Source organism: Streptomyces monticola (assembly GCF_042665355.1).
In the GTDB taxonomy this organism is placed as follows: domain Bacteria; phylum Actinomycetota; class Actinomycetes; order Streptomycetales; family Streptomycetaceae; genus Streptomyces; species Streptomyces monticola.
The window spans coordinates 1-115,343 of sequence record NZ_JBHTCF010000009.1; the positions used below are offsets into that span (position 1 = coordinate 1).

Annotated in this window: 101 protein-coding genes, 1 tRNA gene and 1 pseudogene (1 of these 103 running past the window's edge); 45 read left to right on the forward strand and 58 right to left on the reverse strand. The window is 68.0% G+C overall.

Annotated elements, in window-relative coordinates; translation table 11 throughout:
- A partial coding sequence (locus ACFQVC_RS21275) for a homocysteine S-methyltransferase family protein (RefSeq protein ID WP_381832413.1) occupies positions 1-976 on the reverse strand: 976 nt, incomplete at its 3' end.
- 353 nt (positions 977-1,329) lie between these two features.
- On the opposite strand from ACFQVC_RS21275, the gene ACFQVC_RS21280 reads away from it, so the two are divergent.
- From ACFQVC_RS21280 to ACFQVC_RS21295, 4 genes are all read left to right on the forward strand, one after another.
- Positions 1,330-2,094, forward strand: coding sequence for an IclR family transcriptional regulator (locus ACFQVC_RS21280; protein ID WP_381832416.1), 765 nt, complete (start codon positions 1,330-1,332; stop codon positions 2,092-2,094).
- Positions 2,095-2,431: 337 nt separating this feature from the next.
- Positions 2,432-3,196: an MIP/aquaporin family protein gene (locus tag ACFQVC_RS21285; protein ID WP_381832419.1), complete on the forward strand. Its 765-nt coding sequence runs from the start codon at positions 2,432-2,434 to the stop codon at positions 3,194-3,196.
- A gap of 61 nt (positions 3,197-3,257) precedes the next feature.
- Positions 3,258-4,787, forward strand: coding sequence for a glycerol kinase GlpK (gene glpK, locus ACFQVC_RS21290; protein WP_381833125.1), 1,530 nt, complete (start codon positions 3,258-3,260; stop codon positions 4,785-4,787).
- Between the two features lie 44 nt (positions 4,788-4,831).
- A complete protein-coding gene (locus ACFQVC_RS21295; protein ID WP_381832422.1) occupies positions 4,832-6,451 on the forward strand; it encodes a glycerol-3-phosphate dehydrogenase/oxidase in 1,620 nt (539 codons plus the stop codon).
- Between the two features lie 104 nt (positions 6,452-6,555).
- Here ACFQVC_RS21295 and ACFQVC_RS21300 read toward each other — a convergent pair whose 3' ends face one another.
- Positions 6,556-7,362, reverse strand: coding sequence for a maleylpyruvate isomerase family mycothiol-dependent enzyme (locus ACFQVC_RS21300; RefSeq protein ID WP_381832425.1), 807 nt, complete (start codon positions 7,360-7,362; stop codon positions 6,556-6,558).
- A gap of 75 nt (positions 7,363-7,437) precedes the next feature.
- On the opposite strand from ACFQVC_RS21300, the gene ACFQVC_RS21305 reads away from it, so the two are divergent.
- Together ACFQVC_RS21305 and ACFQVC_RS21310 are read left to right on the forward strand one after the other, a co-directional pair.
- Positions 7,438-8,109, forward strand: coding sequence for a FadR/GntR family transcriptional regulator (locus ACFQVC_RS21305; protein ID WP_381832428.1), 672 nt, complete (start codon positions 7,438-7,440; stop codon positions 8,107-8,109).
- A 304-nt stretch (positions 8,110-8,413) separates the two neighbouring features.
- Complete coding sequence (locus ACFQVC_RS21310) at positions 8,414-9,709, forward strand: PAC2 family protein (protein ID WP_381832431.1); 1,296 nt, start codon at positions 8,414-8,416, stop codon at positions 9,707-9,709.
- Positions 9,710-9,781: 72 nt separating this feature from the next.
- On the opposite strand, the gene ACFQVC_RS21315 is transcribed toward ACFQVC_RS21310, so the two are convergent.
- A complete protein-coding gene (locus tag ACFQVC_RS21315; protein WP_381833128.1) occupies positions 9,782-10,753 on the reverse strand; it encodes an SMP-30/gluconolactonase/LRE family protein in 972 nt (323 codons plus the stop codon).
- 358 nt (positions 10,754-11,111) lie between these two features.
- Here ACFQVC_RS21315 and ACFQVC_RS21320 point away from each other — a divergent pair, with 358 nt between their 5' ends.
- The gene (locus tag ACFQVC_RS21320; RefSeq protein ID WP_381832434.1) at positions 11,112-12,902 is read left to right on the forward strand and encodes a S8 family peptidase; all 1,791 of its coding nucleotides are present in this window, start codon (positions 11,112-11,114) and stop codon (positions 12,900-12,902) included.
- A gap of 46 nt (positions 12,903-12,948) precedes the next feature.
- Positions 12,949-13,482: a hypothetical protein gene (locus ACFQVC_RS21325; RefSeq protein WP_381832437.1), complete on the forward strand. Its 534-nt coding sequence runs from the start codon at positions 12,949-12,951 to the stop codon at positions 13,480-13,482.
- A 100-nt stretch (positions 13,483-13,582) separates the two neighbouring features.
- Here the strand turns inward: ACFQVC_RS21325 and mshC are convergent, their stop codons facing one another.
- From mshC to ACFQVC_RS21345, 4 genes are all read right to left on the reverse strand, one after another.
- Entirely contained in the window at positions 13,583-14,812 is a 1,230-nt protein-coding gene (mshC, locus tag ACFQVC_RS21330) for a cysteine--1-D-myo-inosityl 2-amino-2-deoxy-alpha-D-glucopyranoside ligase (RefSeq protein WP_381832439.1), read from the reverse strand.
- Positions 14,813-14,937: 125 nt separating this feature from the next.
- Positions 14,938-15,789 carry an SCO1664 family protein gene (locus ACFQVC_RS21335; RefSeq protein WP_381832442.1) on the reverse strand — a complete coding sequence of 284 codons (852 nt, stop codon included), beginning with the start codon at positions 15,787-15,789 and terminating at the stop codon, positions 14,938-14,940.
- Entirely contained in the window at positions 15,753-16,343 is a 591-nt protein-coding gene (locus ACFQVC_RS21340; RefSeq protein ID WP_381832445.1) for a DUF3090 domain-containing protein, read from the reverse strand. Before ACFQVC_RS21340 ends, ACFQVC_RS21335 begins: the two co-directional genes overlap by 37 nt.
- An 80-nt stretch (positions 16,344-16,423) precedes the next feature.
- Positions 16,424-17,119: a histidine phosphatase family protein gene (locus ACFQVC_RS21345; RefSeq protein ID WP_381832448.1), complete on the reverse strand. Its 696-nt coding sequence runs from the start codon at positions 17,117-17,119 to the stop codon at positions 16,424-16,426.
- Positions 17,120-17,247: 128 nt separating this feature from the next.
- Here ACFQVC_RS21345 and corA point away from each other — a divergent pair, with 128 nt between their 5' ends.
- Positions 17,248-18,240: a magnesium/cobalt transporter CorA gene (gene corA, locus ACFQVC_RS21350; protein WP_381832451.1), complete on the forward strand. Its 993-nt coding sequence runs from the start codon at positions 17,248-17,250 to the stop codon at positions 18,238-18,240.
- A 79-nt stretch (positions 18,241-18,319) separates the two neighbouring features.
- Here corA and ACFQVC_RS21355 read toward each other — a convergent pair whose 3' ends face one another.
- Positions 18,320-19,108 carry a ferritin-like domain-containing protein gene (locus ACFQVC_RS21355; RefSeq protein ID WP_381832454.1) on the reverse strand — a complete coding sequence of 263 codons (789 nt, stop codon included), beginning with the start codon at positions 19,106-19,108 and terminating at the stop codon, positions 18,320-18,322.
- 252 nt (positions 19,109-19,360) lie between these two features.
- Positions 19,361-20,422, reverse strand: coding sequence for an LLM class F420-dependent oxidoreductase (locus ACFQVC_RS21360; protein ID WP_381832457.1), 1,062 nt, complete (start codon positions 20,420-20,422; stop codon positions 19,361-19,363).
- 129 nt (positions 20,423-20,551) lie between these two features.
- Here ACFQVC_RS21360 and ACFQVC_RS21365 point away from each other — a divergent pair, with 129 nt between their 5' ends.
- Both ACFQVC_RS21365 and ACFQVC_RS21370 read left to right on the forward strand, forming a co-directional pair.
- On the forward strand, positions 20,552-21,535 hold the full coding sequence (locus ACFQVC_RS21365; RefSeq protein ID WP_381832460.1) for an aldo/keto reductase: 984 nt from the start codon (positions 20,552-20,554) through the stop codon (positions 21,533-21,535).
- The gene (locus ACFQVC_RS21370) at positions 21,532-24,165 is read left to right on the forward strand and encodes a helix-hairpin-helix domain-containing protein (protein WP_381832463.1); all 2,634 of its coding nucleotides are present in this window, start codon (positions 21,532-21,534) and stop codon (positions 24,163-24,165) included. Before ACFQVC_RS21365 ends, ACFQVC_RS21370 begins: the two co-directional genes overlap by 4 nt.
- Positions 24,166-24,347: 182 nt before the next feature.
- Here the strand turns inward: ACFQVC_RS21370 and ACFQVC_RS21375 are convergent, their stop codons facing one another.
- The gene (locus tag ACFQVC_RS21375) at positions 24,348-25,091 is read right to left on the reverse strand and encodes a hypothetical protein (protein ID WP_381832465.1); all 744 of its coding nucleotides are present in this window, start codon (positions 25,089-25,091) and stop codon (positions 24,348-24,350) included.
- Positions 25,092-25,138: 47 nt separating this feature from the next.
- Between ACFQVC_RS21375 and ACFQVC_RS21380 the strand changes: the two genes are divergently transcribed.
- A complete protein-coding gene (locus ACFQVC_RS21380; protein WP_175410115.1) occupies positions 25,139-25,327 on the forward strand; it encodes a DUF5703 family protein in 189 nt (62 codons plus the stop codon).
- A gap of 135 nt (positions 25,328-25,462) precedes the next feature.
- Here ACFQVC_RS21380 and ACFQVC_RS21385 read toward each other — a convergent pair whose 3' ends face one another.
- From ACFQVC_RS21385 to ACFQVC_RS21395, 3 genes are all read right to left on the reverse strand, one after another.
- Positions 25,463-26,239 carry a chaplin gene (locus ACFQVC_RS21385; protein WP_381832469.1) on the reverse strand — a complete coding sequence of 259 codons (777 nt, stop codon included), beginning with the start codon at positions 26,237-26,239 and terminating at the stop codon, positions 25,463-25,465.
- 140 nt (positions 26,240-26,379) lie between these two features.
- Positions 26,380-26,613, reverse strand: coding sequence for a chaplin ChpH (gene chpH, locus ACFQVC_RS21390; RefSeq protein ID WP_381832472.1), 234 nt, complete (start codon positions 26,611-26,613; stop codon positions 26,380-26,382).
- 205 nt (positions 26,614-26,818) lie between these two features.
- Positions 26,819-28,144: a M20/M25/M40 family metallo-hydrolase gene (locus ACFQVC_RS21395; RefSeq protein ID WP_381832475.1), complete on the reverse strand. Its 1,326-nt coding sequence runs from the start codon at positions 28,142-28,144 to the stop codon at positions 26,819-26,821.
- A 189-nt stretch (positions 28,145-28,333) separates the two neighbouring features.
- Between ACFQVC_RS21395 and ACFQVC_RS21400 the strand changes: the two genes are divergently transcribed.
- Positions 28,334-28,418: transfer RNA gene (locus ACFQVC_RS21400), tRNA-Leu, on the forward strand.
- On the opposite strand, the gene ACFQVC_RS21405 is transcribed toward ACFQVC_RS21400, so the two are convergent.
- The 3 genes from ACFQVC_RS21405 to ACFQVC_RS21415 all read right to left on the reverse strand — a co-directional run bounded on the left by ACFQVC_RS21405 (position 28,400) and on the right by ACFQVC_RS21415 (position 31,982).
- Complete coding sequence (locus tag ACFQVC_RS21405; protein ID WP_381832478.1) at positions 28,400-30,112, reverse strand: recombinase family protein; 1,713 nt, start codon at positions 30,110-30,112, stop codon at positions 28,400-28,402. The genes ACFQVC_RS21400 and ACFQVC_RS21405 overlap by 19 nt on opposite strands.
- 356 nt (positions 30,113-30,468) lie before the next feature.
- The gene (locus ACFQVC_RS21410; RefSeq protein ID WP_381832481.1) at positions 30,469-31,446 is read right to left on the reverse strand and encodes a TRM11 family SAM-dependent methyltransferase; all 978 of its coding nucleotides are present in this window, start codon (positions 31,444-31,446) and stop codon (positions 30,469-30,471) included.
- Positions 31,443-31,982: a hypothetical protein gene (locus ACFQVC_RS21415; RefSeq protein WP_381832484.1), complete on the reverse strand. Its 540-nt coding sequence runs from the start codon at positions 31,980-31,982 to the stop codon at positions 31,443-31,445. Before ACFQVC_RS21415 ends, ACFQVC_RS21410 begins: the two co-directional genes overlap by 4 nt.
- 516 nt (positions 31,983-32,498) lie before the next feature.
- Here ACFQVC_RS21415 and ACFQVC_RS21420 point away from each other — a divergent pair.
- The 13 genes from ACFQVC_RS21420 to ACFQVC_RS21480 all read left to right on the forward strand — a co-directional run bounded on the left by ACFQVC_RS21420 (position 32,499) and on the right by ACFQVC_RS21480 (position 47,553).
- A complete protein-coding gene (locus ACFQVC_RS21420; RefSeq protein WP_381832487.1) occupies positions 32,499-33,323 on the forward strand; it encodes a hypothetical protein in 825 nt (274 codons plus the stop codon).
- Between the two features lie 195 nt (positions 33,324-33,518).
- Positions 33,519-33,860 carry a pilin gene (locus ACFQVC_RS21425; protein WP_465270597.1) on the forward strand — a complete coding sequence of 114 codons (342 nt, stop codon included), beginning with the start codon at positions 33,519-33,521 and terminating at the stop codon, positions 33,858-33,860.
- 353 nt (positions 33,861-34,213) lie between these two features.
- Positions 34,214-35,860 carry a TrbL/VirB6 family protein gene (locus tag ACFQVC_RS21430; RefSeq protein WP_381832490.1) on the forward strand — a complete coding sequence of 549 codons (1,647 nt, stop codon included), beginning with the start codon at positions 34,214-34,216 and terminating at the stop codon, positions 35,858-35,860.
- 23 nt (positions 35,861-35,883) lie between these two features.
- The gene (locus ACFQVC_RS21435) at positions 35,884-36,843 is read left to right on the forward strand and encodes a PrgI family protein (protein ID WP_381832492.1); all 960 of its coding nucleotides are present in this window, start codon (positions 35,884-35,886) and stop codon (positions 36,841-36,843) included.
- A 62-nt stretch (positions 36,844-36,905) separates the two neighbouring features.
- Complete coding sequence (locus ACFQVC_RS21440) at positions 36,906-38,696, forward strand: VirB4 family type IV secretion system protein (protein ID WP_381833134.1); 1,791 nt, start codon at positions 36,906-36,908, stop codon at positions 38,694-38,696.
- A gap of 5 nt (positions 38,697-38,701) precedes the next feature.
- Positions 38,702-41,098: a type IV secretory system conjugative DNA transfer family protein gene (locus tag ACFQVC_RS21445; RefSeq protein WP_381833137.1), complete on the forward strand. Its 2,397-nt coding sequence runs from the start codon at positions 38,702-38,704 to the stop codon at positions 41,096-41,098.
- A 20-nt stretch (positions 41,099-41,118) separates the two neighbouring features.
- Positions 41,119-42,126: a replication-relaxation family protein gene (locus ACFQVC_RS21450; protein WP_381832495.1), complete on the forward strand. Its 1,008-nt coding sequence runs from the start codon at positions 41,119-41,121 to the stop codon at positions 42,124-42,126.
- On the forward strand, positions 42,123-42,749 hold the full coding sequence (locus tag ACFQVC_RS21455) for a lytic transglycosylase domain-containing protein (protein WP_381832498.1): 627 nt from the start codon (positions 42,123-42,125) through the stop codon (positions 42,747-42,749). The genes ACFQVC_RS21450 and ACFQVC_RS21455 overlap by 4 nt, the downstream gene beginning before the upstream one ends.
- 133 nt (positions 42,750-42,882) lie before the next feature.
- Entirely contained in the window at positions 42,883-43,956 is a 1,074-nt protein-coding gene (locus tag ACFQVC_RS21460; protein ID WP_381832501.1) for an IS110 family RNA-guided transposase, read from the forward strand.
- An 85-nt stretch (positions 43,957-44,041) separates the two neighbouring features.
- A complete protein-coding gene (locus ACFQVC_RS21465; RefSeq protein ID WP_381832504.1) occupies positions 44,042-44,968 on the forward strand; it encodes a C40 family peptidase in 927 nt (308 codons plus the stop codon).
- Between the two features lie 32 nt (positions 44,969-45,000).
- A complete protein-coding gene (locus ACFQVC_RS21470) occupies positions 45,001-45,492 on the forward strand; it encodes a C40 family peptidase (protein WP_381832507.1) in 492 nt (163 codons plus the stop codon).
- Positions 45,489-46,391, forward strand: a complete 903-nt coding sequence (locus tag ACFQVC_RS21475) for a hypothetical protein (RefSeq protein WP_381832510.1) — start codon at positions 45,489-45,491, stop codon at positions 46,389-46,391. Before ACFQVC_RS21470 ends, ACFQVC_RS21475 begins: the two co-directional genes overlap by 4 nt.
- A gap of 154 nt (positions 46,392-46,545) precedes the next feature.
- Positions 46,546-47,553 carry a MarR family transcriptional regulator gene (locus ACFQVC_RS21480; RefSeq protein ID WP_381832513.1) on the forward strand — a complete coding sequence of 336 codons (1,008 nt, stop codon included), beginning with the start codon at positions 46,546-46,548 and terminating at the stop codon, positions 47,551-47,553.
- 208 nt (positions 47,554-47,761) lie between these two features.
- Here ACFQVC_RS21480 and ACFQVC_RS21485 read toward each other — a convergent pair whose 3' ends face one another.
- Both ACFQVC_RS21485 and ACFQVC_RS21490 read right to left on the reverse strand, forming a co-directional pair.
- Positions 47,762-48,184, reverse strand: a complete 423-nt coding sequence (locus ACFQVC_RS21485; protein ID WP_381832516.1) for a hypothetical protein — start codon at positions 48,182-48,184, stop codon at positions 47,762-47,764.
- A 754-nt stretch (positions 48,185-48,938) separates the two neighbouring features.
- Complete coding sequence (locus tag ACFQVC_RS21490; protein WP_381832519.1) at positions 48,939-49,331, reverse strand: hypothetical protein; 393 nt, start codon at positions 49,329-49,331, stop codon at positions 48,939-48,941.
- Positions 49,332-49,822: 491 nt separating this feature from the next.
- On the opposite strand from ACFQVC_RS21490, the gene ACFQVC_RS21495 reads away from it, so the two are divergent.
- Complete coding sequence (locus ACFQVC_RS21495; protein ID WP_381832522.1) at positions 49,823-50,230, forward strand: hypothetical protein; 408 nt, start codon at positions 49,823-49,825, stop codon at positions 50,228-50,230.
- A 750-nt stretch (positions 50,231-50,980) separates the two neighbouring features.
- On the opposite strand, the gene ACFQVC_RS21500 is transcribed toward ACFQVC_RS21495, so the two are convergent.
- Positions 50,981-55,015, reverse strand: a complete 4,035-nt coding sequence (locus tag ACFQVC_RS21500; RefSeq protein WP_381832525.1) for a polymorphic toxin-type HINT domain-containing protein — start codon at positions 55,013-55,015, stop codon at positions 50,981-50,983.
- Positions 55,016-55,387: 372 nt separating this feature from the next.
- On the opposite strand from ACFQVC_RS21500, the gene ACFQVC_RS21505 reads away from it, so the two are divergent.
- Positions 55,388-55,900 carry a hypothetical protein gene (locus tag ACFQVC_RS21505; RefSeq protein ID WP_381832528.1) on the forward strand — a complete coding sequence of 171 codons (513 nt, stop codon included), beginning with the start codon at positions 55,388-55,390 and terminating at the stop codon, positions 55,898-55,900.
- 106 nt (positions 55,901-56,006) lie between these two features.
- Entirely contained in the window at positions 56,007-57,548 is a 1,542-nt protein-coding gene (locus ACFQVC_RS21510; RefSeq protein ID WP_381832531.1) for a trypsin-like serine protease, read from the forward strand.
- A 307-nt stretch (positions 57,549-57,855) separates the two neighbouring features.
- Here ACFQVC_RS21510 and ACFQVC_RS21515 read toward each other — a convergent pair whose 3' ends face one another.
- The 18 genes from ACFQVC_RS21515 to ACFQVC_RS21600 all read right to left on the reverse strand — a co-directional run bounded on the left by ACFQVC_RS21515 (position 57,856) and on the right by ACFQVC_RS21600 (position 73,926).
- Entirely contained in the window at positions 57,856-58,221 is a 366-nt protein-coding gene (locus ACFQVC_RS21515) for a hypothetical protein (RefSeq protein WP_381832534.1), read from the reverse strand.
- Complete coding sequence (locus ACFQVC_RS21520; protein ID WP_381832537.1) at positions 58,218-58,799, reverse strand: DUF317 domain-containing protein; 582 nt, start codon at positions 58,797-58,799, stop codon at positions 58,218-58,220. Before ACFQVC_RS21520 ends, ACFQVC_RS21515 begins: the two co-directional genes overlap by 4 nt.
- Before the next feature lie 244 nt (positions 58,800-59,043).
- Positions 59,044-59,547: a tautomerase family protein gene (locus ACFQVC_RS21525; protein ID WP_381832540.1), complete on the reverse strand. Its 504-nt coding sequence runs from the start codon at positions 59,545-59,547 to the stop codon at positions 59,044-59,046.
- Positions 59,544-61,370 (reverse strand): VWA domain-containing protein, encoded by a 1,827-nt coding sequence (locus ACFQVC_RS21530; protein WP_381832543.1) that lies wholly within the window; start codon positions 61,368-61,370, stop codon positions 59,544-59,546. Before ACFQVC_RS21530 ends, ACFQVC_RS21525 begins: the two co-directional genes overlap by 4 nt.
- Before the next feature lie 66 nt (positions 61,371-61,436).
- Complete coding sequence (locus ACFQVC_RS21535) at positions 61,437-62,504, reverse strand: AAA family ATPase (RefSeq protein WP_381833140.1); 1,068 nt, start codon at positions 62,502-62,504, stop codon at positions 61,437-61,439.
- A gap of 251 nt (positions 62,505-62,755) precedes the next feature.
- Positions 62,756-63,049: a hypothetical protein gene (locus ACFQVC_RS21540; protein WP_381832546.1), complete on the reverse strand. Its 294-nt coding sequence runs from the start codon at positions 63,047-63,049 to the stop codon at positions 62,756-62,758.
- Between the two features lie 696 nt (positions 63,050-63,745).
- Positions 63,746-66,427 (reverse strand): BTAD domain-containing putative transcriptional regulator, encoded by a 2,682-nt coding sequence (locus ACFQVC_RS21545; protein ID WP_381832549.1) that lies wholly within the window; start codon positions 66,425-66,427, stop codon positions 63,746-63,748.
- Positions 66,428-66,508: 81 nt separating this feature from the next.
- Positions 66,509-66,967 carry a TadE/TadG family type IV pilus assembly protein gene (locus ACFQVC_RS21550; RefSeq protein ID WP_381832552.1) on the reverse strand — a complete coding sequence of 153 codons (459 nt, stop codon included), beginning with the start codon at positions 66,965-66,967 and terminating at the stop codon, positions 66,509-66,511.
- Entirely contained in the window at positions 66,964-67,392 is a 429-nt protein-coding gene (locus tag ACFQVC_RS21555) for a TadE/TadG family type IV pilus assembly protein (protein WP_381833143.1), read from the reverse strand. The genes ACFQVC_RS21550 and ACFQVC_RS21555 overlap by 4 nt, the downstream gene beginning before the upstream one ends.
- The gene (locus ACFQVC_RS21560) at positions 67,392-67,772 is read right to left on the reverse strand and encodes a TadE family protein (protein ID WP_381832555.1); all 381 of its coding nucleotides are present in this window, start codon (positions 67,770-67,772) and stop codon (positions 67,392-67,394) included. Before ACFQVC_RS21560 ends, ACFQVC_RS21555 begins: the two co-directional genes overlap by 1 nt.
- Before the next feature lie 17 nt (positions 67,773-67,789).
- Positions 67,790-67,963, reverse strand: coding sequence for a hypothetical protein (locus ACFQVC_RS21565; protein WP_381832558.1), 174 nt, complete (start codon positions 67,961-67,963; stop codon positions 67,790-67,792).
- A 63-nt stretch (positions 67,964-68,026) separates the two neighbouring features.
- Positions 68,027-68,884, reverse strand: a complete 858-nt coding sequence (locus ACFQVC_RS21570) for a type II secretion system F family protein (RefSeq protein ID WP_381832561.1) — start codon at positions 68,882-68,884, stop codon at positions 68,027-68,029.
- A 35-nt stretch (positions 68,885-68,919) separates the two neighbouring features.
- Entirely contained in the window at positions 68,920-69,780 is an 861-nt protein-coding gene (locus tag ACFQVC_RS21575; protein ID WP_381832564.1) for a type II secretion system F family protein, read from the reverse strand.
- Positions 69,777-71,105 (reverse strand): CpaF family protein, encoded by a 1,329-nt coding sequence (locus tag ACFQVC_RS21580; protein WP_381832567.1) that lies wholly within the window; start codon positions 71,103-71,105, stop codon positions 69,777-69,779. Before ACFQVC_RS21580 ends, ACFQVC_RS21575 begins: the two co-directional genes overlap by 4 nt.
- The gene (locus tag ACFQVC_RS21585; protein WP_381832570.1) at positions 71,102-71,923 is read right to left on the reverse strand and encodes a hypothetical protein; all 822 of its coding nucleotides are present in this window, start codon (positions 71,921-71,923) and stop codon (positions 71,102-71,104) included. The genes ACFQVC_RS21580 and ACFQVC_RS21585 overlap by 4 nt, the downstream gene beginning before the upstream one ends.
- Positions 71,920-72,600, reverse strand: coding sequence for an SAF domain-containing protein (locus tag ACFQVC_RS21590; RefSeq protein ID WP_381832573.1), 681 nt, complete (start codon positions 72,598-72,600; stop codon positions 71,920-71,922). The genes ACFQVC_RS21585 and ACFQVC_RS21590 overlap by 4 nt, the downstream gene beginning before the upstream one ends.
- Before the next feature lie 85 nt (positions 72,601-72,685).
- A complete protein-coding gene (locus ACFQVC_RS21595; RefSeq protein WP_381832576.1) occupies positions 72,686-73,267 on the reverse strand; it encodes a hypothetical protein in 582 nt (193 codons plus the stop codon).
- Between the two features lie 299 nt (positions 73,268-73,566).
- The gene (locus ACFQVC_RS21600) at positions 73,567-73,926 is read right to left on the reverse strand and encodes a hypothetical protein (protein ID WP_381832579.1); all 360 of its coding nucleotides are present in this window, start codon (positions 73,924-73,926) and stop codon (positions 73,567-73,569) included.
- 478 nt (positions 73,927-74,404) lie between these two features.
- Here ACFQVC_RS21600 and ACFQVC_RS21605 point away from each other — a divergent pair, with 478 nt between their 5' ends.
- Complete coding sequence (locus tag ACFQVC_RS21605) at positions 74,405-75,199, forward strand: helix-turn-helix domain-containing protein (RefSeq protein WP_381832582.1); 795 nt, start codon at positions 74,405-74,407, stop codon at positions 75,197-75,199.
- Here the strand turns inward: ACFQVC_RS21605 and ACFQVC_RS21610 are convergent.
- On the reverse strand, positions 75,187-75,666 hold the full coding sequence (locus tag ACFQVC_RS21610; RefSeq protein WP_381832585.1) for an ATP-binding protein: 480 nt from the start codon (positions 75,664-75,666) through the stop codon (positions 75,187-75,189). The two genes, ACFQVC_RS21605 and ACFQVC_RS21610, sit on opposite strands and share 13 nt — an antisense overlap.
- A gap of 353 nt (positions 75,667-76,019) precedes the next feature.
- Between ACFQVC_RS21610 and ACFQVC_RS21615 the strand changes: the two genes are divergently transcribed.
- Entirely contained in the window at positions 76,020-76,790 is a 771-nt protein-coding gene (locus ACFQVC_RS21615; protein WP_381832588.1) for a hypothetical protein, read from the forward strand.
- A 9-nt stretch (positions 76,791-76,799) separates the two neighbouring features.
- Positions 76,800-77,141, forward strand: a complete 342-nt coding sequence (locus ACFQVC_RS21620) for a restriction system modified-DNA reader domain-containing protein (protein WP_381832591.1) — start codon at positions 76,800-76,802, stop codon at positions 77,139-77,141.
- A 166-nt stretch (positions 77,142-77,307) separates the two neighbouring features.
- On the opposite strand, the gene ACFQVC_RS21625 is transcribed toward ACFQVC_RS21620, so the two are convergent.
- From ACFQVC_RS21625 to ACFQVC_RS21685, 13 genes are all read right to left on the reverse strand, one after another.
- Positions 77,308-78,522, reverse strand: coding sequence for an MFS transporter (locus ACFQVC_RS21625; protein ID WP_381832594.1), 1,215 nt, complete (start codon positions 78,520-78,522; stop codon positions 77,308-77,310).
- A gap of 14 nt (positions 78,523-78,536) precedes the next feature.
- Positions 78,537-79,487 (reverse strand): MerR family transcriptional regulator, encoded by a 951-nt coding sequence (locus ACFQVC_RS21630; RefSeq protein WP_381832597.1) that lies wholly within the window; start codon positions 79,485-79,487, stop codon positions 78,537-78,539.
- Positions 79,488-79,657: 170 nt separating this feature from the next.
- Positions 79,658-80,269, reverse strand: a complete 612-nt coding sequence (locus ACFQVC_RS21635; protein ID WP_381832600.1) for a DUF1877 family protein — start codon at positions 80,267-80,269, stop codon at positions 79,658-79,660.
- Positions 80,270-80,280: 11 nt separating this feature from the next.
- Entirely contained in the window at positions 80,281-81,687 is a 1,407-nt protein-coding gene (locus ACFQVC_RS21640) for a DUF6177 family protein (protein WP_381832603.1), read from the reverse strand.
- Positions 81,684-85,700 carry a type VII secretion protein EccCa gene (gene eccCa, locus ACFQVC_RS21645; RefSeq protein ID WP_381832606.1) on the reverse strand — a complete coding sequence of 1,339 codons (4,017 nt, stop codon included), beginning with the start codon at positions 85,698-85,700 and terminating at the stop codon, positions 81,684-81,686. The genes ACFQVC_RS21640 and eccCa overlap by 4 nt, the downstream gene beginning before the upstream one ends.
- Complete coding sequence (locus tag ACFQVC_RS21650; protein WP_381832608.1) at positions 85,697-86,443, reverse strand: CpaE/TadZ family protein; 747 nt, start codon at positions 86,441-86,443, stop codon at positions 85,697-85,699. The genes eccCa and ACFQVC_RS21650 overlap by 4 nt, the downstream gene beginning before the upstream one ends.
- 720 nt (positions 86,444-87,163) lie before the next feature.
- Positions 87,164-88,531: a type VII secretion integral membrane protein EccD gene (gene eccD, locus ACFQVC_RS21655; RefSeq protein ID WP_381833146.1), complete on the reverse strand. Its 1,368-nt coding sequence runs from the start codon at positions 88,529-88,531 to the stop codon at positions 87,164-87,166.
- A 22-nt stretch (positions 88,532-88,553) separates the two neighbouring features.
- The gene (locus tag ACFQVC_RS21660) at positions 88,554-88,829 is read right to left on the reverse strand and encodes a hypothetical protein (RefSeq protein ID WP_381832611.1); all 276 of its coding nucleotides are present in this window, start codon (positions 88,827-88,829) and stop codon (positions 88,554-88,556) included.
- Between the two features lie 79 nt (positions 88,830-88,908).
- A complete protein-coding gene (locus tag ACFQVC_RS21665; RefSeq protein ID WP_381832614.1) occupies positions 88,909-89,547 on the reverse strand; it encodes a pentapeptide repeat-containing protein in 639 nt (212 codons plus the stop codon).
- Complete coding sequence (locus tag ACFQVC_RS21670) at positions 89,528-91,672, reverse strand: hypothetical protein (RefSeq protein ID WP_381832616.1); 2,145 nt, start codon at positions 91,670-91,672, stop codon at positions 89,528-89,530. Before ACFQVC_RS21670 ends, ACFQVC_RS21665 begins: the two co-directional genes overlap by 20 nt.
- A complete protein-coding gene (locus ACFQVC_RS21675) occupies positions 91,669-92,082 on the reverse strand; it encodes a DUF6507 family protein (RefSeq protein ID WP_381832619.1) in 414 nt (137 codons plus the stop codon). The genes ACFQVC_RS21670 and ACFQVC_RS21675 overlap by 4 nt, the downstream gene beginning before the upstream one ends.
- Before the next feature lie 60 nt (positions 92,083-92,142).
- Positions 92,143-92,451: a pore-forming ESAT-6 family protein gene (locus tag ACFQVC_RS21680; RefSeq protein WP_381832622.1), complete on the reverse strand. Its 309-nt coding sequence runs from the start codon at positions 92,449-92,451 to the stop codon at positions 92,143-92,145.
- A 23-nt stretch (positions 92,452-92,474) separates the two neighbouring features.
- The gene (locus tag ACFQVC_RS21685; protein ID WP_381832625.1) at positions 92,475-92,807 is read right to left on the reverse strand and encodes a hypothetical protein; all 333 of its coding nucleotides are present in this window, start codon (positions 92,805-92,807) and stop codon (positions 92,475-92,477) included.
- 489 nt (positions 92,808-93,296) lie between these two features.
- Between ACFQVC_RS21685 and ACFQVC_RS21690 the strand changes: the two genes are divergently transcribed.
- Genes ACFQVC_RS21690 through ACFQVC_RS21700 form a run of 3 tightly spaced genes read left to right on the forward strand, consistent with a single transcriptional unit; the run spans position 93,297 to position 95,731 of the window.
- Positions 93,297-94,901 (forward strand): immunity 49 family protein, encoded by a 1,605-nt coding sequence (locus tag ACFQVC_RS21690; protein ID WP_381832628.1) that lies wholly within the window; start codon positions 93,297-93,299, stop codon positions 94,899-94,901.
- Between the two features lie 19 nt (positions 94,902-94,920).
- Complete coding sequence (locus tag ACFQVC_RS21695; protein ID WP_381833188.1) at positions 94,921-95,331, forward strand: hypothetical protein; 411 nt, start codon at positions 94,921-94,923, stop codon at positions 95,329-95,331.
- Positions 95,252-95,731, forward strand: a complete 480-nt coding sequence (locus ACFQVC_RS21700; RefSeq protein ID WP_381832631.1) for a DUF6193 family natural product biosynthesis protein — start codon at positions 95,252-95,254, stop codon at positions 95,729-95,731. The genes ACFQVC_RS21695 and ACFQVC_RS21700 overlap by 80 nt, the downstream gene beginning before the upstream one ends.
- On the opposite strand, the gene ACFQVC_RS21705 is transcribed toward ACFQVC_RS21700, so the two are convergent.
- Entirely contained in the window at positions 95,674-96,552 is an 879-nt protein-coding gene (locus ACFQVC_RS21705) for a phosphotransferase enzyme family protein (protein ID WP_381832634.1), read from the reverse strand. The two genes, ACFQVC_RS21700 and ACFQVC_RS21705, sit on opposite strands and share 58 nt — an antisense overlap.
- The gene (locus tag ACFQVC_RS21710) at positions 96,549-98,051 is read right to left on the reverse strand and encodes a helix-turn-helix domain-containing protein (protein WP_381832642.1); all 1,503 of its coding nucleotides are present in this window, start codon (positions 98,049-98,051) and stop codon (positions 96,549-96,551) included. Before ACFQVC_RS21710 ends, ACFQVC_RS21705 begins: the two co-directional genes overlap by 4 nt.
- A 148-nt stretch (positions 98,052-98,199) precedes the next feature.
- Here ACFQVC_RS21710 and ACFQVC_RS21715 point away from each other — a divergent pair, with 148 nt between their 5' ends.
- The 4 genes from ACFQVC_RS21715 (at position 98,200) to ACFQVC_RS21730 (ending at position 101,612) form a co-directional block, all read left to right on the forward strand.
- A complete protein-coding gene (locus tag ACFQVC_RS21715) occupies positions 98,200-98,682 on the forward strand; it encodes an ATP-binding protein (RefSeq protein WP_381832645.1) in 483 nt (160 codons plus the stop codon).
- Positions 98,682-100,166 (forward strand): helix-turn-helix domain-containing protein, encoded by a 1,485-nt coding sequence (locus ACFQVC_RS21720; protein ID WP_381832648.1) that lies wholly within the window; start codon positions 98,682-98,684, stop codon positions 100,164-100,166. The genes ACFQVC_RS21715 and ACFQVC_RS21720 overlap by 1 nt, the downstream gene beginning before the upstream one ends.
- 22 nt (positions 100,167-100,188) lie before the next feature.
- Positions 100,189-100,893, forward strand: coding sequence for a 2'-5' RNA ligase family protein (locus ACFQVC_RS21725; protein ID WP_381832651.1), 705 nt, complete (start codon positions 100,189-100,191; stop codon positions 100,891-100,893).
- An 86-nt stretch (positions 100,894-100,979) separates the two neighbouring features.
- Positions 100,980-101,612, forward strand: a complete 633-nt coding sequence (locus ACFQVC_RS21730) for an HAD family hydrolase (protein WP_381832654.1) — start codon at positions 100,980-100,982, stop codon at positions 101,610-101,612.
- A 9-nt stretch (positions 101,613-101,621) separates the two neighbouring features.
- Here ACFQVC_RS21730 and ACFQVC_RS21735 read toward each other — a convergent pair.
- Positions 101,622-102,415, reverse strand: a pseudogene (locus tag ACFQVC_RS21735) (IS5 family transposase).
- 245 nt (positions 102,416-102,660) lie between these two features.
- Here ACFQVC_RS21735 and ACFQVC_RS21740 point away from each other — a divergent pair.
- A complete protein-coding gene (locus ACFQVC_RS21740) occupies positions 102,661-103,167 on the forward strand; it encodes a hypothetical protein (protein WP_381832657.1) in 507 nt (168 codons plus the stop codon).
- A gap of 46 nt (positions 103,168-103,213) precedes the next feature.
- On the opposite strand, the gene ACFQVC_RS21745 is transcribed toward ACFQVC_RS21740, so the two are convergent.
- Complete coding sequence (locus tag ACFQVC_RS21745; RefSeq protein WP_381832660.1) at positions 103,214-104,635, reverse strand: NucA/NucB deoxyribonuclease domain-containing protein; 1,422 nt, start codon at positions 104,633-104,635, stop codon at positions 103,214-103,216.
- Between the two features lie 735 nt (positions 104,636-105,370).
- Here ACFQVC_RS21745 and ACFQVC_RS21750 point away from each other — a divergent pair.
- The 5 genes from ACFQVC_RS21750 to ACFQVC_RS21770 all read left to right on the forward strand — a co-directional run bounded on the left by ACFQVC_RS21750 (position 105,371) and on the right by ACFQVC_RS21770 (position 109,525).
- Complete coding sequence (locus ACFQVC_RS21750) at positions 105,371-105,727, forward strand: hypothetical protein (protein ID WP_381832663.1); 357 nt, start codon at positions 105,371-105,373, stop codon at positions 105,725-105,727.
- Positions 105,728-105,731: 4 nt separating this feature from the next.
- The gene (locus ACFQVC_RS21755; RefSeq protein ID WP_381832666.1) at positions 105,732-107,039 is read left to right on the forward strand and encodes a radical SAM protein; all 1,308 of its coding nucleotides are present in this window, start codon (positions 105,732-105,734) and stop codon (positions 107,037-107,039) included.
- Complete coding sequence (locus tag ACFQVC_RS21760) at positions 107,036-107,953, forward strand: radical SAM protein (RefSeq protein WP_381832669.1); 918 nt, start codon at positions 107,036-107,038, stop codon at positions 107,951-107,953. The genes ACFQVC_RS21755 and ACFQVC_RS21760 overlap by 4 nt, the downstream gene beginning before the upstream one ends.
- Entirely contained in the window at positions 107,950-108,735 is a 786-nt protein-coding gene (locus ACFQVC_RS21765; protein ID WP_381832672.1) for a hypothetical protein, read from the forward strand. The genes ACFQVC_RS21760 and ACFQVC_RS21765 overlap by 4 nt, the downstream gene beginning before the upstream one ends.
- A gap of 103 nt (positions 108,736-108,838) precedes the next feature.
- Positions 108,839-109,525: a restriction endonuclease gene (locus ACFQVC_RS21770; RefSeq protein WP_381832673.1), complete on the forward strand. Its 687-nt coding sequence runs from the start codon at positions 108,839-108,841 to the stop codon at positions 109,523-109,525.
- Positions 109,526-109,608: 83 nt separating this feature from the next.
- On the opposite strand, the gene aspS is transcribed toward ACFQVC_RS21770, so the two are convergent.
- The 3 genes from aspS to ACFQVC_RS21785 form a co-directional block, all read right to left on the reverse strand.
- Positions 109,609-110,931 (reverse strand): aspartate--tRNA(Asn) ligase, encoded by a 1,323-nt coding sequence (aspS, locus tag ACFQVC_RS21775; protein ID WP_381832676.1) that lies wholly within the window; start codon positions 110,929-110,931, stop codon positions 109,609-109,611.
- 728 nt (positions 110,932-111,659) lie between these two features.
- The gene (locus ACFQVC_RS21780; protein ID WP_381832679.1) at positions 111,660-113,261 is read right to left on the reverse strand and encodes a serine/threonine-protein kinase; all 1,602 of its coding nucleotides are present in this window, start codon (positions 113,259-113,261) and stop codon (positions 111,660-111,662) included.
- Between the two features lie 199 nt (positions 113,262-113,460).
- Positions 113,461-115,343, reverse strand: partial view of a type I restriction endonuclease subunit R gene (locus tag ACFQVC_RS21785; RefSeq protein ID WP_381832682.1) — the 3' portion only. It continues 1,324 nt past the right edge of the window; the window shows 1,883 of its 3,207 coding nt (coding positions 1,325-3,207); its start codon lies off the right edge, out of view; it ends in the stop codon at positions 113,461-113,463.

A 115,343-nucleotide genomic window follows, 5' to 3' on the forward strand; every position in this document is an offset into this window, starting at 1 on the left:
GCTCACTCGGGGCCAGGCCGCGCACCCGCTCCACCACCTGCCGCAGATGCTCGGGCGTGGTGCCGCAGCAGCCGCCCACCAGAGACAGGCCGTACTCGCCGACGAACGTCTCCTGCGCGTCGGCCAGTTCGGACGCCGTCAGCGGGTAGTGGGCGCCGTCCTTGCCGAGGACCGGCAGGCCCGCGTTGGGCATGCAGGCGATCGGTACGCGCGAGTGGCGGGCCAGATAGCGCAGGTGCTCGCTCATCTCGGCGGGGCCCGTGGCGCAGTTGAGGCCGATCATGTCGATACCGAGCGGCTCCAGGGCCGTCAGGGCGGCACCGATCTCCGAGCCCAGGAGCATCGTGCCGGTCGTCTCGACGGTGACCGAGCAGATGATGGGCAGGTTCGCGCCGGTCGCTTCCAGGGCGCGGTGGGCGCCCAGAATCGCGGACTTGGTCTGCAGCAGGTCCTGGGTGGTCTCCACCAGGAGGGCGTCGGCGCCACCGGCGATCAGGCCTTCGGCGTTCTGCTGGTAGGCGTCGCGCAACTTGACGTACGGGGCGTGGCCCAGGGTGGGCAGCTTGGTGCCGGGGCCCATCGAGCCGAGGACCCAGCGCTCCTGGCCGGTCGACTCGTGGAACTCGTCGGCCACTTCACGGGCGATCCGCGCGCCGGACTCGGAGAGCTCGAAGACCCGCTCCGGGATGTCGTACTCCCCCAGGGCCGCGAAATTGGCCCCGAAAGTGTTGGTTTCGACGCAGTCGACACCTACTGCGAAGTACTCGGCGTGCACCGAGCGGACGATGTCGGGCCGGGTCACATTGAGGATTTCGTTGCAGCCCTCCAGCTGCTGGAAGTCCTCCATCGAGGGGTCCTGCGCCTGAAGCATCGTGCCCATCGCCCCGTCGGCCACCACCACCCGGGTGGCAAGGGCCGTACGCAGAGCGTCTGCTCGGTTCGGGCTGGCGGTTGCGGGGGTCGGCTGCGAGGCCATGGATGAGCTCCCTGGAGTGCGACGGCTGTCGGCTTTGCGTCTTCCCGGCGGAAGGCGCACGCGGTCAGGGTAGCCGGGACGAAGGTCCTTCTGTGAAGACGTCCAGCAAGCAGACAGTCACCGCTCCAGGTCCGCGCGAGTGGCCCAGGAGGAAAGAGCTGAGAAAAGAGCCGCGGAAAGAGTCCGGCCCACCCGTTAGGACAAGGTCGGCATGGGCCGATAGTGTTCAGCATTGTCGAACGACCGGGTCGGCGGAGGTCCCGCACGCAAAAGGGGCCCGCAATAGAGCCGGACGCGGGGCGCGGACGGTGCCCGAGGGCACGGACCCGAGGGACAGGAAGGGGAGCTGACGCGTGGCGAAGAACATCCAGTCGCTCGAGCGCGCGGCGGCCATGCTGCGGTTGCTCGCGGGCGGCGAGCGGCGCCTCGGCCTCTCCGACATCGCCTCCGCACTGGGCCTCGCGAAGGGCACGGCGCACGGCATCCTGCGCACCCTGCAGCAGGAGGGTTTCGTCGAGCAGGACGCCGCCTCGGGCCGCTACCAGCTGGGCGCCGAGCTGCTACGCCTCGGCAACAGCTATCTGGACGTGCACGAACTGCGGGCCCGGGCGCTGGTGTGGACCGACGACCTGGCCCGCTCCAGCGGCGAGAGCGTCTACCTGGGCGTCCTGCACCAGCAGGGCGTCCTGATCGTGCACCACGTCTTCCGGCCCGACGACAGCCGGCAGGTGCTCGAGGTGGGCGCGATGCAGCCGCTGCACTCCACGGCGCTCGGCAAGGTGCTCTCCGCCTACGACCCGGTGGCGCACAGCGAGGTCGTGGAGGCCGAGCGGAAGGACTACACGCCGCACACGGTCACCGCGCTCGACGCCTTCGAGAGCGTCCTCGACCTGACCCGCGCGCGTGGCTGGGCCGCCGACATCGAGGAGACCTGGGACGGTGTGGCCTCCGTCGCGGCCCCGATCCACGACCGGCGGCGGATGCCGGTCGGCGCGGTCGGCATCACCGGCGCCGTGGAGCGGGTCTGCGCCGACGGCGAGCTGCGTTCCGAGCTGGTCGCGGCGGTGCGCGACTGCGCCCGCGCGGTGTCGCGTGACCTGGGCGCCGGGCGCTTCTGAGGCACGGTGCCGCAGGGCGCTCCGGGGTGCTCCCGGGCGCTGCGGGCGGGCGTTTTCCCCAGTTGGACAGGCACCCTCCGTGCCCGCCGCGAGTCACCCCGTGACCCGCGCCTCAAGGCGACGGATAACGATCGCGATTACCGTCACAGAAGTCTTGACGTCGAGTTAACCCTGGCGGAAAACTGCCGTTCAACGGTCGGCATTGTCGAACACCTACCGGTAATGCGAGGTAGGGTGTGGCAAGGCGGATCGGGCATACGCCCTCACCCTGAGGGCGCGGACCACCGGCGGGACCCGTGGTTCGCCTTCCCCTGGACGAAGGACAAAGGAGTCGCGGGTGTCCAGCTCCGACATCTTCATCAGCGAGACCATCGGTACCGCTGTTCTGATCCTGCTGGGCGGTGGCGTCTGCGCCGCCGTCACGCTGAAGCGCTCGAAGGCTTTCCAAGCCGGTTGGGTGGCCATCGCTTTCGGTTGGGGCTTCGCGGTCCTCACCGGTGCCTACATCGCCGTGCAGTCCGGCGCGCACCTCAACCCCGCGGTGACCGTCGGCCTCATCATCAAGGGCGGTGACGGCGCCCCCACCTGGGGTGACACCCCGGCCTACTTCTCGGGCCAGCTGCTCGGCGCGATGATCGGCGCGGTTCTCGTGTGGATCGCCTACTACGGCCACTTCAAGGCCCACCTGAACGACCCCGAGGTCGCCGCGCAGAAGACCGCCAACCCCGGCCCGGTGCACGGTGTCTTCTTCACGTCGCCCGAGATCCGCAACCCCCTGCAGAACCTGGCCACCGAGGTGATCGCCACCATCGTGCTCGTGCTGGCGATCCTCACCCAGGGCCTGAGCGCGGACGGCAAGGGCCTCTCCTGGGGCGGTGCGCTGATCACCGCGCTGGTCGTGGTCGGCATCGGTCTCTCCCTCGGCGGGCCGACCGGCTACGCGATCAACCCGGTCCGTGACCTGGGCCCGCGCATCGTGCACTCCCTGCTGCCGCTGCCGAACAAGGGCGGCTCCGACTGGTCGTACGCCTGGATCCCCGTCGTCGGCCCGCTTCTCGGCGGCGCCATAGCGGCCGGCATCTACAACGTGGCCTTCGCCTGAGCCGCAGCAACCAGCTGAGCGCACACCGCACCGCCGTACCAAAGACTTCATGGAGCACACAGTGACCGACGCACACACCGCCGGGCCCTTCATCGCCGCGATCGACCAGGGCACCACCTCCAGCCGCTGCATCGTCTTCGACAAGGACGGCCGGATCGTCGCCGTCGACCAGCGCGAGCACGAGCAGATCTTCCCCAAGCCGGGCTGGGTCGAGCACGACGCCAAGGAGATCTGGACCAACGTCCAGTCCGTGGTCGCCGGGGCCGTCACCAAGGCCGGGATCACCGCCGCCGACGTCAAGGCGATCGGCATCACCAACCAGCGTGAGACCACGCTGATGTGGGACAAGAACACCGGCGAGCCGGTGCACAACGCCATCGTGTGGCAGGACACCCGCACCGACGCGCTGTGCAAGGAGCTCGGCCGCAACGTCGGCCAGGACCGCTTCCGCCGCGAGACCGGCCTCCCGCTCGCCTCCTACTTCGCGGGCCCGAAGGTCCGCTGGCTGCTCGACAACGTCGAGGGCCTGCGCGAGCGCGCCGAGGCCGGCGACATCCTCTTCGGCACCATGGACTCCTGGGTCATCTGGAATCTGACCGGCGGCACCGACGGCGGCGTGCACGTCACCGACGTCACCAACGCCTCGCGCACCCTCCTGATGAACCTGCACGAGATGGCCTGGGACGAGCGCATCGTGGAGCACTCGATGGGCATCCCGCTCGCCGTGCTCCCGGAGATCAGGTCCTCCGCCGAGGTCTACGGCCACGCCAAGGGCGGCATCCTCGACGGCGTTCCCGTCGCCTCCGCACTCGGCGACCAGCAGGCCGCCCTGTTCGGCCAGACCTGTTTCGCCAAGGGCGAGGCCAAGTCGACGTACGGCACCGGCACCTTCATGCTGATGAACACCGGTGACGAGCCCGTCAACTCCTACAACGGCCTGCTCACCACGGTCGGTTACCAGATCGGCGACCAGAAGCCGGTCTACGCCCTCGAGGGCTCGATCGCGGTCACCGGCTCCCTGGTGCAGTGGATGCGCGACCAGATGGGCCTGATCCAGTCCGCCGCCGAGATCGAGACCCTCGCGTCCTCGGTCGAGGACAACGGCGGCGCCTACTTCGTGCCGGCCTTCTCCGGTCTGTTCGCCCCGTACTGGCGCTCCGACGCCCGCGGTGTGATCGCCGGCCTGACCCGGTACGTCACCAAGGCGCACATCGCGCGCGCCGTGCTCGAGGCCACCGCCTGGCAGACCCGTGAGATCACCGACGCCATGACGAAGGACTCCGGCGTCGAGCTCGCGGCTCTCAAGGTCGACGGCGGTATGACCTCCAACAACCTGCTGATGCAGACGATCTCCGACTTCACGGACGCTCCCGTGGTGCGCCCGATGGTCGCGGAGACCACCTGCCTCGGTGCGGCCTACGCCGCCGGCCTCGCCGTCGGCTTCTGGCCGGACACCGACGCCCTGCGCGCCAACTGGCGCCGGGCCGCCGAGTGGACCCCCCGTATGCCTGCGGAGCAGCGGGACCGCGAGTACAAGAACTGGCTCAAGGCCGTCGAGCGGACCATGGGCTGGATCGAGGACGAGGGCTGATGAATCCCTCTGCCTCGAGGACGAGCTGACGAGGAGCAAAACCCATGAGCACCCCCACCCTGCAGAGCGGCCCTGCCTACCCGGCGCTCGGCCTGCACCCGGCCGGCGGTTCGATACCGAGCCGTGCCGAGACCCGTGAGCAGCTGGCGAAGGCGACGTACGACCTGCTCGTCATCGGCGGCGGCATCCTGGGCATCTCCACTGCCTGGCATGCCGCGCAGGCCGGACTGCGGGTGGCCCTGGTGGACGCCGGTGACTTCGCCGGCGCCACCTCCTCCGCTTCCTCCAAGCTGCTCCACGGCGGTCTGCGCTATCTGCAGACCGGCGCGGTGAAGCTGGTCGCGGAGAACCACTTCGAGCGGCGTGCGGTGTCACGTCAGGTGGCACCGCACCTCGCCAACCCGCTCACCTTCTACCTGCCCGTCTACAAGGGCGGCCCGCACGGCGCGGCCAAGCTGGGCGCGGGTGTCTTCGCGTACAGCGCCCTGTCGGCGTTCGGCGACGGCGTCGGGCATCTGCTCTCCCCGTCGAAGGCAGCGCAGGACGTGCCGGAGCTGCGCACCGACAACCTCAAGGCCGTCGCGGTGTACGGCGACGACCAGATGAACGACGCGCGGATGGCGCTGATGACGGTCCGCGCGGCCGTCGAGGCGGGCGCCGTCGTCCTCAACCACGCCGAGGTCACCGGCCTGCGCTTCACCAAGGGCCGGGTGACGGGCGCCGAGCTCAAGGACCGTCAGTCGGGCGACGAGTTCGGCGTCAGCGCCCGTCTCGTCCTGAACGCCACGGGCCCCTGGGTGGACCACCTGCGCTCGATGGAGGACCCGAACGCGGCGCCCTCCATCCGCCTCTCCAAGGGCGCGCACCTGGTCCTCAAGCGCACCGCCCCGTGGAAGGCCGCGCTGGCGACGCCGATCGACAAGTACCGCATCACGTTCGCCCTGCCGTGGGAGGACATGCTGCTCCTCGGTACGACGGACGAGGAGTTCGAGGGCGACCCGCGCGATGTCTCGGTCACCGAGAAGGACACCACGCAGATCCTGGACGAGGCGGCGTTCTCGATCCGGGACCAGCAGCTGTCCCGCGATCTGATCACGTACTCCTTCGCCGGTCTGCGGGTGCTTCCCGGCGGCCCGGGCGACACCTCGAAGGCCAAGCGCGAGACGGTCGTGACCGAGGGCCGCGGCGGCATGCTGTCGGTCGCCGGCGGCAAGTGGACCACCTTCCGGCACATCGGCCGTACGGTGATGAACAAGCTGGCCGAGCTGCCCGGGCACCCGCTCGGCGAGGACATGCAGCCGATCTCGCAGCTCCCCAAGAAGCTTCCGCTGCCGGGTATTTCGAACCCCGACGCGGTCGCGCACCGGCTCCTGGTCGACGGGGGTACGCCGGGCCCGCGGATGTCCGCCGACACCGCGCGCCACCTGGCCACGCACTACGGCTCGCTGTCCTTCGACATCGCGCGCCTGGCCAACGAGGACCCGGCGCTCGCCGAGCGCATTCACCCCGACGCCCCGGAGATCTGGGCCCAGGTCGTCTACGCCCGTGACCACGAGTGGGCCGAGACGGCGGACGACGTGCTGCGCCGCCGTACGACGCTGACGATCCGCGGCCTGGCCACGGACGAGGTGCGGGGCAAGGTCGAGGACCTGCTGAAGAAGTAACGCTCCCTATAGGGCAGTTGTAAGGGGCGGTCGCTGTTGCGGCCGCCCCTTACGCATGGCTTGCCTTACGCATGGCTTGCCTTACGCATGGCTTCCGCGGGCCGTCACTTCTTGCGCGTCCAGTAACTGGTCTTCTCCCGCCAGTCCATCAACCGCGCCGGGTCGCCGAAGACCTCGATGCCGTCGCCTTCGGGGCCGCGGCGGGCGTACATGAGCAGCAGCAGTTCCACGGCGGGCCCGCGCACGGCGACCGTGGCCTTCTCGTGCGCGCGCCGGAGCGAGATCGCATCGCCGCTCAGGTCGAACAGCCACTCACCCGCGCCCACGTCCCCGGCGTCCGTGGCGTGGATGTGCAGCGTCCACGGCGGCTCACGGAGCGCACGGCGCTGTTCCTCGGTCTCCACGGCCTGCGGCAGCGTGCTGACCTCCATCCACTCCTCCAGGGCGGCCACCGCCACGGACGGGTCGAGGTCGTGGGGCGCACCCAGGGCCCGGGTCGCGTCGTAGCGGTGCACGACGGACTCGGCGGCCATACGGCGGGACCAGAACAGCGGGGTGCGCGGGGGCGCGGGCGCCCACACCCGCGGGTGCGGGCCGGCCTCGCGCAGGGTCGCGGCGAGCCGGCCGGCGCCCTCGGTGAGCCACTCGCCGAGGGCTTCGGGATCCTTGTCGCCGTATCCCGTCACGTCGTTGACGATGTCGTCGGGCACGGGTTCCGCGGCCCGCGTACGGACGATCTCCTCGGCCCAGCGGTACGCGCCGCCGACGTGCCGCAAAAGGTCGCCGAGGGTCCAGCCGGGACAGGCGGGAACCGGGACGGAGAGGTCGGCGTCGCGCACAAGGGAGCGGAGCAGTGCGGTCTGCCGGACGATCGTGTCGCAGTCGGCTTCGAAGCCTGCGGGAAGACTCATGGCCCTCACGGTAGACGGACCCGCATAATGCCGGGTGAGACATCGGATGTCTGAGCGAGACCGGAGGTTCGGGCCATGGCTGTCACCGACGAGGCGATCGAGAAGATCAAAGGCATGATCGTCTCGGGTGCGCTGCGCCCGGGGGACCGACTGCCCAAGGAGAGCGAACTCGCCGCTGACCTGGGCCTTTCCCGTAACTCGCTGCGCGAGGCGGTACGCGCTCTGGCGCTCATCCGGATCCTCGACGTACGCCAGGGAGACGGGACATATGTCACGAGCCTCGATCCGCAGCTGCTCCTGGAGGCGCTGAGTTTCGTCGTCGACTTCCACCGGGACGACACGGTTCTGGAGTTTCTCGCGGTACGCCGCATCCTGGAGCCCGCCGCCACGGCGATCGCCTGCGCACATATCGAGGAGAGCGAACTCGACGCCCTGAGCGCCCAGTTGGACGCGCTGGGCGCGGCACCTTCGGTGGAGGAGCTGGTGGCATCCGACCTCGAATTCCACCGCGGCATCGTGCAGGCGTCGGGGAACTCGGTGCTGTGCTCACTCCTCGACGGGCTCTCGGGGCCGACCACCCGGGCCAGGATCTGGCGCGGCCTCACCCAGGAGGACGCCGTGAGCCGCACCCTGTACGAGCACCGCATGATCCTCGCCGCACTGCGCGACGGGGACGCGGAGGCGGCCAGGTCGTGGGCGACGGTGCATATCGCGAGCGTGGAGCAGTGGTTGCGCTCCACACTGTGACGGCCACGCCGTGACAGCCGGGCCGTGACGGCCATGCTGCGGCTGAGGCGGCGGTCACGCCGCGTCCGGGGCGAAGGGCCCGGTCATCGGACGATTGAACTCATCCTACGTATGCCCGCGCAACGGGCCAACAACCCCTTCCCTAAAGGGGGTTGGGCGATGACAGCTCGGATGAATGGCGCCCCGCCTGGGGATGCATCTGTGCACTCAGGCACGCAGAGGGCGTGCAAGGGGGCTGCGGAGGGCCCCCACGGACGCCGTAAGGTTGGGGCGTACGCGAGGGCACGTCGGAAGGAGGCGCTGGGTGATCGAGCTCGAGGGGGTTCCCGAGCTGGTCGACCCGGTCATGGTGGCCGCGTTCGAAGGCTGGAACGACGCCGGCGACGCCGCCTCCACTGCGGTCGCTCATCTGGACAGGGAGTGGAAGGGCGAGGTGTTCGCGGCGCTCGACGCCGAGGACTACTACGACTTCCAGGTCAACCGGCCCACGGTCTGGCTCGACGGCGGGGTACGCAAGATCACCTGGCCGACGACCCGCCTCTCCGTGGTCAGGGTCGGCGGCGACAAGCCGCGTGACCTGGTCCTTGTGCGCGGGATCGAGCCGTCCATGCGCTGGCGTTCGTTCTGCAACGAGCTGCTCGGCTTCGCGCACGAGCTGGGCGTGGAGCTGGTGGTGGTCCTGGGGGCGCTGCTCGGGGACACCCCGCACACCCGCCCTGTGCCGGTCAGCGGTGTCACATCGGACGCGGACCTGGCCCGCACCATGAACCTGGAGGAGACGCGGTACGAAGGCCCCACGGGCATCGTCGGCATCCTCCAGGAGGCCTGCACGCACGCGGGCGTCCCGGCGGTCTCGCTGTGGGCGGCCGTGCCGCACTACGTCTCGCAGCCGCCGAACCCGAAGGCCACTCTCGCGCTGCTCAACCGCCTCGAGGACCTGATCGACCTGCGCATCCCGCTCGGCGAGCTGGCCGAGGACGCCCGCGCCTGGCAGCTCGGCGTCGACCAGCTGGCCGCCGAGGACAGCGAGGTCGCGGAGTACGTCCAGACGCTGGAGGAGGCCCGGGACACCGCGGAGCTGCCCGAGGCGTCCGGCGAGGCGATCGCCCGGGAATTCGAGCGGTATCTGCGCCGGCGCGACGGCGGCCCAGGACCGGGCCCGGTCCCCGGCCACGCCACGGACGGCGGCGACACCGGCTCGTTCCTGCGCGACACCCCGAGCGAGCGGACCCGTCCGCCCAAGCCCCTGCCGCAGGAGCCGGCGCCCGGGGCGGAGAAGGGCAGGGACTCCGGGGCGGGGGCGGAGAGCGGCCGCGAGTCCGACGGTGACGGTGACGCCGTCCGGGACGCCGAGCCCGGTGACTCCACTGACGCCGGTGACTCCGGTGACGTACGCGAATCCGGCGAAGCCGAGCCCGAGGGCCCGTCGGCCCAGGACGCAGACGATGTCGATGCCGATGCCGATGCCGATGCCGATGCCGCAGACAACGGCGCCGGCAAGGACAAGGACAAGGGCAACAACACGGGCAAAGACAAAGGCCAGGGCCAGGACAAGGGCAAGGCCGAAGGCAAGGACGGCGAGCCGCGCTCGGGCGACTGAGCGGCCGCTGACCGACGCCTGAGCCGGCACCGCCGCCCCGCCTCACACCAGGGCGCGCTCACCGCCCCGCCCTCACACCTGGTCGACCGCCACCGCCTCGTACTCCGTGTCCGGGGTCGGCTCGGCCACGTCGAAGCGGGCGTTGGGCAGATAGATCCGGCCGCCCCAGGCCGCCGCGGTCGTGGGGATACGGAAGCGCGCGTCGGTGATCCGCGTGAGCGTACGGCCGCGGGTGCCGGACCGGTTGAGGCGGAAGACGTCGACGGCGTTCTGCCGCTGCTGCACGACGTAGAGCACCCGGCCGAGCAGCAGCAGGCCGTCGCCGTTGGGGATCCTCGCTCCGCCGAGGTCCACGGCCGCGGCGACGCCGTCACTCGGGTCGACGCGCATCAAAGTGCCGCCGTCCGCGAAGGAGTTGACCACGAGCAGCGCGCTGCCGTCCGGAGTGCGCTCGATGCCGTTGGCCGTGAAGTCGGGGCCCTGCTGCCAGTCGCCGCCGAGCGGCAGGGTGCTCACCTCTCCGGGCGTGCCGTGCCGGTCGAGGGCGAGGCGGTAGAGCTGGGGCTTGAAGGAGTCCGTGAACCAGGCGGCGCCCGGCGTGAGGATCACGTCATTGACGAAGGTTCCGGCCGAGCCGACCGTGGCGATGGTGTGCACCCGGCCGCTGCGCGGGTCGGCCGTCCGCAGCTCCTGGCTGGGCCCGCCGCACAGGAACAGCCGTCCGCTGTCGTGGAGTTTGAGGCCGATCACCGGATGGCCCGGGCCCTGGCCCTCGACCACCGTGCGGCCCCGGCCGGTGGTCAGGTCGGCGCGGTAGACGCCGCCGTGCGCGATCGAGCCGAAGTACGCGTACGGGCGTGAGCCGATGGTCACCCCCTCGGGCCGGAAGCCGTCCGGGAGCGGAATGAGGGTGGGGCGGGCGGCGGGAGCCGTTTCGGCCGCACGTGCGGAGGCGCCGAGCGGGCCGAGGAGAGCGGCACCCGCGGCGGCCGCGCTCGCGCCGAGGAGTCTTCGACGTGCGACGCGACGGTCCGGACGATCCATGGCATCCATTGCGCATCCTTCCGGTAAGAGGTCCGGCAAAAAGGGTCAATGGCCGCTCATACCCCACCACATGACGGTCTTCACCGCAGGCTTTGGCCGGTATATGCCGTGACATCGCCTTCAGGATGAATTGCAGGGGGTTCCCCATTCAACTTTGTTTCAAACACAGTTGGCTCACCTTGGGGTGGACGCCCGGCGGTCCCGGTAGCAAGGTGTGCCACGAAGGCGAGGAGCACACGGGCGAGTTGAGCCGACGGGTCAGTTGAGCAGACGGGCGAGTCAGCAGACGGGCAAGTTGAGCAGACGGCCGGCCGAGGCCGAGTACCGCGGAGCCGACATCCGAGGGGAGCGCATAGCGATGACCGAGCAGGCGCAGCCGGCGCACGACCCGGGAGCCGCCGGACCAGGACCTGACGGAGCGGGATTCACCTACCAGGGGGCCGAGCAGGAGTTGATCGTCGTGGCCCGGGCCGAGGCCCGGCTGCGCGCCGAGGAGCACGGTGTCCGCTCGGCCGCGGGGGCGGATGTCTCCGCCCTCAATATGTTCCTCAGCGACGAACAGCTCTCCCTGGAGCCGCTGTTCGGCAGTGAGGAGCGACTCGAGGCCGCGGCGGCCGCGGGCGAGGCCCCGCCGGGACCCGATCTGGCGCTGTTCTACCGGGTGCGGGGCGAGCAGTCACGGGCCCAGGAGCTGCGGTCCCGGATCGCCGCCCTGCCCGGAGTCGACACGGCCTACGTCAAGCCCGGCGCCGTACCCGCCGCCACGCTCGGCCAGTACGGGCAGTACGGGCAGAGCGCCGACGACTCCCAGCGACGCAAGGAAGGCGCCCGGGTCACCCCCGACTTCACCGGCAGGCAGGGCTATCTGCGTCCGGCCCCGGAGGGCGTGGACGCGTACTGGGCCTGGCAGCGGCCCGGCGGCTCGGGCGAGGGCGTCACCGTCATCGATGTCGAGGGCGCCTGGCAGCTGGGCCACGAGGACCTGTCGGCGAAGCTGGCGGGCGTCGTGGTCGGCACACCGCTGCAGGACCTGGCCTGGCGCAACCACGGCACCGCCGTCCTCGGTGTGATCGGCGGCGACCGGAGCGAACGGGGAGAACAGGCCGAGCGGGGTGAACGCGCCGAGCGTGGCATCGTGGGCATCGTCCCGGAGACGGTCACCGCGGCCGCCTCCTTCGCGGGCATCGGCTCGGCGGCGGCGATCCACAAGGCGGCCGAGCGGCTGAGCCCCGGCGATATCGTGCTGATCGAGCTGCACCGCCCCGGCCCGCAGTTCGACTTCGCCACACGTGACGACCAGCGCGGCTATATCGCCCTCGAATGGTGGCCCGACGACTACGCGGCGATCCGGCACGCCACGGCCAGGGGTGTCCTCGTGGTCGGTGCGGCGGGCAACGGCTCGGAGTCCCTTGACGACGCGGCCTACGAGCGCAGGCCCGATGAGTTCCCCGAGTGGTGGCGCAACCCGTTCAACCCGGCCAATGAGCTCTCCGGCGCCGTCCTCGTCGGCGCGGGCGCGCCCCCGCCCGGCACTCACGGCCGCGACCACGGCCCGGACCGCTCCCGGCTCGCCTTCTCCAACTACGGGGCGCGCGTGGACGCCCAGGGCTGGGGCCGTGAGACCACCACGACCGGCGGCTTCTGGAACCGGCCCGGCGATCTGCAGGGCGGCGCCGAGGAGATCGCCTGGTACACCGACACATTCTCCGGTACGTCCTCCGCGTCCCCGATCGTGGTGGGCGCCCTCGCCTCGCTGCAAGGCATGCTCAAAGCGGCCGGGCAGGCCCCGCTGCAGCCGCGGCGCGCCCGTGAGGTGCTGCGCGCGACGGGTTCGCCGCAGCAGGACGCACCGGGCCGGCCCGCATCGCAGCGGATCGGCAGCCGGCCCGACATCAAGGCCGCCGTCGCGCATCTGCTGCCGTCGGCGATCGGTACGGGCCAGGCCGAGCGGTACTGGGACGAACTGGTCCCGTACCCGCGTGAACTCCCGCCGCGCCTGCGGCTGTTCGTGGCAGGGGCGTGGCGCAACCTGAACGACCCGTCCCCCGAGACCCGCCAGGCGGTGCACGCCGCCTTCGCGGGGGGACGGCCCGACGTACGTGTCTGGTTCGCGGACGACCAGGTCGTCGGCCTGGTCATCGCCGGCTGAACCCGCGGCACCCATCACTGAATCAATGAGGGAAGGTGGCACCCGCATGAGCACCACCCCGCAGATGAGTCAGCAGATCCCCCAGCAGCAGGGCCAGAGCCAGTTCGGCCAGGGCCAGTTCGGCCAGCAGCAGGGCCAGCAGGGCGTGAGCACCGCCCCGCCGCAACAGCAGCAGGGCCAGCAGCAGCCCGGTCAGCAGATGTACGGCCAGGGCGGCCAGGGCCAGATGGGGCAGACGGGCCAGATGGGCCAGATGCTGCCTCCGCAGCTCCAGCAGCAGCTGCAGCAGATGGGGCAGCAGCAGCCGTATCAGCAGCTTCTGCAGCAGCTGGGGCAGCAGATCGGCGCCGAGGCGATCCAGAGCGGCGTGGCGACCCGGTACTGGAACGTCGTCGACGCCCTGCCCGGCCAGCCGCCGATCCTCTTCCTGCTCGTCAACAACATCTGGCGTGAGCTGCACAATCCGAGCCAGATCGTGCAGGACGTCGTGCAGCGCGGCTTCATCGCCGGACACCAGGTGATCGGCTTCTTCGACAGCGCGAACCCGAACTCGATCCAGGCGATCGTGGTCAACAAGTAGCCGGCCGGCACAGACACACCGGCACAGACACAGAGGCGCCGGACGAGCCCTGCTCGTCCGGCGCCTCACCTGCGCAGGCGTCACAGCACCTGCGTACGTGTTACAGCGCTACACCCAGGAGCGCGTCCACGGCGCGGGACACCACTCCGGGTGCGCCCTCTTCCGTACCGCCTTCGGACTCCTGCCGTGCGGCCCAGCGGTCGACCGCCGCGAGTGCGGCGGGCGCGTCCAGGTCGGCGGCCAGGGCCTCGCGGATCTCCTCGACGAGCGGGTCGGCGTCGGGGCCGTCGGGCCGGGAGACGGCTGCGCGCCAGCGGCCGAGCCGGTCGACGGCGTCCTGCAGGACCTGGTCGGTCCACTCCCAGTCCGCGCGGTAGTGGTGGGCGAGCAGCGCGAGCCGGATGGCCGCCGGGTCGACGCCGTCCTGCCGCAGCTTGGAGACGAACACCAGGTTGCCCTTGGACTTGGACATCTTCGCGCCGTCCAGGGCGACCATGCCCGCGTGCACATAGGCCTTGGCGAAGGGATGCTGCCCGGTCATCACCTGGGCGTGTGACGCGCCCATCTCGTGGTGCGGGAAGGCCAGGTCCGAGCCGCCGCCCTGGATGTCGAAGCCCATGCCCAGGTGCTCCAGGGCGATGGCGACACACTCGATGTGCCAGCCGGGCCGGCCGCGGCCGAGGCTGGCGCCGTCCCAGCTGGGCTCGCCGTCGCGGGCCGCCATCCAGAGCATCGGGTCGAGCGGGTTCTTCTTGCCCGGCCGCTCGGGGTCGCCGCCGCGCTCCGCGGAGAGCGCCTTCATGGTGGCGACGTCGAGACGGGAGACCTCGCCGTAGTGGGCGTCGGACTCGACGGAGAAATAGATGTCACCGTCGAGCTCGTAGGCGGCGCCCATGTCGCGCAGCCGCTCCACCATGGGGATGATCCCCGGTATGGCCTCGACGGCGCCGATGTACTGCTGCGGGGGAAGCATCCGCAGGGCGGTCATGTCCTCGCGGAACAGTGCCGTCTCGCGCTCCGCGAGGCCGGTCCAGTCGAGGCCGTCGCGGTTGGCCCGCTCAAGGAGCGGATCGTCCACGTCGGTCACGTTCTGGACGTAGTGCACCTGCCGCTTGTTGTCGAGCCACACGCGCTGCACGAGGTCGAACGCGTTGTAGGTCGCCGCGTGACCGATGTGGGTCGCGTCGTACGGAGTGATGCCGCAGACGTAGATACGGGCGACGGGACCGGGGTCAAGGGTGATGAGCCCATCGGTCGCGGTGTCGTGGATCCTGAGGTCGCGGCCCTTGCCAGGAAGGGCGGGGACCTCGGAAGCGGGCCAGGCATGCATGGTTCGAGCCTAACCGGACGCACCTTCCGGATACGAACCGGACCGGATCTCTTGGCCGGTAAGGCACTCTTGCGCGACGGTACGGGGTGTGCTTGGCGCAGCCCGGGACGGTGGCGGGGGCCTTGCTACACAGGGGGCCAGGGAATCGCGGGCCAGTTTCCGTTCGGTACGGGATGCAGGCCCGACTTCAGCATTTCGGCCACCCGTGCCCGCACCGCGGCCACCTCGACGGGTGTGATGAGGCCGGCGAGCCGGGCCGCGAGCGCCCCGCCCTCGTCCAGTTCCGCGCCGAGCCGCTCCAGAACGGCCACCGCCTCCGCCGTCAGGGGCTCCCCCGCCCACCCCCACAGCAGCGTGCGCAGCTTGTCCTCGGCGTGGAAGGTGACGCCGTGGTCGATCCCGTAGAGCCGCTCCTCGGGCCCGGGCAGCAGATGGCCGCCCTTGCGGTCCGAGTTGTTGATCACGGCGTCGAGGACGGCGAGCCGCCGGAGCCGCGGGTCGTCTGCGTGCACGAGCAGCGCCGTACGTCCCTCACCGACCTCCGCGAAGCCGACCGCCTTCCAGCCCTCGCCGGGCTCGTCGCCGTCCACGAGGGCCAGCAGCTCGGGCGCGGATTCCTCGTCCGCGGGGGGCTCGATCCACAGCTGGCACATGCCCTCGCCGTGCGGCCCGTCGCGCAGGACTGTCGGCGGGACGAGGCCCCAGCCGGTGGCCTCGGAGACCTCGTAGGCGGCCACCTCGCGCTGGGCGAGCGTGCCGTCGGGGAAGTCCCACAGCGGCCGCTCCCCGGCGACCGGCTTGTACACGCACTGTGCCTGCTCGCCCTTGTGGGCGACGGTGCAGACGAGCACGGCGTTCGACGCTTCCCGGATGCGGCCCAGGACCGTGAGCTCGCCGTGCGTCAGCAGTTCTGTGACCTCGGCGAACTCGGCACCAGCGGTCACAGGCCGCGGCGGTATCCGTTCTGGCGCGGGCATACGTGTCCTTCCGGATCGAGCGGCAGGCTGCACAGGGGGCACGGCGGGCGCCCGGCGTTCACGACGTCGAGGGCGCGCTTGGCGAAGGCCCTGGCCTGCGTGCCGGAGAGGCGCACCCGCAGCATGGGCGGGCCGTTCTCGTCGTCCTGGAGCAGCCGCTCCTCGGCCTCGGCGAGGTCCTCGTCGTCATCGGCGTCCAGCTCGACGAGAGCCTGCGCCTCGACGACCATGCGCTGTTCCTCGCCGTCCCAGGCGAGCGCCATCGTGCCGACCCGGAACTCCTCCTCGACGGGGGCGTCGAGTGGCGCGCTGTCGGCGATCTCGGCGGGGGCGACGGCGGGCACGGGGGCGCTGCCGCCACTGCGGCGTACGACCTCGTCCAGCAACTCGTCCATGCGCTCGGCGAGGGCGGCGACCTGGGTCTTCTCCAGGGCGACACTGGTGACCCGGCCACCGGCCGAGGCCTGCAGGAAGAACGTACGGCGCCCGGGGAGCCCGACCGTGCCGGCCACGAAGCGTTCCGGCGGGTCGTAGAGGAACACCTGACGGGACACGTCCTGGCCTCTCCCTAGCTATCGGATACTGCTGCGGCGGCGCCGCAGACGACGTGGGGTCACCCTACTGCGGGCGACGATCACGGTGCGCCCGCACCGCCCCCCACGGCGGCGTCGCCGTCCTTGGCCTCGGCGGCGTGTTCACGCGGCGCGAGCGAGCCCAAGTCGCCGGTGTCGCCCAGGCGTACGAGGAAGGGGCGCAGGCGCGTGTAGCGGATCGCGGTCACCGAGCAGGGCTCCACGGAGATGCGCTGGAACAGGTCCAGATGGAGCCCCAGGGCGTCCGCGACAAGGGACTTGATGATGTCGCCGTGCGAGCACATCACGTATACGGCGTCGGCGCCGAAATCCCGCTCCACGCGCGCGTTCCACTCGCGTACGGCCTCCGCCGCGCGGTGCTGCATGGCCCGCATGGACTCGCCGCCGGGGAAGGCGGCCGCCGTGGGGTACTGCTGCACGACCTCCATGAGCGGCTCGTCGGCGAGTTCGGCGAGCTTACGGCCCGACCAGTCGCCGTAGTCGCACTCGCCGATCCGCTCGTCGGTGTGCAGATCGAGTCCGGGGCGGGCGGCGAGCAGCGGCGCGATGGTCTCCTCGCAGCGCTGCAGCGGGCTGGTGACGGCGGTGGCGAGGGGCACGGCGGCGAGCCGCTCCGGCAGGCTCGCGGCCTGTGCTGTGCCGCGCTCGTCGAGGGCCACACCCGGGGTCCGTCCGGCGAGCACACCGGCGGTGTTGGCGGTCGACCGGCCGTGCCGGACAAGGATCAGCGTGGGCATGGCTGCCACCCTAGGCCTCCAGGTCAAGTCCCCGGCAGCCGCCCGCCGCGCGGGCCACCGGGCCGCTCGCACGCACGACGGGGACGACGGGGACGACGGGGATGCGTTCGAGCGCGGGTCACGGGAGAATGCCCGCAATGATCGTGGACTGCGCCATCTATCGCGAGGGCCGTCGCACCGAGGGCCCGCAGGACTTCAGCGATGCCCTGGAAGAGGCCAGGGCGGATGCCGACGCGTTCTTGTGGATCGGTCTGCACGAGCCGACGGAGCGGGAGTTCGACCATGTCTCCGCGGAGTTCGGGCTGCATCCGCTGGCCGTGGAGGACGCCCTCAAGGCACATCAGCGGCCCAAGCTGGAGGTGTACGACGACTCGTTGTTCGTGGTCCTGAAGCCGATCGTCTACAACGACGACGCCGACACGATCATCTCGGGCGAGGTGATGCTGTTCATCGGCGACTCCTTCGTGGTGACGGTGCGCCACGGCGAGGGCGCGCCGCTGGCCGCCGTACGCCGTCGCCTGGAGGCCGAGCCCGAGGTGCTCAAGCACGGCCCCACGGCGGTCCTCTACGCGGTGAGCGACGCCGTGGTGGACCACTACATCGAGGTCGCCGCGGAGCTGCACCTGGACCTCGACGTGCTTGAAGAGGAGGTCTTCGAGCCGGGCCGGGGCGACAGCCGCAACACCGCCGCGCGAATCTACTCCTTCAAGCGCCAGGTCCTCGAATTCCGCCGTGCCACCGTGCCGTTGGCGGTGCCCATGAACCGTCTCGCGAACGCCGGGGTGCCGTTCGTGCACGAGGAGGCGCAGCCGTTCTTCCGTGACGTCAGCGACCATCTGACGCGCGCCAACGAGAACGTGGACGGCCTGGACCGTCTCGTCTCCGATGTCCTCGCGGCGCATCTCGCGCAGACCGGGGTGCGGCAGAACGACGACATGCGCAAGATCTCGGCGTGGGCCGCCATGGCCGCGGTTCCCACCATGGTCGCGGGCGTGTACGGAATGAACTTCGAGCACATGTGGGAGTTGCGGCAGCCCTGGGGCTATCCCGCGGTGATCGTGCTCATGGTGGGTGCGGTCTACGGCCTGTACCGGCTCTTCAAGAGGCGCGGCTGGCTCTAGAGAGCCGGTTTTCCGGCGGGGTCTTCAGGCGGATTCGCTGTTCGGGCGGATTCGCTCGGGCGCATTCGCTGCAGGGCGCTCAGGCGAACTCGGGGGACGAAGTGGCGGGGCCGCCAAGGGCGTTGCGCCGCTCGGGCATCTTCAGGGACACCATGCGGCGCCAGCCGCCGACGCGTTCGTAGGCGTAGACACCGTGGATACCGGCGGCGAGCACTCCGGCCTTGGCCTTGGGCCAGCCCAGGATGCGGCCCATGTGATCCATGACCGCGAGACTGACGTCCCTATAGATGCGGATTTCGGCGTGCGCGCACTCGTGCAGGATGCGCTGGATGTCGTGTCCGTGGCCGGCGCGGGCGAACCGCAGCAACTCCTCGTGGCAGTAGGCGAGATGGTTGTCCTCGTCGTTGGAGATCATCTTGACCGCGCGGCCGAGGTCGGGGTGGTCGGCGAAGTGCTTGCGCAGCAGGTCCATCTGCTCGGAGGCCCGCTGTTCGGTGACCCGGCTGTGGGCGAGGTAGGTGATGATGTCCTGCTCACTGAGCGGCTTGTCCGCCTTGAGCTGCTCGTGCGCGAGGCCGATGCCGTTCTTCTCCAGGAGCATTGTGTAATCGGTCTCGTGGGGGATCTCGCACGGTTCGAGACCGCGCTTCTTTAGGAGGGCGTTGAAGATCCGCCCGTGCTTGTCCTCGTCCGCGCCGTGCCGGGTGATCTTCGGGGCGAGAGCGCGCTGGCTCTCCGGCACCAGGGCCGCGATCCTGGCGTTCTCCCAGCCGCCCTGGGACTCCCCGCTGGCCGCGATGGAGCAGAAGAGCCGGAAGGACTCGTCGTTGTCGAGAATCTCCGAGAACAAGCTCTTGGCCGAAAGCATCACTGCCACCTCCACAGGCGCGCCCGCACATGACTCCGCAAAGAACGAGTCAAATGCGAGGGGAGGTGCAGGGCAACAGCTGTGTCGGACAACTCCGCCGAAAGGTGGACTACGGATGAGCCGCTCTACGCGCACGCACCGAACCCCACGGGCCGTAACCGACCGGTCCGTGAGGCGTTGTAACAGGTGTCGGCCGTGGCGGGGAAGACCCCCCGAGCCCCCACCACGGCCGCAGAAATCATCCCCCGCGTGTTACGCCAGTCCGGCGCGCTCCAGGGCCTCACTGCCCGCGCGCAGCGAGGCGAGACGGTCGTCGAGCGTGAAGCCCGCGGGAGCCAGCGTCAGCGTGGTGACCCCGGCCGCGGCGTAGGCCTGCATCCGCTCCGCGATCCGCTCGACCGAGCCGAGCAGTGTAGTGGAGTCGATCAGCTCCTTCGGTACGGCCGCGGCGGCGCCGTCCTTGTCCCCGGACAGGTACTTGTCCTGGATCTCGGCGGCCTCCTTCTCGTAACCCATGCGCTGCGCAAGCTGGTTGTAGAAGTTCTGCTTGCGGCTGCCCATACCGCCCACATAGAGCGCGGTGTACGGCCGGAACATGTCGGCGAGCGCGGACACGGAGTTCTCGTCGGAGCCGCCGAGCGCGAGCGGCAGCGTCGGGCACACGTCGAAGCCGTCCATCGTCAGGCCCGCCTTCTCGCGGCCCGCCCGGATGTGCTTGATCGCGGTGTCCTCCAGGTGGTCGGCCGAAGGGAAGATCAGCAGGGCGCCCTCGGCGATCTCGCCGGTCTGCTCCAGGTTCTTCGGGCCGATCGCCGCGATGTAGACGGGGATGTGCTCGCGGGCCGGGTGCACGGTGAGCTTGATGGGCTTGCCGGGGCCGTCCGGCAGCGGCAGTGTCCAGTGCTCGCCCTCGTACGCGAGGCGCTCGCGGCTCATGGCCTTGCGGACGATCTCGACGTACTCGCGCGTGCGCGCCAGCGGCTTGTCGAACTTCACGCCGTACCAGCCCTCGGAGACCTGCGGGCCCGAGACGCCGAGGCCGAGGCGGAAGCGGCCGCCGGAGAGCGAATCGAGGGTGGCCGCGGTCATCGCGGTCATCGCGGGCTGTCGGGCGGGGATCTGGAAGATGGCCGAGCCGACGTCGATGCGCTCCGTCTGGGCCGCCACCCAGGAGAGCACGGTCGCGGCGTCCGAGCCGTAGGCCTCCGCCGCCCAGCAGACCGCGTAGCCGAGCTTGTCCGCCTCCTTGGCGACGGCGAGATTGTCCGCGTCCATCCCGGCACCCCAGTAGCCGAGGTTGATCCCGAGTCGCATGGGCCGATCCCCTTACCGATCAGTAACGTCCTTGTCCCGCGGACTCTAGCGCGCCCTGGTCGATCCGTCAGTGCCCGGTTGTCCACAGGGCAACACAGGTGCGACAAGTGACCAGTAATCTCAGCGCCCATGGAGCAGAGGCATCTCGGCCGTACCGGCCTGCGTGTGTCCCGGATCGGCCTCGGCACCCTCACGTGGGGCCGGGACACCGATGAGCACGACGCCGCCGACCAGTTGAAGGTCTTCTGGGAGGAGGGCGGCACCCTCGTCGACACAGCCGATGTGTACGGCGACGGGGAGGCGGAGTATGTCCTCGGCCAGCTCATCGAGGGCCTGGTGCCGCGCCGTGATCTGGTCATCGCGACCAAGGCGGGCAGTGTGCCGGACCCGGACCGGCGCTTCGACGGCTCGCGCGGCCATCTGCTCGCCGCCCTGGACGCCTCGCTCCAGCGTCTGGGCACCGACCATGTCGACCTGTGGCAGGTGCACGCCTTCGATCCCGGAACCCCGCTCGAAGAGACGCTTCAGGCCCTGGACATCGCGGTGAGCAGCGGCCGGGCCCGCTATGCGGGGGTGTCCAACTTCTGTGGCTGGCAGCTCGCCAAGGCCGCGACGTGGCAGCTCGCCGCGCCCGGTGTGCGCACCCGCCTCGCCAGCACGCAGATGGAGTACTCACTGCTGCAGCGGGGCGTGGAGCGGGAGGTGCTGCCCGCCGCGCTCGACCTCGGCGTCGGCCTGCTGCCGTCGTCACCGCTCGGGCGCGGGGTCCTCACCGGCAAGTACCGCCATGCGACGCCCGCGGACTCGCGGGGCGCGTCGGAGCACATGGCGCCGTTCGTCGCGCCGTATCTCGACGACGCGGCGAGCCGCATCGTGGACGCGGTCGCGACGGCGGCTGACGGCCTCGCGGCCACCCCGCTCCAGGTCGCCCTCGCCTGGGTCCGGGACCGCCCGGGAGTGGCCGCCCCGATCGTCGGCGCGCGCAACGCGCAGCAGCTCACGGCGGCATTGTCAGTGGAGAGCCTTAGTCTTCCTGACGAGATCTGCCAGGCGCTCGACGATGTGTCGGCGCCCGTGCACCGCTACCCCGACCAGGACTGGAGCACGCTGTGAGTACGGAGTCCGCTGCCGCGGAGGAGACCGGGGCGCCCGCGCACGAGCCCGGCGCCGAAGACGGCGCGGCACAGGCCGCGGCCGAGGGAGCCGACGTGCCCGGGGCGCGGGACGGGGCAGACGAGACCTCCGCGCCCGAGCGGTCCGCCCAGGACCCGGCCGACGCGACCGATGCGACCTCCACGGACGGACGGCCCGCCGCCCAGGGCGAAGCCGAGGCCGCCTCCGAGCCTGAGCACCCCGCTCAGGACACAGCCGGCGGAGCGTCCCCGGACGAGCAGGCCGCCGAAGACGAAGCCGACGGGGCCTCCACGGACGGACAGGCCGCCGCACAGGGTGGAGCCGACGGAACCTCCACGGACGAGCAGGCCGCCGCACAGGGTGGAGCCGACGGGGCCTCCACGGACGGACAGGCCACCGAAGACGAAGCCGACGGAACCTCCACGGACGAGCAGGCCGCCGCACAGGGTGGAGCCGACGTGGTCTCCACGGACGAGCAGACCACCACAGGCGATGCCGGCGCAGCCGGGGAGCAAGTCTCGGAAGCCGAGGCCGAGTTGGCCGCGCAGCGCGAGCTGCGGGAGCGTATCGAGCGGCGCAAGGCCGAGAAGGAGGGGCCGGTCGCGAGCGGCACCAAGCTCAGTGGCAAGGCCGCCGATCTGCTCGCCGCGGTGCGCGCGGTGGAGAGCGGCGAGAAGCCCGCATCCCGGGTCTTCGACGCGGCCGAGCCCGCCTCCCGCCGCCCCGCCCCCGAGCAGGCGCGCAGGCCGCAGCCGCCCGCACCGGTCAGGACACCGGCCGAGCCCGCCGCGGAGACCGTCGGCACGGTCCGTGCCGTCCTCGCCGAGGGCGGCGCCCCCGGCGCCCTCGCCGAGCCGGCCGCAGCGGCGCTCGGCGACGGCGCGGACACCCTGCTGCGCGAGGACCCCTGGCGGCTCCTCAGGGTGCCCGGAGTGCGCCCGGAGCAGGCCGACGGCTTCGCCCGTGCCCTCCTCGGCGACGCCTGCGGCCCGGACGACGAGCGCAGGAGCCGCGCGGTCGCGGTCTGGCTCCTGGAGCAGGCCGCCGTCGCCGGCCACACCGCCCTGGACGCCACGACCCTCGAATCGGCCCTTGGGCGGTACGCGGTGTCGGACCCCGACGCCGCGGTGCAGAGCGCCATCTCCGAGGGCGATCTCCTGGTCTTCCAGGACGCGTTGGACAGCCAGGCCCCCGGTGCCGCCGCCCCGGCCCCGGTCGCGCCTGCTTCCGGCGCCGAGTCCGAGGGGGACGAGCAGGACGAGGAGGAGCAGCCCGTACGCGTCCTCGTCGGCCTGGAGCGCTGCGCACTCGCCGAGGAGAGCCTCGCCGACGGGCTCGCCCGAGTGGTCAACTCCCTTGTGAAGGAAGAGAGTCAGGAGCGTTCGGAGCTGCTCTCCGCCGCCGATGCGGCCAAGGGCTCGACGGCCGAGCTGATCCGCGCCGTCGCCGGACACAGCCTGGTCCTGCACACAGGGGGCGAGGCGGCGCGCGCCGAGCCCGCCGCTCTGGTGGCCGCCGCCGCGTCCGCGGGCCTGCGCGTCTGTGCCGCCGCGCACACCGCTTACGGCCGCCGGGTGTTCGCCCGGAGCCTGGCCGCCGCATCCCCCCAAGAGGCGCCGGAGGCCGCAGACACCGCGCCCGCCGTCGTCACCGTCCACGGCCTGCTGTCCGGTGCCGAGGGCCCCGGCCGTGACTCCGAGGGGGCGCTGGCCCTCGATCTGCTCGTCGTCCTCGACGCCCCACAGCTGGACGTCGAGACGGCGGCGATGCTCGTGGAGTCGCTGCCGGACGGCGCCCGGCTGCTGCTCAGCGGCGACCCCGGCGTGCTGTGGTCCGCGGGCGCGGGCCGGGTCTTCGCCGATGTGCTCGCCGCCCGCGGCTGCCCGGTCGTCGTCTCCCGCACCCCCGACGAGGGGCCGATCGGCGAGCTGGTCTCCGGCATCGGCATCGGCGAGCTGAACCAAGTGGCCGCCCCCGGCAAGGAAGTGGTGATCGTGCCCGTGCGGGACGCGGGCGAGGCGGTGCACCGCACGGTGCAGCTCGTCGCGGACTCGGTGCCCCGGGCCTTCCAGCTCCCGGCCGACGCCACTCAGGTCATCACGGTGGGCCACGGCGGCGCGGCGGGCACCCGCGCGCTGAACGCCGCACTGAAGGAGCGCCTCAACCCCGGCCCCGGCCGGTTCGGCGGCTTCGACCCGGGTGACCGCGTGGCCTACGCCACCGCGGGGTCCGGCCGCACCCGCCTCGGCCGTGTGGTGCGCGCCGACGCGGAAGGCCTGCACCTGGAGTGCGAGGGCGACCCCGTCGTCGTACCCAAGGACAGGGTCGAGCAGTCGGTGCGGCACGGCTGGGCGCTGACCGCGCAGCAGGCCGCCGGACAGCGCTGGCCGGCGGCGGTGGCAGTGCTGCCGGGGGACGCGGCGCAGGGACTCACCAGGGCGTGGGTCTACACGGCGTTCAGCCGCGGTGAGCGGCATCTGTCCGTGGTGCACGGAGTGGAGCAGGCCCTGCCGCGCGCCGTCGCGGAGGTACCGGCGAAGCCCCGGACGACCAGGCTGCAGACGCTGCTGCGCGCACAGCTCCCGTCGGCGGACCAGCCGCGGACGTAGCTCCAGGACGCGGTCGCCGGATACGGCGCTCGGCTCCCGTCAGGTCCCTGACGGGAGCCGAGCGTCATCCCCAGCGCCCCAAAAGGGGCGCGGGGAACTGCGCGACCAGCCACGACGCACCCGCAGATGATGCACCGGGCTTCCCGCGGAGCGCTCAGCGGTCCGCGCTCAGCGGTCCGCGCTCAGCGGTCCGCGTCCAGCGGCTCCAGATCGTCGTCGCCGAGGTCCAGTTCGCCGTCGGCATCGGACAGTTCGCCCTCGGCCTCGTCCTCGATGTCGTCGTCCAGTTCGTCATCGTCCCCCAGCTCCTCGTCGAAGACGGCGCTGACGTCGAAGCGGCAGACGATCTGCTGCGGGTCGGCCTGGTCGAAGGGCACGTCCAGCCACTCCCCCGGCTCCGGCGGCTCGTCCGTCGCCGTCACCCACAGCGTGGAGTCACCTTCCTCCAGCCCGAACTCCTTGTGGCGCGAGGCGATTTCATCCGGTTCGAACTCACCGAACAGGACGCCGAGCGCGGCATGCACGCTGTTCCCCACCACACCCGCGGCCGAAGCCTCGCCCGCCGTGGTGTCCGCGTCCAGATCGGCCACGCGCTGCGCCTGGGCGCGCAGCCGCTGGGGCTCCACGACCGTGTAGTCCCGGCGGATCAGCACACTGAGCGCGTTCGGCTCCTCGGGGCCCTTGTAGGGCGGCAGGGTGTCCTCCGCTCCGGGGATCTCGAAGGGCGTGACCTCGTCGTAGGCGTCGTAGAGCAGCTCGTCGTACGCCTCCGCCGCCGCGGCCAGCTGGTTGAACGCCTCGTAGACAGCCTGGTCGTCCTCCCCCGACCTCTGCTCGACCGCCGCCAGGTGGGCGTCGAGCGCGGCCTTGACCGCCTCGGCGGCGGCGCGTACCTCGGCAGCACTGGGCTGCGCAGCATCAGACATAGTGCAGACGCTATCCGTACCTGGGCGTTGCCCGCACAATAGATGCGATGCCGGAATACGAATTTGTCGACGTGTATGTCCCCCGAGGGGTCTCACGCAAGGAAGCCACCCGCCTCCTGACCGACCACGCGGAGTACGGGCACTGGGAGTTGGACCGACTGAGCCTTCGCCGGGACGGCAGCCGCAAGGTGCGGCTGCGGCGCCGGATCATCCGCCAGGTGCGCGCCACCTGGTGACGGATGCCGTACGCGGTGTGGTCCGTCTCGGCGGCCACGCGCGTTGGGCGTACGAGTGCGACGTATGTCCGCCCTGCACAAACGGAGTGGGCCCCGCAGCCGCAGGGCCCACTCCGTTGTCGTGCTCTGCCCGCGCTACGCCTCCTGGCGTGCCCGGCGGTACAGCACGGCGCCCGCGAGGAGCAGACCCGCGCTCACCGGGACCACCACGCCGAGCGGCACGTCGCTGCCGGTCTGCGCGAGGTGCGAGGAGCCCTTGGGCGGGGTGACGATCTGCGTCCCCGGCTCGTTGGGCTCGACCGGACTGTCGGGACTGTCCGGGGTGTTCGGGCTGTTCGGGCTGTCCGGCGTGTTCGGGCTGTCGGGGGTGTCCGGCTTCCCGGGCTCCTCCGGCTCGCCCGGCTCCTCCGGCTCGCCCGGCTCCTCCGGCTGCTGCGGCGGCTCTTCCGGGGTGTCGTTGCCCGGAGGCGTGACATCACCGGAGTCGTTGCCGCAGCTGTTGCCCCCCACCGCGTTGCCCGCGCCGCCGACCGTGACGTTGTTGCCGCAGACGTTCACCGGGACGTCCACGGGCACCTGCACGGCATTGCCCGAGGCGACACCGGACGAGTCGCTGCTGCGGCCCTCCGCCGCGGCACCGCCCGGCTTCTCCGTCTGGGCGCCGCCGCCCGAGGTGTTGTCGCAGCTGTTGCCCGTCGCGGGGTTCAGCAGTCCGATCACGTTGACGGTGTTCCCGCAGACGTTCACGGGAGCGTCCACCGGGAGCTGGACGTTGTTGCCGGAGAGGACGCCGGGCGACCGCTCCGAGCTGCCGTCCGCGCCCGAGTCGGCGTGTGCGTACCCGCCGGTCACGGCGAGTACGCCGGTCGCGGCCGCCACTGTGATCAGGCCTTTGCGCGTGACCTGTCGCATAGGTTCTTCCCTGCCTTTGACCTACTGGAGTGCGCACGCCCCACGCGGTGGGACGCGCGCCGAATGCCCAACAGCCCCGGAGTGCATGGATCGCACTCCGGGGCCGGCGGACTCAGACCCTCATGGGGTGAGGCACAACGTCACGCGTTGGTGCAGGTGTTGCCGAAGGTGGGGTTCAGCAGCCCGATCACGGAGACCGTGTTGCCACAGGCGTTCACCGGGACGTGCACGGGCACCTGAACAACGTTGCCCGAGACGACACCCGGGGACTTCACAGCAGCACCCTGGGCACCCGAGTCGGCGACGGCCATACCCGCGCCGGCGAGCACCAGACCACCAGTGGCAGCCGCAGCAGCGACGACCTTCTTGATCATTATTCCTCCTTGTTGGCAATGCAGTCCCAGCCGCGGACTGCACCACCTGTAACGAGGAGGATGGATTCGAGCTACGAGCCTATGGTTCCTTTCACTCTTTTCAGTCAAGTGCGCACGCGCTGGCGATTATTGGAGTTTCGTTTCAGCAGTCGGTACGCGGAAACGTGGGCGCGAGGCAGCACCGGCGCAGGTACGAAACGGCTGCTCAGGAAGCGTCGATGAACCGGTCGAGCACACGCACGCCGAACTTGAGGCCCTCCACCGGAACCCGCTCGTCCACTCCGTGGAACATGCCCGCGAAGTCCAGCTCCGGCGGCAGCTGCAGCGGCGCGAAGCCGAAGCAGCGGATACCCAGATCGTCGAAGGACTTGGCGTCGGTGCCACCGGAGAGCATGTACGGCACGGCCCGCGCGATGGGGTCCTCGGCCTTGAGCGCGGTCTGCATGGCGTCGACCAGCTTGCCGTCGAAATCGGTCTCCAGGGCCTTGTCGGCGTGCACGTCCTCACGCTGGACACGCGGGCCGAGCAGACGGTCGAGGTCGGCGAGGAACTCCTCCTCGTAACCGGGCAGGAAGCGGCCGTCGACATGGGCGGTGGCCTGGCCCGGGATGACGTTGACCTTGTACCCGGCACCGAGCATGGTGGGCGCGGCGGAGTTGTTGAGCGTCGCCCCGATCATCTTGGCGATACCGCCGAGCTTGGCGAGGGTGGCCTCCATGTCCTCGGGGTCGAGCTCGGTGCCGAGGGCGTCGGAGAGCTCGTCGAGGAAGGACCGCACGGTCTTGGTGACCCGCACCGGCCACTGGTGCCGGCCGAGACGACCGACCGCCTCGCACAGCTCGGTGATCGCGTTGTCGTTGTTGGTCATGGACCCGTGCCCGGCCGTGCCGTCCACGGTGAGCCGCATCCAGTGCATGCCCTTCTGGGCGGTCTCGACCAGGTAGAGCCGCAGATTCTCGTTCACGGTGAAGGAGAAGCCGCCGACCTCGCCGATCGCCTCGGTCACGCCCTCGAAGAGGTCCGGGTGCTTGTCGACGAGATACCGGGCGCCGTAGGTGCCGCCCGCCTCCTCGTCCGCGAGGAAGGCCAGGACGATGTCGCGCGGGGGCTTGCGCCCGGTGCGCATCCGCTCGCGTACGACCGCGAGGGTCATCGCGTCCATGTCCTTCATGTCGACCGCGCCCCGGCCCCAGACGCAGCCGTCGGCGATCTCGCCGGAGAAGGGGTGGTGCGTCCAGTCCTGGGCGTTGGCCGGCACCACGTCGGTGTGGCCGTGGATCAGCAGCGCCGGCTTGGACCGGTCCTCGCCCTCGATCCGCGCCACGGTCGAGGCGCGGCCCTGGTGGGACTCGAAGATCTGCGGCTGGAGGCCGACCTCCGCGAGCTTCTCCGCGACGTATTCGGCGGCCTTGCGCTCACCGGGCCCCGAGTGGTCGCCGTAGTTGCTGGTGTCGATCCGGATCAGGTCGCGGCAGAGGTCGACGACCTCGTCCTCGCCTGTGACCTTCCGGCCCGTGCTCGACTCGCTCACGCTGCTTCCTCCCGAGTTGCCGCTGGTGGTCCCCCTCATCCTCCCGCGCCCACCCTTCACCTCCCAAGGCAGGGCACCGCCCGTAATACGCCGTTCACGAGGCGTCGAAGGCCCTACCGGGGTGTGATCGGGGGCCCTCGAATGTTTGCTATGGTTTTCCACGTCGCCGCGGGAAACCGCGGGTCACCGGTCCGGGTGGCGGAATGGCAGACGCGCTAGCTTGAGGTGCTAGTGCCCTTTATCGGGCGTGGGGGTTCAAGTCCCCCCTCGGACACAGACCATTTCCCCACGGTTTCTCTGAAGCCGTGGGGTTTTGTCGTTTCCGTGCGGGTCGAGATGGATCTCGGCCCGCACCATCGTCCGGCCAGGAATGTAGGCGAGCGCAAGCCCGAGCTCTCGGTAGATATCGGCCTTGTCCTGGGTCTCGGCTTGCCGGATCACGGCGCCGAGATCGCTGACGGAGCGCACGAGCCGGGCGATCTCGTCGCGGCTCATGCGGACGTCTACGCCGCGGCTGGCGGTGCGTAGCTCGGCTTCGGCGCGGGCTCGCTTGGCCTGAGTCTCGGTCATCCACTCTGTGACGAGTTTGGGATCGGCGCCGGCTTCGAGGGCGGCGCGGTGGGTGGCCAGCTTGGCGTCGCAGTCGGCGATCATGGCGCGCGCGGCGGTCTCTGTTGCGTCCTGGGTCTCGATGTCCGGCTGTGCGGCGGCCATGAGGTCGATGGTGTTGTCAATGCGGTGCGGCATGAAAGCCCTCGCGAGCCAATCGTCGAGGGGCGGTGTGATCCACGACTCGCGCAGGAAGATGTTGCGAGGGTGTTCGATCCGATTGGCGAGGGCGTACTCCTCGGGGAACCGACACCGGTAGTACGCCGTGCCGTGGGACCACTGGCCTTGCATGCGACGGCTGCATACGTCGCAGGTGATGCGTCCGCGGAGCAGATACGGGTTGCGGGTGCGGTGCTGCTGGTGGGGTGCGCTCTTCCGAGCGCGGGTGGCGAGGACGTCTTGCACTTGGGCGAAGGTCTCGTCGTCGACCAGTGGGGTGTGGACGATGGCCTTGGAGACGATCCATTTGTCCTGGGTGTTCCAGCGCATCGCCGTGGTGTAGCCGAGGGATACGTCGTCGATGTCGAGGAGAGCCTCGAACTTGCTCTGGCGGTTCCAGATCTGGCGGCCGGTGTAGCGCGGGTTGGTCAGGATCGCGCGGACGGCGCTCTTGGCCCAGGCGCGGGTGTCGCGGTGTGGGTTGCGAGCCGGGTCGTACGCGGACGGGCTGAGGATGCCGTCGCGGGTGAGGTTCTCCGCGATGGCGAAGATGCCGAGGCCGCGCAGGTACTCGGTGAAGATCCGCGCGACGATGGGCGCGGTGACCGGGTCCGGCTCAAGGCCGTAGAGGCGTTTGCCGTCGGCGGCCTTGGCTGGGTTGGGGTGGGGGCCGAGGTCGCGGAGCCGATAGCCATACGGTGGCCGCCCGCCGAGGAAGCGGCCTTCCATGGCAGCTTGCGATGCCATGGCAGCACGGACACGGACCTTGACGCGGTTGCGTTCGCCCTTCGACATTCCGCCGAAGACGGACATGATCAGGTCGTGGGCTTCGTTCTCGGGATCGATGGGCCCGCCGACTTCCGGCACCCAGAGTGGTACGCCGTAGTGGACGAAGAGCGGGAAGGTGTTGCCGAACTGGTTGCCGTAGAACGCGCGTTGCGGTTCGCCGATCACTACGGCGTCGAAGTCCCGGTTCGGACTCGGGAGGGTGCTCAGGAGTGTGGAGGCCTGTGGGCGACGCTTCCAGGGCAGGGCGCGGGTGTGGCCGATGTCGAAGTACTCGGTGACGATCGTTCCACCGGTGGGCTCGATGAGTGCTTTGGCCCGGCGGAGTTGCCACAGGCGGGAGGCGTCCGGGTCTTGCTGGTCCTCTGTGGAGACGCGCCCGCAGAAGGCGAACCGGGTCGGGGTTTGTGCCACCGCGGTTCCTGACGGTGAGGAATTCCGGCCGGAGCGCAGCCACACGGGAGGATTCTCGTTCGTCACCGGTCGGGCTCATTTCGCTGGTCGTCGACGTCGGCGTCCACCGATAGACGGTCTGGGGTCAGAGAGCCAGCCCGCTCAATGTGCCTGTTGATCATCCGCAGAAGGGTCGCGGCGGCGGTCGGCGTGAGCGGTGGCTCGATCACCTCGAATACGACGCGGAAGTCAGCAGGCGGTTGCTCGGGCCGCGGGCGAGAGGTCATCGTTCTGCCTGCCGGGGCGGCTCTGCACCAGCGTTTCCCGGATACAAGCTCAGCGTGAAATGGCTCGGCCAGAGCGTGGAGTTGTGGCCGTCATAGGGCATGACGATGCCTACCGGTGCTGGTCCGAGAGCGGTACGTGGCCGCGGTGGGCGGCTTCCGGGCGGAGTAAGTGTGCTGCTCGTAGCTTCCGCGGGACGATTCGGATCGGCAAGTCCCAGCCGGAGGAGCGGCTTTGGTGAACACCAGCACGTCCTCGTGCGCAATGAGGTGGAGCGGGGTGCCTTGGCGGCGGGCGTCGCGGACGTTCTTCATCTGGAAGAACGACGGGCGCGGGATCAGTCGGCTGTCGCGGATGCCGGCCAGGAGAGCCACGTTGCGTTCGGTGGGGATGAGGCCGGCGGCTTCCCCGGCGGCGAGGGCGGCGCTGGGCAGATCGATGAGTTCACCGCGTTCGCGCCAGGGCCGGGTGGTGACTACGACGGTTCCGCCGGGCCGGAGCAGACGTCGGCATTGGGTGAGGATGTCGGTGAAGGCATCCAGAAGTGCGTCGGTGGGGACGTGGGCGAGGTTGTAGGGGTCGTGGCTGTAGCGGAAGTCCCTTTTGACGACACCGCGTTGGCCGGTCTCGCGGCTGGAGCGGACCTGTCCGTGGACGGAGGGTCCGTACGGCGGTGAGGTGAGGACGAGCGCGATCTTGCCATGGTGTTCGGCGGGGATCAGAGCGGGCAGATCGCGGGCGTCGCCGCAGGCGACCGAGCCGTGGCCGTTGCCGCCGTCGAGCATGGCGGAGACGGCGTTGCGGCGGGCGAGGTGGGCCCACTTGGGTTCGTACTCCACCCCGAGGGCATTGCGGCCGTGGTGAATGGCTTCGACGAGGGTGGTGCCGATTCCGCACATCGGGTCCAGGACCGTCTCGCCGGGCCGGGTGTAAGCCAGGATGGCGTGCGCGGCGAGGACCGGGAGCATCTTGGCCGGGTGCGCGGAGGACCCGGGCACGTAGCGGTCCTTGCGCTGGGCGGGGGCTGAGGTGGGGGCGGTGTTCCATACCGAGGCAAGGCTCACGGTCACGGCCGGACCCCCTGGGAGCTGAGCACGAGCAGGTCACTGTGGATCAGGCCCGGTGGGGCGTTCTCCGGTGGGGTAGGGACGATCTGGTTGCCCGTTGCGTGGCCGTGGATGATGACGATGTGCTGCAGGTAGCGGAAGCCTGCCGTGCGCGCGCAGGCGATCAGCGAGCCGAGGGGATCGGTGAGGCGTCCGGCGTCGCGGCGCTGACGGGTGGCGAGGAGCAGCAGTTCACCGTGGCGCAGGTAATGGTGGGCGCGGTGGAAGAAGCCGGGCCAGCCGTCTTCCATGCCGCCGGACGACGCGTACCCTGCGGCCGTCCAGTCCTCGGTGGGGGCGCGGAGCGTGTCGGGGTGAAGCTCGGCGAGCAGCAGGCGCGGGCTGTCCACGGCGCCGTCGCTGGTGGCCGCCTCGGGGTAGTTGGTGCAGGGCATGCGTGCGTCCATGCCCGGCTCGGTGTCCTGGATGGCGATCTTCGTAACGATGCATGGAAGACGGTCACGGCTCGACTGCACAAACTCCTTGCGGATCTTGGCCATGGCCCATGCGGGCAGTACTGCTCCGTCATCCGGTGCCGTGGGCGGCTGATCCGGAGTGGGAAGCCAGAGGGTGCAGGGGACTTCGGGGGTGTGCGTAGGCGCCATGAGTCGGCGTGCTCGGCGCGTGCCTGGCGTGACGTGCTGACATCCGTAATGGGAGATGGACGGAAGTGCTTTCGCCATCTCCGGGGGAGTTGAGGAGGAACCTGCTGGTCGTGGGCGGTGCGAGCCAGTCGGGAGCCATCTGGGAGCCACCCCGCGATCGCGATGGTGACTGGTTACCTCGGCCGCTCGTGCTCTCGCAAAAGTTTCAAGATCTTTATGTTCTGGGCGGCTCCGGGGTCCGATCGGACGAGTGAGGTGATCAGCAGGGCCACGGGCCAACTGCGGGTCATCGCGCGGGTGAGGCCGTTGCCTCTCGGATGGCACGGGGGCGGCTCGGCGGTGGCGCTGAAGTGGCGCGGCGGGCTGGCGTGATGGCGGCGATCCAACCGCCCGGCTCCCTGGGAGTTCGCCATGCACCGTACATCCGCCCCTCTGCCCGTCGCCTACTCGGCGCGAGCTACTCCTTTTGAGGCCGTCGAGGCGGCCTTCCTCGAACTCGCCCGCAGCGCGACGCCCCTCACCCTGCCCGGCCATCTGCTCCGAGCGAGTGCGCCGTCGGGTGAGGTGGCTATCGACCGAATGCGAGGGCGGTTGGCGCACCCGAGCACGACGGTTGAAGATCGCGCCCGGATCTGGGCGGAAGTCGTGCGGCGGGCGCAGAAGTTCGCTGAGCCGTGGTCGACCGCTGCTCTGGGAATGATGATGCCGCGTATGCGGAGGCTCCTGGTGCGCGTGCCCCGGCACGGGTGTGTGGATCGCTGCGAGATCGAGCAGGAGATGCTCGCGGAGCTCACCGAGGAGTTGTGCGTCGTCGACTGGCGGGACCCGGAGCTGGAACGGTGTCTGGCGCGGGCCGTTGACCGAGCGCGGCATCGTGTCCTGTACGCGGCGGCTCGCTCGGCGCGCGCTGTGAGCGTGGACTGCTTTGACGACGTGGAGGACCTCGCGCGAGGACTCGTCCCTGATGTGGCGGACGCCTTTGCCGCAGAGGATGCGGGTGACGAGTACGGGCTGCTCGTTATGGCCGTACACGAGCACGTAGTCACGCTCCAAGAAGCCCAATTGGTCGCCCGAAGCCGCCTGGGTGGAACGCCAATGCGTGACCTCGTGGGCGGCCCCGGCCGCTCGCTGCGCCAGTTGTACAGGCAACGGCAGGACGCCGAGCAGAGGCTGGCGGAGTGGCTGCGGGCGCGCAGCGCCGTGGCACAAGACGACGGCACGCTCTCCCATCTCTAGACGAGAGCCGCCGTGCCATCGCGGCTCTCCGCCGTGGTGGGTGTGCAGCGTCTCGTGCTGACACCCGAGAAGCCTGCCGGTCCCCCTCTCCTGCGAGGAGGTGCGCGTGCCGGCGCGCTGCCCCCGCACACCCACTGCGGCGTCCTTCCCTCACGTCTCGACTTCGCGCATCCGGTCTCGGAGGAGGTGTTGCACGTGTCCCACTCACATGGAAGGCACGGCCGCCGGCTGGCTCGTACGGCCTTCGTGGCTGCGGCTGCGATCGTCGCGCTGCTCGCCGACCCGCCCGCCTCGTGGGCGGTGGCCACGGTGCCGGAGGTGATCTCGAATCTGCGGAACTGGATCGTGGGAATCCTCGCGGGCCTGGCCACTCTGTTCCTGACATTCGGCGGAGTGCGCTATCTGATGGCCGGCGGCGACCCGGGCGAAGTCGAAGGAGCGAAGCGAGCGTTGAAGTCGGCGGCGATCGGCTATGGCCTCGCCATTCTTGCCCCGGTTCTGCTCACTGTCCTCAAGAGCATCGTGGGGGCCGGGTGATGAAAGTCCGCCTGAGCGGTATCACTCGTGGGCTTCTGCTCGTCGGCGTCGTGCTGTTGCAGGCTGCCCCGTCCACTTCGGTGGCGTACGCAGCTGCGGCGCCGGTTGCCGCAAGCGTGCTCCCTGCCGATCCCGAGCCCGAGCCGGGGCCTGGCCCCACCCCCGGGCCGCGACCTTCGCCCCAGCCCGATCCGGCCCCTGGCCCCACCCCGCCCCCGGATCGGCCAACACCAGGCCCTGATGACCGGCCGCAGGAGCCGGAGCCGACCCCAGGCCCGACTCCACCCGCGTGTGAGGTGGGTGGCTTTCCCTGCGACAAGGGCACCACCTGGGGTCTCTTCGATGTCCCAGGGATGATCGTGAACGGGATCACGGCGTTCCTCGGCATGCTCATCGAGCAGGCCATGAAGCCTCTACGGGAAGTCCTCGCCGACACGCTGCTGTCCACGCCTGACGTCACCAGGCAAGGTGACATCAAGCGCCTGTGGGCGGGGTCACTCGCTATGGCCGCCGGAATCTACGTGCTGTTCGTGACGGTGGGCGGCGTCACGGTCATGGGATACGAGACCGTGCAGACCCGGTACGCCGTCAAGCAGATCGCTCCACGGCTGCTGATCGGAATCATCGCGGCGTCGATGTCTCTGACCGTCATGGGCAAGGCCATCAGCGTCGCGAACGCCCTCTCGCATGCCGTGTTGGGCACCGACATGAGCGATGCCGGGAAGGGCTTGGTGGAGCGGGTCGTCCCCTTCGCACTCGGCGGAGTCGCGGGGCTGAAGCTGTACCTGCTTCTGATCGCCGTCGTCACGATCATCATGATCCTCGCGGTGGTGATCGGCTTCATCGTGCGGGTCGCGCTCATCGCCGTGCTGGCCGTTGCCGCCCCAGTCGCGCTCTCCTGCCACGCCCATCCGGCAACGGACCCTGTGGCGCGTCTGTGGTGGCGTGGCCTCGCAGGCTGTCTGACCATCCAGGTCGCCCAGTCGATGACGTTCATCGTCGCTTTGAAGCTGTTCTTCGCGCCCGGTGCCACCTTGCTCGGGTTTCCCAAGCCCAACCAGCTCGGCACGATGCTGGCCGGTCTTGCTCTGTTCTGGGTGCTGTTCAAGATCCCCGGCTGGTGCATGCGGGTCGTATTTCGTGCCACCCCTGTGAGCCCGCAGATGCCCATGCCTGTGCGCATCGTGCAGACCATCGCGATGTGGCGACTCCTTGGCCGGGCCATGCCGGGGCTCTTCGGCCCAGGCCGGCGGCCCGGCGGTGGAGGCGGTTTCGGAGGGGGCGGAGGTCCACGTGGTGGAGGCGGGGGCGGCCATGGCGGCGGAGGCGGCCCGGGTGCTGGTGTCGGCCGCGGGCCACTTCCAGCACTCGGAGGACCGGCTGGGTTCTTGCTGCGTGGCGGCCGGGCGCTGGCTGAGGGGGTTCGGGGCCGACGATCGGCGGCTCCGACCACACCCCGCCGCCCTCCCAGGGCCAATGGTCCGGCGGCCCGCCGAACTGCCGCTGAGCCGACATCGAAGCCAGCGCCGTTGCCGTCGCCAACCCCGTCGTCGTCACCGACCGCCAGCTCGCGGGCAGCAGCACCGGCACACCGCACCGCACCCACCTCAACGAAGAGGGGGCCCGAGAACCCACGTTCGGTGGTCCATCCCTCACAGGCCCGCATCACCCGTCAGTTGGAGCTGCCGATACCGGTGAGCAGAGTGCCGGGCCGCCCCTCAGGCTCCGGACCCGGTCCCGGCCAGGGGCGGCAGCCGGCCAGGGAAACGCGCCGACCGAGTGTCCCAAGACCGATCGCTCCGCCACCTCCAAGCACCCTGCCTCCTTCAAGCTCTCCGGCCCGGCAAACCGACGCCACGTCGCGATCGACACCGCAATCGCAACCGAAGCCGAGGTCTCCCGGTCGGCAGCTGGCCCTACCGATCCCCGCGCCCCGAGTGCGTGTGCGTCCGGCACGTCCCATGCAGCTGCGGCTGCCCCTTGAGCGTCCGCGCTCCTAGCGCCCGTCCGGGAGGTGACCGCCGTGAGCGGCCCCAACGATGATTCGTATGAGCACTACTCGGTTCGCATTCCCGCCGACATCGAACGCGAAGACCGCATTCTTGGTCCGCTGTCCGCTCGTCAGACGGCGATTCTCGCCGTGTTCGCGCTGGTCCTGTACGGGGGCTACTGGGCAGCTCGCCCGTTCATGGCGCCTCTGGCGTACCTGGTGCTGGTCACCCCCATCGCGGGGATGGGTACGGCGATTGCCCTTGGACGCCGAGAGGGGCTGACCCTCGACCGCTTCCTGCGCGCCGGGATCGCTCATGCTCGTACGCCCAAGCAGCGTGTTCACGCTCCGGAAGGTGTTCCGCCGCTGCCGGACTCTGTGAGAGCCCAGTTCGCCGGTGCTGCCGACAGGCCGCCGACAGCCATGCGCATGCCGTACGAGGGTGTCACAGACACGGGGGTCCTGGACCTGGGACGGGACGGCCAAGCGGCGCTGGCCACCTGCTCAACGGTCAACCTCGACCTGCGCTCCGGGGCCGAACAGCACGGCCTGACAGCCGCGTTCGCCCGCTGGCTCAACTCTCTGACCGGGCCGACCCAGATCCTCCTCCGCTCCCACCGGATCAACCTCGGCCCTCTCGTGGACCGGATCCACCACATCGCACCGGAGCTGCCACATCCTGCGTTGGAGAGTGCCGCCCGAGCACACGCCTCGTTCCTGACCGATCTCGCCGAAGCAAGGGATCTGGCCGCACGGCAGATCGTGATCGTGACACGCGAAGGTCGTACCGCCGGGGCCTCCGACGCCGGAGGTCGTGCAGCGCAACGGATCAGTGAAGCGGCACGCGGTCTGGCAGCGGCCGAGATCGAAACTGTCGTGTTGGACGCCCCACAGGCCGCCAGCCTCGTCACCAGCGCCTGCAATCCGGACGATCCTTCCCTCCCCGGCGGCAACGAGCATGGAGCAGAGACGGAGGAGCCGTGTTCCGGCTGACCAGCACCCGCCGGTCCTCCCGGACCGGTCACATCAGTCATCAACCCGTCTCCGCCCGCGAGTTGATCGAGATTGCAGGACCGGAAGCGATCGAGGTACACGCCCGCTGCCTCGCGGTCGGATCGCATTTGGTCACCACGTTGGTGGCGACCGGCTACCCGGCCGAGGTCAGCCCTGGCTGGCTGGCGCCCCTGCTCAACTATCCCGGTCGCCTCGACGTCGCTCTCCACATCGAACCCGTCCCCAACGCCGTCGCGGCCTCCGGGCTGAAGAAGCAGCGCGCCCGGCTGGAGGCAGGCCGGCGGACTGGCTTCGAGAAGGGCCAACTGGACGACCCGGAGGCCGAAGCAGCCGCCCAAGACGCCGCCGACCTCGCCTACCGGATCGCCCGCGGCGAAGGAAAGCTCTTCCGCGTCGGCCTCTACCTGACCATCCACGCGGGCGACGAGAACACGCTCGCCGCCGAGGCCTCCGCAGTACGGGCCATCGCCGAGTCCCTCCTCATCAGCACTGCTCCCACGACCTATCGGGCGCTTCCAGGCTGGCTGTCGACCCTTCCCCTGGGCATCGACACCCTCAAGGTCCGCCGTACGTTCGACACCGCCGCCCTTGCCGCTTGCTTCCCCTTCACCAGCCCTGACCTGCCACCGGCCGTCGACGCGGACGGCACACCGACCGGCGTCCTGTACGGACTGAACTCGGCATCCGGTGCACCTGTGATCTGGGATCGCTTTGCTCAGGACAACTACAACTCGATCACCCTGGCCCGCTCCGGCGCAGGCAAGTCCTATCTGACCAAGCTGGAGCTGCTGCGGCTGCTGTTCACCGGTGTCACCGCATCGGTGGTCGACCCCGAGAACGAATACGTCCGGCTCGCCGAGACCGCCGGCGGCCATGTGCTGCGGCTCGGTGCTACGGGCGTCAGGATCAACCCCTTCGACCTGCCTCTGGGAACCGAGCCGGACCTGCTCATGCGCCGGGTGTTGTTCCTCCACACCTTCCTGGCTGTGCTGCTCACCACCGAGTTCACTGCGGCGCAGAAAGCGGCCCTCGACCGCGGGATTCTCGCGGCCTACGCACGAGCGGGGATCACGACGGACTCACGCACCTGGCGCCGTACGCCTCCCATTCTTGCTGATCTCGCAGTCGCACTCGCCGAGGACGAAAGTGCCGCAGCAACCGAACTGGCCGACCGGCTCGCTCCGTACATCGGCGGCTCGCACGCCGGCTTGTTCAACGGCCCCAGTGCGACGCCCGCCACCGGGCACCTGGTGGTCTTCGCCCTGCGTGACCTGCCAGAGGAGGTCAAAGCGCCGGCCATGCTGCTCGCGCTGGACGCGATCTGGCGGCAGGTCTCCCGCAGTGACCGAACCGGCAAGCACCTGGTGGTGGTCGACGAGGCGTGGGTGCTGATGCGCGAAGGCGCAGGGGCCCGCTTCCTTTTCCGTATGGCGAAGGCGTCGCGCAAACGTTGGACCGGCCTTGCCGTCGTGACGCAGGACGCCGACGACGTCCTGTCCTCGCCACTGGGCCGGGCGGTGGTGGCCAACTCCGCCACCCAGATCCTCCTCCGCCAGGCCCCTCAAGCCATCGACACGATCAGCGACAACTTCCATCTTTCCCACGGGGAACGGGCCTTCCTGCTGTCTGCAGGGAAGGGCGAGATCCTCCTGCTCTCCGGCCAGCGCCACAAAGTCGCACTTCTCAGCGTGGCAGCGCCGGGAGAACACGAAGTGATTACTACTGACCCCGCTGAGCTTGCCGCGCAGCGCACCGAGGCAGCGGAGTCTGAGGATCCATACGTCGATTGCCCACTTGGTGCCTCCGAACTCACCGGGTGGGCCGAGCTATGACCGCGATGCTGCTCGTAGCGACCCAACCCGGCGGCCTGTTGTCGGAGTTCCTCAGCGATCCCGGCCAACTGTGGGCCCAGCTGACCCGCCCTGCCCTGGTGTGGGCAGGCCGCAACGCTCCCGTCCTCATCGCAGCCGCGATGGCATCAGTGAGTGCAGGTGTATCGGCGTACCGCGTGGTCGATCGACGCCGCTCCCGCGCTCTCGCCGATGACGCGCGGTGCATCACGATCCTCGCCCCGCCCGTCGTCGCCGAGCGCGGCGGAGAGGTCCTCTGGGCCCAACTCTCCGGCCTGCTCCGGCCCTGGTGGCGCCGGCTGATCAGCGGCCAGCCGCATCTCAGCCTCGAATACGCCTGGGACAGCGTCGGAATGACCATCCGCATGTGGACCCCCGCCTCGATTCCGCTGCCGCTCGTTCGCCGAGCGGTGGAGGCCGCCTGGCCCGGAGCCCACACCCGCGTCACCGACCCTCCTGCTCCCATCCCGAACGATCACACCACCACCGCCGGCCGACTGCGGCTCGCCCGCCCCGACGCACTTCCACTTCGCTACGACCACAAGGCGGATCCGCTTCGGGCGCTGCTGCAGGCCGCCACCGGCATGGCCGAGGGCGAGAGTGCCTGCGTGCAGATCCTGGCTCGCCCGGCCACCGGCTCGGCCCTGCGCCGGGTCCGCCGCCAGGCTCGTCGGCTCAAGGCAGGACACACCTCACCTCGGCTCCCGGCCCTCACCGCGCTCCTCATCCACCGACGCCAGCCTGCTGCCACGGGCAAGCAGGACCCCGAGCACGGTGCCGCCGTACGTCAGTCGGCTGCCAAACTTGCCGGTCCGCAGTGGCAGACAGCCATCACCTACGCCGCGGCCTGCGCTCCGAAAACGCCGCGAGGCCAGGACGTCGTACGCGGCCGGGCCCACGCTTTGGCCTCCGCGTTCGGCCTGTACGCCGACCGCAACTGGTTCGTCCGCACACGCCTCACGAATTCTCACCAAGCACTCGCTCTACGCCGCTTCCCCCGCCGTAGCAGCCTGCTGTCGGTGCCCGAACTCGCCGCCCTCGCCCACCTCCCGGCCGACCCGGACGCCCCTGGCGTGCAGCGGGCGGGCGCCCGATCGGTGCTCCCGTCGCCCACCGTGCCCGAACCTGTGCGGGGCAACGGCGTGAAGCCACTGGGGCGATCAGACACCGGGGCCAGGCGTTCCGTCGGATTCACGGTGCCCGACGCCCGGCATCACCTGCACCTGCTGGGCGCGACCGGCTCCGGCAAGTCCACGCTCATCGCCAATCTCGCGCTCGACGACGTACACAACCGACGTGGCGTCATCGTCATCGATCCGAAGGGTGACCTGGTCGCCGATCTCCTCGCTCGGCTGCCCGACTCCTGCGCCGACCGTCTCGTGCTCATCGATCCGGACGATCCGCACACTCCGCCTTGTCTCAACGTCCTGGACGGCACGGACATCGACGTCGTCGTGGACAACATCACCGGCATCTTCCGGCGTATCTTCAGCGCCTTCTGGGGCCCGCGCACGGACGACGTGATGCGGGCGGCCTGTCTCACGCTCCTCAAATACGCAGCCGCGTCAGGCCAGTTGGTGACCTTGGCGGAAGTCCCCCGCCTGCTTGGGGAGCCCGCCTACCGCCTGCGCATCGTCCCCACTCTCAAAGATCCAGTGCTGCGCGGCTTTTGGGCCTGGTACGAGTCGCTCTCCGAGCCGTCCCGCGCGGCCGTGGTCGGACCGGTGATGAACAAGCTCCGCGCCTTCTTGCTGCGCGACTTCGCCCGCCGAGCCATCGCCGCGGGCCCTTCCACCTTCGACCTCGCCCAGGTCCTGGACGGCGGCATCCTCCTCGCACGGCTGCCCAAAGGTGCCCTCGGTGAGGAGACGGCCCGTCTACTCGGCTCATTCATCGTCGCGAAAGCCTGGCAGGCCGCCAGTGCGCGCGCCCGCACTCCCGAACACCAGCGGATTGATGCCTCGTTGAGCATCGACGAGGCGCACAACTTCCTCACGCTGCCGTATCCGCTGGAGGACATGCTCGCGGAGGCGCGCGGCTACCGACTTTCGATGGTCCTCGCTCATCAGCACCTCGCCCAGCTCCCGCGGGACCTGAAGGAGGGCATCTCCGCGAATGCCCGAAACAAGGTCTTCTTCAACGCCTCCCCGGAGGACGCGAGTTCGCTCGAGCGGCACACCCTGCCGACCCTGACCGCGCATGACCTGGCGCACCTCGGCCCGTACCAGGCCGCCGCACACCTGCTGACCGGCGGTGCGGAGTCGGCGGCATTCACTTTCACGACCCGCCCCTTGCCCTCTCCTGTGCCCGGCAGGGCTCGGGCCCTGCGGGACGCGGCCGCTGTCCACTTCGGTGCGCCCCGCTCACCCAGGCGCCCGCTCTGACCATTTCGGAGGTGCTCCGCATGCCCACATTGCCCCGCGCGCATCCAACGCCGGGATCGCCGTACTCCTCACGCACCGTCCTCACACGTCGCCGCACCAGCACACCGTCGCGCCACGCCGACGCAGCCTCGCTCACCCGCCGCCTCACGCCTCGAGATCTGTGGCTGATCGCCATGCTGCACGAACACCGAGTGCTGACCACGGACCACATCAGCATGCTCGCCTTCAGCAGCCTCCGATCCGCCCAGCGGCGCCTGCGCACCCTCCACGACCTCGGCATCCTGGATTCCTTCCGCCCGCAACGGCTCACAGGGTCAGCACCCGAGCACTACACACTCGGCCGTGCCGGCGCCGCCGTTCTCGCGGCTCAAGGAGCCTGCGAACTGGCGGGCACCGGCTGGCGCCCCGACGCAACCGCGCGCATCGCCTATTCACCGTTCCTTGGCCATACAGTCGGCACCAACACGCTCATGGCCCGTCTGTCGGCCCGCGCCCGCACTTCCCCAGGAGACGTCCTCACTCTGTGGCTTTCGGAACGATCCTGCGCCCGCCGCTGGGGGGATCTGGTCCGTCCCGATGCCTACGGGAACTGGACCGCGCCCAGTGACGCCGGCGGCGACGACCTGCTCCTTCCATTCTTCTTGGAGTACGACACGGGCTCGTACCAACTCGCCCGTCTGGAAGCCAAGCTAGACGGCTACGCCGCTTTCGCAACAACCACGGGCGCCAGCCCCGTCCTGCTCATCCACACCCGCACCCAGTCCCGGGACCTGGCGGTACGTCGCCGTCTGGCCGAGCCCGTACGCGGGCTATCCATGCGCGTCGCCACAAGCTCTGCGGACTTCACCACGGCCACCCCGTGGGATCGCTGGTGGACGCCCATTGCGCCGGGAGCTCGCCGTACGACGCTGACCGGACTGGCTGAGCTGTGGACCGCGGCCACCGCGCCCACTGACCTGGAACCCACGGACACAGACACCGTGCTCACCATCCCCGTTCCGCCCCTTCCACCCCCATTGCCCCAATGAACCCGCTCACCAAGGCTGTCGGCAGCATGGGCTGCGTGCTGCTCGCCGTGCCGTTCCTTGTCGCGATCGGGGTGGTGGCCGTACTGGGGACCCTGGCGCCGGGTGGCAGCGCAGGGACTGCCGACGCAGCACCGAGCAAGCACGCGCTGGCCGACATCCCGGCGTTCATGCTCGCCCTCTACCAGCGTGCGGCACCGGAGTGTCCGGGACTGTCGTGGTCGATCCTGGCCGCGATCGGCAAGGTTGAGACCGATCACGGACGGCATCCCACGATGATCTCCTCGGCAGGAGCGGTGGGACCTATGCAGTTTCTCCCGTCGACCTTCAAGGCCTATGCCTACCCGGTGCCTCCAGGCGGCAGGAAGCCACCGACTCCGTGGGACCCCGTCGATGCCGTGTACGCCGCCGCCCGCCTGCTGTGCGCCAACGGTGCCCGCCACGGCCGGGACCTCAACCGATCCATCTGGCACTACTGCGATTATCTGTGGTCTACGGCAGCCGCTCTGCTGGTGGGTCCCCAGGAGCTTACTGACCCGCGCCAAGTGCGGTGTCCTCTGGTTGATTTGACGGCCAGCGGGTGCGGCTGCCGTGGCCCGACCGTTCGGGCGGCAGTGACCTATTAGAAGCCTGGCCCCGGTGCCTCATCGCAGTACTGTCCGCTGCCTGACCGGCAGGGCCAGTCCATCCCACCGCTCGTACGAGGACTTCATGGTCACTTCACCTTCTGTCGCCACGCCCGAATCCGCTCCCGGAGTCGTGATCGGCGTCGACACACACAAACACGTACACGTCGCCGCCGCGCGCGACTTGCTGGGCCGCCGTCTGGACCAGGCATCGTTCGGGACCGACGCCGCCAGTCTGCGCGAACTCCTGGCCTGGGCCGAGGAGTTAGGCCCGATCCGCGCCTTTGGGATCGAGTGCACCGGCTCCTTCGGCCGCGGCCTGGTGCAGCTGCTGCGCGACACCGGCTACACCGTGTGGGAGATCAATCAGCCCAACAAGGCGGCACGTCGGCGCCGAGGCAAGAACGACTGGGTGGACGCGGATGCCGCGGCCATGGCGGTGCTGTCCGGCACGGTGGACATCGTTCCGAAGACCGCTGACGGGACCGCGGAGATGATCCGCACTCTGCAGGTCGCCCGCCGGGGTGCGGTCAAGGCGTCGACGGACTGCATGAACACCATCAAGTCGCTCGTGGTCACCGCGCCGACCGAGCTGCGCGACGAACTCGCCGGCCTGGGCCCCAAGGGGCTCATCGACGCCTGTCTCAATCTGGACTTCGGCCCACTGAACAGTCCGGGAGCGGCCACCGAGTTCGCGCTGCGTCGGCTGGCGGTGCGCTATCAGGCCCTGCAGGCCGAGATGGCTGCGTTCACCGAGGAGATCACCGCGCTGGTCCAGCAGACGGCACCGGACCTGTTGGACCGGCTCGGTTTCGGTCCCGAAACCCTCGGCGCCTTGCTGGTCGCGGTCGGCGACAACCCCGGACGACTGCGCTCGGAAGGCGCATTCGCCAACCTGTGCGGCGTCGCCCCGATCGAGGCCTCCTCCGGCAAGACCAGTCGGCATCGCCTCAACCGGGGCGGTGACCGCAGCGCCAACGCGGCCCTGCACCGCGTGATCCTGGTGCGCATCGGCCAGAAACACCCGCCGACCATGGCCTACTTCCACCGCCGCATCGCCGAAGGCAAGTCCAAACGCGAGGCCATCCGCTGCCTCAAACGCTACCTCGCCCGCGAGGTCTACCAGGTCCTCAAGACCTTGCCACTGACCGCGCCACCACTGCCCGAACCACCCGCCCGGCACCTCACCTTGCTGCCCACCCGCTGACCCACTGTTCCCTCGAGCCGTGCCGCACTCACGCCGCGCGGCCATCTCGGCCTGCCCGCAACCGCTCAGCTCGGAGGTGAGCGGCATGTCTCACACCCTGGCCAAGACCGTCGGCGGCATCGGCTGTGCCGTCCTTGCCCTGCCGCTGCTCGCCGCGCTCATCGTCGCGGCGCTGGTCGGCTCGTTCATACCCGGCCCGGCAGGCGGCACCGATGCCGCGCCGAGCAAGTACGCGCTGTCCGACATCCCGCCGAGAATGCTGGCCCTCTACCAGCGCGCCGCCCCCGAATGCCCCGGTCTGTCCTGGACCATCCTCGCGGCGATCGGGAAGGTCGAAACCGACCATGCCCGCCACCCCACCATGGTCTCCTCGGCCGGTGCGATCGGGCCGATGCAGTTTATGCCGACCACCTTTCCGGCCTACGCATACCCCGTCCCACCTGGGGGAAAGCGCCCGCCCACGCCGTGGGACCCGGTGGACGCGGTGTTCGCCGCGGCCCGCATGCTGTGCGCGAACGGCGCCAGGAACGGCAAGAACCTGTCCGGCGCGATCTACAGCTACAACCATTCACGCACCTACGTACGCCAGGTCCTGGACATCGCCGACCGATACCAGGCGCAGGCGGCCCACGCCGCCGCGCCGAACCAGCGCGCAGCGATCGCCGTGGCCTTCGCCCACGCCCAACTCGGCACCCCCTACCAGTGGGGCGGCGACGGACCACACGAGGGCGGTTTCGACTGCTCCGGTCTGACCAAGGCCGCCTACGCCAAAGCCGGTATCACTCTGCCGCGGGTCGCTGAAGCCCAGTACCACGCCACCAGCAAAGTCCCCCGCGGCAAGCCGCTGCTGCCCGGCGACCTGGTCTTCTTCGGCCGCCTCGGCAACCTCCACCACGTCGGCATCTACATCGGCAACAACCAGATGATCAACGCCCCGAACCGCCGCTCCGTCGTCCGCATCGAGAACTACCACTGGACCGACTTCTGGGGCGCCACCCGCCCCACTCAGTGACACCCGAACCTCGCACAACACGAGGGACTCCCATGCAAGTTGCGCTCGTTAGAAGCATCAACCACTCCCACACCTACGTAGCCGAGGTCCGCCGCATCGCCAACCGCTACTCCGCCGCCCTATCTACAACGGGTGCTGCTGCCAAGGCGGTTGCCTTTGCTCGCTCCCAGTTGGGCACCCCATACGTCTGGGGCGGTGACGGACCGTCCGAGGGCGGCTTCGACTGCTCTGGGCTGACCCAAGCTGCCTATCGTGCGGCAGGGATCACCATTCCGCGCGTCGCGCAGCCCCAGTTCGACCACGGGCCCCGCGTTCCTCGGGGAAGCCAAATCCAGCCAGGGGACCTGCTTTTCTTCGGCAGTGGCCCCAACCGCATCACGCACGTCGGGATCTACAGCGGTGACGGCCGCATGATCGACGCACCTCGCCCGGGCACAGTGATCCGTGAACGCGCTGTTCGTCTCGCCGCACGGAACGATTTCCAGGGTGCTACCCGGCCCGCTGCCCGCGGAGGCCCGCGATGAGCGAACCCAGCCGGGCCGAGACTGCGAACCTGCTGCGCACTCTGACGCGGGTGTTGGGCGCTGTCGCCGTCCTCACGCTCGTCTTTACCGCGACCAACGTGACCCTCTTCGCCGTGGGACAAGGTGTTCCGCTGGCCATCGCGGTACTGCTCGATCCCATGGTGGCGCTCGCGCTCGCCGCCGTGTTGTACGCGGACGCCCGCCTCGGGGCCTGGGGTATCCGACCACCGGGCTGGTCCACGGCGCTGAGGTGGGGTGCGGGACTGGCTGCGGCGCTGCTGAACGTGTGGACTTCGCTCTGGCCCGACGGGAGCATCGGCTGGCCTCGCGAAGCCGACGTGGCCGGTGTGGTTCTGCACCTGATGCCGCCTCTGCTCCTCATCGCTCTCACGGAGACCATTGCCGCGTACCGCCGCATCATCGCCGGGGTGCAGGCGGACCTGGCGCACCCGGGCTTCGGAGCAGGACGAGGCATTGAGGTGCAGGTCGCACCTGATACGGAGTACACCGCACCTCCGCCGCTCCCCGCTGCACCCGCACATCAGCGTCCTGGCGCAGGACGCTCGCCGGCGTCAGATGGCACGGCCCTCTCGTCGTCTGACGGACCAACGTGGGCGGACGTGGCCGACAGCGCCGACGAAGTCCCTCCCATTGGCCAAGAACCCCTTCCCTGTCCCGAACGCGCCCCAGAGGGCGGCCTGTTCAACCGCGCCCGAGCCCTCGACGAAGCTGCTAGAGCGCACACGGGCCGACCGATCAGCATCCGGCAGCTGCGCCGCCAACTGCACCTTGGGCAGGTCCGCGCACGCTCCTTGCGCACCCAGCTCGACGCCCTGCACCCGGAAGGTGCACCGCGGCACGAAACCCGCCGGGAGAACGCTCTGGAACAGGGAAGATAGGCCGCTTGACTTGTCGGGCCGGTCGAGCGTCCATGGTCGTGCCCGCCGGGAATCCCGCGATGCGCACGCGCCCGCCGAGCACCCGCATCTGCTCTCGCAGACGCACCCCGGCCGGGGCCTACACGACCATCGCTCCCGGAAACGAGGCCCCACCATGTCCGACACCAACACCGTGCGCTCTTTCCGACCGGTACCGCCGCCCGAACCGCTGGCCGGTCTGACCGGCGCACCCGCCGGTATCTACACCGAGCTCGTCGCCGCCCCTGGCGCCACCGCTGCCGAACTCGCCCTCGCGGCCGGTTTCGGCCGCTCCACTGCCACCAGCGCCCTGGCCGTATTGGAGAAGCAAGGGCTCGCCATCCGCGAACCCGGCGGCCACGAGGGCGCACGCCGTACGCCCGACCACTGGCGCCCCGCGCTGATGGGCCAGGTCACCGACGCGTCCGAGGCTGCGGTCCCGGACGAGACGGAGCCCGGCGAACCCAGCGTCGAGGGCGGGGATGAAGCTGATGGGCAGCGGAAAAACAAGCCAACTGCCGACGAGGCGGCCGAGGATCGAGCCGCCAGTGCGGTCCCCGGCGACAACCAAGGGCCGTTGGGGTCCGCATCGACCGCTGCTGAGGAGACGGTCGATCCGTCCAGCGGGAAGAGGCCGCTGGCGCCCGAAGATTTGAGGCAGCTCGTCATCAATCACCTAAACGCCCACCCCGGTGAGAGGTTCACAGCGGACGGGATCGGCCGCGTCATCGAGAAGGCGTTGGGAGTGATTGCCGATGCGCACGGTCCATCCGGCGACGCAGCGGGGCCTGAAGTGACTGACAACGCAGTGAGGACCGTCCTCGAAGAGCTGACCGCCGAGCATCGCGTCGTGCGCGACGGCATGGAGGGTGGCGAACCCTGCTTCCGGTCGACTCCGGTGGTGCCGTCCGGTAAGAAGCGTCGGGCGCCAGGGCAACTGCGCGAACGGGTACTGGAGTTCCTGTGCGAGCGGCCCGGCGAGGAGTGGGGGCCGACGGGTATCTCGCGGAGGCTGGAGGCATCGTCGGGGGCGATCAGCAATGCGCTGGACCGGCTAGTGAAGCAGGGGCTGGTCCGTCAGGCGAGTGTGCATCCCCGACGGTTCGTAGCGATCAGCGCGACCGAGGCCAAGTCGGTGGAGTGACAGGGCGGTAGGCTCCCCAGGGCCGTCGATGCTGGACCAGTCGGCATTGGCGGCCCTTTGATCGTCCACACGAGAGCCCTCGAACGCCCCGATTAGCACTCATGAGCCAGTGCCCAAATTTCTACTGGCTGTCGAGAATTGGGAACAGATCCCTGTCCCCCAATCGAAGGAAAACGCTTCGAACGTCAGATCGCGGTAACGGGTGAGACTACTTCTCAGTGTCGAGATCAACACCATTGCAACCGTCGAGCCTCGTCCTCTCAACCTCTACTTCAGCAGTGAGTGGGATAGGTAGCTCGAACTGGTAACAGGTGTGATCAGCTTTCATCCCCTCTGACGCATAGCGCACTATTACGCGTATGGCACTTGAGGAACGCTTGACGCCCCACGAGTTCCCCTCTGCCGCATGGGAGACTTCCTTGTTGGTCAATTTGCTATCTCTGGAGGCGCCCTCGAGGCGGTATTGCGTCAGCCCGACCTTCTTGCCGAGAACCTCGGCAGCAGGTGGAGGTGGCCTGTCGAAGAACCCTTGCACTGCAACCGATACCCCCAAGCCCACAGCCAGGACCACCAAGATGGCGCTTGCGGCGAGCGCGATAACACGCCCGGTCGTTGCGGAGTCGTGGCTCACCTGAGGCTCCCGTATCGGCGAGCTCGCCCCAACAGTCTGGGCAAGTTGGTCAAGGAGCGAGGAGCCGAGTGTGTCGGTGACCACCCGTGGACCTGCCGGTCACACCGCCTACTTCCGTCGACGCTGAATAGCCGGCCCTCTCGGCTGGGCGCTCGCGGCCTGCGCCTGGCGGGTGCCGCGTCCAGAGGGCACTCCGGTGTGTTCGTGCATGAGGCAGCGCGAAGTTCGCCTCGCTAAAGGCTTCATCATGCTCCGGCTCCAAGATGATCGGCCGCTTGTCCGCTTCAACAAGACAAGGGGGTAACGGCCAGACCGTCTTCGGTGGGGCTCTTCGCGACTACTCGAACGTGACCGTGAAACGATCGGACCGCCCGAAGGATTCATTCTGCGACTGGACGCGAAGTAGGGTATCGCGATCTTTGCGAACTCGCTTTCGCCCAGCACCTCCTGCTTATCTCTGATTTCTTCCAGACGATCTCGACTGGCCGTTCCACGTCCGTGGACAGGCGATCCCATAGAGCACTGAGATTGGCTCGATAGAAAGGGCCGAAAACCTAAAGATCGCGACAGCGAGTCATGAAGATCTATCTCGGGCCGGATTTTCGAACCATCGATTTCGACCCTCAGATCTTCTCATTTCCAGTTGGGCAGTTGATGGAAGCTCACATAGGCGAGCCCATCTGACCGAGGGCGACGACTCCACGGAGTCATCGCCCTCAGCGGCAATCGCCCGCAGGCATTGGCGTCAAACGCCTTACGCAGAGCTCGTGTCTCCCGCATCCGCAGGCGCGTAAGCCGCAGTCACTACGCCTGAGAACGAAAGCTCCACCACGACCCGGTCACTGGGAGAATAGATCCAGAATTCCGGAAAGGTTTCCGTGATGCCTGGTAGGTGAGCGAGGGAGGATTCGAGCCCCATTTCCACACTCGGGACCGCCAAGCTCTCCCAGAAGAAAATCAGAGTGCCGGAACGTGGAGCGAACTGCTGAATCACAGAGCTCATATCGATGGAATCCGAGTCCATCGAACAGAGCACGGACCCATCAGTCGCCATTGCCCATTCTATGGTGCCGTCAGATTTACGCGGATAGCGACTCAGGCTTTCGCGGTCGTAGCGGTGATGTTCATCCAGGTTCAGCAGCTTCACTCCTGGCTGCCCAACCCAAGTCAACCGTCGGTCATCCTGCTGACTTGCGCGAGTCACGCGGACCATGGACCGGGGCAGCAGATCGGGTCTAGTCCCGTATACACCGTCAAGCGTCACGTGTTACCCCCAAGCAATCTCGCTACATCGGCCTCTACTCCCTTCCATGGCACGGCCCACTTACGTGCAGAAGCTCCCCTGCCGACTTCCACATTGATATGGGGCCCCTTTACATCGTCATAGTCCATCCTGAACCTCTTGTATTCGCCGTTCACCCGAGTCGTGAACCCCGTCACCTTGCCGTGCGTTGTCGGCGCGGGCTTTGTCCACCGCCCAATCGGGCAGCACACCCCCGGGAGCGGGCTGTACTTCGATGTCCTGCGGCTCGGGGAACCAGATCGTGGATGGCAGTGGACTCGAACCACGGGGTGCTGTCGGGTGCGCAGCGCTGTGGGCCATGCGGTGCTGGGTGCCAAAGGAGAACCTGCCGCCTGGTGCTGACGGTACTCATGGAGAAGGTCACGCAGCCGATTCTCATCTGTGGCCGGATCCGGTGTCGCGTGAGTTCCGTGCCTCCCGAGTGCACGGAAATTGCCATGCGGTGGAGTGTTCACGGCGTCACGGATCGGAGGGACAGCTATCCCACCAACGATCCGCGTCTCGACATCATTTGGAAGAGGGTCGAGGTTTCCGTCCTTCCCGGCCATTTCAAGCAACTCGCCCAAGAACGGCTCAACCTCGCCGCCGAGTACATCGACAACTCCCCATGCCTCACCAGCCCGGTCAAGCCCGGCCGCCTGACCACCGTGGATATGCGAGACGAGTTCATCGAGAAGGACGAGGCGCTCGGCCTGTTCGTCGCCCTGATGCCGCTGTTCGCACAGGTCCGCGGTGGTCACTGATCACCTAGGCGAGTCCGTCATTCGAGTGCACCAACCGAGCCTTCGGCTGCTCGTGTCTGCGCAGGGTGTCGTCCTCAACGAAATCTACGTCTACGGCCAGGCGCGACTCAGCCGCTGATGTGAGGCCGTCGCGACACTCTCGGCATTGCACTCGGCCGCCCGGAGAGCACCGAGACGGCACACTCCGACTACGAAGAACCGCCGCCTTGCGCCGTCTCCGTCCGCTGACGTTGCCGTCAACTAATGCCGCCACGACGCGCAGAAGCCCCGTCAGAAAAGATCTGACAGGGCTTCACATGTGCGCTTGCGTGCCCTCATGACTCCCATGTGGACTCACGGAAATACATGAAGGCAGAGCCCTCGGTTAAGCGCTTCCGGAAGGCTCTCCGGTCGAGTCAGGCGTTGCCCCGATGGCACTCACCAAACCGCCAGCCAACGCAAATGCCTGCTCTCGATAGAAGCCGATTCTTTCATGGAATACTTCCTCGGAGGGCATCAAGACTGGGGCAGAAACCAATGCCGCAAACAGCACGTGAACCTCATCGAGCTGGAACTCCGAATTCGACCCGGAAGCTTTCTCCATTACCCGTGCAGCGTTTGCACGATCGACACCGAGGCGCACGATCGAAGGACGGTCCCCATCGGGGCGATCTGCGTGGAACATAAGCGTCTCGCAGATCAACTGCTTCTGTACCTCCGTCAATCGCAAGAGGAATCCACTGCGAGTCGCCGTGGCTGCAACTTTTACCCTCATGACGTCACATACCTCCCACTTTCAAAGGCACCCTGGCTGTACCTGAAACCGTGGATGTTACTGGCAGTCGTCACAATTAGCACGCCTCGACTGGAGTCGTACGCCACACGCGACCCAGTCCTAGTGTCCCTATGCGTCATCTTGCCTCGCCACGACGCAAAGTAGGAGGCCAACGCATCAGGATCATGCCCGATACCAGGAAGATCGTGATCCGCAGCAGTGGAGGAGCGGTCATGCATCCTCCGCACTTGATAGTCGACACCGTCGGCCACATCTGGTCCGTACGCACCATCTATCCGGTAATAGGTGTCGTTATCAAGCCCATCATCGACAGGATCCCTTCCATTGCAGTTGTGAACGAGTACCGGAGTCTCGCCCGCCAGCACATAGTACGTGTGGAGGTCGTCGACCGTGAAGTTGTAGGTCTTGGCGTGCTCACTAAAGGGCCGGTTGGCCTGGACAGTGACCGTCGTGCCGTCGATGGTTCTCAGGGTCATACCCTGGCGGACATCCGCAGCCTCGACCCACGCCTGTTGCGAGGGCGACCAGAAGGGGTGTTCGTGCGTGGCGGTCAGATTCTTCTCGCCCTGGCGGGTGGCGATGGTGAGTTCGTTGAATTTCTTGTCGTGTTCGGTGACGATCAAATGCGTCACCGCTTGCGGCGCCGTCTCGCCCTTTACTGGGTCAGTGGCGACCACACGGTCACCGATTTTGACATCTTCGATGTTCTTCGTTGAGTTGTCTGCCATCAGCACCTTGGTGCCGGCCAGGAAACATCGGGTGCAGCCGCGCTTCAGCAGTCTCAGCGATTCAAAGGCCTTTTCCAGCGCCTTAAGTTTGGCGCCGATGAGGGCGTCCGTCGCGAGGCCGCTGCAGTGCTCGAAGTCCTTTTTCGCCAGGCAGTTTTCGAGCTGGCCGAGCCCTGCCAGTTCCTTGGCGCCGTCCCACAGCTGCTTCATGGCGTCGGCGAATTCGTCGCCCTGGCCAACGATCTCGCACCAGAGGCGGTCGTGCTGGCACCAGCGGGCGATCTCTTGCGGAGTGCCGCACGGAACGTAGGCGGTCTGGCAGCGGTACATCTCGCGGGCGCGCGCGCCCGGTTCGTTCTTTGCCTTCTCCTTGGCTTCGATGGCGGCTTTGCGCTGCGCTTCGAGTTCTTCCCGCTGCTTGTTCACTGCGATGGTGAACGCGTTGGTGGCCGCTTCGAGTGCGGCCTTGGCGTCCTTGCCTGCCGCGAGCGCGGACTGGCGGGCCTGGTCGGCGTAGTACCACGCGTTGGATGCGCTGACCTGAGCCATCTCGGAGGAGAGGGTGGCGTCGGCTGCTGACTTCGCGGCGTCGGAGGCGGCCAGGTCGGCGTTCTTCGCTGCCGTGCGGGCCGTCTTTGCGGATTCTGCGGCTCTTGCCGCGGAGGCTTCGGCGTCCGTGGCGTGCTGGGCGGCCTCCTTCGCGTACTCCTCGGCCCTGTCCGCGGAGTTCTTGGCCTTCGTCGCCCAGTCGTTGGCCTCGATGGCCGCTTGGCGGGCGATAGCGGCGACCTTCTGTGCGGTCGCAGCGTTCTTCTGCGCGGTGGCTGCGATCTTCGAGGCGTCCGCGATGAGCTTTCGGACCTGGGCCACGTGGGTGGCGGTGAGTTGGTCCTTGCGCTGTGCCTTGTACTGGCCGGAGGTGATGAAGGCGTGCAGCATCTGGGGCGAGCCGTCCAGGGCGATACGGGCCGCCGACTGGAGCTCGGGGCCGCCGCTGGCTGCGAGCTGTGCTGCCTTGACCCGCTCGTCCTGGGTTCGCGCGGTGGCCTGGGTGGTGACCAGGAACTCGCTGTACTTCTTGGGGTCGCCGGTGGCCAGGGCCTTGCGGCCGACGTCGGCGAGAACCGGCCCGGCACCGGAGATCACCTGGGCGATGGCGACGCGCATGCTCTCGGAAGCCACTTGATACTGGCCGTTGTTGACGAACTCCGTGATGGCGGCGGCGTCCCCGTCCAGGGCGGCTTCAGCCGCGTCCCGTACCGCCTTGTCTTCGCTCTCTTCGGCGAGGCGCTCGACATAGGAACGGTCGTCCTGCTGCTTGGCGGTCGTCCAGCCGTTGCGCAGGTAGTCGATGACGACCTCGTCCGGGCCGCTCAGGCCGGCTTCAGCTGCGGCCCGCCCCCACGACGTGCCGCCCTTCATCGCCTGTATGGCCAGTTTGCGGCCCTGGTCTGCGACGGCTTTCAGGTCGGCCTCGGGTTTGTCGGCCTCAGTCAGCAGTCGGTCGCGCTCGGTGTCCCGGTCCTTGGCTGCCTGTTCCAGCTTGGCCAGCGCGGCGATTCTGTCCTCGTGGGCCTCTTGTTGGTCTCGGGCACGCGCCTTACCCGCATTGGTGCGGCCGAGCAATTCCTCGGCCTCCACCTCACGGGCAATCGTGTAAACCTCCTTGGCCTCTTTCACCGCGTTGGTCGCTGCGTTTGCGGCCTCGGTGGCGGCGTTGGCGTGCGCCGTGGATCTGGCCGCAGCCTGTGCGGCGTCACCGGCGTGTTCAGCAGCTTCTTTGGCGGCTTTGGCTGCGTTTCTGGCATGTGTGGCCGCAGATCTGGCCGCGTCACGTGCCTGCCGTGCCGCATGGGCGGCCTTGCGAGCGAGGGCTTCGGCAGCGGACGCGGCGCGGTTGGCCTCGGCGGCGTGCCGCTTGGCAGCCGCAGCGGCGGCGCGTGCCTTTTGCGCGGCGGCGCTGGACTCACCCGCGTAGTTGCCGGCTTCGATAGCCGCGTCGGCGGCCCGAATCGCATCCGCGCCCGCACCCGCGGCGGAGAGCGCGGCGTTGCCAGCGGCGTCGGCCGCCTTGGCCGCCTCATCAGCGGCATCCGCAGCACGGTCAGCGCCCTTGGCGGCGTTTTCGGCGTCCTCGGCCGCCTTGCGAGCGGCGTCGGCACCCTGCGCGTTCACCGCCGCATCAGCTGCTGCGCCGCGGGCGCGTGAAGCTGCTTGGGAGGCACCGGCAGCTGCGGCTGCCGCCTGGGCGGAGGCATTCGCGGCGACACGTGCCGAGTTACTCGCAGCGCGGGAGGCATCGATCGCGGTCTGCGCGGCGACAGCAGCCTGGGATGCTGCCTTGGCGGCGCGTTCCGCGGCGCGTGCCGCTTTCGCAGTGTCGTCCTGGGCCGCTTCGGCTTCGGCCTCAGCCTTCAGCGCTGCTTCCTTGGCAAGCTGAGCGGCCTTGACGGCCTTCTCCGATTCGGACCGGGCGGCCACGGTCTCCTTGGCAGCCTGCCTGCCCGCCTCCTCTGCCTGGGCCGCCAACTGCGCGACGGTGGCGTGTTCCTGGTCCTTGGCACGCGCCACAAACTGGCCGACCTCAAGGAACTCGCGGATGTCGGCCGCGCCGCCGTTCAGCGCGAGACGTCCGGCCGCCTGCACATTGGTGCCGCCCACGCTGATGACCTGGACGAGCTGCACACGCTCGTCCTGCTCACGCTGAACGTACTGCCCCTCATTGAGGAACTTCCTCACGTCGTCCGCCGTACCGTTCAGCGCAGAACGCCCGGCCGCCTGAACATTGGGGCCACTCGTAGCGATGACCTGGGCCACCCGGACCCGATTGTCCTGCTTCATCGGGGATTCCCAGCCCCATCTCAGGAAGTCCTTAAGCGCCCGCGGGGAACCAGTTAGTGCTTGTCGGGCAGCGGTGATCAGTTCTGTGCCGCCTACCGAGGCGATCTGGGCAGCACTCACCCGCCGGTCCTGGAAGGCCAAGTTGTCCACGGCTTCAAGGAAGATCTGGACATCGGCATCACTGCCGGTCAGAGCTGCCTCCGCGGCTGCCTTGACGCCGGGGCCGCCTTCCTTCCAGTGGTCGACGATCAGGCCGCGGTCGGTCGGGGTGGCCTCAGCCAGGGCCTCGATCTTCCCAATGTCCGGAGAGTCGTCGACGGCCCTGGCGGGAGCGGGGCCCACCAGGCCGGCGGTCAGGAACAAGGGCAGCAGGATCAGCAGCGTACGTAAGAAATACGTGCCCCTGCCTGCAACACCCAGTGAGCTAAGTCTTCGTTTCACAGAGCATCCATCTCACTTACCGGCAACTGCAGTTGCCTATCTCCGAAAAGTGAGCGGTGAGCTTAACCCAGTCGTTCATCACGGATGAGGTAATTCCGCTTGTGGGGTAGATGAAATGAGCCATTCCTGTGGGTGCCCGATCCCTCCGTCGAGGCATCGGATCATGTCCCGCCTGCCGTTTCTTACGAAGGAACCTTGCAAAAACCTAGGGCAGTGTCATGTATGAGGCGGAAGTCCACGTTCCTTGCCAGGCCGGTTACTTGACGCCCTCTCTGGCGGGCACGTAGCTTCCCGAAGTCATTTCCCGTTCAAATTTCATTTCGGTGAGGGGCCTCCGAACGTGCAGGCGCCATGCCTGGAAGGATTCATTCGGTGGATTCCCGCGCCCGTAGTTTCATTGTCTCCGTCGCTGCCTGCGCGCTCGCGGCGACCATCGGCATACCGTTCGCATTCGCCTCGAGCCCGGCCGAACCGCAAGCGGCAGCAGAGGAACAGCCTCCCGTTGCGGTGGAGGATTTCAACTACCCCGGAGCCGACAGGATCCTGAAGGAGAAAGGGATCAAGCTCAAGAGGGGCGACGGGCATGTTGTGTTGGCCGACTGCGATCAGACAGCTGATCAAATCAGGGTGATGACCGTCGAGGATCCCGCCGCAGGCAGAGCCGGAACCTACTGCTTCCGCGCCACCACCAAGACCGGCTACCTCACGCTGGAACTCCCTCGGGTCTTCTACTTCGAGACCGGCACCCACCCCATCAGCGCGGACCTCACCGCCAATGGCGCGACCACAACCGTCGATGTGGCCAAGGGCGGCTGGAAGAGCGTCGGTGAAGGCCTCCCGGGTGGCGCCCAGTCCGTTCTCGTCGAGATCCGTGTCACCGGCTGACACCACCTGCTGGAACACGCCTGCACAGATCGATTCGAGAACTCCGGCCGTCATCACCCCGCTGCGCTCCTCAGCCTGCAGCACTGAAGAAACAGAGAATCCCAACGTGTCCAACGACCGTCCCCGCGTAGCCCTGACCAGCAGTCTGATTGCGGCCACTCTTGTGACCGGTGCACTCGCCGGCACCTCCGCACAAGCCGTCACCGGCTCCCAAGCCCCGGCTGGCGCGCACCCCTTCACCGCGAAGCTCAGCATCGGCAACGGGGAACGATCCTGCACCGGTGCGCTGGTGGACCAGTCATGGCTGCTGAGCGCGGCGAGCTGCTTCGCCGACGACCCCAATCAGCCCTCAACGGTGCCCGCGGGCAAACCCAAGCGGGCGACCACCGCCACCATCGGCCGCACCGACCTCACCTCCACAACCGGACACGTCCGCCAGGTGGTCGAACTGGTCCCACGCAGCGACAGGGACCTGGTCCTGGCCCGCCTCGACAAGCCGGTCACCGACATCACCCCGCTCACCATCGCCACCGACGCGCCCACCGCCGGTGAGACGCTCACCATCGCGGGATACGGCCGCACCAAGGGCGAATGGGCGCCCCTGAAACTGCACACCGGCACCTTCACCGCCACCGGCGTCCGAGACGGCGCACTCGACATGACCGGCCAGAACGGCACCGCGGCCTGCGCCGGCGACACCGGCGGTCCCGTCCTGCGCGCCAAGGACGGTGGCGTGCAACTGGTTGCCGTCATCACTCGGTCCTGGCAGGCAGGTTGCTTCGGCAGCGACCCGGCCGAGACCCGCACCTCCGCCGTCGACACCCGCGTGGACGACGTAGCCGACTGGGTCGCCAAGAACCGCCTGGCCACCATGCACCAGAACGTCACCAACCTGGTCACCGCGGCGGACTTCAACGGCGACAAGCGCCCCGACGTCGCCGCCATCCTCAAGGACGGCAACCTCCACGCCTTCTACACCGCGCCCAATGGCAGCCTGCGCTACGGACGCGAGCTGTGGAAGCACGACGGCAGCTGGACCAACAAGCGCCGTATGTTCGGCGGCGACTTCAACGGTGACGGACGGGGCGACCTCGCCGCCATCAACGCCGACGGCTACCTCCACCTCTACCCCGGCACCAGCAGCGGCCAGCTCGGCAACCCCGTCCAGATGTGGAAAGACGCCAGCTGGGACAGCTTCCCCAACGTCGCCACCTACCGGGCCGCGGGATGGACCCGCGACGGGCTGGTCAGCGTCGCCCCCAGCGGCCGTCTGTACGCCTACCCCACCGGCACCAACGGCGTGCTCACCGGATCACGTACCGAGGTGTGGCACGACGACAGCTGGAACAAGAAGCTCATCTCCACCAGCGACTACACCAGCGACAAGCTCAACGACATCGCCGCCATCGCCCAAACCGGACACCTGCACCTCTACACCGGCAACGCCAGGGGCACCTTCGACTACGCCGACGCCATGTGGCCCGACCCCACCTGGGGCAGCTTCCCCGTCATCATGGGCGGCGACTTCAACAACGACGGCAAAGCCGACCTCGCCGCCATCAACAGCACCGGAGACCTCTTCCTCTACCCCGGCGACGGCAAGGGCAAGCTGGGCACCCGCAGCGCCATGTGGCCCACCACCGGCTGACAGACCGGAGGAGTCTTGCCGACGGCATGGGGCGTTCGTCGAAGCCGCAGAGGGTCAGGACGTAGGCGCCGGAGCAGAACAGAACCAGGCGACAGCCGTGGCCGGGGTGCCGGCGAACGCCCTGAGGTTGCCGGACGGCGAGCCAACATGGCCACTTCAGCACCTATGACCTGCCTCGGGAAGAGGGGTTGGTGACTCCGCAGGCCGCTGCATCTCGCGTTGTCAGTGGCGTCTGCGAACCTGGCCGGCTGCTCGGGACAGAAACAACCAGGAGTGTTCGTTAATCACGGATCGGCATCGCGTCTTCCTAAGCTGTGGGGGTCAGCTCGCGATATGCGGCGAGCAGCCGCACCAGCGCGGTGTCTGTGAGATCGCAGCGCTCGACGGCGAGTTCTACCATCAGTGCCAGCTGCCAGACGTCCTTGTCGGATTCGGCAAGCCGGCCAGGGTTTGTGGGGCCGCAGCGGAGTCGCTCCAGGCGTTCCTGCAGTTGAAGGGACGCGGCATAGTGCCCGTCAAGTTCGGCTGCGGTCTGGCGCAGTGCGCGGGCCAACCGGTGCAGACGGTCACCAGGAGGGTGGCGATCGGCAAGGGCCGCCATTGGGTCGTCGACGCCGAGGTACTCGGCCAGCAGGCGCTGCCCCGGGCCGTTTGTGCGTGGGGTCGTGTTCATGGTCGGGCGATCTCTGTGGGGGAGGGCTGGGCAAGGGCGGTGGCTCCGACTTCGAGGGCCGGTGCGCGTGGGCGAGGCACCGGGGCAGGGTCGGTTAGCGCGGCACACAGAGCGCGCATCAGCGGGGTGGGGGTGTTGGGGTGGGCGACGGCCATCCACAGCACGGTCCTGTCCGTTGCTCGGCGGGCGGCGAGCAGCCAGCTCGTGCCGCCGTAGCCATCAGTACCCGGCGGGACCGGGGTGGTGACGACGGCTTGCTGATCGGGGGCATACCAAACCGACCAGTACGCACCGATGTCCTGCCGCCAGCCCGCTTCTCTCAGGGGCGCTGTCGCTTCGTCGGCCTGGCCGGGTGCTTGGAGGTAGTGCGGTGATGCGTTGCCTGGGCCAGGGGCAGCGTCGGCTCCGGAGAGGGCGGTCGCGAATGCGGTGGGGAGTTCGGGCGGGGTGGCGGGAGTGAACCGTACCGACCAGGCAGTGGGGCGGCCGGAACCTGAGCGGGCGGTGAACTCCCAGCCCATGGCCGGGCACGGGCCTTGGCCAGGCGGTGTGCCGTCCGGAGCATGGCAGGCTGCCATGAGCCCTCCACCCTCTCGGAGCACGAAGACGAGTCCTGCGCGGTAGGACTCACACGACCAGCCAACAGCCCTGAGACGGTCGGACAGAGTTGAGTTGACCGTCGGGTCGGGGCCCGCGAGGTACCGGGGCGCGATCAGATACGTCGCGGAGTCAGAGGCAGGGTCTGTGTGCATGGCTTCTTCCTTTACGTCTGGTCCCTCACTCCGCGCCATGGCGCGGAGTGAGGGGGGCGTCGCTGTGGTGTCAGTGCTGTGCGCCGAATCCGCAGGCCCCGGTGTGGGCTTCGTCGTTGGCGAAGGTGTCGGGATAGCTCGATGGGAGTGGGCCGTCGGTGAGTGGGGCGGGGCCACGGGCCAGATACATGCCGAGGTCGGCCAGGTGACGTACGTCGGCGAGCGGTACCTGGGCGGCGCATTCGGGGCAGGGCCCGAGGAGTTCGAAAGGCTCGTCCTCTACGTACGAGCAGCGGACCAGGAAGGTATAGGTCTCGCCGCTGTCGGTGACGGTGGCCAGAGCCGGTTCGCCGGGGACGGTGCGGCAGCGCAGCCAGTCCGGCGTCACGGTGACGTCGTCTGCGTCGAGGCCGAGAGCGGCGGCCAGGCGTACGGCAATGCGGGCGTACTCCTCGCCGCGATGTGAGCCGTGGATGCTGATAGCGGCGCTGCGCTGGATGAATACGGCCGTGGCGTGAGCACGTTCGGCGAGTGAGGTCACGGCGGTCACCTCCTTCAGGTTCCGGGTGGTCAAGCGCAGGTGGTGGACAGGGCCGCAGCGGCAGCCTTCGCGATGACCGAAACTGCCAGGGCGGGGTCTGTGAGTTCGAGCAGCGTGGTGCGCGGCAGGGGGCGAGGCTCGGGGGCGAAGGCGAGCCAGAGCACACCGCATCCGGCCTGGGTGAGGGTGGTGATGCGGTCGGCGGCACGGGCCGCTTCGTCCGGGGCGTAGTAGCCGTCGGAGGCGATCACCAGTAGGCGGGCTGCCCCGGAGTGCATGAGGCCGACTCCCGCGCTCAAGGCGTCGATGGCCTCGGCGAGGCAGTGGCCGCCGCCTGCTGCGGCGAACTCGGTGACCCGCATGGGGCTGCGTCCCGGCGTGGTGACGGCGGTCAAGCTCCGCTTGTAGGCGACGGTCGCGGTGCGGGAGTCGGGGTCGGTGAGCGCCACGGCCCGGGCGAGGGTCCAGGCGGCCGAGGCGACCGGGTCCGTAGCCGCTTGCATGGAGCCGGAGACGTCCACCGCGATGGCGACCCGCAGGGGCGGCATGGGGTTGGGCCGGTGTTCGATGCGATTCCACGGTGTTGCGGTAGGGGTGGCGCCAGCAGCCAACTGAGCGTCCCAGGCGAGGGCCTGGCGCATGTTGAGGCGGCCGGGTGGCGTGGCCGAGGCGGTGACGGTGGTGGTGCGTTCGCGGTAGGCGGCCGAGCGGAGTTCGCGGGCCAGGCGACCCGCAGCACTCTTCTCGGCTGGTGTGGGCTGCCGAGTGCCCGTGATCGGCGTGCTGCTGCGGCGATCGCGAGGCTGGCTGGGTGGCGTGAAGGGGCGTGCTCCTGGTGCGAAGACACGCTGGGCTGTCCTCGCTGCTTCCTTCTCCGCCGCCGCCCGCTCGGCCTTGGCTTTCACCTGGGCCGCGTGTGCTGCGGCCACCTGGGCCTGCGCGGCAGCCTGGCTGGCCTCGTTGGCGCGTACGTGGTTGACGACGCGGCCCACCGCCGTGATCACATCGCCCTTGCGACCGTTGTCTTGGGAGCTGGATGCAGGGAGCGGTTGGTCCGGCTTGGTGCCCAGGGCATCGCACCAGGCGCGGGCGTGTTCCAGCATCGCGCGGCCGTCGGTGTCGGCGGTGGTGTGGACGGCCTGCCAGATCGTGGTGAGGGAGGCGAGCAAGTCGGGGCCGAGGATGGTCTCAACCACGCGTTCAAGGGGTTCGGTTTCGTCCGGGTCGAGGACGCCTGCGTCCCGGCGGGCCAGGATGAGTCCTGCGGCGTAGGCGGCCCGCCACCGGTCGCCGGGGGCATCAGCGGTGATGTCGTCCATGACGAGGCGGTGTACGCAGGCTCGAAGGAAGCGGCGGTCTGCTGGGCGCCGTTGCAGGTGGGCGTGTTCGGCGCGGGATTCCTCGAGTAGGGCGGCGGCTGTATCCCGTGCGGTCCCGCGTAGTTCGGGCGGCACCCGCCAAACGGAGTGAGCGGCGTGTGCGGTCTCATGGACGAGGGCGCCCCAGGCCACCGGGTAGCGCTCCTCGTCCCCGGTCCGGGCGGGGTGGATGGTGGCAGGCTTCAGTGGTGCGAAGAGGGCCGTGTCGATTTCCAGCTCGGCAGTGGTCGGGAAGAAGGCAGCGGGGGCGCCGGAGCGGGTCTGCCGTTCGCAGGTGACGATCACGTCTTGGCGTCCGGCGAGTTCGGGTACGCGCTCGCTGAGGGCGGCCGCCACCCGCAGCCATTCCTCGACGGGCCAGGCACGACGCTCGGGCAGCGGCGGTCCGCCGTCGTCCTCCCAGCAGGCGGTGGCCAGGTCGGCCTCGGACAGGGCGGGCGGTGTGTGCTGGACGTGGGTCTGAGCAGTCGCGGGCATGGCGGATCGTTCCCTTCAGGGGGGGCGATGGGGTGTTGGCCGTCCGGCCGGTTGCGTGCTGGTGGGTCAGAGTTGGCTGCCCAGGGCCAGGGCGGTGACCGGGCGGCCGGTGGCTTTGGTGACGATTTCGATGACCTGATCGCGGTCCTCGATGGGAGCGATGCCGACCAGGTTCGCGAAGGCCGCCTCGACACCGAGCACATCGGCGATCTTCTGGAAGGCGAGCAGTTCGCGTAGTTGCGGCGCCCAGCCGACCTCGCTTGCTTGCTGACCGGTCGCGAGGCGGCGGGCCACGCGCACGGCGGTCCGGTTGACCTTCAGCGCCGCCGCGAGGTCATAGTCGGATCCGACCTGGATCTGGACGCTGAATCGCGAGGCCAGTGCTTCCGTGAGAACCGCGCCGTGCACACCGGGGTTGTGACCGGCGATCACGTAGAACCCGTCGGCTGCTGTGATCGTCTCGCCCTTGTGCGCTTTTACCTGGATCTGCCTGCGGCCATCCATCGCCGGATACAGCGCGGCCAGCACCTTCGGCGAGATCAGCGTGGCATCGTCCAGGAGCAGGGCCCTGCCCTCCTGCATGGCGGTGATCAGCGGGCCGTACACGAACTGGTAGCCGCCGTTGGTGTCTTGGGTGTACTCACCGACCAGGTCACCGACTGTGGTGTCGCCGTCTCCAGCTACCGTGAGCAGATCCGGGAACGCCGCCTCGATCAGCGAGGTCTTGCCGGTGCCCGGCGGCCCGTACAGGAGGACCGGGACACCTGCCACGCGTAGCTTCCACAAGGCCTCGACATCGGGCAGGCTCGCCAGCGCCCGAGGGTGGTAGCGCTGGCCGTTGGGCCGCATGACCGGATCTGGCTTCCGGGGCGCCGCCGGGGTGCTGGGCGCACTGGCCGCCGAGGAGGAGTTGGAAGGCGCGTGGGGCGACAGGCTGGCACCGGGCCTGGGCGCTGTGATCACGGCTTTGCGTGCAGCCCCGATGGTGGTCGAAGTCGCGCGGTACGTACGAGGGTTCGCACCCACTCGCTCCGCCTCGCCCCGGTCGACCAGCGTCTCGCAGGCATTGCCCACCGCACCGCCCGAATGCCCTAGGAGCTTGGCCAGTTGGGTGACGGTGAACTGCGTGGACATGTGCGCGGCCAGTACGGCGGCGACTTGGGCACGCAGTTCGCCGGGGCGGGACTTGCCGGTCGCGGCGGGTGGCGCTGGTGTCGGCGTGGATGTGGGAGCGGGCGGGGGTAGGGCGGTTGGCGCGGTCGCAGCGGGTGTCGGCGGCGAGACAGGACTGGTCATCACAGGGTCTTTCCGTGAGCGAGGCCGAGCGGGCGGCGCGGGTCAGCTACGTGTGGGGGCGCCCGCATCAGAGGCGCGAGGAGTGTCCGTCAGCCGAGTTCACTGAGGGTGACGGTGACGTGGGAGCCGAGCGTGCTTGTGACCCGGATCGGCCCCAGGCCATTCGGGGCGGCCACTGCAACGATCACTCGGGTGTAGGCCCGGGCCATGCTCATACCCCGGCTCACGGCGAGCAGGAAACCCTTGATCGTGACCGGCGCTCCGAATTCCCCGAACCCCTGGTCCACATATTCCTGACGGCACACCGTACGGAATTCGATGTAGCTGCCGATATATTCTGGACTGATCTCAATCGCGTTCAGTCGACGCGGCCCCTGAGTCACGGTCAACTCCCCTCGACTAACCGGCTATTGTCGCGCCCGCCGCCTCGGCGGGTGAAGCAATTTGCGCCGGATTTCCATTTCCCGCCTTTCCGGGAATACTTAAAATATAGCTCGAATCAGGGCCGACCTGAAGCGGAATTCTGGCTTGATAATGCTGGAATACCTCGGAATTCTCGACGTAAATTCAGGGGGATTTACGGGCGTGCGACGACTTGTATCGCGGGCCACCGGTTTCGCGACGGCTTCCAAGGCCCGTGTGGCGCCGAGCACTTGCGCCTGCCGGGTGCGTACTGACTCGCGCGGCCCGGCCTCGTCCGGCGAGGCCGGGGGTGTGCTCGGCGCTGACTGCGGCTCCGCGCACCTGTTGCCGTTTCTAGTCGGCGTCCTGTCAGGCGCGAGGCAGCGCCGGCGGCAGGATGGGTTGGAGCAAGAGGAGAAGGCCCATGGGGGAAGCGCATGTGTCTGTCGGGCTGCGGATGAACGCCTGGCTGCTGAGGAGGAGGCCGGGCCGGGGCCGATAGCCATGTAGATCGGGATGCTTGCTTGCACCGATATACAGCCCTCACTGGTTCGCAGTGGCTCTCAGGGGCCTTGAGGTGCTGCTTCACTCGCGAGCCGGGTGTCGTATCACAGGACGACACCGTGTACGACGGCGCCTTGGGGTACTCGGAAACGACGCCCCAAACGCCATGCGTTTTAGCGCCTGCCTCGCTGGACACCGACTGGAGTCGCCTGAGTCCGAGGAGAGATCAGAGAGCGAGTAGCAGGCGACGGCTCGGCCTCGATGGCACGCAGACGTGTCTCCAGCAGCGCGTATGTGCGTTGCGCGGCATCGTCCCGTCCCTCTGCCTGCTGTAGGCGAATGATTCGCGCGTAGACCGCTTCGTTCAGCGGGTTCCATTCCACCGCTCGGTCCAGGAGAACTAGCGCCTCGTCCAGGCGTGTGGGCGTAAGCAGATCGGCCAGGGCGACAGTTGCGTCAACTGCCTTTCGGTACAGGTTTTCTCGGACTTCTTCAGCCCATACGTAGTCAGCACCGTCGGCGAAAGGGCCGGCGTAGGCGGCTAGTGCGCCCCGTAGGCTACTGGCTCGCTGCTCGACATTCTCGGCCACCGCGGACTGTCGCAGTGCCGCGGTGAACTCTGCCAGGTCGGTGCTGATCAATTGCGGGTCTAGGAACTCGCGGTCTCTCAGAACTCGGACGAATCCGGCTTGGCTGCTACCCGTCGCTTTGCGAAGTGCGCGCCGGATCGCGCGCCGCACGTTCTTCATCTCCTTGGCTGACTCATCGGGGTCAGTGGGGAGTTGAAGGTGCTCGGCAATTTCCTCGGTGCGCATGCCGTCCGGGTGCGCGGCGAGGAGCGCGAGCATCTCACGAGCCGCACTACGCATGCTGGTTCCGACGGCTTCGCCGCTGCTGGTGAGCGTCAAGCCGATAGGGCCGAGAACTCTGAGGAGGATCGGAGCTCTGCGCGGTACGGGTTCTGCTTGCACCAGGGCCCGCTGGGCCTGGACACCGGCCTCAGAGCCGCCCGTTTGCTTCCTGTCGGCGGACTGCAGGTCAGCGCGCGAGATTGGTAGGGCGCGGGCCGGTGGTGCGACGTCCGCCCTTTTCGCCGTATCCGTATGCGGAGTTGCGGCGATCTCCGTGTGGCGTCCTGCCGCCGAGTCTGCACCGTGTGCTTCGGACAGCATGGCGAGGACGTCGACGGCTGAGGATGCGTCCATGCGGAACATCCGGCACCTGTCGATGCCGGGAAGCTGTGCAGCCGTCGTGTCGCCATCCTCGGACACCTCAACGGAGGCAGCCCCGTGGAGCCCGCCGAGCACGACGACGACCAGAGCGTTCGGTGCACATTGCGCAGCGACGGCGGCCAGTCGTGAGGAGTCCTCTGCCGCCCCTCCTCGCGTGATGAGAACCAGGCGCCTTGGCGGTGGGGCCGTATCTCCGTCGTCCCCAGTGGTCGGCTCATTACCCTCCATCGCACGGCGTGCGTGGGCGACAAGGTGCTCCTCCGCGCGGACGACCGCTCTGTGGACCGAGTCGACAACGGTCAGAGCGGGGACCTCGGGCCAGCCATCCGGCAACAGCTCGTCGGCGACGTCTCGCGGCAGCACCGCCAGGTTCGACGGCTGCTGTGGTCGTTCACGCTCTGCTGCCGTCAGTACACCCATGAGGAGAGCCCTTACGGCCGGTACAGCGCCGACCCCAGCCCATTGCGTTCCGCCGGCGACGGCCAGCTCGTCCAGTGGGATCTCGGTGCCGTCATTGCTGGCCACGGTCACAGTGCCAAGGCCAAGCGGGCGCTTGTGGGGACTGCGGTGAGCGATCGGGGGGTGTCCCGCCGCCTCATCGCCATCGGGTGCGCGGAGGTCACGAGCAGCGGCACGAGCAGCCCAAGTAGCAGTGCGCACCGTGGTGCTGAATGGCGCGGCTTCAGTGGCCTCAGCGCCTGGGCGATGCCGGCGCTGCCGGTGAGCCGCGGCAAGGGCCACCGCCGCCGCGATACCCGCCGCACTCGTGATGCCGATCGCCGCGGCCTGCCCGAGCGAGACAGTGGCCGGCTGGGCAGATGGGGCGTCTCGATGATGGTCCGGTGCCGCTGTCGCCGACGTGGAGGGACGAGGAGAAGGCCCCGAGCCAGCTGCCTCCGGAAGATCAGGCCCAGGCGTGGGCGCGCCACTCGGGATCGGCTCCGAACTGCCCCCAGGCTCCGGGGGACGCTGCTCGTGCTCCGGCCCGGGAGCCAGCGTGTGCACCGGCAGGCGCAGGTTCCAGCCCGGCAGGAGTACGTCCGGATCACTCAGCCGTACGCCGCCCGGCTGCAGTACGTCCTTGCTCAGGGCGTAGATGCGAGGCCACTTCAACGGATCGCCGAGCTTTCGTTCGGCGATGTCCCAGAGAGTGTCCCCAGGCTCGACGACGTACACCGCATGCCGGTCGCGCCGGTCGTTCTGATCTTGGAGGTCGCCGTGGACTGCCTTCTCCACGACGGTCGCAACGACAGTGGGCCGCAGCATCTCGCCAGCCTGCGCCGCCGCGTGACCAGGACGCCACAGGGACAACATCCCGATGAGCAGGGTGCCCACGCAGAATGCGGCGAGCGCGCGAGGGGCGGAGAGTCCTTCGAGGTGCAGACTGTGGGCATGTCTGTCGCTCCACACCTGAGAGATGTGGCGCGCGTACCAGACGATCTCCCCGATCAGGGACCAGACGAATACGGCCCAGCAGAACCAACCCACCAGCGCCAGGACTTCGAGCACCAGCTGATCGGTCATGGGCTCGGCAAGCCGCTCCCACAGCTCGGAGAAGGAACCCACTGGTGTCTGGGGCCACGGCATCCCGACCGCCGCCAACAGCATGACGGGCACACCCATGGTCACTACCGCCAGCCCAAACAGAGCGGTGAGTATCCGAACTACGTTACGCACCCGACCAGTTCGCCGAGCCATGCCCGATCACCCTCTCCTCGCGGATCTGGGGTCCGGGAGGGTGGTCCCGCTCTCGGCGCGCGCAGTCGCCTCTCCGTGCATGGACATGGAGTGGATCCCGACGAGCCCCAGGATCTGCATCGGCTGCCGGTGGGTGACCCGGACGGTGACCTCGTCGCCGGTCACGGTCGCCGCGGCGGAGTCGCCCCTATCTCGCACGTAGCCCAACGCGGAGTCGCGGGCGCTGGCAGCCCGGAGCCGTACGTCCCACTGCCCACGCAACCGGTCGGTGTCGAGTTGCTGCGCGCCGGTCCTGGCGGCCTCCTGCGCCGTGTTGAGCGCAGCGACCTTGCCGGCCAGGGCCAACCCGCCGTCGACGACGATCCCGGCGAACAGCCACAGCATCAGCACGGCACACATGGCGAACGCGGTGATCTGCCCACGATCGTCTCCCAGCTGCGGATACCTGCGTCTGAGCCGCATCATGGGCTGCTCCGGAACCGATCAACGGGCGAGACGGCATCACCTGCGACGGCGACCCGGCCCGGAAGCCCGGACATGGTCAGTTCTCCGAGATCGGCATGGCACGTCACGCGTACGCGCACCACTCCACCTGGAGCGCCACCACCGCCATGAGTCCGGACCGAGAAGGCGCCGCAAGTGGAACCACGTCCGGCCAGCGAACTCCGGGCCGCTGCCTCAGCAGCGGAACCGGCCTCACCCGGCGTACGAGCCAACGAAGCAGCCCGGGCGGCTTGATACGCGGCGTCATTCACCGCCAGCCGGGCGCCGACAAGACGCCCGAGCCCGACGACCACGAACATACACAGGACCAGCAGTGGTACCGCCAGGACCAGTTCGACCGCAGCAGAACCACTGTCGCTCACCGATCGCCCGCATAGCCGTCGCATCAGCGGCCTCCCGGTGTGGTCCACCGGTCGACGGGACCGGCCGCCGTACCCTCGGCCCGCAGATCGAGCCCCGGCGCGACGGCGATCACACCGCCACTCACCCGCACATGCACGGTTTCGGCGCCACGGGTCACGCGCACCGAGGGCGCGACGAGCACGCGTCCTCCGATCCTGCTCACCACCTCGCGCGCCCGTGCCTGGCCGCCACCTGCGTTGCCGTGCTGCGTGCTGGCAGCGGCCAGGGCCTGCGACGCCGCGGTCTGAGCGATGTGCTGCGCATGCCAGGCCAAGGCGAACTGGATGCCCATCAGTAATACGAGGATCAGGGCCGGGAAGACGAGAACAAGCTGTGTGGCCGCCGCGCCGCGATCACCCAGCACGACACGGCCCTTCGACGTCAGTCGAGGCTGATGCCGTTCGCCCGACTGATGACCTTCGCGGTGATGATGCCGATCACGGTCAGGCCAAGCACGGCGAGCAAGGCGGTCACCACCACCGCTTCCGTGCTGTACCCGGCGTCGCTCCGCATCAAGGATGTGCGCCGCCGGACAGCGCGCATCAGTGCGTCCATGTATGTCGTGAGCATTGCGCCCCGCTCCTCTCTTCGACTGCTGTGTCGTCGTTCGCATATTGATCACGTCGCTTCGAGAACCTGAGCGAGCGCCGGATATCCCAGGAACACGAGGAATCCCGAGAACAGCACGACAACCGGCAACGACATCCGCTCTGTTGCGGCCCGCGCGGCCCCGTCGGCCTGCGCCAGCTGACGACGCCGCATGGCCCGGGCCTTCGCCGCGAGTGAAGCGCGCACCTTTGCACCCTCGCTCCCTGCGAGGGATACCGCGGCGGCCAGCTCACCCAGTTCGCCGACCCCCGTCTCCTCGCCGAGCTCACGCAGGTGCTCCCAGACGCCCGTGCGGGTCAGCTCCGCAGCGCTGAGCGCGGCACGGATACGGCCGGCCGACCACCCCTCCGACTCCTGCGAGGCATCGTTCAGCGCCTGCTGCACTCCGGCTCCGCCTGCCAGGGCGATCACCGTCAGAGAGAGGAAGACGGAGAGCACATGGCGCAGCTCCTCCCGGCGTTGATCGGCACGGCGGCGCACGTCCAAGTCGGGCGCGAAGAAGAGGGCAATACCGAGGAGCAGGCCTCCGCTGGTCGGCATCCACCAGTCGGGCCATGCTCCGACCGCCGCGTACCACAGGATTCCAGCGGCCCACGGCATGCACGCACCCACTGTGCCCGCTGTCGCCTTCTCCGCCAGATGCCGGTCGACGCTCTTGTCCACGACCCGCAGATCAGCGGCCGTAGCGACGCCGGGCAGGCCTGCAGCTCGCAGCAACGGAACGCAGCGGTGTCCGGCCCTCTGAGCCCAGCCCAGGTCGTCTGTGCTCGCCGCTTGAGCCTTCGTCGGCATTGGCGGTTGCTGTATGTGCGCGAACACCTGGGCCAGCGCGGGCCGCGGCGGAAACATCCCGTAGGCCAGGGCCACGAGTCCAGCCCCCAGCGCGGCACCCACTACCACAATCAACACGGCGTCTCCTCATCTCGGCGCCGCCCCAGGACTCTTGGTACGTCCTTCACGACCGCGATCGACCGAAGCCAGACGAACCCGCTCCCGAACAGCACCCCCACAACCGCCAGCCCGACTTGGCCGACCGGAGTGTCGAACGGCTCCAGATACGGCCGGTTCAGGACTACGAGTCCAGCGGCCATCAACACCGTCACCGCAGTGATCACCCGTACCGACGTGCGTACGCTCGCCCGGCCAGCGTCGATCCGCTGCCGCATAGCGACCTGCTCGCGCACTGTCTCCGCCAACTCGCCCAGAAGCGAGGACAGATGCTTGGCCTGACGCTGAGCGGCCATCGTGAGCGCTGCGACGACCATGTCCGCCAGCGGGTCGTCGACGTCGTCAGCGAATCTGCGCAACGCGGCCACGAACGGCTGCCCAGCCCGGATGCGGCGCGCCAGTGTTTCGATCTCCGTCCGGAGCGCCAAGGGGGCGACGTCTGCAGTGGCCAGGACCGCCTGCTGCAAGCCAGCCGCGACAGACAGGGTGTCGCGCAGCATTTCCGCCCAGGTGGCGATGGCTTCCATCCGTTGCTGCCGTACCGCCCCTGCACGATCTGGAGCCAGCAGATCGGGCAACGCCAGGACGGCAACCACCGAGAGCACCCCCGCCACCGGCCATCCGGTGACGGCCACGGAGAGCAGCCCGGCAAGGAGCGCAGTCCCCAGCCTCTTGCCGCGCCATGTCTCGGGCAACCACCGTCCAAGGCGCGGCTTCGGGAAGGGAGGCGTACGCCGGGCCCCGTACATGATGGCCACCATCCCGACACCGATTCCCGTGCCGAGCAGGACCGACCAGAGCACCGTGGTGTTCATGCGCCCCTCGCCTTCCACCACTCGCGTTGCAGGAGCGCGACGTCGAGACCGGCAGTTTCGAGTTTTTCGAGAACGTCCTCGGCCAGTGGCGTGGCGGGCCTCGCCCTGCCGTCGGGACCGGGGGCATAGATCTCGTTGGACACGATCTGTCCGTCCTCGGCGTCGACGACTTGTCGTACGGAATCCACGACCCGCACGCCTTCGCGGTCCCAACCCAGGTGCACGACGAAGTGCACGGCCGAGGCCACGAGGAGGCTCGTGGCCTCGCGGGACAGCCGCTCGGGGGCTTGGGCCGCGTAGGCCGCGAGCTTGGTGAACACGCCGCGGGAGGTGGAGGCGTGAATCGTAGAGAGCGAGCCGTCGTTCCCCTGCGACATGGCATTGCACATCGGGATGACCTCGGGACCTCGGATCTCCCCGACGATCACCCGGTCAGGGCGCATTCTCAAGCCCCAACGGACCAGCTCCGCCTGGTCGATGGCACCCTCGCCCTCGATGTTGGCCTCTCTCGCCTGGAGGGCGACGACATCGGGGTGCGCGGTTCGGTCCGTGCCGAGGCCGAGCTCGTAGGTGTCCTCAATGGTCACCAGCCGTTCCTCCGGCGAGATTTCCCGGGCGAGTGCCATGACGAGGGTCGTCTTGCCGACGTTTGTACCGCCTCCGACGATGATGTTCTTCCGCGCCTTGACCAGCGCCGAGAGCAGGGCGGCCAGCGGCTCGTCGCAGACGCGACGTTTGACCAGCTCGTCCAGGGTGACGTTTCGGAAGCGATGACGGCGTACGGAGAGAGACACGCGTTCCGAGACGGCCATCAGAGCGAAGAGGCGCGACCCGTCGGGAAGTTGGAGATTCAGGCGCGGTACGCCTCTATCGAATCGCCGCTCCTCCTTGCCGGTGCGGGCGGCGAGGGTACGAACGATCTCGATGAGTTCCTCGTCCGAGGAGGCGATGGCCGGGCCGGGCCCCTTGGTGCCGTCCTCGTAGTAGATCCATACGGTGTCGAAACCGTTCACCGTGATGTTCTCGACCCGCCTGTCGGCGAGCAGCCGTTCCAGGACGCCAGCCCCGAACAGCGAGTCAAGGACGATCCGGCCGACCCGTTCCTCGGCGTCCGGGCGCAGCGCCGGGCGGCCTGCCTGCAGGGACTCGCGCACGTGCACCTGAAGCTGCTCACTGAGCAGTCGCTCTACGAGCGCCCGACGTTCTGCCGCCGGCTCTGGATCCAGCCCCGCCGATTCGCGGTCCTTGGCGTACGTGGACACCTGCGCCGAGATCCGCTGCCGGAGCAGCTCGGCGATCTCTCTCTCGTCTGCGCCGCTGCTCACCGGCTGCCTCCCGAGACCAGTTCGGCTACGGGATTGCGGCCGGCGCTCAGCCGGGCCAGCGAACCACCGAGACCAGGGCGCTCCGGGATTGCGACACCAGCGAGCTGGGCGGCGAGCCGTTCGGCAGCTGTCAGTAGTGGTCGGCGCGCGAAGCCGCGTGGGCGAAGCGGTTTGAGGCTGCGCCCGCAAAGGACGGCGGCGCTGCGCACATCCCAGGGCAGGAACACGATGCGTTCGACATCTAGAGTCGCGGCGATCTCTTCCCTTGGGTACGGGCAACCACCGACCACGGCGAGGGTCCAGGAACTGGCGAGTTCGTTGAGCTGCTCACGGCGGGTGAAGACATGGGCGAGGGCATCCGCGCCACCACGACTTACGACTACGAGTTCGTCGGCTGCGGCCACCAGGGGCACGGACTCGCCACTGAGTTGCCCGGTGTCGACGAGCACGGTGTCGCGGTAGTCCGGGTCGCCTCGCAGCACGGCGGCCCGGTATCCGGCGACCAGGCGCACGGCCTCGGTGCACTGGTCGGTGTCGGCGGGAGAGATGACGGTCCGGACGCCGCAGGGCAGTTCCTGAGCCGTGCTGGCAAGCGGTTCGGGCTGCGGAAGCCGTGCGGACGCCGCGAGGTCGAGGAGTCCAGGTGTGTACGAGTAGCTGAAACGCGCAGCCAAGTCTCCGCCCGCGGCATCGGCCTCGATGACGATGGGACGTACGCCGCGGTCCACACTGGCGGGCCAGACCGCAGCAGTAAGCAGGGTGCTGGAAGTGACCCCCGGCGAGCCTTTCACCGAGGCAAAAGCGACAAGCTTCCTCATGGCACCTGCCTCCCTTCCGCAGGGAGAACCACAAGCCGTGGATGCGGAAGCTTCACGGCGCGCTGCGCGGCCCCGGTCTCCACGATGAGCGTGACGACGCGAGGTGCCCCGGCGGACTCGGGCTTGCGAACTCCGCTCACGATGCCCATGACGCCATCCGTCCGCTTGTCAGCGTCCTCCTTCGCGTCGGTGGTGGTGTCGGGGCCGGTAGTGAGATAGGCGTGCTGGCCTTCTTGGAGACGGGGCGGCGCCGCTCCCGGATCCAGGGGCACGGCGACTTCGGCGCGTCCCTCACCGGGGTACACGCCATACGAGCCGATCACCCCCGGAGCAAGCAACGCCCCTTTGGCCAGAGGCATGCGCAGGACCCTCCCGGCCAAGTCGCGGGCCCTTGAAGCCGGTACGACGCCGCTGTCAGCGGCGACTTCGGCCGTCCGCAGATCACCGCGCTGCAGCACATGACCGGCTGGGAGATCGCGGACGACCACCAACACGGTGTCGCGGCGCCCGGCAGCCGAGGTGAGTACGGCCACAACCACCGCACACGCGGCGACGACCGCCGCCCCGCCGATGATCCAGCCAGGCTTGCGCCGTGGACTTCCGGTCGGGACGTTCTGCCGTCGCTCCGGCCCTCCCGGCGCCCATCTGCGCGACGCGGGCGGAGCCGAAGAAGACATGGAGGTACCCACATGTCACCCCTTGGAGTGTTGCGTTGCTCCCCGCCCGCGCCGCGAGCCGGGTCTTGTCGAATGCGCGAGTCCGCTAGCGGACCACCACTGCCTGCACTTCCGAAACGGTGACCTTCCGCTCGGACGTCGTCTGAAGCCCTGGCACAGCCCCCTGCTCTCCTTCGCCCTCCCAGGTCACATCCCAGACGAGTGTGGCCGTCAGGGTGTACGCATCTCCCGGGCTACCTGCCGAGGAACGCCGGTAGATGTGTCCGCAGTCAGGGGACATGGCGTCGGCGGCGTACTCGGTCGAGAACGCGGTACCACGCCCCTTGCACACCACCTGTCGTCCGTCACCCATGGACCAAACTGTGCGCTGGGGACGAGCGGTAGCCGTTACGGACACTCCCGTGACCTCGGCAGTCTCCGTAACGGGCTTCCAGGATGTCTGCGACAACCACATCCAGGTCGGGAAGTGCACTACTTGAGACTCGTCCTCGTCGGGACTCAGCCGGATGTCCGGCTGGGGCAGCTCCAGCTGCTCGACGGCATGTTGAGCCACTTCCTTCACCGACACCTGCGGCGGGTCTTCCCCTCCGTTTTCTCCGTCCCCTCGATCAGGTGGTTCGGCTTCCTCTCCGTCGAACCGCGGCATGATGCCCATACCGTCGCCCAAGCCGTACTCCCAGCCGGAGGAGGAGAGAGTCGGAGGCCCTGCGGCGACCGCTCCGCCTCCGCCTCCGCCGCCTGTGCCGTGGACGGCCCCCGGGGGTCCAGGAGGTATGCCGCCTGCTTGATGTTCGCCTCCACCGTTGGGACGCGTGCCGGGTTGCTGGCTGCTCGCCTGCAGGCCACAGCCCGAATCACCGCCGGAACAGGTGACGTTCGTCGAACTCTCCATGCCGTCGTCGGCCTGAGCTGCCGAAGCCCCACCGACGGTCAAGAAGACGATGGCAGTGCAGCACCCGAAGTGAGTCAGCCGCATGTCCCCACCTCGTGTACGTAGAACTTCTTGACCTGCCAGGCGCCCTTCCGTTCCACCGCAGTGGCGTCGATGCGGCGATGGCCACCAGGGCGCTGATTCTTCAGCGAGCCATCGGGCTTGTACTGCAACCAGTTCGTGGTGTCCGCGCAGTCTGTAATTTCGACTGTGCTGCCCTTGACGGTTGTCACTTCCGGCGAGAGGGACAACTTCCCTTTGGTGACGACGCTTTGCTTCTTGCCGCTTTCCATCATGTGGCGCAAGAGTTGGAGAGCTTCGCCGGCAGCGTGATCGTCGAGCCGGGGGTGCTTGGCGTCGGAGGTCCTGGCCGCGAAAACGGCGTCGTCCCACATCGCCCGGTAGGCCTTGACTGCGCCCGATTCCGGCACTGCGGGCGGTGAGGACGAGCTGGACGAATGGGTGCTGCGGGGTGCCTTGTCCGCCCCTGGGTCGGCATCATCAGCTGGCGAGCACGCGGAGAGACAGAGGAACCCTGCGCAAATCGCAGGGACAGCTCGAGCAAATGCGATCCTCATGATCCCCCGATCCCAACAGCCCCAGATCACGGACGAAGGGCGGAAGAACCCCTTCGGCCCGTCAAGTGACCTGGATACCCGCGGCTTCGTAGGTCCCAACCAGATAAACAGGAACAGTCCGTTCCTAATTTCCCGGTCAGCTGCAGACGGAACGTTTACCTCGAACAGCGCGAGAAGAGACACCATCACTCATTCGAGTGGCTACGCAGCGTGATCGGTCGCTGCGTGGTCATCTCGGCGCATCATCAACCACAGGCGCGGTGGGCTCCATGAACAGCCAGCAGGGGCAGGTGCGATGACCGGAGAAGAGTCTCGACGATGGAACCTCCGATCCCTGCTCACCCAGCAGCGTGCGCGGCTAACACCGCAGAGCGTGGGGCTGTGCGATCATCGCAGTCGGCCGCGCTCGGGCCTGAGCCAGCAGCTGGCCGCTCGCCTCATCGGCGTCACCCCGCGATACTACGGCCAGTTGGAGCGCGGACAGATCCGCACGCCGGACCGGAGCCTGCTTCGAGCGGTCGCCGACCAACTGCTCATCGAAGGCGCCGACCGCGACCTGTTCTTCCTTCTCGCGGCCCCAGGCTGCGCGGTGCCACCCAGCTGTGTGAAAGATCGCGAACCGACCATCGCCGAGTACGAGTTCCTGCAGAGGATGGAGCCGAACCCGACTGCCATCATGGACCGGGCGTGGAACGTGCTGGCGTACAACGCAGCCGTAGTCGAGTGGTTCGCGGATCCGAAGGCGCTGCCGCCCGGCCAACGCAACGCAGTCCTCTGGCTGTTCAGCGACGAGGCAGCTGACCGGATCCTCGGAGTCTCTGCGGAGCGGCGCTCTGCCGTTGCCCGCCTGCGCACCGCGTACAGCAACTGCCCCACAGACCCACTGCTCCAGAAGTTGGTCGCACAGCTGGAAGCCCACCCGACGGCTTCGGTCGACTGGCGCCAGCAAGCAGCCCGGGTCAGCCCTGTCGTCTACGTACGTCAGCTGAGGCACCCGAGGTTCGGCATCTGCTGCGTGCCGGCCATCACCGCGGCGCTGCCGGGCGGGCTCCAGATCTCGATTCACTTCGTCCCCGGTCAGCGCTCGTAAGGCGCTCTGGCGAACGCTGCCCAGGCGGTCTTGATGCCTCCGGCACTTCGGAATCCCCAGATCCCGCGGGTGAGGTGATCGACGATCCGAAGGCCGCGTCCGTGCTCGGTGAGCAACACGCACAGGGCGTCGAGACCACCTCCTCGGTCTGCCGGGTCCGGCTCGAAGGGAGCTGCTGCGGGATAGGCAGGCACGTGCGGGATAGCAGGGTCCCCGTCACGCACATGGCAGACGATCCCCTTCTCGCCGCACCGGACCCGCACCTCATAGGGACCGCAGGCATGCTCGGCCGCATTGGCCACGAGCTCGGAGACCGTGAGCACTGCGTCGTTGATCAAGTCACCAGGGAGGCCTTGCCGTACGAGGGCACGGCGTAGAGCAGTACGGGCTTCTGCTGCCGGGTTCGGGGTGCAGCTGGTCCACCGGTACACCAAGTAGTTACGGCGGTGGAATGGTGTGACGGTCATCGAGCCACACCTCCGCGCGCGGCGTGCCGCCCGTGGGTGACGCGACGGTGACGGCCTCTGCCCGGACGTGCACACACACGGGCCTCGGCGGCCAAGAGAGGGGCGCCGGTCAGGGCAACGGATGAGAGCAGGGCGAGGGTGAACAGGACGGTGGACACCATGGTGGCCTCCCGGCTTACCGCGATTGGGACGCGACCACGACACCGTGGGTCCGGGGAAGAGCGGAACCGTGCTCTCTGAAGTGCTTTTGCGATCTCGTGAGCTTGTGAAGTCTCATTGCCGCACCGAGGTTCTCCCAGACCGCAGCTCTGCGAGAATCAAGCGAATGAGAGCGAGGGGTGGGAGGGGCCGGGGTGAATGATCTGCGCGCGGCGCTCGTCGAGTGCGCGAGGAAGATCGACGATTACCGAGGGCGCAGAAAGATCAACGAGGACAACACCAAAGCGACCCTGGTCGAAGTGGTGCTCCGCGCCCTCGGTTGGGACACCAGCAACGCCGACGAAGTAGAACGCGAATATCGGCATGCCTCTCGGTCCAAACCGGCTGATTACGCACTGATCCTTGCTGATCGCCCGCAGCATCCCATCGCCGTCGTGGAGGCCAAGGCCTTGGGCACGAACGTCTCGGACTACGCGATCGTGAGCCAGGTCCTGAGCTATGCCACGGATACCGGTGCGCCTTGCGCCGTCATTACGAACGGCGACGAGTGGCGCATCTACAACGCCCACGCCGCAGTGGCGGGGCCGGACCGCTTCTACCGGGCTGTACGGATCAGTGATAGCGGCAACCGGCCCGGGGAGGAACTCCTCCGCGTGCTGTTGCTGCTGAGCAAGGACCAATTGCGTGCCGGGAATGTGCAGCGACTGTGGGAAGCGGCGACATACGACCAGCAAGTCAGCTCCGTACTGAGCAAATTGTTCGATCCGGCTGATCCGCTGAACAAAGGACTGCTCGACACACTCTCACCACTCCTCCCCACGCTGTCGCGACAAGCCCTTGAGCAGTCGGTTGCACGGATGCGAGCCACGTTTGAGTTCTCGCCAACGACGCCGATTCCAGCGAAGCCCGCGGCCCCGGCACCCGCCCGAGCAACTCGGGTGGCAGCGGCAGACGGGCAGACCTAGTCACCCATCGTGAAGATCACGGACACCGAACGTTCCCTCACCCTGGCGGACCTCATCAGCTCGGGACGTCTCAAGCCCGGCCCGCTGACCGCGAGCTATCTGAAGAAGCGCTACACGGCCGAGCTCCGTCAAGACGGATCGATCCAGTTCAACGGCGCCACCTACACGAGCGCATCCGGTGCCGCAGTTGCGGTGAAGCATCTGGCAAGAGGGACATCGCCCCAGCAGGTGAAGATCACGGATCGAGGGTGGGGCTTCTGGCACGCTCGCGACCACGTGGATCAGGACGACGTCACCCTGCTGAAGATCCGCCACCGGCACGCATGCCAACTGGACGCCAGCAAGAAGTAGAGCTCAAGTCTGCGCCAGCTCGACGTTGACGAGGAACTGGGCGATACCGCTTCGGGGTGAGTAGCTATGCCCAATGGAATCGTCACCGGCGCGCGGCCCTGGAGCCGGACGACGAAGGCGTCCGGCATATCGTCGCGCAGCTCAATTCCGTCGAGCCACGGCAGAGTCAATGATGTTGCCGGACCTGGACTCGACAGCTGACTGCCGCCGCTGTCGCAATCAGCACGGGAATGAGGATCAACGCCGTGCCGCTTCCTTCTGTATCGGCGAGATAGGCGAAGACAGCTGCCCCTGCCGCGCCGCCGACCATGTCGAGGGTGCTCAGCCAGGACATGGTTTCGGTGACATATCCGACCGGGGCCAGATCGCCGCCTGTGGTACGCAGGGTGGCGAAGAGTGCCCCGATGACCAGCCCGGCAACGGGGCAGACCGCGAGCACCACGAGCGGCGAGAACTGTGTGGCCGCAGCCAGTGCGGCTGAGCCAACCGTGAACAGCCCTAGCAGTACGGGGAGTTCGAGCCTGCGGGGCAGGCGCTGAGTGGCCGCTCCCAGAGCAAAGCTCCCCAAAACGCTGCCGACAGCCAGGAGGCCCAAGTACAGGCCGGTCAGCTCCATCGCGTGCACCTGCCGAGCATGCATCGGCAGCACCACGTCCACGGCCGTCACGGCCATGACGAAGAGAGCGTTGACGGTCAGCAGGCGCCGCAACGGCGGTGACGCCAGCGGCCCCAGCCAGTGCCCGGGCGGTGCCGAACGCACGGGCACAGAGCATGAAGTGGCCACCAGACCGACGCTGAGGACCGTCATCGCCGTGATAGCCGCATACGGCACAAGAGGCGAGAGCCTCAGACTGAGCCAGCTGGCAAGCACCGGTCCGACGATCAGCGCGGCGCCCATCATGGAGGCATCGAGCGCCATGGCCGTGCTCAGCGTCGTGCCGTCCGTGGCGCTGTGCCAGATGGAACGCATCATGACCGCGACAGGTGGAGCACTCCCACCGACGGCTGCGGCCAGTGCGTAGACCACCGTGGCAGCACCGCCACTTCGTACCGTCGCCATCAGGGCGATGGTGACGGTGAGGTGGAGGACGAGACAGCTCAGCAGGACTGAGCGGACTGGATAGCGGTCGATGAACCGGCCCCGCAACGGGGCGGTCAGGCCCTGGCCGAGAATGGAGCAGCTCACCGCCAGCCCGGCGGTTCCATACGAATACGAGCTGCTGACCAGGAGTAACAGACTTAAGCTGGTCATGCTCGCGGCCAGCTTGGACACCATGCCAACGGTGGCCATGAGCCAGAATCGGGGCACCCGCGTCAATGTGTGGTAGTCGGCAAGAAATCTCGACGCGTCCCGGCGGCCCGGGGCTGCGGTGGCGGACACGATACGCGATCGGCTCACCGCCGCGGATCCCGTGTGCGCAGTGCCGCGGTGGACCAAGTCAGTACGGGGCCCAGACTTCCGGGCGCCGGCCAGCCGTTGATAACGGCCAGCAGAGATAGGTACTGGTCTCGGCGCGGGTCGTTCATCTGCTCCAGATGTTCAGCAATGTGTCGGTAGTGGTCACGGGGATCGTGCAAGGCCGGGTAGCCGCGGATGCGCGCATAGTGGGCAACGAGTGCGGCAACGATCGGCTCCGCTTCAGCCGAGTCCGGTTCGACACCCGCGTTGAGGGCCGGCGTCGCCTGGACCCGGACGGCTTCGGCAAGGGTCCGGGGCAGGCCTGCGGTGTCGTCCGAGGACCTGTCGACCGCGAGGTCCTGGGCCATGCCGTGCAACGTGGTGCGGAAATCGCGGTCCTGGAACAGCTCGGCCAGCTCCACCCACGCCTCGATCTGCTCGGGGTCGGGATCGTCGGGCAGCTCCGGCGTCAGCGAGCGGGTGACTGCCGCAAACGCGGGGTGATCGCACAGACCGGAGAACACAGAATCGAGGAAGTCGTCGATCAGACACTGCCGTTCGGCTTCGGACAGACAGGCCAACTTGTGCATCAGCTCTATTTCCTGGGGAGTGGAGCCGCGCGTCGCCGCGGACTTCAGCACAGCGCGGCGCTGTCGCAGGACGCGGATCTGCACGTCCAGTGCCTCGGCATGCGCCGCCGCGACGGCCGCCAGCGAGGCTTCCCGGTCCACGACCCTGCGGATCGTAGTCAGGTCGATTCCCAACTCACGCAGGGTGCGCACGAATTGAAGCCGGGCAACAGCATCGGAGTCGTACTGGCGATATCCGGACGGGGTGCGGTCGGTCGGTGGCACGATCCCGTTGTCGGCGTAGAACCGGATGGCCTTCACCGTCAAACCCGTTCGCCGGGCCAGATCGCCGATCGAATAGAGCGTCTCGTCGTTCATGCCCTCACCCTCGCGTCTCCCCCTACGGGAGACTCAAGCTCCCCTGGGCACCAGGTTGGCCTGGCCGAGAAGACCTGCAGGCGGGTTCTGATGGGCATTGGGCAGTTGTCCGGACACGGCGCCCAAATGACGGGGTCCGAAGTTTGGCTCGCGACGCCTCGGCCATGTGGTCAGCCGATGGACTTGATGACGGCGTTACCGGCCGCGGCGGCGCGGGCGTAGAAGTTGCGCAGGACATCGAAATCCCGGGCGAGCGCGCCGCTTTGGACCATGTTGCCGGTCGCGGAATCCGCTTCCGGTGGGGCTGCCAGACCAAAGGAGTACGGGCCTTCACTTGCGAGGAACTCGTAGCGTTCGGCAATGAGAGCGTCCCGGTCCAGGGAGCTCAGGAAGCTGTTTACTGCACGCACTTCGGCGGGATCGAGCAAGAGCAGGTCATCCCAGCCCGGCCTTGAGGCCTCGCCGGTCGGGGTGATGACGAGTCCGCCCCAGATGACGTCCCGGGCCGGAGGCTCTCCCACCGGCTGGTCCTCGTCGAGCCTGTCGCCGTCCAGGCCGTAGTCGGAGCAGCCGGTGAACAGCAGGTGCAGTGCGTCCCAGGTGCGGGTCGTGTTGGCCTCTTCCAGGGTGCGGAGCCGGACGGGGCCCGTGGGTTCGGGATGCGTGTCCTCGCCGTGGTGGTCGTAGAGCAGCGCTCGGCCGGCCTCGGGTCCGTCCGGGTGGTCCAGAAGGGTATGGACTTCGGTGGGGTCGTGGCGGGTGAGGAAGAGCCAGAAGCCCATGCCGTCGCCTCTCAGGCCTTCTTGAGGTGCTGGGTCAGCTCCCGTAGGCGAGGCCAGGCCTGCTTGTCCGAGCCGTCTCCGAGGGCGTAGTGCACGACTGGACGGGCCGCGGGCCCGAGTTGGCGTGGCGTGAGCTCCATGGGTGGCCGAAGGGCGTGGTTCATGCCGATGTTCTGGACGGCGTCGGCGCCGAGGGTGAAGGAGACGGGCATGGGGGCGGGTTCGGCGTGTGGGGGGACCGACAGGTCGTGGCGTGCCGGGCGCAGGGAGGTGAGCATGGAGGCCAGTCCGTGGTCCGCGGAGAGCGTCACTGCAAGGGAGTCGAGTGTCTCCAGCGGCGGGGCTTCTCCTGCGGCGTATCCGAGAGTCATGGTGATGTGCTCCTCCACTCCGGCCGTGGTGCGGCTGACGCGAAGGTTGGCCACGGCAGGGCGATCGGGGGCTCCGACGACCGTCAGCAGTGTGGGCTGCGGGGCGCGACTGCGGGCCAGGTCCGTCAACTGGCGTTTTGACCACGGCAGGTTCACGGGTTCGGCCGTGCTCCAGCCGCCCGGCGCCGCTCCCGTCAATGCCTGCCACGCCGCTTCCAAGGCTCCGCCGAGGACGAGGTCTTCGCCGGCCTCGTGGACCGTGCCCAGGGTGAGGACGAGTTGGCGTTCCCCGGTGTCGGTGAACGCGGTGAAGGGTTGCGCGACGGGTGTCTTGCCGTCGTTGTTGCGTACGGGGGTGAAGGATCCGTCCTGCCAGTGCAGTACGGCGCCGCTGAACCCGTCGTAGTAGCCGTGGACGTCGTTTGGGACGACCCAGCTCCCTTGCTGCGCGCTCAGTGCCGTGCGGGCGGCGATGGTGAGGTGGGTGTGCGGCGGGGTGACGATCTGCAGGGCTCGTTCTTCCTGTATGGCGGTGCGCAGGAGGTTCGAGAGCCATGCCGACAGTGCGAGGACGGGGCGGTCGGTCAGGACGACGGTGGCCTTGTCCGTGTGCATGTCCGCCGTCGGCAAGGTGTCGTCCTGGCTAGGCAGGGCCGCGCTTTCTGAGCTGAGGGGGACGACTTCGGTCGAGTTCGCGTACGCCGGCCAGGTAGTGCCGCCGAGGATGGTGGTGAGTCGGCCCGCGAAAGTGGCGGCCAGGCGTTCGGCTTCGGGGGCGGCGCTGGAGGCGTGCAGTTCCGTCCACCACAACGGCCCCTCGGGCACGGTGATTTCGGACCCCAGTAGGCGTGCGGCCTCGCCAGGGACTTGGAGGAGCAATGGCGCCTCGACGGAGACAAGGGGGTGTCCCTGCGGGGTGCAGAGCTGGATGACCGCGCCGTCGGCCACCGCCTGGATGCCCAGGTCGGGGCCGCCGGCATACAGGCCCGCCAGGATCGATGCCGGGTCGGGCATCTTCTCGGTGAGGGCGATGACGTCCTTGGTCACGGTCGTGCTGCCTCGTCGTTCGCTGCGGTCTCGGTCAGAGGGGTCAGAGCGGTCTGGATGAGCTGGTGTGCGCGGCCGCGCCGGACGAGGGTGCCCCGGCCGGGCGGTTGCGTGCTCGCGTACAGGCCCGGGAAGAGCTGGCCCTCGGTGCGCTCGCCGGTCATGACCAGAGCGCTGGTGCCGGATTCGCGCAGCGTGGTCAGCAAGGGTTCGTACATGGCCCGGGACAGGCCTGCGACCCGGCGGGCGAGGACGAAGTGCAGGCCGATGTCCTGCGCGGAGGAGATGTAGGGGAGGAAGGGTTCCAGGGGCTGCTGGCCTGCGGTGGTGAGGATGTCGTAGTCGTCGATGAGGATGACGATGCGCGGCCCGCGGAAGGTGACGAGGTTGGTGAGGGTGTCGTGGTTGACGCTCTCGTCCGGCATGCGCTTGTCGAGTTCCTTCGCGATGCCGGTGGCCAGGGCGTTGGCCAGTTTGGTGTTGTAGGCGTAGCCGCCGCGGTAGGGCTCGGGGACGAGGCCGCGCAGGCCGCGCCGCGGGTCGAAGACGCCGAAGACCAACTCCTCGTCCGTGTAGCGGGCGGTGAGCTGCTCGACGATCAGCTTGAGCAGATTGGTCTTGCCGCATTCACTGTCGCCGAGGACCAGTAGGTGCTGGTCGGAGCCGAACAGATCCAGGTTCACCGGGGCGAGGGCGTCCTGGTCGACGCCGACCGGGGTCCGGTGGGGTTCGGCGGTGACGCTGGGCAGTTTAGCCGCCGACAGTTGCGTGGGCAGGACGCGGACAGGGGCCGCGAGGTCGCCGTGCCAGGTGGCGCGCAGCGTGCGAGCCGCCTCCTCCAAGGCGGGGCCCAGGTCCCCCGCGGAAGTGGCCGTGTCGATGCGGGGCAGTGCGGTCTGGGCGAACAGCTTGTCGTCGGTCAGGACGCGGCCGGGCTGGTCGGGGCTGAGGGTTTCGGACAGCTTGCGGTCGATGCTGGAGTCCGATGGGTCGTTGAGGCGCAGTTCGAGGCGGGTGCCGAACATCGACTGGGTGGCGATGCGGATGTCGTTCCAGCGCAGCACGCCCGCGACGACATGGATGCCGTATCCGCCGCCGCGCTTGAGGAGGTCGGCGACGGCGTCTTCGAGCTCGGTGAACTCGTCGCGCAGCGCCCCGAATCCGTCGATCAGCAGGACGATGTCCGTGGACGGCAGCTGTGGCAGCTGTCCTTGTGCGCGCAGGGAGCGGAGCTGGTCGATGGAGTCGATGCCGTGCCGGCGGAAGAGCTCCTCGCGCTCGTCGAGCATGGTGCGCACTTCGGCGACGGTACGCGCGGCGCGTTCACGGTCCGCGCGGCCTGCGATGCCGCCGACGTGCGGCAGCTTCGCCAGCGCGCTGAGTCCGCCGCCGGCCAAGTCGAGGCCGTAGAGCGCGAGTTCGGGCGGGGTGTGGCTCAGCGCGAGGGACAAGGCGAGGGTGCGCAGTAGGGTGGTCTTGCCGGACTGTGGTCCGCCGATGACCGCGGCGTGCCCGCCGGCGGCCGTGAGGTCCAGGACCCATCGGCCCTGCCACTGCTTGGCCGGATCGTCGAGGACGCCGAGCGGGGCCTGCAAGTAGCCCGGCCGGTGGTCGAGTTGCATGCCGCGCTCGCCGACCTGCAGGGGGCCTGCGGCCGCGTCCAGGCTGATCGCGTCGGGCAGGGGTGGCAGCCAGATGCGGCGCACCGGGTCGGCCGCGGCGGCCAGTTGGTCGACCATCACCGACATCACGCTCGGGCCGGCCTCGCGCTTGGGCATGGCCGGTTCGGCGGCCCCTGCCTCGGCCCCGTCGGCGCGCAGGGAGCTGAAGGTGGAGTAGGCCCAGGCGAGCGGCTCGTCGTCTTCCACTCCCCGCAGGGCGGGCCCCGTGTAGGGGCCGGAGACGAATCCGGCCTTGAAACGCTCGTACGTCGAGGTGTCGACCTTGAGGAAACCGAACCCCGGCAGCGGCGGCAGGTTGAAGGCGTCGACGGTGTCCAGGACAGTGCGTGACTCGTCAGCGGAGAACGTACGCAGACCGAGCCGGTAGGAGAGATAGGTCTCCAGGCCCTTGAGCTTGCCGGCCTCGATGCGCTGGCTGGACAGCAGCAGGTGTACGCCGATCGATCGCCCGATGCGTCCGATGGACAGGAACAGGTCGATGAAGTCCGGCTTGGCGGTGAGCAGTTCACCGAACTCGTCGATGACCACGAAGAGGTGCGGCAGCGGCTCCAGGCCAAGGTCGGGACGCTGTTCACGCAGCGCGGCATAGTGGCTGATGTCGGCGACGTTGCCCGCGTCCTTCAGTACCTGCTGACGGTGCTTGACCTCTCCCGAGAGGCTGGTGTGCACGCGCTCGACGAGGCCGGCCTGGTTTTCCAGGTTGGTGATGACGCCCGCGACGTGCGGCAGGTCGGTGAACGGCGCGAAGGTGGCGCCACCCTTGTAGTCGACCAGGACCAGCGCCAGATCGTCCGGGGCGTGTGTGGCGACCAGAGCGAGGACCAGCGTACGAAGAAGCTCCGACTTGCCGGATCCGGTGGCGCCCACACACAGCCCGTGTGGACCCATGCCCAGCTCGGAGGACTCCTTGAGGTCCAGGAGTACGGGCCTGTGGCGGTCGTCGACGCCGATGGGAACGCGCAGGAAGTCGCGTTCGCTCCGAGTGGCCCACAGGCGGGCCAGGTCCAGGGCGGCCGGATCGTCGATGTGCAGCAGCCCTGGGAAGTCCACAGAACCGGAGACAGGCGTGCCTTCGGCGACCGACTCGGCGGACAGCCGTAGCGGCGCCAGCATGCGAGCGAGCCCTTCCGCGCCCGGCGTGCTCACCGCATCCGCGATGCCGTGCGACAGGGGCGCGTCGGGTATGCGTAGATCCTCGACCGTGACCTTCTCGCCCTCGACGGTGATACGGACCGATACCTGGTCGGGTTCGTGCACCTGCTGCTCAAGCAGGTGCAGCACCGTGACGCCCATATCGGCCAGGCCCACCGCCACATCGGGCCGGGGAAGCTCGACGGCCGTGCCGCCGTACTCATCACTGACGACGACGAGCCGGTCGGTGAGCTTCAGTGCATGGCGGTCGGACAGCCCGCGCCGTACCTCTGCGGCGTATGAGGCACGTCGCCGCAGATCAGGACGCAGCAGCTCGGACAGCTGCTCCGGACTCGGTGCGATCCGGCGCGCGGAGACGGGGCCGTCGTGCTGGTCCGGGTCCAGGACGTGTGGCAGCCACTTGGCCCACTCCCAGTCCGCGACCCGGTCATCGGGTGTGGACAGTGCGAGGGTGGCGTCGGCCGGAGCGTGCAGGACGGTGGTCTGAATCAGCAGGGCCCGGGCGACGCGCAGCACGCCTTCGCGGTCGCCGACGATGCTGATGTTGCCGGCCCTGTCCAACGGAACCGTCAGCGGGAACTCGCTGGTCTGCGAGTAGCGGGCGAGGAGCGCGCGGGCCTCATTGAGCATGAACGGATCGGGCGGTGTCAGCACTGTGCCGGTGTGCTGGCCGATCTCGATGGACTGCACCGGAACGTCGCCGGTGCCGATCCGCACCCGCAGAAAGTCCGGGTCCAGGCGGCGCCGCTCCCACACGCGCGCCGGATCGCGCACGATGTCGTACAACGCCTCAGGCGCCGGATTGAGCAGTCGCGCCCGCTCGCGCCGCTCCTGCTCCGCGGCACTCAACTCGGCGCGGGTCTCCTCCAAATACTCCAGATACCGCTCGCGCTGGGCCCGCCGAGTGCGCTGGGCCTTGCCACGCTGCGAGACGAACAGCGCCACGGCACCGAGCAGCGCGAAGACCAGCACAATGGCCCCGATCGCGGCGAACTGGCTGTTGCGGATCACGGTCATCATCACGACCGAACCCATCACGCCCGCGAGCGGCAGCAGCGAAGTGGCGGCATTGCCGATCTTGCCTTCGGGCAGGTTCGGCGGCGGCTCGATCGTGCGCGTTTCGGCGACGGCCAGGGGGCGGGTGCTGCGGGCGGGCCGGTGGATGAGTTGCTGTGTCACGGCACCCTCACCGCGAGTTGCAGGGCCTCGGCGGCCAGGCGCGCGGCCGCCTGCCGGGTGGTCTGTCCGAGCATCGTGTTGTGGATGGGCCCTCCGGCGCCCAGATGACGGTCGTAGTCGATCGTGACGACGCTGACGCCCGTTTCGCGCAGGTGCGCTGCGGCTGCCTTCGCGTCGAGCGTTGTGTGCGGAGAACTCGCCGTCAGCGCCACCACCGTGCTGGCCAGCGCCGAATGCGGCAGCCCGGACAGCCAGTCCAGGACGGCACGGGTTCCGTTGACGCCCTCCGCCGTCATCGGGGCGACCACGACGCGGGCGTGTGCGGTGTCCATGGCCGTGCGCGCTACTGCACCGGGCAGCGACTCGCAGTCCACCACCGTCACACCGAAGTAGCGGCGCAGGGCGAGCGTCACGGTCCGGTATGTCTCGATGTCGAGCGGCGCACCCACACGGCCCTGGCTGGCGGGCAGCAGCCAGCCGCCGTCCGCCACCGGCACCAAGTAGCCGGTCACGTCGGTCAACAGCATCGACGGCTGCAGAATGTGTGCGAGGTCCGCGCACGACCAGCGAACCGTTTCCGCACCGAGGCGCACCGGCAGCGTGCCCAGAGCCGCATCGGCCTCAAGGGCGAGAACGGGATCGTGGCGGTAGTGGTTGTACGTACGAGCCATCAGCGCCGAGACCGTCGTCTTGCCGACACCGCCCCTGATCGACGTCACGGCGATCACTCGACCCGTGGTCACCGGCTGCTGCAACTCCCGTGCGATCCCGGTCTCCTCCGCCACTTCCTGAGAGGCCGAGGCTGTGAGCTTACGCAGGGAACGTCCCGTACGCCTGGCCGCCGAATCGCCGCGCAGGGGCCGACCGACGGCTCCGGCGAGACGGGGGTCGACCGTCGGCACGGACTCCGGGGTGGAGGCGGGCACGCGAGGGCCGCGGGAGGCGCGAGGGGCCGGGCGTTGGGATTGTGGACGCGGGGCGGGAGCAACGTTCTGCGCAGGCGCGGGTTGGTGGGATGCGGCTGGTGGCGTGCCAACAGTGGGCTGTTGGTGCTGGGGTGCTGCTGGCGCGGGTGGTTGCGGAGAGGTGCTCGCTGTAGGGGGCGGCATTGGAGGTGCGCTTCTGGTGGAGGAAGCGGTGGCCTGCCCCGGTATCTCAGTTCGCGGCTCTGGTGCATCGAAGTCCGCCAGGCCCGACGGCATGCTCCTGGGGTCTGTCGGTGCGGCGGAGGAAGGCATGGTTGTCTGGGCGGTCGACGTGGTTGCAGGAGGCGACGACGAGGCGGCCTCGCTCTGCGATCCGGACTCCTCCGGGGAGCGAGCCAAGTGCAGCGTCACCGTGGGCTCTGCGTCGCGGCCGTCCTTGCTCCGCTTCAGGTCCCGCAATACATCCCGCTGCCAGTCCCCTCCAGCCATCGATACTTCCCTCCAGACCGCTCGATCACGTGCAGACAGTTCGCGCGATCAGAAACTGTCGAGCAGCCGTGCGTACACACCGAACACCCCGAGCACCAAGGGGAACAGCGCGATGACCCCGACCGACTCCAGCACGTCGCCGAACCGGCGCAGCCGAACGCGCACGTGTTCGGCGGGCTGGACCGTCAGCACCACCAGCGGCACCACGGCCAGGACAGTGAGAACGAGGAAGGGCCCGAAAGCTCCCGAGCCCGGCTGCTCCAGCCAAGCCATGATCAGACGCAGCCCCACCACGGCCCCGGCCAGGAACAGCACCGCGACCTCAGCGACGAGAGGGAAGGCCCGCGCGCGCAGCCACAGCACTGCTGTGACGGCAATGGCGAGCGGAACCGTCCACACCGTCGGCGTACGCAGGACGAACAGCCCTGCAGCGGCAGCAGACACCGCCGCCACAACCGTTGCCAGAGCCAGTCCTCGGTGCGTCGCGGTCAGGGCGGCCGACACGTCATGCCGACTGACAGAAGCCCCGCCCAGACGTCGATCATCGAGACCCGCCAGGCCGGAAGCCATCAACGCCAGACGTGGCAACAGACCGAGCACGACGACGGAGACCACCGCCAACACAGCGCCCACGCGGGCCTGCTCGGTGGCTGCGCCGGCCCCACCTTGCAGGGCACCCATGACACTCCACCCAAGGGTGGCGGAAAGGATGGCCCCGGCGCCGATCAAGGCTCCTCGCCCGAGCGGCGAGAACCAGCCCAGGAGCGCGAACGCCATGACCACCGGGACGGCGATGCCGCCGAGCCTCAGCAACCCGGACCATTCGTAGGCGTCGGCCGCAGTCCAGGCCCCGAGCACGCCGAGCGAGCCACCTGCCACGATCAAGGTCGTGGCCAGCCCGCGCTTCCCGGCACGTCCCACCATCGCGCCGACAGCCGCAGCGAGCAGAGCCACGACGATGAGCACGCCGGCAACCGAGGACAGAGCGAACTCACCACGCGCCAGCACACCGGAGGCCAACGCCCACGCGACAGTGGCAAGTCCCGCCGTGACCCGACGAGCAGCCGGTCGCCACCGCCAGGAGCGAAGCCCGAGGTCCTCTGCCACCTCGTCGGTGACGTCGTGCACCACAGGCGCGGAGGGGGCATCCGCCACCCTCACAAGCCGGAGCACCGCACCATCAGACACACCGGCCGAACCGAGCGTGCTGTCGTGCGGCAGCACGGAGCCGTCCGCAGCGGCGAGGTGCCGAGCCATCGGCCGCGCCGAAGTCTGGTCATCGAGCAACCGCAGAACTTCGGGAATCAACCGTCCGATGGGCTCATCCGAGGGCAACACCAGATCAATTCGCCGACGCTCACCGACAAGCGTGACTCGACTCAGCCGCGTCCGGCTCGCTTGACTCACAGCCCCCACACTCACCACGTTCCCGAACCTATCATCGAGCCGATGGGCTCACGGAAGGCCAAGAAGAGGGCTGCTGAACGGAAGGCCCATAGGTCGACTTCCCGATCAGCCGGTCGGAAATGAACGACCAGCCCACACAACCGGCGCACAGCACGGCGGCGATCACAATCCCGGCGATCATCTTCCCAATGCGTTCGTCGACGGACCGCCGGGCACGTTCCTGCCCGAACAGGAACGCATCGCGCATACGCCGGCGCCGTACCGAAACCGACTCCAACAACTGGCTGTCGTAATCCTGCGCTGCCACAACTACCCGCTAACCGTCCTGCGTCTCTTACTCGTTGAGCTGTCCAATTGCAGGCGTACGCGTCGGAGATTTCGTTCGCTTACGCGCGATGGATGACCTGAACACTGCCCCCTCGGTCCTCGATCCATCGTTCCAGCTCCGCACCGCCGAGTACGTGCGTTGCTCCCTCACTGAGGAGTTCGACAGGCCCGAAGACCGACCCTGACGTGCCTCGCATGATGGTTCTGTCGTCCAGTTTCACCTTGAACGAGTTCTCCTCAAGCACAGAACCTGAAAGGTCCGCGCCGCAAAGGTCGACGCTGAGTAGCGAAGCACCCAGGAAGCGGGTTCCCCTGAACTTCGCGCCCGAGGCGTCTACGCCGTAGAGAGAAGCCTTGACAAGATTTGCTCGATCAAGAATCGCGTCTCGCAACACAGCTTCGTCGAAGTTCACGCGCACGAGGTCTGCATCAGTCAGGTCGGCTCCGGTGAAATCGGCACCCTCAGCGTCTGAGCGGTAGAGGTCACAGCCGACCAATCTGGAATTTACCATTCTCGATTCCGTGAACCATGACTCCGAGAAGTCCCCTCCGGAGAGATCGGCACCGCTGAAATCGAGTGCGACAGCGTCCAGTCCGCCTTCGCATCCTCCCCGAACCCACTCTTCCAGGCGCGACGCGGCCAGTGGGTCGGGCGGGGCCGCGGAAGGCTTCCAATCCTTAGGGGTACCAGATGACATCGTCTTCCCAACCGTGCTTAGCGATGATGGCCTTTACGTCATCGATCGCTGCTTGATTCGCGTTCCGGGTGTCCACAACAACGATTCTCCGCTTTTCGACGATCTGTTCTGTGAGCTTCGCTACCCATTTTTCGTTCTTAGCGGGGTTGTATGCACCCTTGAAGGGTCGTGACTTATCGCGCGCATTGTTGAAGGGTGGCCAGTCCGAATGGACACCCTTGATGTCGTAGTGCTTTCCGGTGGTCTCCGAATAGAACTCCCCCCCGTCCGCTTCGGAAGGTCGGCGGATATCGGCAGGAAGGCGCCCCTGGTCGCGAAGATCCAACCCCACCCTAGCTTCATCCTTGGAAGAATCAGAGATTTTCCAGTTGTGGTCAGGGTCATGCTGCAGGTGGTCAAAGTCCTCTGGACTTCTACCCTCGACCTCCTCCAGGTGACCCCAATGATCTGCCCTTTCTTGCGGGGTCAGTTCCGGCAGAGGCTCGTTCGCACGCTCGGGCAGCGAGGAACCAGAGCCTGAGCTGTCAGGCCGCGCGCCGTCGTCGCCACCTGGGCCATCGCCTGGTTGTTGGCCGCCGGAGGGGCGGCCTTCTCCACCGGCAGCTCCACCGTGGCCTCGCCCGTGCTCGCCGCCGCCAATCAACGACTGATCACGAGACGCCCCTGCATGATCACCACGAGCGGGTCCGGCTGGCTCCGGATGTTGCCGGGCCGTGCCGGGGGATTCGCTTCCTGCATTTCCGTTCGCTGCGCTGTCACCGCCGCGGGCGTGTGCCTCAGGGCTGTGTGCGCCAACGTCGGCGAGCTCCCGGTTCGGTGGTTCCGCTGGAGAGGATGCGCGATCAGTAGCTGACGGCTCTCGCGGAGCCGGATCGCTGTTGAGGCTCCCGTCACGGTCGGACGGAATGAACTGCCCGTCCTCAATACGGACCTTGGAGCCATCCGGTGCTTCGAGGACGCTGTGCGGAATCTCAGCCGTGGGTGCCTTGAATGCCGCGCCGAAGCGGGTCGTCACCTCAGAGATCGTGGGTACAGCCTTGATCGAGCTGCCGACCACCTTCGCCCCGGCGGTGAGCGGGTCGAGGTACTCGCCGACCTTGGCCGCCCCCGCGACCACCTTGGCTCCCGCCCCTGCCCGGCCCGCGGCACCGATCTTGATCGGGGTGGCGAAGAAGGTGATCGCGTTGAAGGCAGTGGTACCGCTGGCGCGCGTCGGGTTCTCGTGCCACATGTCCCAGGCGACGAGACTCTTGCCCATGTCGCGGAAGGCCTGCTTCTGCCGGTCCTCGTCGGAGGTGTCCTCGGGCTCGCCGAGAGTCCAGTCCATGAGCGCGGTGTAGGGCGTGGCCAGGTACTGACCGAGGCCACCTACGGCATCCCAGAGGTGACCCCAGGCCTCGCCGGCTTTGTCGGCGTCGTGCCCGCCGAACAGCGTGTAGACCCCGTCAGCGGCACCGCCGAGGCCGTCGATGAAGAAGCCTTTGCCGAAGTCCTTGAGCCCGTTGCCTGCCCAGTCGAGGGTCCAGGGCTCGTAGGTGCGTTCCTCGGGGCTGCCCCAGGGCAGCTTGCCGGCGTCCTTGAGCGTGCCGGCGTCGTAGCCGTACATGTTCGACTCGTGACTGCCGTCGTCGACCGTCCACTTGGGCCGGCACATGCTCGGGCTGATCGCGTTGATCTTGTCGGCGCACCGGCGCTCGGCAGCCTGAATCGCCGCCACGGTCTCGGCCACACCGTCCATGAGGGCTTGGTGCTCGTTGGACTTACCCTCGTCGTCGGTCCAGTCCTTGTCACCCTTGACGCTGTCGACGAAAGCCGCAGCATCCAGTTTCAGCTGGTCAAGCTTCTTGGCGAGCGGTCGCACCTCGGCCGCGTAGACGCTCAGAGCGGTGGCGACCTGCTCCAAATCCGCGGAGAACTCGTCCGCGGTGTCCATCACCGGCTGAGTCGTCGCAAGCAGCTGCCCCGCCTCGGGTGCCTTGTAGTAAGCACCCATGGCCTGGAAACGGGAGTGGATGTTCATCCCGCTCATCTGGATACCGGACGCAGCGCTCTGCAGCCCTGAGATGTCCTTCTCCAGTTGCTCGAGATTGCCGAGGAACTGAGGGATCAACCCGGGTTCGATCATTTCGCGTCCTGCTTCCCGCCGTCACCCTTGGGCATCAGCTCTGACGGGTCGGGCGCCGCCAGCGCCTTGCTCTGAATGTCGGCAGCCATCTGCAGGTTGCCTTCGGTGTACGCAGTAGTGGCCTCGACGGTGCCGTTCATGGTCTTGCTGGTACGGGCAGCCATGAACGCCACTTTGGTCTGCGTGTCGGTGACGAAGTTGGCCAGCGCCGCGGCCACGATTCCGGCCCTCGGCGCGCTCCCAGGGACGTACGGCCCATAGGTCGCAACCCCGACCGTGCCGGCCGACGCTGCAGCCGACTCCACGTGCTTGCCATACGCCTTGACATGTTTCTCCAGGTCATCGCCCGCGTCCCCCACCAGGGACAGAATCGAGTTCACCCCGCTGGGTGTGATGTCCCACGCCGTCATGCCAACCCCCGCGATTGCATCGTCCCGCTACGAACCTGCGCTCGACCTCGATGGACCGAGTCAGCCGATGTTGTCGACCGCGGACTTGGCCCGCGAGAGCGTCGACTGCGCGGTGTTGTCGTTCTGCTCCATCGTCGAGCGAACCAGGCGGATGATCTCGCGTACCTCGTTGGCCGCCTTGTTCCAGCGAACTTCCTTGCCGTGGTACTCCTCGGAGACGCCGTCGGCCTGGAACTCGGTCATCGCGGCCTTCACCGCGCCGTCCCGGTCCGAGAGCACCCGCTCCAGCTGGCCGATGATGGCCAGCAGGCTGCCCTGCACCTCCGTGGAGGCGCTGATGTCGTAAGAGTTGCGGTCCATGTTGGGCATGAGTGAACGTCCCCCGTCGGTTCTTAGCGTCCGTTGAAGCGGGCGGCCTCGAAGTTGGCCGCGCTCATCTGCTGGTTGGCGTTGTCGGCCTGCTCCTGCATACCCGTGGTGAACGCGGTGTCCATGCCGGACTGACCGCCCAGGATGGCGTGAAGGGAACCGTTGAGCGCGTCGGTGATCTCGTCCGCGTTCTCCTTGAAGCGGTCGAACACGGCGCGACCGGCACCGTTGAACTTGCCCTCCAACGGTGCCGCCGCGGCGATCAGTTGCCTGATCAGTCCGCCCAGGTCGTCGCTGGATCCGGTCGTACGCCTGCCGAGCTCCGACAGCGTCGTCGACCCCATGTCGAACTTCATGTACCTACACCCCCGAGGCGAGTCGTGAACAGTGTTCTGCTCCCTCGCCCCGATGGACTCGCATGCCTCACCCGCGACGAGTCGCACCTTTGTATCAATGGCTTGATTGCATACGCAACGCGATTCGAGCCATTCATGGATGCGGTGGGTCACAAGGGGATCTTCGTTTCCGGCACCTTCGCCGAAACCGCTCGGACGGGCCCCGCAAACTTGATGATCCGCCGAAACCAGTGCCATGCGGCTTGGAGGAGGAGACGGGAGCGGCGACAGCCCGGCCGTGGTGCGCGCCGATCTGGACCGACCTCGACGCCCGGCCGTCAGGCCTTGAGTGGGAGCGGGACCCTAGGGTGTCGCCAGGACATGTTTGCGGGGAGTGGGATTGTGCGCATAGAACGGCATCGGGTGAGTGAGGCTGCAGTAGCCGCGGCTCGCGAGGACTTCGTGAGCAGGATTGGGTCGCAGGTCCGGTCCCTCTCCAAGGCCGGGCCAATGACTGGCTACGAGTGGTGGATGCTCTGCGAAGAGTTTCTCGACTACCTCGGTGCGCTCTCTGTCGAAATTCCGGATCTCAACACCCCGGAGGCCAAGGCAGTTGTCCACGACGCTGCCGAGGCCGCCGTCGGCAAGGTGGCGTTCGCGACCTACTTCCCGTCCAACTACTTCCAGGTCTTCCTCGACTACGTGAACTTCGGGATGACCTACGACGCCGGGTCCGAGGGTGAACGGGAGACCATCACCGCCGGTGACTGGCTCGATGCCTTCTGCCTCGTCATCCTCGACGGACGGGCCGAATGGCACGGCGAGGCCTTCTACTTCGCCGGTCAGAAGGCCCAGAAGGGCGCTGCCACCAGCCCCGCAGCAGCCGAGCTCATCAACGGATTGATGGCGTACGTCCTCGGATACATCGGGGACGACGATGCGGAACATCCGCCGTCCCTCGAAGACAAGCTGGGCGCCGTGGACGCCGCACTCGATCGGGTCCGCGTTCTGGAGTCCGAACTCAATGAGGGCTTGCTCAAGCGCCGCGAATACATGGCGCTCCGTGCCTTGCGCGCGCTGACTGCCGGCGACGAGGAGACGTTTACCGCCCAGCTGGTTCAGCTGCTCACTGCCTACAGCCGCATTGACTGGCCGGGAGCGGAGACGCACACGCTTCTGCCTCTCCTTCCGCTGGCCCTGGCCGCTCTTGCGTATCGCCGTGAGGGCTGGGAGCCGGCGATCCAGACCGACTATCTGCCGCGCGCCTTGGTCACCGGATTCGAGACACCGGGGCCGCGAGTCCGGGCCTACGGCCGCGAGCGCCGCCGCGACGCGGTGGCGGAACTGTCCGATGGGCCGGTGGTATTCGAGCGGCCGGAGAACCCACGTCCGCTCAACCCTGAGAGCGAGGCCATTCTGCAGCGCGACGCACAGGAGATTCTCCGTACGGCCGACGAGAAGCCCGCCTCCGCCGCGGATCTGGCAGACGCCATGCACGACCAGGAACTGCTGTTCAAGTTCCGCGCTACGTGCACCGCCGACGTCACGGACCGGCAGCTGGAGAATCTGTCCTTGGCTTCTCGGTTCGGAGCCGCCGCGTTCAGATCTGCCCGCGCCGAAGCCGAGTACGACCGACATCACACCGGAGCCGGCCGCTGGCTCACCGCGACAAACTTCGCGCTGATCTCCGGTGTGCGCGAAGAGTTGGCCGCCTTGGTCCTTGTGGATGCGGCCATACTGGCCGACGGGTCAGCATTCGCTTCGTACTACCAGGCACTGCACGTCTACTTGCGGGCCGAAGACGCGGGGCCCGCCACAGACCGTGCACTGGAGGACTTCGAGAAAGCCAAGGGATGGGGCTTCTTCCCACCTCCTGCCGTTCTCTTCTCGCAACTCGTCGAAGGCGACGCAGAGAGCTTCAACCTCGCTCTCCTTGACGCTCTCGAAGCCCACCGTGACCGCTACCGAATCGCCGACCGCGCTGACGATCCGGATGCCGCGGTCAACCTCGACATTCTGGCTTTGGCCTGCCACGCCCGCCGCCGTGGCTTTGCCATCAACGTCACGTCGCCCTATCTGCCGCTCCGGCTCCTTGAAGCCGCCAAGCCTCTATAGATCCCGACACACTGCAGAAGTGGACTCCAACCTTTACCCGGACCTGGCTGCGGCGGGCAGCCTGGCCGCTGCGCTGCAGCAGGTGGCGTCCGATCTCGGTGTCGATCTCGTGGCGGTGCCCGGTGGTTGGGGAGCACGCGTTTCGGCGTACCCCACGGCTTCGGCCCCTGAGCGTCAGCCACTGTCCGTACACATCGCCGCCAAGGAACGCTCGTTCCGTGTCACCGGCTGGAGACAAGGGACCGAAGTCATTACCGGCAGGACATCCGACAACACGGACATCGTGCAGGCAGCTGTGGCATGGGGGAACGGCGAGCGCCTGCGGCAGATACGGGAGCACCTTGCCGTTCTTGCACTTCAGCGCACTGGCCGAGGCGCACGAACACGGACATGCCGCAGCCGTCGCCGCGCAGTGGAACCTGATCCGTGAACAGGCAGCCAGGGCCCCGGACTTCCCCGAGTTCGGCCTGCTAGTGGACGCTGCCCATGCCGAACCGCGCCTACGACAGCTCTTTCCGTTTTCCAGCCACTGGACGCTTGGCTTTCGCGCCTACATGGGAGTTCCAACCCCGGCGGAAGTTGCCATCGTCCCGTCGAACGACGGCCATCCATACCGCGTCCAGAAGTACCCCCACGGTGGTGTCATCGGTGAAGCCCGCACGACTCAAGAGACCGTTGTGATGGCGGCGGCACCTCTTCCGGCCGGCTGCCGCGGGGACCGTCGAATCAGTCGGGTGATGGGCGGAACGAGATCAGCCAGACACAGACGTGCTCAGTGGAGTACCCAACTGGCGCTGGTAAGGCCAGCTCTCAACGTCGCAAGTCGATGAGCAAGTTGGGCAGCCGCATCCGTGTCACCGCGATCGGCGCGGCGAACAAAGGAGCCCAGCGTGTGCAGATCCCGCAGGGCAGTAAGGATGGTCGCTCCTGGCCACTGCGCCAGGTCATAGCCGTACGCCACAGAGAACGCCTGAAGCTGGGCCCGGGTGCGACCGAAGCGCACTCCCTGGAAGGTGTTGGCGAGGTCAAGTTCTCGCGGGCCGAATCCCGTCTCGTCCCAGTCACCAAGACGTACTAGTGGCCCGTCCCAGAGGGTGTTGCCGGGATAGGCGTCGCCGTGGATCAGGCCGTGGCCGAGAGGGAAGTCGAGCTCTGCGTACGCCGCCAGGAGCTCGTCTGCGCGGCGCAGCAACCAGGCACGGTCGTCCGCAGCGAGCGAGGTGCTGCCGTGGACCGTCTCACGCAGTGAAGCGAGGGGCTCGTACTGGGGCAGGTGCACCGGTGGTGTCGGCAGGTTGTGCAGCCGCCGCAGGATATGGCCCAGGTGTTCCGGTTCCGGGGTCGCCGCGTTCGGCTGGGGGTAGTGCCGCCAGAAGCTGACCACGTATCCGTGGGTCGTGCAGGGCTGATCCACGACGAGTGGCTCCGTCACGGGCACACCGTGCTCGCTCAGCCAGCGAGTCAGGGTCACGGCCCGGTGTATCCGCTCGCGCTGGTCCGCGCGACTGACTCGCACGACTGCGTCGGCCGCCGGCAGGAGGAACACGGATGTGGCGTGAGCGCGAAGGGCTTCCAGGCCTCGCGTGGGAAGGCCCAGCATCTCGCTGGCCCGGCGAGCGGCATCTTCCGGAGCGACAGATGTCGTGGTCATCGCCCCGACGGTAGCGCGGATTTCTGATCGAACACGCGATAGTCGCGGATGAGTTCGGCAATTTCACTGGCTGCTCGGTTGCCCTTCAGTGCCGGGCGGTCGAGCAGGGACGCCAGTCGGCCCACTGCGCTTCCCAGCTGTCGGATCCGCAGTTCTGGCGGCAGTTCGAGGACGTGCTGGAAGGCCGCGACCGCGCCGTCCAGGTCGTCCTGCTGCACGCCGACGGTGATGAGGTCGACATGGGCCAGAGCCTCATCCCCGTACGACCGCTCCTCCTGAGGACCGGTGCGATATGCCTCGATCGCCGCCTGGGTGTGCCGCTGGGCTTCGTCCGGACGGCCGAGGAGTGCGTAGGTGCTGCCAAGATAGTAGTCCTGCTTGGCTCGCGGGAAGGTCAGGATGCCACCGAACTGGCCTACTCCGTCCTCCTCCGGTACCTCGTCCATCGCGCGCTGCAAGCGCTCGATCGCCTGGTTTGCCCGGTGGCCGTCGCCGATCCGGGCTGCGGTGCGTGCCTCCATCGCTGCTATCCGGATCCTGGATTCTCCCGCGGGGGCCAGTGCGGCAGCTTGGGCAGTGAGCTTCAGGGACATCCGGCGCTGAGGAGACCATTCGGTGATGAGCGCTGCTGTGCCGAGGGTCCACGCGCGCAGTCCGGTGTGGTCGGCCTGCTCTGCGCACACCCGGGCCGTCCGCACCTGGGCCAGAGCGGAAGCCTGGTCGCCGAGGTTCTGTGAGGCGTGTGCCAGAAGGAGGCAGGTCGTGCCGGTCAGCATGAACAAGTCCCGGCTCTGCTGGGGGCGTTGGCGACCCTGGAGCAGCTCGAAGAGCCGGTCGCGGACCGCCACGAGCTCGGTGAAGAGCGGGTGCAGCGGTGCGTGGACGTATTCGGTCGCGATCCGTGCGAGCGTGAAGCTCAGCTCTTCCACCACAGCGTCGTCGACGTTGCTCGGCGTGACGAGATCGGCGAAGTCAGACGACGATGCGGCAGCGCCTGCCGCCACTGCGTGCAGATCCGGCGGGTCGACCGGCGCGGAGGGCCCGCGCGCAGACGGCGCGGCACTGGCCTGCTGCTCGGGCGCGGCCAGAAGCGGAACAAGGTCGGCGGGCACGCCGAGCGCATCGAGGAACGCCTGGGTCTTGTCGAGGCGACTCAGTCTTCGAGCGCCTGATTCCAGCTGTGAGAGATACCCCTGGCTCAGCCCGGTGATCTGCGCCATGTCCTCTTGGCGCAGACCTGCGCGACGGCGGACGAGGCGGCTGAGACGGCCGAACTCCAAGGAGCGAAGGGCATCTTGGATCTCGCTGTCGGACCACACTTCGTGAGGCACCGACGCGGGCGACGGCACAGGGGTGGGCGGGGCACTTCTCGCGCACGGGCCGCACAGGCCCACGTCGGGGTTGTAGCGGCTGAGCCTGCAGGCGCAGCGATGGCACCGCTGTTCGCTCTCCACGGTTCCTCCCCGCGCGGTGGAGTATCTGGAATACCTCCGGATCATGCTTGCATTGCCGTTGCCATATAGCACCCCAACTCCCGTATTCGGCCGGGGATATGCGCTGCGGCCACTCCGTCGCCAAAGTAGTCGGGCCAAAGCGCACGACGCTCCTTGCGGGCGTTCCAGGGAGGAGCGGGGGACGGTGATCTCGATGACCTCGCAGCAGAGGACCACGTCAGCCACTGAGGTGCGGAAAGCGCCGCCAGCGTCGCAGGGGGTTCATGGGTATGTGTGGGAGTTGCCGCACGAACCCCAGTCCTGCCGTAGAGCACGGGAGTTGACCCGGGCAGCCGCATCGAGCAGACGCGTCGCCAGCGACGACCTGGTCCTCGTCGTCTCGGAGCTGATCGGCAACGCCCTGGCGCACGGAGCAGGACCGCTCCACCTCGGCCTCCTCTTCGAATACGACACGATCCGTGTGGCCGTGCATGACCACGGAGCAGGTCTGCCGCAGCGAGATGAGCAGCAGTCCGCCTCCGAGGACACCTGTGGCCGTGGCCTGCACATCGTGGAGCTGCTGTCGAACAAGTGGGGCGTCACCCTCACCGGCGGTCATGCCAAGACCACCTGGGCAGAGCTCGCCCTCGTGGACGAGCAGCGCGGTTCCGACCAGTTCTCGAAGGTGCTGTCGTGATGGCTGACAAGAAGCGAGCGGGCAGCGGAGAGAACGAAAGTCAGCGCCGATGCTCATCCTGCGGTTGCCGCCTGAGCCGCTACAACTCCGACGCGGTGTGCGCAGCGTGCGCTCGGACCCGGCGCAGCGATGTTTCGGCCACGGTTTCCGTCCCCGAGTACGTCTGGCAGGATCCGGCCGTTCGCGAGGCCTTGGCTGTACGTGATTTTGGGGAGCTCCTACGTCAAGTAAGACGACAGGCCGACCTCCGCCAGGAGGACCTGGCCCAAATCACCGGCCTGAGCCAGGGCTATCTCTCCATGCTCGAGTCTGGCGCCCGGCGGCTCACGAACATCGACAAGATCGACAACTTGCTGGAGGGCCTGGGCGCACCCGCGCATCTGGCACGGGCGACGACCAGTACGTATGCAGTACGAGGGCTCCGGAGCGACCGTGCAGAGGAAGTGGAAGGGGCCTCGGCGGCGCCGAACTGGGAGCGCCCCCTTGATGTCGCCGAACGTCTCAATGCAGCGACGGCTTCGAATACGAGCACCGCAGCGCTTCAGCTCCTGCAGCAGCTGCTGGACGGCATCGTCCGTGACTACGAGGCGCAAGGCCCGTACAAGATGGCCTCAGCTGCCACGGATGCCCGCCGCTCCATCCAAGGCCTGTTGATGGGGCGCCAACCACCACGCCAGCGCGCGGAGCTGTTCCGGCTCGCCGCGCAGGCCGCCGGCCTGCTCGCCTACATGAGCGTGAACGCAGGGCGTCCGGTCCTCGCCGACACATACTGCACTGAGGCAGCCGCCCTCGCGGAGGAGATCGACGACCGCGCGCTGCTCATGTGGGTCTTCGGCACGAGGTCGCTCAGCTCTTACTATTCGGGGCGTTATGAGGAGGCGGTGCGGTGGGCGGACACCGGTATCGACCTCGACCCCACGCACCCGCAGGCGATCCGGCTTCTGATCAACGGTCGCGCACGGGCCCTGGGCAAGCTGAGCGACGTCAACGCAGCAGGGGCAGCTATCGCCGCAGCAGAGGAGCTGACCTCCCGTTCCGAGGTTCCGGACGGGCTCACCGCCTGCATTTCCTTCGCCCCGTACAGCCACGCTCGCACGCTCGCGAACGCGATCACCGCACACGTCAGTCTCGGACAGACGGATCAGGTCCTGACCTGCGCCGACGACATCGACTACCTCATCGATCATGTCGACTCCGCATGGACGCGAACACTGGTGGGCCTGGACGTGGCCACGGCCTTGCTGCAGGGGCCGAGGCCGGACGTCGAGCACGCCATGAGCATGGGGCGCCGAGCCCTGGCCAACGCGGCCGGCCCGCCGATCCGCTCCGTGGTCCAGCGCGCCGGGGAACTCCGCGACCAGGCAACGCGCTGGAAGGAACAGGCGACGGTGCGGGAGTACGGCTCCCTCTTCCAGGCGTGGCAGACAGCAGCCCCGGAGACACGGGAGCTGGCCGAGGTCTGCAAGGATGGCGCCCACCGCTGAGGCGAGAACGAGGAGGAGCCAGGTGCGGCTTGAAAGCGACCCGAGCGCCTTCCCGTCCGCTCTACCGCCCAGCACCACGGACCCGAAGGTGATCGCCGAGCACGACTGGGCGGCTTTCGGCGAGCTGGAGAAGATGACCAACCACTGGGACCGCCCGGGGTGGACCCCTTCGACGCGAGCCTATTACTGGATGCTCACCTTCCCCGACGCAGCCGCGCTCGCGGACTTGGCCCAGGACTGCCAGACGAAACTGAAGCACCTGCGCTTCGACGACATCGCACCGGAGGGCCTCCATCTGACCCTGGGCAGGATCGGCCTTGTCGATCAGATCCCCGCGACGCACCCGGAACTGCTGGCCGCGGCAGTACACGACAGCGCCCCATCGGCCTTCGCTCTGGACGCCATCCCTCTCACTGCATCACGAGGCGCGCTCAGGTTCAGCGTCGCGCCCTGGGACCCCGTCGTGGCGCTGCACGAAACGCTGTCGCACATCACCGCCAAGGCGGGTAGCTCACTCCGAAGGCCTACTTCAGCCCTCAGGCCACACATCGGGATCAGTTACTGCAACCGTCCCATCGCCGCAAGCACCGTGCGCGAAAGCCTTCGTCCCCTGCGTTCATTGCCTTCCGCAGAAGTGCCGGTCGAGCACATCCGGATCGTGGAGCTGCGACGCGAAGACCGCGCGTACCGCTGGCGGACGCTTCACTCCGTACGGCTCTGTCCTTAGAACTCCTAACGGAATGAGCAGGTTCTAGGCCCTCTGTGGAGTTCGGGGGTCTTGATCAAGGGGTTGGGCTGTCCGAGGATCTTGGGATGACTCTCAAAGAGCTGGTCTGGGACATGGACGGCACGTTGCTGGACACCACTGCCGTGGTGCCTGCCGCGTTGGCTCGGGCAGTGCGCGTGCTAGGTGGACCCGATGTCGACGCGAGCGACGTCGTCGCCGCGTACTGGCGGGGCACGCCGGAAGTCATCATGGAGCACCTCGTGGGGCGGTCACTGACGGCGACGGAGACCGACGTGTACTACCGCGAGCTTGAAGGCGTCGAAGTGGTCCCGTATCCGGAGGTAGTTGATGCCTTCGCTACCCTGCGAGCCCAGGGCAATGCACTGGCGGTGTTCACCGGCGCTAGTTCCCGGGCGGCTGGGATGTTGCTGGAGTCCGCGGGTTTGCCGGTTGACGTGCTGATCGGCGGTGACCACGTGGAGCGTCCCAAACCGGCGCCGGACGGAATCTATTTGGCTGCGCAGGAACTCGGTGTCGATCCCGTGGATGTGGCCTATGTCGGCGACTCCCCGCTCGATCTTCGGGCCGCGACGACCGCAGGGAGTCACGGTGCCGCAGCGGCCTGGGGCCACATGTACGACCCTGCGGAACGGGCGGATGTTGTGCTGGCGGGGCCCCTGCAGGCCCTTGAACTACTGTCCGGCGGCGCACGCGCATGAGGTAACTCATCACTTCCCACTCTGGCTCACGGTGGTCAGCCTCCGCCAGCAGATCAGTGCGCACCCAAGGGTGAGGAAGGCTTCGTGGATGTCGTCGCGTATCTCCCAGCGGATGCGCAGGCGCCGAAACCAGTGCAGGTGGGCGAACGCGCGCTCTACGACCCAGCGTTGGGTTCCGAGGCCGGAGCCGTGCTCGGTGCCGTGGCGGGCGATGGCCGGTTTCACGCCGAGGTCCCAGACGAGCCGCCGGTACTTGTCATGGTCGTAACCGCGGTCACCAAGCACGACGTTCGGGCGGCGGCGCGGTCGGCCGCGCTTGCCGCGCACGGGCGGCACCGCTTGAAGCAGTGGGATGAGCTGGGTGACGTCGTTGCGGTTGCCACCAGTCAAGGTGACCGCGAGTGGGATGCCCGTGGCGTCAGTGATCAGGTGGTGCTTGCTGCCGCTTCTGCCCCGGTCGACAGGGCTTCATCCCGTCTTAGATCCCCCTTTAACGCGCGGATATGGGAGCCGTCGACCGCGGCTCGGGAGAAGTCCAGGGCGTTCGCGCTGCGGAGTTTGGCAAGGAGAACCTTGTGCAGCTGGGGCCACACGCCGGCCTCGGTCCACTCGGCCAGGCGCCGCCAGCACGTCATCCCTGAACCGAAGCCGAGCTCCTGCGGCAGGTGTTCCCAGGCGATCCCGGTGTGCAGCACGAACAGGATTCGCCCGGGATGGCGGGCCCGGCGCTGCACCTTCGGCAGCAGCGGCTCGATCACTGCCCACAACTCGTCGTCGACATTCCGCGGCTTCGGCCGAGCCACCCCGCACCCCCGGATCAGCGGTCCGGGAATGATCCAACCACCTGGAAGATCATTTCGTTAGGAGTTCTTAGAGGGCATCAACGGTGTCTACCCCGGCTCTGAGCAGTTCCAGAGGAAATGCGCCCTGCGCCGTTCGGCCAACTTGTCCGGGCCGCTGAGGTGGCGGGCGGGTCGTGTGTAGCGTGGCTCGGGATCTAACGCGGGCTGGGGAGTTCGAGCTGTCGAGAGTTCAGGGAGGGACTGCGATGGCAGGGTTGGTCGACGCGAGCACCGTCAGGCTCGGTGTGGATGACGGGTTCGTGGGCCTGGTGGGTGAGGCAATGCGTGGAGATGTCTTCGCTCCGGATGTACCGGCGGGGCTGCGTTGGATGGCTCCGGCTGAGGGTTTCGTGGAGCTCAAGTGCCCGAGTGACGTGATCAGGAGCCGGGTGCGGGTGGAGTACTGGGATGGTGCTTCGCCCACGGATGATCGGGTGTGGTCGGGCCGCGAGGAGACCGAGATCTATTTCCCGGGCGGCGAACTGTGTGTCTACTCCGGTAATGACCGGCGCACGGTCCAGGTCGCAGTACCGGATAGCGGCCGCTACCGAGTGCGGATGACGTGGACGTTCAACCCGGACACCGGCCCGTACTTCTCGCCGTATCCCGACGGCCCAGAGATATTGGAAACCCCGCCGGGCCACGAGGCCGACTTGGACGGGGCGGACTGCTACTGCCTCATGCAGATCTGGCCTGCGGCCTCGGCGTCGTAGAGGTGTGGAGCCGCCGCGAGACGGCTCCACACGCTCCTTTGTCAGGTCAGTCGCCGGTGGCGATGACGAAGGCGTCCTTGTCGAGGATGCGGTCGTTGTTGTACCAGGCGTTCAGACGCCGTCCGGCTTCCTGGTTCTCGGTGGCGTCGATGTAGCGCACCGAGTAGTTGCGCTCGTACTGGGCGCCGTCGTACATGAATCGGGCCGCGCCTTCGTAGGTCGAGGCGAACGGGTACTCGTCGCAGTCCAGGCCCTGGCCGGGACCACCGGGCACCTCTCCGCTCCGGCAGTAGGCGCTCACGACGCTGCGGTTGTCGTCGATGCGGCTGCGATGTGCGTCGCTTGCCTCGCCCGGCAGGCGGTGCAGCGGGTCGGTGGGCTCGGCGCCGGGCAGCTGCTTGCCATCCTTGGGCGGCAGAGTGCTGTCGGGGTTGGCGCGGGCGTCCGCGATGTGGCTGGCAGCCGCAGAGACGCCATGGTACGCCTCGCCGGGTGCGGTCGGGTCGCTGGTGTCGCTGACGTCGTAGCGCAGCGCCGGGGTGGTGTCGCTGAACACCGAGCCCAGCTTGGAGTTCATGTACCAGGCGCTGTCGAAGCGGAGCTTGCCCTCTTCGCCGTCGGTGGGCAGGAACTGGCCGTAGCCGGGTATCTGGAAGGTGTACTTCGGGCGGAAGTCACCGTTGGCGATCTGCTCTCCTGCGGCAGCACCGGGCGACTTGGGGGCGATGGAGACGAGGTCGAACTTGGTCTTGCCGTCCCGATTCCAGTCGCTGGGAGAGTCGGTGCGGCCCTCGTAGACGCCGTTGTCGCAGGCGTCCTCGGCGCTGCCGCTCCCTTCGGCCCAGGTCCCCTCACATTCGAGTTCGGCCTTCATAGTGGCGCCGGACTTGTTGAAGTCCCCGGTGTTCGCCCACACGTCGACGTCGAGGTCGAACTCGGCGTAGCGCCACTGATCGCTGCCGATCCAGCCGCCGATCTTGCCCTGTCCGATCATGGTGTTACGGGAGATGAACCAGCCCTTGTTGTAGCAGCCCGGAGGCCACAGACCGCAGTCGATGGCGGGAATGGCGATCAGATGCCGCTGGCAGTACGAGTACCGGTTCTTGATCCAGCCGCCGTCGTTACTGGAAGCGTCGTTGCCGGCGCACTCGGCGACACCGTCGATGTACTGCTCCTGGTCGGCAGGCTTGCGACCGCGCGGGAAGCGCTGGCTGGGCACGGTGTAGCTGCGCCCGGACGCGTCCTTGGCCTGCTGGCCGGGCTGGGCGCTGGGACCGCTGGTCGGCTTGATGCCGAGGGCGTCCAGGTCCCCGTCGCGTTCCAGGATGTCGGTGATCTTCTGCGGGTTGGCGATCAGTTCGGGGTCGCTGATGACGTAGGCGTCTCCCGGCTTAAGTGACGTGGCCTGGCCGGGGGCAGCGGGGGCGTCCGCGGCCTGCGCGGGCAGGGCGAGGACGCCGAGTAACACGGCGGCCAGCGACGTGACAAGCGTGGTTCTTCCGCGAAATAACATGATCCTCCGTGAAGTCAGTCCCCGACGCGACGCGTAGTGACCGGACAGCAGAAGGACTTCAGGGCAGGCGCATGTGCATGCGCCAGGCGGCAAACGCGAAAGGTTTGCTTGTCAACAGACAGATCCCCCGTACCAATTGCTGCTCGCGGCCCACGGCGCGCCGAGCTCAACGCGCACAAGCCTCGCCTCAAGAGCCGCCTTCAGCAACCAGGATGGGAACTTGTGACCGAATCTCCGGGGGGATTCGCGTCACGGGTGAGCCGCACCCCATGGGACGTGGGCATGAAGGCCACCTTTGCCGCCCGGGCCTCGGGAGGGGCGCCCCCGCCTGAGGGCCGAGTTGGCTGGGATCGACCGCGCTGCGGGAGCGAGGGCTGATGTTTCTCCTGCCCCGGCCCCGATCGCCATGAGCAGCTGCATGCGCCTTCCCTGAGCGTGCGCTCTTGCAGATGTCCGCGCGGAGGGGCGCCGGCAAGGCGCCTTCTGTCAGTCGACCTGTTCTGACGCACGTCGGCGCTCGGCGCGAGCCAGGCCACGACCTGGCGCCTCCTCCATTACGCGAGTGATATCACCCGCGTAATGCCCCCGAAGCTCGCCGTGCAGCAAGCTCCCTTCCTGTTCGAACGCCAACACGCCAGTCATGCGTACGAGTTGAGTCGACTGGTGTCACGCTGAACGGAGGCAAGAGCCATGCCCGTACCGCGCCGAGTCAAGAACGACCACCTCATCTACGCGGACGTCGTCGACTCCAAGAGCAAGGCCGGAGTCTGGATGGGAGAGCGCGCCGCATATCAGGAGAACCAGCACAAGATCCTGGAAGCAGTGAAGGATCAGACGGACTGGGTACCGCTGCAGGACGCCATCATGGTCGTGAGCACGGAACCGGCCGGCATCACGGTCATCGTCCCCAATCCGACCCTGCCTGGCCTCATAGTCCTCGCCGACGGCGGCTCTCCCGCCGCAACCGCAAAGCTACAGGCGGCCGGTGAGGATATCGTCCGACGGGTTATGGGCGGCCTCGGCATCCGAGAGGAAGCGACGGCCTGAACCGATGACGACACCCCTCACGCTGTGGGGGAAGTACGTGCAGTTCGACCGGGCCGGGGAGAGTGCCCTCCTCGACCCGGTCACGCTGAACAGCGCGTACCTCACCCCCGAAGAGGCCGCAGAACTCACCACAGCCATGCCCGGCCGGACCGCGACCCTCGACGCGCTGTCCACGCTCGGCTTCACCCCCGACCCACACCGCGCCGATCCCCGCGACGTGCTGCGTGACCGGCTGGAGGAGTTGGGCCTGGACCCCACCCCTGTACGCATCAGCGGCCTCCGCATCGTCCTGACGGACCGCTGCAACATGTGCTGCTCGTACTGCTTCGTCGACACGAACACCGGCAAGCCGGACATGACCGAGACCGAGCTCGCTGAAGGCCTGGCCTATCTCTTCGAGTCGAACGCCGGCCAGGACGAGGTCTCCATCCAATGGTTCGGTGGCGAGCCCACGATCCGCTTCGACCTCATGCAGTACGGCGACGAACTCGCCGACGCCCTCGCCGAGAAGCACTCCGTGAAACGGGTCCGCCGCACCGTCGTCACGAACGGGGCCCGACTCACGGGAAAGGCGATCGAACACTTTGCCCGCTACGGATACGGCGTCGGCATCTCCGTCGACGGCCCGCCGGATATCAACGCCGCCAACCGACGCCTCCTCGGCGGACAACCCGCTGACGGCCGAATCCAGAAGAACGTGCGGCGCCTGCTCGACACCGAAGGCATCCATGTCGGCTGCAACCTCACTCCGACCTCGGCGAACATCGGGCGCCTCGCCGAGACGGTCACCTGGATCATCGATCACCTCGGCCTGAAGTTCATCTACGCCAACACCCCCATCCCCACTCAGGGGCATTGGCCGGTCAAGGGGCATGAACTGGCCGAGGAGCTCTACGAGGCACGCATGACAGCCCTGAGCCGTGGCGCCATGATGTTCTCCGTCCTCGACCGGGCCTTCCAGGCCCTGGACCGACGCCGCCCGATGCTCTTCGACCACATCCAGGCCGACCGCACCCTGAACGCGGCCCTCCTGCCCGGCAGCCGAATCAGCCTGTGCGACATCAACTTCGAGGAACCGGCCTTCCTTCGCAGCGTCGACGAGATACGCGTCGACCCGCGGCTACTGGAAGGCATCGCCAAACGCGTCGCCCCGATCAAGGAGTGCGGCACATGTCCCGCCTTGGCGATCTGCGGAGGCCCATCGCGCAACGAGCAACTCCTCATCGGCGGCGACCGGCCCGACGACGAGATGTGCGCCTTCTACACCAGCACGGTCGAGATCGCCGTCTGGGACAACACGGGGATGCAATGAGACCGCTCCTCAACTCCACCGTCCGTAACGCAACGTCGCCGCACACCGTCAGGTCTGCACTGATCAGCACAGCCGGACACTGCAAGATTGCCTGCGGCTTCTGTTTCCGCGCCGACCGAGCTCGCGGATTCCTCGACATTCCCACCTACACGCGGGCCCTGTCCCGCCTCAAGGAAGTCGGTGTAGAGGGAATCTGCCTCACCGGCGGCGAACCCGCACACCACCCTGAGCTCCGCCAACTCGCTCGCCTGGCGCACCAATTCGGCCTGTCGGCCTCTCTGGTCACCTCGGCTCGCGATGAGACAGACGTGGAACGGCTCGCCGAAATCGGGCACCTGTTGACCAATGTGACCGTGTCCGCCGACACGCTCGGGGCCATGGACCTGGGCGGAACTCAAAGGTCTGTCCTCTCCGGAATCGCCACGCTGGAAGAGCACCAGTCCCCAGCGCGGACTCTTCACCTCACCTACTGGAAGGTCACCGACGACGAGTCCCGCTTCATTTACAACCTCGTGAAACATGCGGGTGTCGACGTCCAGTTGAGCCCAGTCACACTCGACGAGGCGACGCGTCGGCGTATGGGCTTGTCGCTCGACACCTACACCAAACAGCAGCGCCACGACACCGAATGTCTCGGCCGCTACTTCCATCTCACCGCACGGTTCCGAAAGCACCTCCAGGCCCTGCAGGTCATGCACCGCCACCCGAGCCGACGGCGCAGGTGCTGCTCGTCGAATGTGTACGTGTCCGCCCGAGGCGAGGTACGTCACTGCCCGTACAGCAAAACCGGAGTACAGGTATACGCGTCGCGGGCCGACATACGCCGCTTCCTCACCTCACCTCCCCAGGACTGGACGACACCGGACTGCGCGGCCATCTGCCGCGCCGACGCACCTCCTGTGAGCGGACGATGACCAAACTGATCAGCACTCCTGGCGAATTCACCGACCGATGGCGCACGCCCCCGAACATGCGCATCGCCCCCGAACTCACCGCGTTCGACTACGACTTCCCGCCAGCCATCGACGTACTGGAGCAGATACGGCAGGACGAAGACGTACGGTTCACGATCCTCGGCGACCACGACTGGTCCGTCCTCATGGACCGCACCGCCGCCTTCCGCACCGCTCCGATCGATGAGATCCTCACCTGGCCCTTCCGCCTGGTGCACTTCCGGCTCCACCGCTTCTACGACCAGTTCCTCGCCGGTCTGCAGGAGCAGGTGATGATCCCGTGGCGAACTCGACTGTCCAGCTGGGGCTACACGTGGCAGCGATGCGCACCGATCCTTTTCCTGTCCACTGCCGGCGCGGCCTCCACGTACCACAATGACAATTCACACGGCCTCGCCTGGCAGATCGAAGGCACCAAGATCTTCCACAGCTATCACGACCCCGACCGGATCCTGCCCGCCGAGGCCGCCGTCATCGGCGAGACCACGGCCGAAGAACCGCCCGAGCACGATCCGGTCGACCGGCAGTCCGTGCGGATGGATCCAGGCGACATGTTGTGGAGCCATGCCCTGACCCCGCACTGGGTCACGACAGAGACACCTCTGGCCATGAGCATCACCCTGGCCCATGGCGGCTTGTGTCACCAAGGGCAGTTCTCTGAGCGCGAGTTGGTGCTGCGCTCCTACTGGGACGAGCACCCGGAAAAGGCGTGGACGCGCGACCTGGCACACCTTCGGTACTGACGTGGCCGATTAGGCCTCTTGGCCCGCCACCACAGAGTTCTCACACTCCAACTAGACGAGCCGGAGGGGGCGAGGGCGGGTGGGTACCCAACGCAAGAGGCGTATGACAAGCAGACGAACCAAGGCGCAGAAGCGGCGCCAGGTGCGGCAACGAGTCGGATTGATCGCCACGGTGCTGGTGGCCCTGGTCTTCGTACTGTGGCAGATCCCGTGGCTACTCCTCGCCCTCCTCGTCGTATCGGCGGCAGCGGTGGTGGGCGTCTACCTGTGGAAGGCAGACCGCCAAGCACGTACCGGGGACAAAGCCTGGCGCGAACAGGACCGGCACATGAAACTCGAACGGTCCATGACCACCATCGACGCCATGAGCTGGCAGGACTTCGAGCACTACGTGGCAGAGCTCTGCCGACGCGACGGATGCCGCTCCATCAAGGTCGTAGGCGGCGCCGGCGACCTGGCAGCCGACATCATCGGCGAGCTGTCCGACGGGCGGCGCCTCGTCGTCCAGGTCAAGCACTACGCGCCGCACCGCAGTGTGCCCAGCGGCGACATGCAGAAGTTCGTCGGTATGGCCTTCGCCGAGCACCAGGCCGACATCGCCGTCTTCGTCGCCACGTGTGAATACAGCACCAGGGCCAGACAACTCGCCCTCAAGCACAACATCGTCGCCCTCAACCGCGACCTCTTCGGCTCCTGGAACAACGGAGCCACCCTCGAATCACTCCTGCCGCTCAGCGGACTCGGCGCAGGCACATCACGTATTCGAAAGCGCAGGCCAAGCAAGGCGTGACGCCGCGGCCCGACATGTGGCCGGTGACCGACGAAGAATCGACCGGTCACCGCCCGCATGCGCATTGAGTCACGTGAACTCACCTACGGAGTAAGCCGGTTCGGCCCGCGGAACAGGAACGTGGCCTCACGGATGGACTCCAGCCCGAGCAGCACCATCAGCACCCGCCCCAGACCCATCCCGAGGCCGCCGTGTGGCGGGCACCCATACCGGAAAGCGTTCAGATAGTCCTGCAAGGGCTCGGCGCTCATGCCCTTCTCGGCAGCCTGTTTGAGCAGCACCTCGTGCCGGTGCTCGCGCTGCGCGCCGGTGGTGACCTCAAGCCCCTTCCACAGCAGGTCGAAGCTGAGCGTCACGCCCGGGTTGTCGGCCGGCCGCATGTGGTAGAAGGGCCGGATGCTCGTCGGATAGTGGGTGATGAACACCCACTCATGCCCGGTCTGCTCCTTGATGCGGGCGGCGATGGCGCGCTCGCCCTCCGGGTCGAGGTCCTCCTTGGCCCCCTCGGAGTCCCAGCCATTCGCGCGCAGGATCTCCTGCGCCTCGGCCATGGTGATCCGCGGAAACGGCGTTGCCGGCACGGTGACTTCCACGCCGAAGGTCTCCCGGATTGCCTCACTGTGGGCGTCGGCAACCTTGCGGGTGGCGTGCGTGAGCATCTGTTCCTCGAAGACCATCACGTCCTCGACACGGTTGATCCATGCGAGCTCGACGTCCACTCCGGTGAACTCGGTGGCGTGCCGAGAGGTGAATGACGGCTCGGCACGGAACACCGGACCGATCTCAAAGACCCTGTCGATGCCGGCAGCAATCGCCATCTGCTTGTAGAACTGCGGCGACTGGGCGAGGTATGCGGAGCGGTCAAAGTAGCCGAGCTTGAACACCTCCGCCCCGCTCTCGCTCGCCGTACCCATGAGCTTCGGAGTATGCATCTCCGTGCATCCCTGCGCGTAGGCGTACTCGCGCATCCCCTGCTCAAGCGTGGTCTGCACCGCAAACAGCAACTGCGCCGACGAGCGTTTGCGTACGTCGAGGAATCGCCAGTCCAGACGCTGCTCCAGGCCGGTGTGCTCGTCGATCGGCAGCGGTGTCTCGGCCCGGTTCAGCACCTCGACCTTCTCGGGAACGAGCTCCAAGCCACCGAGGTTCACGATCGGGTTGTCGACCACGCGGCCCGTGATGCGTACAGCGGACTCAGACGTCAGCCCCTCCAGGGCCGCTTCGATCTCGTCGCTCTCGCCACCGCGTTTGTGGGTGACCTGCACCATCCCGGTGTGGTCACGTACGACAACGAACTGCATCTTGCGCTGGAGCCGGAGTGTGTTCACCCAGCCCGACACAGAAACGGTCTGCCCGACGTGTTCTCGTAGGTCAGACACCAATACACGGCTAGTCGTGTGGATCATCGCAGCCCTCCCAGGGGCGTCGTCATGATCCCTTGGGGGCGCGGGCGAGAAGGGGACTCGCGGTACCACCACGCCTTTGCCGCCACCAGACGGCGGCGACCTCATTCAGGCCCGGTCACGGGGGCCAGCCGGCAGGGCATTGGGCCGAATCCCGGCCGTTCCTCCCCGCGCTCAGGAGGGTCTTCACGGTGGGGCGCGAGACTGCCTTCTCAGCTACTGGCAGCTCTCTCGGCTCGCGGATCCCGCCGCTACTCGTCTCCGTCTACGCGTTGGGATTGAGCATAGCGGGCCAGTAGGCGATAACGGGAGGGTTTTTCCACGAACCGTAGAGCCCTGCAAGCAGAGGCGCGACTGCATGTCCCTGGATATGCGGCACTGCCGATCGCGCTCTGCCTCGCTTCACGCAATGTGTATCACAGCATCAATTTGACGCTAATCGTTCGGAAGCTACGGCGCCAACAGTTCCGGCGACAGGGGGCGCAACATGATTGAGCGCCTATTTCTAAACTCTCCACCCTGCAACCAGTCCGCCCTCTTTGCGCACCGAGCATCTAAGGTCGGGCTGACGACGAAGACTGATTCATTCAGCCGACACGTCAACTCCTCCGTGAACTCGCCCCCCTGCGGCGTCCTGTACGGGCGGCACTTCGCCCCTGTCTCGTCGCTTCGCCCCCATCGTGTCCGCACCGCATCTGGCTTCCCCAGGGAGACGGCTGTGACCTTGCGGATCAGGAGGGCGGGCCGTCGAGGTCGAGGCGGATGACTGCGAGTACTTCTGCGATCTCGCTGGTCATCTCGTCGTCAGGCCCAAGGACCAGGCACAGGTCCGCATGGAGTGGTTCAAGGATGTTGTGGGCTTCGGTTGTACGGCCCTGGGCCAGGAAGAGCATCCCGATGTCGCGGCGAAGCTCGACAGCTTCCTCGCTCACATCGCCGTCCACGGACCGTACGACGTCCAGGACGTCGCGCAGCGCGGCGAGCGCGTCGGTGACCTGGCCGAGTTCAGCCCGGCAGCGGGCGGCCTGGGCGCGGCAAGCGCGAGCCCGCTCGCTGCTGGGTCCGCTGGTGCGTGCGTACGCGTCGGAGAGTGCGTCAAGTTCGGGGAGCGCGGCGCGGTAGTCGCCGCCGAGCAGCCAGATCGCTGCACGATTCATACGCAGTTCGAGAACCTGTCGGCTCTCAGAGCCGAGCGCCAGTGCGGCTGGTTCGATGACCTCGCCGATGACCTCGGCGGCCTGCGCGAATCGGTCATCCTCAAGGAGTGCGTCGGAGCGGCTGTACGCCACCTTGATCGCGGCGCGTACGGCGTCAGGGACGGGTGGTGCAGGCTGTGCGGTCGCCGACTCGGCAGCCTGACCCGCTGCCGACTGCTGCCCGGCGCGGGCGCGTGGTGCGTACGGCTTGCGAAAGATGCTTGTTGGGTCGGGTACCCCGGCGGGCCCCGCCTGGCCCGGTGCGGAGACCTGGGCGCCCGGTGATGGCAGGAAGGGCTCCAGCCGCTCGTACACCTCCTGCACGTCGGCGGGCCGCGCCTCAGGGGCCTTTCGGAGCAGGTGCAGGACCAGGTCTTCCAGAGCGGTCGGCACATCGGGGCGGAGCTGTCGCAGGGGTGTGGGTGCCGCGTTGACGTGCTGGTACATCACCATGTACTCGCTGTCGGCGGTGAACAGCAGCCGTCCGCTGAGTAGTTCGTGCAGGATGCAGCCGAGCGCGTACAGGTCGGTTTGCGGGCTGGTCCGGCCGCCGCGCACCTGTTCCGGCGCCATGTACTGGTGGGTTCCCAGGGGCGTGCCGGTCGCGGTGAGCTTGGTGACGTCGCTGCGCAGGATGGCCGCGATGCCGAAGTCGAGAACCTTCACGGTGCCGTCGTGGGAGATGAGGATGTTGCCCGGCTTGAGGTCGCGGTGGATCACCGGGACGGCGTGCGCGTGTGACAGGACGGTGGCGACCTGCGCGGTCACCGCGGCAGCCCAGCTGACCGGCAGCAGTTGCGTCGGCTGGACGTAGGAGCGCAGCGAGATCCCGTCGACGAGCTCCATCACAAGGAACAGTTGCTCGTACGACTCGTCGAGTACCGCGTCGTATACCTGCGGCACACCCGGGTGTTGGATGCGTGCGGTGATCCGCGCCTCGCGCTTGAAGCGCTTGACGAACTCCTCGGCGAGCTCCGGTGAGGTCACGGACTGTTGCCGGATCAGCTTCACGGCGACCGGTCGGTCGAGTACGGCGTCGTAGCCGCGCCACACGCTGCCCATGCCACCGTGGTCGATCTCTTCCAGGAGCTCGTAGCGCCCGGCGATCGGCTGGTTCTGCGACTCTGGCTGCGGCACTCTGCCCCCGTCGTTCTTCAACTCCGACCCCCGGCAGCACTGGCCCGGGCCATGACCAGTCTTGCCGCTTGGGTGATCTTCCGTCTACCGAGACGGCCAATTCGAGGACGGCGGTTTCCGGCCTAAGAAGCATGCGTCGGGCCCGCGCACGCCACGTCGGCGTACACGGGCCCGTGCACGGTTACTCGCCCGCACGCGGTTACTCGTCTACGTCCTCCTCGCGGCGGATCATCCTCCAGGCGGCGCGTCGTGCGCTGCGGTCCAGGTGAGACTTGAAGTTTCGGTCGGCTCCGAAGTACTGGCGGCCCATGCCGGCGATTGTGTCGATGTGGTCGGCCATCTTGTCGGCGAAGACCTTGTCGAAGACCTTGCCGAAGTTGTCCTCGTCATTGACGACAGCCGCGGCCCTGACCTTCGGATCAGCCTTGGCCTCCTCGAAGGGCCGGGCGAGGTCCTCCTCGGTGAACTCTGTCCCGAACTTTGCGTTGAACTTCTCGATCAGCTCCGAGAGGAGCGACTTTTCTTGCTCCTTCGCGCCGCCGGTGCCTTCTCCGAAGCCCTTGAGCGTCGCCGCGCCTTCCGCGGTGAGGGACTTGTTGTGCTCGCCGGTCTTCTCCACGCGAAGGTGGCTGAGGTCGATGGCCCCTATGTCCACGCCGCCGTCCGCGCGACCCCGCAGCCGGGTGAGGAGGTAGCGGCCGTAGAGGTGCAACCGCTCCAGATCAGCGTCCCGGTAGGGCACGATCTGCGCCAGGAAGCCGTACTTGCGCACGTAGTCCTTGAGGTCGGCGCGGAAGTCCTCGGCGGTCTCGACGTCCTCCTCCACCTCTTCGTTGTCCCGCAGCGTCTCGTAGCGGGCGACAGCGGGCGACAGGTGCCGGTACAGCTCGGCGTGCAGCTTCTCCCACTTGGCCTGCGAGCCGGCCGCTTTCTCCTTCGCCTCGAAGTACGCGGCGGCGAATTCGTCCATTTCCTGCTCGGAGATGATCGGTGCGGACATGACCCGGCTCTGTGCGGTGTAGAGGAGGTTCGGGTCGGAGGGGAGCGTCATCGCCTCCTCGAAGTACGGCCGGAACGCGTCCTGGATGTCGTCGGCGTTGTTGACAAAGTCCAGGATGGCCAGGTCGGACTGGCTCTTGCGCTCGGCGGTGCGGTTGAGGCGCGACAGGGTCTGTACGGCGGAGATGCCGGTCAGCTTCTTATTGACGTACATCGTCGTGAGCAGAGGTTGGTCGAAGCCGGTCTGGTACTTCTCGGCGACGACCAGGATCTTGTACTCCTGCTTGCCCTTGCCGCCTGCCTTGACCGTCTTGTCGTCGGCGCGGGTGTACTCGAACGCCTTAGGCAGCGCGCTCTCGGCCAGCCCACCGTTTTCCTGCGACTCAGTGCGCTCCTCACCGTCAAGGGTGACCGAGCCGGAATAGGCGACGAGGACACCGAGGTCGGGATACTTGGTGTCGTAATCGCGGTCGGCGATATAGCTCTTGATCGCGCGTGCCGTCTCGGCCGCGGACTGCCGAGAGGCGGTCACCACCATCGCCTTGGCGCGCCCGCCGAGACGGCCACGGGTGTGGGCGACGAAGTGCTCGACGATCACCTGGGCGTGCTGGGCGACGGTGGTCTCGTGGGTGAGAGCGAACCGGGCAAGAAGGGGGCTCGCCTTGGAGGGATCGACTTCCCTCTCGTCCGGGTTCTGGTTCACCAGCTTCCAGTACGTGTTGTACGTGACGTAGTTGCGCAGCGGATCGAGGATGAAGCCCTCCTCGATGGCCTGACGCATGGAGTACGTGTGGAAGGGCCGGTAGGTCGCCTCACCGCCGATGTCTTCGATCGTCCCAAAGAGCTCTAGGGTCTTGGCCTTGGGCGTGGCGGTGAAGGAGAAGTAGGAGATGTTGGGCGCCATGGCCCGCTCTTCCGCCCGCTGCTTAAGCATCTCCTCCAGAGTCTCGGGCTTCTTGCGGCGGGCTTTGGTCTTGGTCGCCCCCGCTTCATCGGAGTCCGAGTCGAGACCCAGGTCCCGCAGGACCTCCCGTACGGAGGTGGCAGCATCGCCGGACTGGGAGGAGTGGGCCTCGTCGACGA

What these genes read in the sequence shown, in the direction of transcription:
- ACFQVC_RS21380 (WP_175410115.1), top strand. Translation starts at nt 25,139, where the DNA reads ATGCCGGAATACGAATTTGTCGACGTGTATGTCCCCCGAGGGGTCTCA.
- ACFQVC_RS21475 (WP_381832510.1), top strand. Translation starts at nt 45,489, where the DNA reads ATGAGCGAACCCAGCCGGGCCGAGACTGCGAACCTGCTGCGCACTCTG.
- ACFQVC_RS21520 (WP_381832537.1), bottom strand. Translation starts at nt 58,799, where the DNA reads ATGGCAGCCTGCCATGCTCCGGACGGCACACCGCCTGGCCAAGGCCCG.
- ACFQVC_RS21750 (WP_381832663.1), top strand. Translation starts at nt 105,371, where the DNA reads ATGCCCGTACCGCGCCGAGTCAAGAACGACCACCTCATCTACGCGGAC.
- ACFQVC_RS21335 (WP_381832442.1), bottom strand. Translation starts at nt 15,789, where the DNA reads ATGCCCGCGCCAGAACGGATACCGCCGCGGCCTGTGACCGCTGGTGCC.
- ACFQVC_RS21465 (WP_381832504.1), top strand. Translation starts at nt 44,042, where the DNA reads ATGTCTCACACCCTGGCCAAGACCGTCGGCGGCATCGGCTGTGCCGTC.
- ACFQVC_RS21680 (WP_381832622.1), bottom strand. Translation starts at nt 92,451, where the DNA reads ATGCCCAACATGGACCGCAACTCTTACGACATCAGCGCCTCCACGGAG.
- ACFQVC_RS21480 (WP_381832513.1), top strand. Translation starts at nt 46,546, where the DNA reads ATGTCCGACACCAACACCGTGCGCTCTTTCCGACCGGTACCGCCGCCC.
- ACFQVC_RS21770 (WP_381832673.1), top strand. Translation starts at nt 108,839, where the DNA reads ATGACAAGCAGACGAACCAAGGCGCAGAAGCGGCGCCAGGTGCGGCAA.
- ACFQVC_RS21450 (WP_381832495.1), top strand. Translation starts at nt 41,119, where the DNA reads ATGCCCACATTGCCCCGCGCGCATCCAACGCCGGGATCGCCGTACTCC.
- ACFQVC_RS21740 (WP_381832657.1), top strand. Translation starts at nt 102,661, where the DNA reads ATGGCAGGGTTGGTCGACGCGAGCACCGTCAGGCTCGGTGTGGATGAC.
- ACFQVC_RS21530 (WP_381832543.1), bottom strand. Translation starts at nt 61,370, where the DNA reads ATGCCCGCGACTGCTCAGACCCACGTCCAGCACACACCGCCCGCCCTG.
- ACFQVC_RS21305 (WP_381832428.1), top strand. Translation starts at nt 7,438, where the DNA reads ATGGCTGTCACCGACGAGGCGATCGAGAAGATCAAAGGCATGATCGTC.
- ACFQVC_RS21345 (WP_381832448.1), bottom strand. Translation starts at nt 17,119, where the DNA reads ATGCCCACGCTGATCCTTGTCCGGCACGGCCGGTCGACCGCCAACACC.
- ACFQVC_RS21675 (WP_381832619.1), bottom strand. Translation starts at nt 92,082, where the DNA reads ATGACGGCGTGGGACATCACACCCAGCGGGGTGAACTCGATTCTGTCC.
- aspS (WP_381832676.1), bottom strand. Translation starts at nt 110,931, where the DNA reads ATGATCCACACGACTAGCCGTGTATTGGTGTCTGACCTACGAGAACAC.
- ACFQVC_RS21535 (WP_381833140.1), bottom strand. Translation starts at nt 62,504, where the DNA reads ATGTCCACGCAGTTCACCGTCACCCAACTGGCCAAGCTCCTAGGGCAT.
- ACFQVC_RS21600 (WP_381832579.1), bottom strand. Translation starts at nt 73,926, where the DNA reads ATGTGGGACGACGCCGTTTTCGCGGCCAGGACCTCCGACGCCAAGCAC.
- ACFQVC_RS21705 (WP_381832634.1), bottom strand. Translation starts at nt 96,552, where the DNA reads ATGACCACGACATCTGTCGCTCCGGAAGATGCCGCTCGCCGGGCCAGC.
- ACFQVC_RS21445 (WP_381833137.1), top strand. Translation starts at nt 38,702, where the DNA reads ATGCTGCTCGTAGCGACCCAACCCGGCGGCCTGTTGTCGGAGTTCCTC.
- ACFQVC_RS21710 (WP_381832642.1), bottom strand. Translation starts at nt 98,051, where the DNA reads ATGATCCGGAGGTATTCCAGATACTCCACCGCGCGGGGAGGAACCGTG.
- ACFQVC_RS21430 (WP_381832490.1), top strand. Translation starts at nt 34,214, where the DNA reads ATGATCGTGAACGGGATCACGGCGTTCCTCGGCATGCTCATCGAGCAG.
- ACFQVC_RS21760 (WP_381832669.1), top strand. Translation starts at nt 107,036, where the DNA reads ATGAGACCGCTCCTCAACTCCACCGTCCGTAACGCAACGTCGCCGCAC.
- ACFQVC_RS21765 (WP_381832672.1), top strand. Translation starts at nt 107,950, where the DNA reads ATGACCAAACTGATCAGCACTCCTGGCGAATTCACCGACCGATGGCGC.
- ACFQVC_RS21685 (WP_381832625.1), bottom strand. Translation starts at nt 92,807, where the DNA reads ATGAAGTTCGACATGGGGTCGACGACGCTGTCGGAGCTCGGCAGGCGT.
- corA (WP_381832451.1), top strand. Translation starts at nt 17,248, where the DNA reads ATGCCCGCAATGATCGTGGACTGCGCCATCTATCGCGAGGGCCGTCGC.
- ACFQVC_RS21670 (WP_381832616.1), bottom strand. Translation starts at nt 91,672, where the DNA reads ATGATCGAACCCGGGTTGATCCCTCAGTTCCTCGGCAATCTCGAGCAA.
- mshC (WP_381832439.1), bottom strand. Translation starts at nt 14,812, where the DNA reads ATGCATGCCTGGCCCGCTTCCGAGGTCCCCGCCCTTCCTGGCAAGGGC.
- ACFQVC_RS21325 (WP_381832437.1), top strand. Translation starts at nt 12,949, where the DNA reads ATGAGCACCACCCCGCAGATGAGTCAGCAGATCCCCCAGCAGCAGGGC.
- ACFQVC_RS21575 (WP_381832564.1), bottom strand. Translation starts at nt 69,780, where the DNA reads ATGAACACCACGGTGCTCTGGTCGGTCCTGCTCGGCACGGGAATCGGT.
- ACFQVC_RS21300 (WP_381832425.1), bottom strand. Translation starts at nt 7,362, where the DNA reads ATGAGTCTTCCCGCAGGCTTCGAAGCCGACTGCGACACGATCGTCCGG.
- ACFQVC_RS21320 (WP_381832434.1), top strand. Translation starts at nt 11,112, where the DNA reads ATGACCGAGCAGGCGCAGCCGGCGCACGACCCGGGAGCCGCCGGACCA.
- ACFQVC_RS21355 (WP_381832454.1), bottom strand. Translation starts at nt 19,108, where the DNA reads ATGCTTTCGGCCAAGAGCTTGTTCTCGGAGATTCTCGACAACGACGAG.
- ACFQVC_RS21635 (WP_381832600.1), bottom strand. Translation starts at nt 80,269, where the DNA reads ATGGGCTTCTGGCTCTTCCTCACCCGCCACGACCCCACCGAAGTCCAT.
- ACFQVC_RS21515 (WP_381832534.1), bottom strand. Translation starts at nt 58,221, where the DNA reads ATGAACACGACCCCACGCACAAACGGCCCGGGGCAGCGCCTGCTGGCC.
- ACFQVC_RS21555 (WP_381833143.1), bottom strand. Translation starts at nt 67,392, where the DNA reads ATGCGACGGCTATGCGGGCGATCGGTGAGCGACAGTGGTTCTGCTGCG.
- ACFQVC_RS21690 (WP_381832628.1), top strand. Translation starts at nt 93,297, where the DNA reads ATGACTGGCTACGAGTGGTGGATGCTCTGCGAAGAGTTTCTCGACTAC.
- ACFQVC_RS21470 (WP_381832507.1), top strand. Translation starts at nt 45,001, where the DNA reads ATGCAAGTTGCGCTCGTTAGAAGCATCAACCACTCCCACACCTACGTA.
- ACFQVC_RS21420 (WP_381832487.1), top strand. Translation starts at nt 32,499, where the DNA reads ATGCACCGTACATCCGCCCCTCTGCCCGTCGCCTACTCGGCGCGAGCT.
- ACFQVC_RS21585 (WP_381832570.1), bottom strand. Translation starts at nt 71,923, where the DNA reads ATGAGGAAGCTTGTCGCTTTTGCCTCGGTGAAAGGCTCGCCGGGGGTC.
- ACFQVC_RS21715 (WP_381832645.1), top strand. Translation starts at nt 98,200, where the DNA reads ATGACCTCGCAGCAGAGGACCACGTCAGCCACTGAGGTGCGGAAAGCG.
- ACFQVC_RS21295 (WP_381832422.1), top strand. Translation starts at nt 4,832, where the DNA reads ATGAGCACCCCCACCCTGCAGAGCGGCCCTGCCTACCCGGCGCTCGGC.
- ACFQVC_RS21755 (WP_381832666.1), top strand. Translation starts at nt 105,732, where the DNA reads ATGACGACACCCCTCACGCTGTGGGGGAAGTACGTGCAGTTCGACCGG.
- chpH (WP_381832472.1), bottom strand. Translation starts at nt 26,613, where the DNA reads ATGATCAAGAAGGTCGTCGCTGCTGCGGCTGCCACTGGTGGTCTGGTG.
- ACFQVC_RS21385 (WP_381832469.1), bottom strand. Translation starts at nt 26,239, where the DNA reads ATGCGACAGGTCACGCGCAAAGGCCTGATCACAGTGGCGGCCGCGACC.
- ACFQVC_RS21590 (WP_381832573.1), bottom strand. Translation starts at nt 72,600, where the DNA reads ATGTCTTCTTCGGCTCCGCCCGCGTCGCGCAGATGGGCGCCGGGAGGG.
- ACFQVC_RS21315 (WP_381833128.1), bottom strand. Translation starts at nt 10,753, where the DNA reads ATGGATCGTCCGGACCGTCGCGTCGCACGTCGAAGACTCCTCGGCGCG.
- ACFQVC_RS21565 (WP_381832558.1), bottom strand. Translation starts at nt 67,963, where the DNA reads ATGGACGCACTGATGCGCGCTGTCCGGCGGCGCACATCCTTGATGCGG.
- ACFQVC_RS21665 (WP_381832614.1), bottom strand. Translation starts at nt 89,547, where the DNA reads ATGTCATCTGGTACCCCTAAGGATTGGAAGCCTTCCGCGGCCCCGCCC.
- ACFQVC_RS21605 (WP_381832582.1), top strand. Translation starts at nt 74,405, where the DNA reads ATGACCGGAGAAGAGTCTCGACGATGGAACCTCCGATCCCTGCTCACC.
- ACFQVC_RS21545 (WP_381832549.1), bottom strand. Translation starts at nt 66,427, where the DNA reads ATGGGTGTGCCCGTCATGCTGTTGGCGGCGGTCGGGATGCCGTGGCCC.
- ACFQVC_RS21455 (WP_381832498.1), top strand. Translation starts at nt 42,123, where the DNA reads ATGAACCCGCTCACCAAGGCTGTCGGCAGCATGGGCTGCGTGCTGCTC.
- ACFQVC_RS21630 (WP_381832597.1), bottom strand. Translation starts at nt 79,487, where the DNA reads ATGAACGACGAGACGCTCTATTCGATCGGCGATCTGGCCCGGCGAACG.
- ACFQVC_RS21415 (WP_381832484.1), bottom strand. Translation starts at nt 31,982, where the DNA reads ATGGCCAAGATCCGCAAGGAGTTTGTGCAGTCGAGCCGTGACCGTCTT.
- ACFQVC_RS21720 (WP_381832648.1), top strand. Translation starts at nt 98,682, where the DNA reads ATGGCTGACAAGAAGCGAGCGGGCAGCGGAGAGAACGAAAGTCAGCGC.
- ACFQVC_RS21730 (WP_381832654.1), top strand. Translation starts at nt 100,980, where the DNA reads ATGACTCTCAAAGAGCTGGTCTGGGACATGGACGGCACGTTGCTGGAC.
- ACFQVC_RS21375 (WP_381832465.1), bottom strand. Translation starts at nt 25,091, where the DNA reads ATGTCTGATGCTGCGCAGCCCAGTGCTGCCGAGGTACGCGCCGCCGCC.
- ACFQVC_RS21360 (WP_381832457.1), bottom strand. Translation starts at nt 20,422, where the DNA reads ATGCGACTCGGGATCAACCTCGGCTACTGGGGTGCCGGGATGGACGCG.
- ACFQVC_RS21550 (WP_381832552.1), bottom strand. Translation starts at nt 66,967, where the DNA reads ATGATGCGGCTCAGACGCAGGTATCCGCAGCTGGGAGACGATCGTGGG.
- ACFQVC_RS21610 (WP_381832585.1), bottom strand. Translation starts at nt 75,666, where the DNA reads ATGACCGTCACACCATTCCACCGCCGTAACTACTTGGTGTACCGGTGG.
- ACFQVC_RS21365 (WP_381832460.1), top strand. Translation starts at nt 20,552, where the DNA reads ATGGAGCAGAGGCATCTCGGCCGTACCGGCCTGCGTGTGTCCCGGATC.